The following is a 114,524-nucleotide window of genomic DNA, read 5'->3' on the forward strand; positions in this document are numbered from 1 at the left end:
ACCACTACCTCGACGTGCGCCTGGGCCGGCGCGCCTACCAGAGCGGGGCCGGGTTCTTCATCATCTCGCGCCTGCTCGGGGCCACCGCGCGCCTGTACCTGGTGGTCAACATCCTGCAGGCGATCATCCTCGACAGCCTGGGTGTGCCGTTCTGGCTCAGCACCCTCGTCGTGCTGGGCATGATCCTGCTCTACACCTACCAGGGCGGCGTCAAGACCATCGTCTGGACCGACACGCTGCAAACGAGCGGCATGCTGTTCGGCCTGTTCGCCTGCGTCTGGTTCCTGCTGGGTGAATTGAGCCTGTCGGTGCCGGACAGCCTGGAGCAGATGCGCTCGAGCGGCCTGGCCAGCGTGTTCACGACGGACCTGAACAGCCCGAATTTCTGGCTCAAGCAGATCGTGGCCGGCGCGCTCATCACCATCACCATGACGGGGATGGACCAGGAAATGATGCAAAAGACCATCTCGGTCAAGACGCTGGCCGACTCGCAAAAGAACCTGCTGGCGCTGACAGCCGTGCTGGTGGTCGTGCTGCTGTCGTTCCTGTTCCTGGGCGGCCTGCTGTACCTGTACGCGCCAACCGTGGGCGTAATGGCCACTGGCGACAAGATCTTCCCGGCCGTGGTCATGGGCCACCTGCCGCCCGCGTTGCAGATCATCTTTTTGATTGCGCTGATTTCGGCGCTGTTTCCCAGTGCCGACGGCGCGATCACGGCGCTGACCTCGTCCACCTGCATCGACCTGCTGGGCATCAAGCGGCGTACCGACCTGACCCAAACTCAGGCCGAGGGCCTGCGCCGCCGCGTGCATCTGGGCTACGCGTTTCTGTTCCTGCTGCTCGTGATGGGCTTCAAGGCCGCCGACAATCCCAGCATGATCGGCGTGATCCTCAAGCTCGCGGCGTACACCTACGGCCCGCTGCTCGGCCTGTTCGCCTTCGGCATGTTCACGGCGCGCATGCCGCGCAATCACCTTGTCCCGGTGGTCACGATCGGCGCGCCGGTCCTGTGCGCGATCCTTGAGTACAATCAGGCGTATCTGCTCGGCTCTTACCGGCTCGGGCTGGAACTGTTGATGATCAATGGCATGCTGGTGTTCGCGGGGCTGTACGCCATTTCCCTGCGCACCGGCCGCCGTCCTTCCATGCAGTCCGCTTAACCTTTGCATCAATCTTTTATGGAGTTTCGATGGCCTTCAAGCCCCTGAGTGCCTTGCGGCGCGGGTTCGTCATGCTGTGGACCGCGCTCGACGTGACCCGCCGCACCTTCGTCAACCTGCTGTTCCTGCTCATCGTGATCATCGTGGTTTCGCTGTTCTTCAGCGGCGGCGTCAAGCCGCTCTCGAACAAAACGGCGCTGGTGCTCGAGATCCGGGGCGACCTGGTCGAGCAGTATGAAACCACGCTGCGCGACACGGTGCTCGACAACGTCGGTGGCGATTCCAAGCGCACCGTGCGCCTGCGCGACGTGATCGTCGTGCTCGATGCGGCGGCGCGCGATCCGAACATCTCGAGCGTCGTGCTGCTGCTCGACGAGATGCAGGGCGGCGGCATGGCCATGCTGCGCGAGATCGGCGCCGCGGTCGACCGCGTCAAGAAGAGCGGCAAGACGGTCGTCGCCTGGAGCGGCAGCTACGACCAGAAGCGCTATCTGGTCGCCTCGCACGCCAGCGAAGTCTATGTCCATCCGATGGGCATGGTCATGATCGAAGGCTTCGGCGGGCGCCGCAATTATTACCGCGACGCCCTCGACAAGGTCGGCGTCACGGTCAACCTGATCAAGGTCGGCACCTACAAGAGCGCCGCCGAGCCGTACATCGCCAACGGCCCGTCCGACGCCGCGCGCGAAGCCGACGCGTATCTGTACAACGCGCTGTGGTCCGGCTACACGGGTCTGGTCGAGAAGAACCGCAAGCTGCCCGATGGCGCGATCGCGGGCATGATCGAATCGCTCCCCGAGCGCATGGACAATGCCGGCGGCAGCGCCGCGAAGGTGGCGTTGCAGGCAAAACTGGTCGATGGCCTGCAAACCCGCGACGAACTGCGCGCCCTGATGATCAAGCGCGGCATGCCGGACGACGACAACAAGTCGTTCCGCCAGATCGGCTTTTATGACTACCTGTCACGCAACCCGCAGAAGCAGTTCGGCGATGCGGTCGGCGTGGTGGTGGCATCCGGCACCATCACCGATGGCGACGGCGGCCCGGGCGTGATCGGTGGGCGCAGCATGGCTAACCTGATTCGCCAGGCGCGCGAGGACGACAATATCAAGGCGCTCGTGCTGCGCGTCGATTCGCCGGGCGGCAGTGCCTACGGTTCAGAGTTGATCCGGCGCGAGCTCGAACTGACGCGCGCCGCCGGCAAGCCGGTGGTCGTGTCGATGGGCAGCGTGGCGGCGTCCGGCGGCTACTGGATCTCGATGGCGTCCGATGAAGTGATTGCCGACCCGGCCACCATCACCGGTTCGATCGGCGTGTTCGCGCTGCTGCCGACGGCCGACAAGGTCGCCGCCAAGCTGGGCATCCACACCGATGGCGTGACGACCACCTGGCTGGCCGACGCCTACAACCCGCTGCGCCCGCTGGATCCGCGCTTCGAGCAGCTGGTCCAGTCGAGCATCAACAACGTCTACAGCGACTTCACGACCAAGGCGGCGGCGGCGCGCAAGACCACGCCGGCGAAGATCGATGAAGTGGGGCAGGGCCGTGTCTGGACCGGTGTCCAGGCCAAGGAGCGCGGCCTGGTCGATCGCCTGGGGGGCTACAACGACGCACTGGCGTCGGCTGCCGGCCGCGCCAAGCTGGGCAAGGATTACCGCGTCGTGTATGTCGAGCGGCCGGTCACGCGCGTCGAGCGTTTCCTGCAGATGGCGGGCGCCTCGGCGGTCCAGGCAATGACGATCCAGGTCAAGCTGGGCCTGATCGAGAACGCGATCCCGGCCGGGCCGGTGAACCAGGTCGCGGCCGACATGGCGTTCCTGTCGGCGCTGACCGCCGAGCGCAAGCCGTTTGCGGCAGTCACGCACTGCTTCTGCGGCAACTGGTGACGCACGGCCGCGCGTGCATGCTGCACATGTAGCGACTTTGTAACTGATTGAGACAAAGGCGGGACGGGCGCAACACCTTGGTGTCGCGCCCGTTTGCCGTTTACTGCCGTCATTTGAGGGCCAACCGTGTAAATCGGTGTTAAGCGGGGGTGGCCGGGCGGCGTTTCAAGGCCGGTTCAGCCTCTATTCTATGTACGTTACGAAACATTCCATGTGAAATTCGCATGCTACAGTCTTCGCGAGTAGTGGTGCGTAGCGCGCATTGACAAAAAAAATCGACAAGGACAAGCATGGACCAGCATTCCCCCATCCCTCCCGCCACCAGCCGCCCGCCGCGTACGCGGCGCACCCGGCTCATTGGCGGCACGATTGCCGTGCTGTCGATGGCGGCCCTGGGCTACCTGGCCTGGACGCTGATCAACCCGGCCCCAGGCGGCGCGGGCGGTCCCGGCGGCCCGGGCATGTCTGCCGGCGGGCCTGGCGGCGGTGGCGGGGGGGGCCGTGGTCCCGGTGGACGGGGCGGCCCGGCGACGACGGTCGGTGTCGCCACCGCGACCGTGGCCGACATCCCGGTCACGCTCGAAGCACTGGGCACCGTGGTGCCGGCCGCGATCGTGACTGTGCGTCCGCAGGTCTCGGGCGTGGTCCAGAAGATCCACTTCACCGAAGGCCAACTGGTCAAGCCGGGCCAGGTGCTCGCGACGATCGACCAGCGTCCGTTCCAGATGGCGCTGCTGCAGGCACGCGGCCAGCGCCAGCGCGACGAAGCGCAGCTGGAAAGCGCGCGCGTCACGCTCAAGCGTTTCCAGACCCTGCTCGAACAGGATTCGATCGCGCGCCAGGAAGTCGATACACAGGCCGCGCTGGTCAAGCAGCTCGAAGGCACGGCGACGATCGACCGCGCCAATGAAGGCACTGCCCAGCTCAATCTCGACTACGCCACGGTGCGCGCACCGATCGGCGGGCGCGTTGGCCTGCGCACGGTCGATGTGGGTAATCTGGTCGGGAGCGGCGATACTGCCGGCATCGCCGTGATCACGCAACTGGCCCCGATCGACGTCGAATTCGCGGTGCCGCAAGATGGCTTGCCGGTGCTGCAGCAGCGCATCACGCAAGGCGCGAAGCTGCCGGCCACCGCGCTGGACCGCACGCGCACCGACGCACTGGCCACGGGCAGCTTCATCGCGCTGGACAACCAGGTCGATACGTCCACCGGCACCGTGCGCGCCAAGGCGCGCTTTGTCAACACCGATGGCAAGCTGTTCCCGAGCCAGTTCGTCAACCTGCGCCTGACAGTCAACACGATCAACAATGCGGTGCAGGTGCCGGTCACGGCGCTGCGCCACGGCACCGACGGCGACTTCGTCTACGTGCTCGACGCCGCCAAGCGCACCGTGGCGCTGCGCCCCGTCAAGCGCGGGCAGGCCACCGTCGACAAAGTCCAGATCGCCAGCGGCCTGAAAGCCGGTGAGCAGGTGATTACCGAAGGCGCCGACCGCTTGCGCGATGGCGCGAGCGTGGTGCTGCCGGGTGACAAGCCGGGCGGCGCGCGTGGCGCGGGGCAGGGCGCAGCCCGGCCGGCGCAGGGAGCGCCGCGATGATGGTGCGGCATTCGGCGCACGGGAGCATCGCGTGAGCCCTTCCACCCCCTTTATCCAGCGGCCGGTCGCCACGGCCCTGCTGATGCTGGCGATTGTGCTGTCCGGTCTGGTGGGTTACCGCTTCCTGCCGCTGGCCGCGCTGCCGCAGGTCGACTTCCCGACCATCCAGGTGCAGACGCTGTATCCGGGCGCGAGCCCCGAAGTCATGGCGCGCACGGTCACCGCGCCGCTCGAACGCCAGTTCGGGCAGATGGCCGGCCTGACCCGCATGAGTTCCACCAGCGCCGCCGGCGTCTCGATGGTCACGCTCCAGTTTGCACTGGGCGAGACGCTCGACGTGGCCGAGCAGGAAGTCCAGGCCGCGATCAATGCCGGCGGCTCGCTGCTGCCAACCGACCTGCCGGCGCCGCCCGTCTACGCCAAGGTCAACCCGGCCGACGCGCCGGTGCTCACGCTCGCGATCACGTCCGACACGCTGCCGCTGACCGAAGTCCAGAACCTCGTCAACACGCGCCTGGCCCTGAAGATCAGCCAGGTGTCCGGCGTGGGTCAGGTGTCGCTGTCGGGCGGCCAGCGCCCGGCCGTGCGCATTCAGGCCGATACCGCCGCTCTCGCATCGTACGGCCTGGGCCTGGACACGCTGCGCACCGCGATCACCGCCGCCAACGCCAATAGCGCCAAGGGCAGCTTCGATGGCCCGACGCGCTCGTACGCGATCAATGCCAACGACCAGCTGGTCACGGTGCCCGACTACCAGAACCTGATCGTCGCCTACCGCAATGGCGCGCCGGTCAAGCTGCTCGAAGTGGCGAAGGTCGTCGACAGCGCCGAGAACGTGCGCCTGGGCGCCTGGGCCAATATGAAGCCGGCCATCATCCTGAACGTGCAGCGCCAGCCGGGCGCGAACGTGATTGCCACCGTCGACGCGATCAAGGCGCGCCTGCCCGAACTGCAGGCCGGCTTACCCAGCGCCCTGCGCATGGACGTGCTGAGCGACCGCACCACGGGCATTCGTGCCTCCGTCAAGCACGTGCAGATCGAGCTGGTGCTGGCCGTGATCATGGTGGTGCTGGTGATCTTCGCGTTCCTGCACGACCTGCGCGCGACCGTGATTGCCAGCCTGGCCGTGCCGATCTCGCTGATCGGCAGCTTCGGCGTGATGTACCTGCTCGGTTACAGCCTGAACAACCTGTCGCTGATGGCGCTGACCATTGCCACCGGCTTTGTCGTCGACGATGCGATCGTCATGATCGAGAACATCGCGCGCTACATCGAGAAAGGCGAAGCCCCGATGGCCGCCGCGATCAAGGGCGCCACGCAGATCGGCTTCACGATCATCTCGCTGACCGTCTCGCTGATCGCCGTCCTGATCCCGCTGCTGTTCATGGGCGACGTGGTCGGGCGCCTGTTCCGCGAATTTGCCGTCACGCTGGCCATCACGATCCTGATCTCGGGCGTGGTCTCGCTCACGCTCGTGCCGATGATGGCCGCGCGCTGGCTGCGCAGCCACGAGCAGGAACAACCAAGCCGCTTCGCCGTCAAGTTCCAGGCCTTCTTTGACCGCGTGATCGCGCGCTACGACGTGATGCTGGGGTGGGTGTTGAAACGCCAGGGCCTGACACTGCTCGTCGCGCTGGCCACCGTGGTGCTGACCGCCGTGATGTGGACCATCATCCCGAAAGGCCTGTTCCCGACCCAGGACACCGGTCAGTTGCAAGCCCGCGTGCAGGCACGCCAGTCGATCTCGTACACGGACATGGCCAAGCTGCAGCAGGAAGCGGCGCGCCGCATCATCCAGGACGAGGCGGTCGAGTCGGTCGCGTCGTACGTCGGCGTGGATGCGGCCAACAACACGATGCTCCATACCGGCACCATGCTGATCAACCTGAAAGCCGAACGCGGCGACCAGGCCGAGACCATGGTGCGCCTGCGTGAACGCGTGGCCAATGTGGCGGGGCTGCAGCTGTTTTTGCAGCCGACGCAGGACCTGACGATCGACGCCGAAAGCGGCCCGACCCAGTACCGGTTCTCGGTCGAAGGCGCCGACACCGATCTCGTCAACGAATGGGCGCGCAAGCTCACGACCAAGATCGGCACCTTGCCCGAGCTGCGCACGGCCGTCACCGATGCTGGCGCGACGGGCGCTGCCGCCTTCATCGACATCGACCGCGATACCGCGTCGCGCCTGTCGATCACGGCCGCTTCGATTGACGATGCGCTCTACAGCGCATACGGCCAGCGCATCGTCTCGACGATCTTCACCGAGACCAACCAGTACCGCGTGATTCTCGAGGCGCAGCAGGACAAGGCGATGTCGATTGCCGCGCTGGGCCGGCTGCAGCTGCGCACCGGCTCGGGCCAGTCGACGCCCCTGTCGGCGGTGGCCACGATCAGCGAACGCCAGGCGCCGCTGCAGGTGATCCACGTGGCGCAGTATCCTGCGGCCACGGTCGGCTTCGATACCGCGGCCGGCGCCTCGCTGGGCGATGCGGTGGCCGCGATCCGCGCCGCCGCGGTCGACCTCGGGATGCCGGCATCGGTCAGCATGACGTTCCTGGGCGCGTCCGGTGCCTACGAGTCGTCGCTGTCGAACCAGCTGTGGCTGATCATGGCGGCCGTCGTCTGCGTCTACATCGTGCTGGGCGTGCTGTATGAAAGCTATATTCACCCGCTGACCATCCTGTCGACGCTGCCGTCGGCCGGCGTGGGCGCGCTGCTGGCGCTGTGGGTCAGCGGCCAGGGTCTGGGCGTGATCGGCATCATCGGCATGATCCTGTTGATCGGCATCGTCAAGAAGAACGCGATCATGATGATCGACTTCGCGATCGAGGCCGAGCGCGAAGAAGGCAAGTCGCCGCTGGATGCGATCCGCCAGGCGGCCTTGCTGCGTTTTCGTCCGATCCTGATGACGACGCTGGCGGCGCTGTTTGCGGCCGTGCCGCTGATGCTGGGCACGGGCGAGGGCGCCGAGCTGCGCCGCCCACTGGGCCTCGCGATGTTCGGTGGTCTGGTGTTGAGCCAGCTGCTGACGTTGTTTACGACGCCGGTGATCTATCTGGCGTTCGACCGTACCGCGCGGCGCCTGACGGGCAAGGCGCAAGGTGACGCTGAAAGCAAAACCGAGGGGGCGGGCGCATGAACCTGTCGCGCCCCTTCGTCGAGCGGCCGATCGCCACGGTCCTGCTGACCATCGGCATCGCGCTGGCCGGCATCGCCGCCTACCTCGTGCTACCGGTAGCACCGCTGCCGCAGGTCGACTACCCGACCATTTCGGTGTCGGCGTCGCTGCCGGGCGCCAGTCCGGAAACGATGGCCTCGAGCGTGGCCACGCCGCTCGAACGGCGCCTCGGCGCAATCGCCGGCGTCAATGAGATGACGTCCAGCAGTGGCACCGGCTCGAGCCGGATCAATCTGCAGTTCGAACTGAATCGCCAGATCGATTCCGCCGCGCGCGAAGTGCAGGCGGCGATCAGCGCCTCGCGCGCCGACCTGCCGGCCACGCTGCGCAGCAATCCGACCTACAGAAAAGCCAATCCTTCCGACGCGCCGGTGCTGATCCTGGCGCTGACCTCCAAGACCAAGGCGCCGGCCGAGATTTTCGAATCGGTCTCGAACCTCGTGCAGCAGCGCCTGGCGCAGGTCAAGGGCGTGGGCGAAGTCGAAATCGGCGGCGGCTCGCTGCCGGCCGTGCGGGTCGAGCTGGTGCCGTATTCGCTGAACCGCTACGGCGTGTCGGCCGAGGACGTGCGCGCCGCGATCCAGGCCACCAACCCGAACCGCCCCAAGGGCGAAATCGATGGCAACGGCAACCGCCTGCAGATCTACTCGCAGCCGGCTGGCGGCGACGGCCGCAGCGCCGCCGATTACAAGGACCTCGTGGTCGCGTGGCGCAATGGCGCCGCCGTGCGCCTGTCCGACGTGGCCACTGTGTTCGACGGCCCCGAGAACGTCTACACGCTGGGCCTGTTCAACGGACGGCCCGCCGTCATCGTGCTCATCACGCGCCAGCCCGATGCGAACGTTATCGAAACCGTTGATGGCATCCGCGACCTGCTGCCGTCGCTGCAGGCGCAACTGCCCGGCGACATCCAGCTGGCGATTGCGTCGGACCGCACAAACTCGATCCGGGCCTCGCTGCACGAGATCGAATTCACGCTCGTGCTGTCGATCGTGCTGGTGGTGGCCGTGGTCAGTGTGTTCCTGCGCAGCCTGCGCGCCACCGTGATCCCTGCGGTGGCGACGGTCGTCTCGCTGCTCGGTACCTTCGGCGTCATGTATGCGCTGGGCTTTTCGCTCAACAACCTGTCACTGATGGCGCTGACGGTGGCCGCCGGTTTTGTCGTCGACGATGCCATCGTGGTGCTCGAAAATACGGCGCGCCATATCGAGAACGGCATGGACCGCATGGCGGCGGCCCTGCTCGGCGCGCGCGAAGTGGGCTTCACGGTGCTGTCGATTTCGCTGTCGCTGGTGGCCGTGTTCATCCCGCTGCTGTTCATGGGCGGGCAGGTGGGCCGCCTGTTCCGCGAATTTGCCGTCACGCTGTCGGCGGCGGTCATGATTTCGCTCGTGATCTCGCTGACCACCACGCCGATGATGTGCGCCTGGCTGCTGCGTCCCGAAGACAAGAGCAAGCCGCCGGGGCGCCTCGCGCGCTGGTCCGAAGGCGGTTTTGCGCGCGTGCTGCGCGTCTACGAACATGCCCTGGACTGGGCGCTGGCCAGCAAGGTGCTGGTCATGATCATCCTGCTGTTTACGGTCGGCCTGAACATCTACCTGTTTACCAATGCGCCCAAGGGCTTCTTCCCGCAGCAGGACTCGGGCCAGATGAATGGCGGCATCCGCGCCGACCAGAGCATTTCGTCGCAAGCGATGCAGAAAAAGATTTACCAGCTGGTCGAAATCATCCGCAAGGATCCGGCCGTCGATACGGTAGTTGCGTTTACCGGCGGCGGGCGCGCCGGCGGCGGCTTCATGTTCGTCAACCTCAAGCCGGTGAGCGAGCGCGATGTCGCGGCGCAGGCCGTGATCGCGCGCCTGCGTCCGCAACTGGCCAAGGTGACCGGTATCTCGATCTTCCTGAACCCGGTGCAGGACCTGCGCATGGGCGGGCGTTCGAGCAACTCGACCTACCAGTACACGCTCAAGAGCGACAACGCCGAAGACCTCAAGCAGTGGGCCGCCAAACTGGCCGAGTCCATGAAAGCGCAACCGGCGCTGGTCGATGTCGACACCGACCAGGCCGAAAACGGCGTGGAAACCTATGTCACGATCGACAAGGAAAGCGCGGCGCGCATGGGCATCACGACGCGCGACGTCACCAATGCGCTGTACAACGCGTTCGGCCAGCGTCAGGTAGCGAATATCTACGATGAGCTGAACCAGTACCACGTGGTGATGGGCGTGGCGCAGAAGTATGCGCAGTCGCCCGAAGCGCTGAAGGATGTGTACGTGCCGGCGCGGGCCGCAGGCGGGAGCCAGAACGTGGTCTCGTCCAGCACCGGCACGGCCGCCGCCGCCGGCGCTGCGGGCGCGGCGACCTCGTCGACATCGAGCCTGACGGCCGCGCGCGATCCGTCCGGCGGACAGGCGCTGGCCGATAGCGCTGCGACGATGGTGCCGCTGTCGGCGATCGCCAGCTTCGCCGAGAGCGCGACCGCTACCTCGGTCAGCCACCAGGATGGCGAACTGGCCACCACGGTGTCGTACAACCTGAACGAGGGCTTCACGCTGACGGACGGCGAAGCGGCCGTGCGCCAGGCCGAAGCCGACATCGGCATGCCGATCAATGTGCGTGGCAGCTTCCAGGGCACCGCCGCAGCGGCGCAGGCGTCGAGCCAGGAGCAGCCGCTGCTGATCCTGGCGGCCATCGTCGTCATCTACATCGTGCTCGGGATTCTGTACGAAAGCCTGATTCACCCGATCACGGTGCTCTCGACGCTGCCGTCGGCGGGTGTGGGCGCCGTGCTGGCGCTGTTGATGTTCAAGATGGAGTTCTCGATCATCGCGCTGATCGGCGTGTTCCTCCTGATCGGCATCGTGAAGAAGAATGCGATCCTGATCATCGACTTCGCGCTGGAGGCCGAGCGCGCGCGGGGCCTCACCGCAATGGAAGCGGTGCGCGAGGCCTGCATGCTGCGCTTTCGCCCGATCCTGATGACGACGCTGGCCGCCGCGCTGGGCGCTTTGCCGCTGGCGATCGGCTTTGGCGAAGGCTCCGAATTGCGCCGTCCGCTGGGCATTGCCATCATCGGCGGCCTGGTCGCGAGCCAGCTCCTGACACTGCTCACCACGCCGGTCGTGTATGTCTTGCTCGACAAGTTGCGCACCCGCAAACCCGATGAACACGCGTTGACCCGCCATCCGCACGACGTCGATCCGACGCCGGGTGCCGGTCCATCGCTCGCCAAACCATGATGCCCATGCAAATTTCTCACTCTCTGCGCCTGACCCTCCTTGCCATGGCCCTCGGCCTTGGCGGCTGCGCCGTCGGCCCGGCTTACGAACGGCCTGCCGCGCTGCCTGCCGGCCCGCTACCGGCAGCCTACAAGGGCGTCAACGCGCCATTGCCGGGCTGGACGCCGGCGGCGCCCGCCGACGCGCTCGAGCGCGGTCCCTGGTGGCAGCTGTTCAACGACCCGGAACTCGATCGTCTCAGCCGCGAGGTCGAGGCGGCCAACCAGAATATCGCCGTCGCCGTGGCCAATTACGCGCAGGCGCGTGCGATCGTCGCGCAGCAGCGCGCGTCGCTGTTCCCGGTGGTGTCGCTTGGCGCCGGGGGCGACCGCGCCGGTGGTGGCAACAGCGGCGACAGCACGAGTAGCCGCGGCGCCGCCAGCGCCTACCGCCTGCAGATCGGCGCGAGCTGGGAGCCGGACGTGTTCGGACGCCTGCGCACGGCGGTTGATGCGGCCGAAGCCAGCGCCCAGGCCAGCGCCGCCGACCTGGCCAGCGTGCGCCTCGCGGCCCTTGGCGAGCTGGCGATCAACTACTTTTCGCTGCGCCAGCTTGATGCCCAGATCGGGATGCTCGCGGCCACCATCGAAGGCTACGAGCGCGTGCTCCAGATCACGTCGAACCGCTTTGCGGCGGGCGTCTCGGCGCGCTCGGACGTGCTGCAGGCGCAGACGCAACTGGCCACGGCGCGCAGCGACGCGCTGGGCCTTGCGCGCTTGCGCGCCGAACTCGAACACGCCATCGCGGTGCTGGTCGGCCAGAGCCCGTCGAGCTTTGCGCTGGCCAGCACGACTTGGCAGGTCGTGGTGCCGGCCGTACCGGTCGGCGTACCGTCCACGCTGCTGCAGCGCCGGCCCGACATCGCCGCCGCCGAACGCAGTGTGGCCGTGGCCAATGCCGACATTGGCATCGCCCGCTCGGCCTACTTCCCGACCTTCGGGCTGTCGGCTTCGTACGGCAACAACACGAGCCGCGTGGGCGACCTGTTCTCGCTGTCGAACGCGGCCTGGTCGTTCGGCCTGTCGGCGGCGCAGACGCTGTTCAATGCCGGCGCCACGCGCGCCAGCGTTGAAGGCGCCGAGGCGCGCCACCAGGCCACCGTGGCCAGCTACCGCCAGGTGGTCCTGACGGCGTTCGCCGATGTCGAGAACGGCCTGGCCGCCACGCGCGTGCTCGAGCAGCAGCAGCAGTTGCGCATCGAAGCCGCCGAAGCGGCGGGCCTGGTCGAAGAGCAGATTCTGAACCGCTACCAGGCGGGGCAGGTGAGCTATACCGAGGTGGTGCAGGCGCAGGTGACGGCGCTCAATGCGCGCCGCCAGCTGGTGCAAGTGCAGGCCGACCGCCAGACGGCAGCGGTGGCGCTGATCCAGGCGCTGGGCGGCGGCTGGGTCGAGGGTGGCATCGGCAACGCACCGGCAATTGTCAATTGAGCCGCGCCAGGGCTTACAATGACGCATCCGAGGCCCGACCGACTTTATGAAAAAATGGATAGACCGTATGCTGGGCGCCGACAAGGCGCCAGCCGTTGACGCGAACGAACCGCCGGCCGGTGAAGCTGCGCCCGACCTGGCCGTGCAGGTCGACGGTGCGTATTACCGCTGGCTGACCGCAGCGGCCGGTTACGAGGCCACGCCTGAGGTCGAAGCGCACTTGCTGGACCTGGTGCGCACGCTGGCGCTCGATCCGAACGCGGCCAGTGGCCTGGTGCCCCGCATTCCCGAACTCATCCCCGAACTGTTGCGCGACCTGGCCGACGACGATGTATCGCAGGGTGCGCTCGCGCGCTCGGTCGAGCGCGACACGGTGCTGGTGGCCGAAGTCATCCGCGAAGCCAACAGCGCCTATTACCGCCCGTTGCAGCCCATCAAGTCGCTCGATGCCGCGCTGTTGATGCTCGGTCAGAATGGCCTGCGCATGCTGCTGGCACGGATCGCGTTTCGCCCGCTCTTGCGCATGGCCGACACCGGCTTTGCGCGCCGCGCCGCGCCGCTTGTCTGGCACCACGCCGAGAAGTGCGCGCTGGCGTCGAGCCTGATGGCGCCGGGCATGGCGGCCGGCGTGTTTGAAGCCTACCTGGCCGGGCTGATGCAGAACCTGGGCTTGCTGGTGGCCTTTCGGCTGGCCGAGCGCGCAGCCGAAGCGGGCAAGATTCCTGGCTCGAGCGAGTTCGGCGCCCGTTTGTTCGCCGTCAGCCGTGGTCTGTCGGCGTCGATCGCTGCGCACTGGGAGTTTCCACCGGATGTCGTGCATGCCATCGCCAGTGCCGGCACGCCGGCCGCATCGGCGCTGGCCCGGGCACTGGAGCGGGGCGACCAGATCGCCAAGCTGCGCGTGCTGATCGATGCACATGTCGTCGCGGAGGACGACAGCCTCGTCGCCGATGGCCTGAACAGTTTCGAACGGCGCTGCCTGGGCAAGCTGTCCGACACGAAAGGCTAGCTCAGGGCGCCGGGCAAATCCGGTTGCGTCCACCTTGCTTGGCCGTGTAGAGCATGGCATCGGCCTGCACGAACAGTTCGTTTTCGCTGTGCTGCGCCGGAAACGCGGCCAGTCCGCCGCTGAACGAAAAATGTCGTTCGTCGCCCGGCGCGACCTGAAACGCAATGGCGCCGAAGGCGGTGCGCAGCGCATCCAGCCGCGGCCAAGCCTGCGCCAGCGTGCAATCCCAGAATACCACCACGAATTCTTCGCCGCCAAACCGACTGAGCAGATCGTGCTCTCCCATCTGCGGCGCCAGGCACAGGCATAAACGCTTGATGACGATGTCGCCAAAGTGATGGCCCCAGGTGTCGTTGATGGTCTTGAACTTGTCGATGTCGATGACGCCGAATGCCAACGGCGTGCCGTCCAGCGTGGCCTGGCGGATCAGGTCCTGCGTCTTGCGCCGCAGCCCGACTTTATTGAGCAGGCCCGTGGCGCGGTCCTTGCCGATCAAATCCTTGTTGACCCGGATCTTGGCCGCGCGGTTGGCCAGTTGCGCTTCGAGCATGCCTGAACCGGTGTCGGGCAGGACCGCGTCGAAGCCATCGCCCAGCGCGCGCCGGGCCAGCGCGTCGTCCGGGCGGCGCTGCAGCAGCACGATTTCGCGCACCGGATCGGCCTCGATATTTTTTTGCATGACGCGCGCCAGGGCATCCACCCGCAGGTAGTCGCTGTCAGGGATCAAGACCAGGTCGGGCTGCAGTTCCTTGACGCGCAGGTGCAATGTCGATGGGTCGGCGTGGTAACTGACGTCGATGCGCTGGTCGCGCAGCGCCGCGACATCGAGGCTGCCCGGCAGGCCGAGCGTGACCAAGGTGACGGCGTCGCCCCGCTTGTTCTGCAAGAACAGGTTGAACAGCTTGTCGACCAGCACGTCGTTGGCGATCGGCTTTTCGGCATACGCCAGGCAATGGCTGTCGACCAGGCGCTGCTGCAGCAGGAAGCGGCTGCCCTGGCGGCTCGATTGCAGATACACGTAGCTGTGACTGGCCGGCAGGCGCGCCAGCAATTCGCCCAGCATCAGCGTCTTGCGCGCATCGTGCAGGTCGGCCTGCATATTGTGCAGGGTGTCGAGGTCGATCACGAACAGGCTGTTGCCGCGATCGGCGTCGACGGCCGCGACATACTGCGCCAGCTCGCTGAAGAAGCGGATGTCGAAATCGTATTTGTGCGCGTGCAGCAGCAACTCTGCCCGGTTGTCCTTGATGAAGAAACTCTGGCACAAGTACAGAACGGTATGTCGGTACAGTGGCGCCTCACTTGTCATGTGTGCATGCTTTCTCTGGATGCCTGTCTTGCAAAACGACAATATTACATCTTGCCATCACAAGATGACGCTATGTTGACGCGACCGATGCGGCTGTCGGATCGCCATAAATCGCCACAGTCGGGATGCAACGGCGATATACTCCCGCATTGCTTTTTTCATCCAGGGTGTTGTCTTGTTCAAATCGATCTTCCTGCCTGTCGCCTTCCTGGGCGCCGCGACCGCCGCCTTCGCCGACGAAGGCCAGTGGCAACCGCACCAGCTGCCGCAGCTCTCGTCCGAACTGAAACGTATCGGCATCACGATGCCGGCCGCGAAGCTGGCCGACCTGAGCAAGCATCCGATGAGCGCCATGGTGTCGCTCGGTGGCTGCTCTGCCTCGTTCGTCTCGCCCGATGGCCTGGTGGTCACGAACCACCACTGCGCCTACGGCGCGATCCAGCGCAATTCGACGCCCGAGCAGAACTACATCGTCAATGGCTTTTTGGCCAAGACCCGCGCCGAAGAACTGCCGGGTGGCCCGAACACGCTGGTGTACGTGACCGAAAAGGTCGAGAACGTCACCAAACGCGTGCTGGACGGCTTGAGCCCAACGCTCTCGGGCAGCGAACGCCACGCGCTGGTGGCCGCGCGGGTCAAGGCCTTGATCGCCGAATGCGAGACCGACAAATCGACGCGCTGCTCGGTGCCGGCGTTCCACCGCGGCCTGGAGTACTACCGCATCAAGCAGCTGATGATTCGCGACGTGCGCCTGGTGCACGCGCCGTCGGACCGCATCGGCAACTTCGGCGGCGACATCGACAACTACGAGTGGCCGCGCCAGACGGGCGACTATGCATTTTTGCGCGCCTACGTCGGCAAGGACGGCCGCCCGGCCGACCCGTCGCCGGACAACGTGCCATACCGCTCGAAGGACTTCCTAGTGGTGTCGGCCGAAGGCCTGAAGAACGGCGATCCGATCCTGCTGGCCGGCTACCCGGGCCGCACCAGCCGCTACAAGCTGCCAAGCGAAATCCGCTTCGCGCGTGACGTCGATTTCCCGGCCAAGGCGGCCACGATCACGGCCGACCTGGCGACCATCGCCGCCACCACCCAGGGCAATCCCGCCTGGGACGTGCGTTACGCCAGCGTGGCCAAGAGCCTGAACAACGTGCTGAAAAAGACGCAGGGCCTGATGGACGGCTTTGCGCGCAAGGACATCGCCGCCATCAAGGACGTGCAGGATGCCGAGTTCCGCACCTGGCAGCAACGCCACGCCGGCGCCAACAAGAACCTGTTGACCGAACTGGACGCCGTGATCGCCCAGGACATGGCCCTGCAACGCCAGGAAGCCGCCTGGAACGAAGCCACCCACAGCGACCTGCTCAAGAGCGCGCGCGCGCTGTATCGCCTGGCCCTTGAGCGTCAGAAGCCGGACGCGCAGCGCGAAGGCGGCTACCAGGAACGCGACCTGTCGTTCATCAAGGCGCGCCTGACGCGGCTCGAGCAGTCGTTCGTGCCAGCCGTGGACGAAGCGCGCTACAAGGCGGCGCTGGCCCGCTACGCGCGCATCGATGGCGCTGTTCGCCCGCAGGGTCTCGACGCGCTGCTGCCGACTGAAGGAGCGCTGCCGGCGCTGTACCGCAGCAGCGAGCTGGCCGACACCGCCAAGCGCCTGGCCTGGATCGGCAAGGACCCGCAGGCGTTTCGCGCCTCGAACGACCCGTTCATCGCGCTGGCCGTGCGCCTGCACGATGCCGGCATGGCGCTGGAAAATCAGCGCAACGACATCGACGGCAATCTGGAGCGCGTGATCCCGCAATACATGGCGGCCGTGATCGCGTTCAAGACGTCGCAGGGCAAGCCGGTCTACCCGGATGCCAACTCGACGCTGCGCGTGACCTACGGCACCGTGTCGCCATACGCACCGCGCGACGGCCTGCTGAAAGGGCCGTTCACCACCGTCGAAGGCATTCTCGAGAAGGAAACCGACAAGGACCCGTTCATCGTCCCGGCCGCGCTCAAGGGCGCGATCCAGGGCAAGCGCTACGGCGTGTTCAAGGACAAGGCGCTGGGCACGGTGCCAGTCAACTTCCTGTCGAGCGCCGACACCACGGGCGGCAATTCAGGGTCGGCCGTGATGAACGGACGGGGCGAACTGGTGGGCCTGAACTTCGATTCGACCTATGAATCGATCACCAAGGACTGGTACTTCGACACCGCCATCACGCGCGCGATCCACGTGGATATCCGCTACATGCTGTGGGTGATGAAGGAGGTCGATCATGCCGACAACCTGCTCAAGGAAATGACGATCAAGTATCCGAAGCAGTAAGCGAAGAAGTAAGCCGGATACGTCAACGCATGAACGAACCCCTCGTCCTCGCCGGCCTGGTGACGTCGCCACTCGAACTGATCTCGTTCCTGCTGGCCGTCACCACGGTCGTACTCAACATCCGCCAGAAGCACTGGGCCTGGCTGTTTTCGATCGCGTCGTCCGCTACTTACGCGGTGGTGTTTTTCGAGGCAAAGCTGTATGGCGACATGGGGCTGCAGTTCGTGTTCATCGGCGCGTCGATCTGGGGCTGGAGCATGTGGCTGCGCGGCGCTGGCAATGGGCCGCTGGTCGTCAAGCGCCTCAATTCCGGCACCCGTGCCTGGGTCCTGGTCACCTGGTTCGCCGGCTTCGTGCTGCTCTCGACCTTCCTAGACCATTTCACCGATACCGACGTGCCGCACGCCGATGGCTTTCTTACCGCCGGCAGCCTGATGGGGCAACTGCTCCTGGCGCGCAAGAAGCTCGAGAACTGGCACATCTGGATCGCCGTCGATATCCTGTATGTCGGGCTGTATGTCTACAAGGGCCTGATGCTCACGGCCGTGCTGTATGGCGTGTTCGTGCTGCTGGCGATTGCCGGCCTGCGCGCCTGGGCGGCGCATGTGGAAAAGCGGGCATGAACCTGCCCGCTGCCGGCATTGAGGGCGTAGCCAGGATTGCGATTCTGGGCGCTGAATCGTCGGGCAAGTCCACGCTGTCCGAAGCGCTGGCGCGCCGCTACAACACGGTCTGGGTGCCCGAATACCTGCGCGAATTCGTCGACGTCCACGCCCGCGTGCCGCGCGAGGAAGACCAGTTCGGCATCGCGCGCACGCAACTGGCGCGCGAAGATGCAGCAGAGCGCGTCGCGCGGCGCTACCTGTTCTGCGACACGACAGCCTTGATGACGGCGTTGTACAGCCGCGTATACTGGGACCGGGTGGATGCGCAACTGGCGCAGCTCGCCGCACATCACGCTTACGCCATCACGCTGGTGACGGCGCCCGACGGCCCGTGGGAGCCGGACGGCCTGCAGCGCGAATCGGAAGCGGTGCGCCAGATGGTGCACCGGATGCTGCTCGAGACGCTCGCCGCGCGTGGTGTCGCGTATACCTTGCTGGCAGGGGACCTCGTGCAGCGCTTGCGGCAGGTGGAACAGCTGCTCGGCGCACCGTAAGCGGGATTGTCGGCAGGCTTGCCACGACCATTGACCCGTATCATGGCCTGACCCGGCGCGCTGCCGATATCACAGACACGGGCACGGTGACGCCAAATAGTTTCATGGTGACGTCATTTTGTTTCTTTGTGGCATTACAATATGCTACTTTCTGAACATGGGGCGGGACGCGATGAAAAATTGGATTGGTCGCTTGCTGGGCGGCGCCGAGAAGGACACCGTCGCGCCGGCACCGGTCAGCGCAGCGCTGACGTTCGCCGACGGTCAAGCCATGGCGACCGAGGTACAGGCCACCTATTATCGCTGGTTGACGGCCAGCAGCCGATGCGCGGCGTCACCCGAACAGGAGGCGCAGATCCTGGACGAAGTGCGCTCGCTTGCCGCCGATCCTGTCTGCGCGTCCGGCCTGGTGCCACGCATCCCCGAACTGATCTCGCAGCTCCTGACCGCGCTGTCGGACGAGAACATCTCGACCGGCGCGCTGTCGGCCCAGGTGGGGCGTGACTTGGTGCTGGTGGCTGAAGTCATCCGCGAAGCCAACAGCGCCTATTATCGTCCGGTGACGCCCATCGAAACGCTCGAAGGCGCCGTGACGATGCTCGGCCTGAACGGCTTGCGCATGCTGCTCGCGCGCATCGCGTTTCGTCCACTGCTGCGCGTGACGACGCAGGGCGTGGCGCGCCAGGTGGCGCCGGTCGTCTGGAAGCATGCCGAACGCTGCGCATTCGCCGCCAGCGTCATGGCACCGGGGCTGTCCGCCGGGGTGTTCGAGTCCTATCTTGCGGGCCTGATGCAGAACCTGGGCTTGCAGGTGGCATTCCAGATCGCCGACCGCGTCTGTGAAGGCAAGGTGCCGGGCTCCGGCGAATTTGGCATCGCATTCTTTGCCGCCAGCCGCGAGCTGTCGGCGGTGATCGCCAGCCACTGGGATTTTCCACCGGACGTCGTCGACGCGATCGCGCATGCGCATGAACCGGAGGGCTCGCATCCGGCGCAGGCGCTGGCGCTGGGTGACCGGATTGCCACGCTACGCCTGCTGCTGGACGCTGGTGTGATGGGTGACGATGATCCGCTGGTGATGCAGGGGTTGAACGGGTTTGAGCGGCGCTGTCTGGGCAAGTTGCTGGAGTTGTCGGATTAAAAGCGCCTGACAAAGCCATCTAATTGTTCGCCAGACAATAGCCGGTTGAAACCCTCCCGATCGCGGCAAACCCCGCTGCAAACACGATTTGTTGGTGGATGAGCGTGGGCTTTCCCTGGCGACCCAGATATCGGGCGTACAAATACATGACTCTTGTTTCCTTATCCCGGTAGCGGAATCAATCCCAGCAGTAAAAGGGCCCGCAGCAATCCTGCAGCAAGATGCAATGGCAGGCCCCGTACTATCCAAGGCCACGCAGTTGCTTCAGAAAGCAACCGCGCTGGCCGTCAAATAAGCGGTGATCGATTCTTGAACATCAAAAATCAATCTGCGCCGACACCCTGAACGTCCTTGGCGCCCCCGGCAGCAAATACCCGCCCAGCGACTGCGTCACGTCGCGCCAGTAGAACTTGTCGAACGCATTATCCATCCGCGCCCGGATGATCGTGTTCAAACCGCCCGCGCGCAGCAGGTACGATGCGCCGAACCCGGCCACATGGTATCCCGGCACCTTAACGCGGTTGGCCGGGTCGAACACCTTGTTACCCGAATACTGCCACTGCGCGTCCAGCTTGAGCCCCGCCACCTGCGGCACCGCGTACTCGATCCACGCGGCCGTGCGCAGTTCCGGCACATTGGTCACGCGCTTGCCTTCGGTGCTGGCGTCGCCCGTGTCCTTCTGGTTCGTATCGAGCGCCATCAGCGACAGGTTGTAGTTCAGGCCGGGCAGGGCGCGACCCTGCGCCGACAGTTCGATGCCGCGGTGCGTCTGCTCGCCCGCGCGCACGAAGACGTTGGCGGCATTCGTGTATTCGAGGCCCTGGGTGATTTCGAAGAGGGCGCCGGACAGCGCCAGCTGCTCGTTCACGTTGCGCTTGACGCCGAATTCGAACTGCTTCGAGCGGCTTGGCGAGAGCACCGTGTTCTGGTTGACCGTCTCCATCGGCGCGATGCCGCCGTATTGCAGGCCGTGGCTGATCGAGCCGTACACGCGCCAGTCCGGCGCCGGCGCATACACGAGCGCCACGTTCGGCAGCGCGAACGAGTCTTTCGATTTCACGCGCGCCTGGTCGATTTCTTCCAGCGCATCGAGCTTGAGCTGGACGTAGCGCACGCCGGCGTGCAGCGTCCAGGCTGGCGCCAGGGTCACGACATCCTGCACGAACAGTGAGCGCTCTTCGGTTGCGCGGCGTTCCATTACGGGGCCGGTCACGCGGCTGCTGTCCACCGGCGGCACGATCTGGTTTTGCCAGATATTGCTCGAGCCGACGTAGTCGTAGACGTATTCGCCGAAGCTGTCGTGGCGCTGCGCGTAGGCGCTGCCGATCGTCAGCGCGTGGCGCATGGCGCCCGTGTCGAAGCGGCCCTGCAGCATCGCTTGCGCGCCCCACGGCGTCTTGCGCTCGCCGGTGCTCTGGAAGTCGTACACGTCGTAGTCGCCGTTCGAGCAGTAACCAGGGTAGTAGCCGTCGCCCTCGTTGCTGCAACCGTACGGGAAGGCGGTGAAGTCGTCGCGCTTGAACCAGTGCTTGTTGGCGTTGACGGTCGCGCTCCAGCGCTCGCTGATGCGGTACTCGAAGCGCAGCCCGAGATTGCTGCTGTCGGTGTCGACGGGGCGCGTCCATGGCTGGTCGTTGAGCAGCGTTTTCGCCGAGATCCCAGTGGGCAGGGCTTCGTTGCGCAGCAGCTGGTAGCCGGGGGCGGTGACCTGCGACTTGTGCTGGTGGTCGACGTCGATCTGGAACAGCGCGTCGGGTGACATCTGCCAGTCGAAGGCGGCCGAGATAAACTGGCGCTTGCCGTCGGCGCCGCGCACGTACGATTTCAGGTCTTCGGCGGCGGCATTGATGCGGTAGCCGAAGCGGCGGTCGGCGAAGCGCCCGCCCAGGTCGACCGCGCCGTACACGGTGCCGCGTTCGCGCACTTCGACCGTGGCCGAACGCAGCGGCGCATTGGTCGGGCGCTTGGTGGCGAAGTTGAGCATGCCGCCGGGCGCTGCAACGCCCGCCTGCAGGCCGGCCAGGCCGCGCAGGATTTCGATGCGTTCCTTGTTCTCGAGCGGGATCTGCGTGTCGCCCGAGATCGCGATCATGTCCTTGCGGTAGCTGGTCGCGTTGTCGAGCGTGAAGCCGCGCACCGAAAACTGTTCGGCGTAGCCGATAGCGTTGTAGGCGTCGCCAATCGACGCATCGTAGCGGCTCGCATCGGTGACGCTGCGGATCGACAGGTCCTGCATCTGGCCCTGGCCGATCGAGGTAATCGACGCTGGCGCGTCGAGCAGCTGCGTTTCGGCGAAGCCGCCGACACTGGCGCGGTCGAGCGCGATCCATTTGCTGCTGGTGACGACGACCGAGGGGATGGTGTCCTGTGCGACTGCGGCAGGCGTGACAACGAAGGCCTGCACGATGGCGCAGGCAAGAACGTGGTGCTTCAGAGTGAAGGTCATGGTGTGCTCGTGTTTGCGCGCCACGGAGGCGCGCCGCTTTGAAATCAAGCCGGAGCCAACGTGGGGGAAGGGCAAACGAACGGGAGGGCTGCTTTGCGCTTTCCTTCGCTGGCATTATCCAGATCAGGTACGAAGGGTATGTCTCACCCGGAACAATGTTCCAGGACCCCTAGCGAAGGCGCGAGTGTAGCACGGCGCTTGACGGCCGTGGTGAATCTGGCAAGCGTCTTGGCGGTGTCAGGCTTGCGCGGTGGTGCGGGTGCCGGCCACGGCGCCGGGCGTCGCGACCGGCGCCATGTAGCGCAGCAGCGTAGTGCAGGCGGCGTCGCCGATCGCGCGCCACTGCTCGCGGCGCTGGGCGGCGCGCTTGCGGTGCTTCGACGGCATGTCCGCCAGCGGCTTGAGATAGAACGGCAGCGTGATCTGGTAGTGGCGCGCATCGCATTCGGCGCCGCCCAGGATGCGCCAGAAGCCATCGTAGCCGCTCTCGAATGTCGCGTGCTGGTCTGCCGCGTAGGCCGGGTGCGCAGTAGCGCGCAGCGCGAGCACGCGGTCGATGCCCAGCGCCTGCGCCGCGCCCTGCAGGGCGGCAAATGCGAAGAAGCTGGGCGAATTGTTCGGGAACGCGCGTTCGAACGCATCGAAGGCCGGGCCGGCATTGCGCCACAGGCCGGCGTTATGCGTCACCAGCGGGACGCTCGCCACCGGAAGGGCAAGCTGCGCGCCGTCGGCCCAGGTCCAGGACAGTCGGTGCAGGACCGCGCCATTCGCGAGCAGCATCAAGGTCAGCCCATCCTGCGGATCGTCGCGCTTTGCGCTCCGCAGTTGCAGCGCAAAGCGGCCATGCTCGCCATCGTGCTGCCACAAGACCAGACCGGCGCTGCCTTGCACCGCATCCCGGTACGCCCGGCTGAAGGTCGCGTTCTCGAAGCGGACGTGGGGAGTCTGGGACTGGTGCTCCCGCCAGTGGCGCAGAGCATGCCAGCGTTGGGTCAATCGCGCGAAGATCATCGAGCGCTCCATTGGGCAGGTGGTGACGGGCGAACTTTATTAAATTAGTTCCTCAGTGCAATTATGTTCCCTATCGCCAACGTGTGCATGGAGAAAGTGTAATGATTCGTCAGGAACCAACACGATTGGGGTCAGTCGCCCTGTTTGCAGGGTTTGGTTCTCTGCGGGGCGTTGCTCAATAGCCACAATTGGGCGATGCCCGGGGGCGCGCCAAGCGCGTCGCGTCACCTTGATCGGCGCGAATGCGGGGTCGCCATCCGGAGCAGGTCATAATGGCGGTACTAATTTATCAGCAAGAAAGATCATCATGAAGCACATCGCCCCCCCGGAAGCCGCCCTCGCACCAAGCCCTCTGACCGGGAACGAATCTGTCGATGACAGCGCGTCAGCGGCAAACGTTGCTGCGGACGCGGCGCAGTCCCGCAGCATGCACCGCACTGCGGCGAGTCGCGCCGTCGGCCAGGCGTCGCGCGCTGCGACAGCCAAGACGGCCAAGGGCAAGGACAAGGACAGCACGGGCAGTCCTCAAAGGCCGAATGCCAGCCAGGTCTCGGCATGGAAGAAAGAAAACAAGGCATCCATTGCAGAAACGGCGAAGCATTTCAACCTGCCGCCAACGATCGCCAAACGGTGGTGTGCAGTCGCCTGATATCGAGGCAAGCCGGCATGGCCGGCCTACCGTGCTTCCCGGCCTTCCGGTTCGGTCTACCATGACTTTTCTTCCATAGACAGGAAAAGCAATCATGGCGCATCACTACGAACTGTTTTACTGGCCGTCGATCCAGGGCCGCGGCGAATTCGTGCGCCTGGCGCTCGAGGAAGCGGGCGTCGACTATGTCGACGTGGCGCGCGGCGATGGCGGCGTGGACCGATTGATGGCCGCGCTCGAGGTTGGAGACCATCCCGCCTTTGCGCCGCCATTTTTGAAAGCCGGCGAGCAGACCATCGGCCAGGTGGCCAACATTCTGCTGTATCTGGGCGAACAGCATGACCTGGTGCCGCGCACCGAATCTGGCCGGCTCTGGGTGCACCAGCTGCAATTGACGATCGCCGATCTGGTCACCGAGACGCACGACACGCATCACCCGATCGCCTCGATGCTGTACTACGAAGACCAGAAGCCCGAGGCCAAGCGCCGCGCGGCCGATTTCGTCGAGACGCGCATCCCCAAGTTCATGGGCTATTTTGCGCGGCTGCTGGCTGAGCCCGCGCGGCGCGACTACCTGCTGGGCGAACACGTGAGCTACGCCGACCTGTCGCTGTTCCAGGTCATCGAGGGCTTGCGCTACGCATTCCCCAGGGCGATGCAGAAGATCGAGCATGAGCATCCCCAGCTCACGGCCTTGCGCGACCGGGTGGCGGCGCGGCCGAAGATCGCGGCCTATCTGGCATCGCCGCGCCGCATTCCGTTCAACCAGGACGGCATCTTCCGCCACTATCCCGAGCTGGACGCGTAAGCAGGTCAGTGCAGCGCGACCGGTGCGGCGGTCATGCCTCTTGCCGGCACGCCGGCACGCCGTCGCGGCGATCAAGCCAGCGGGCCAGCGTCGTGAGCAGCAGGGCGCCCACGACCACCAGCGCGCCGATCCACGGCGTTGCCATCAAGCCCATGTGCGCAACGATCAGGCCCCCGCCCCAGGCGCCCAGCGCGATGCCGACATTGAAGGCAGCAATGTTCAGGCCCGACGCCACATCGACAGCCTGCGGCGCATCGCGTTCGGCGCGCCGCACCACATACACCTGCAAGCCCGGCACATTGCCGAAGGCGACCGCGCCCCAGGCCAGTACCGTGATCAGCACCAGCGGCTTGCTGGGCGCCGTGAAGGCCAGCACGAACAGCACCAGCGCCAGCAGCGCAAACACGATCTGCAGTGCGCGCACCGGCCCGAGGCGATCTGCCAGCTTGCCGCCCCAGATATTCCCGGCTGCGACCGACACGCCGTACACCAGCATCACCAGGCTGACGGTCGACGCCGCGAAGCCGGACACCTGTTGCAGGATCGGCGCCAGGTAGGTAAAGGCGATGAAGCTGCCGCCGTAGCCGAGCGTCGTGATGGCATACACCAGCAGCAGGCGCGGCTTCTTTAACACCGCCAGTTGCATCAAAAGTGGCGCCGGCTTGCTGGCGGCGATATCGGACGGCACCAGGATAGCGCTGCCGATGACGGCAAGCACGCCCAGCAACGACACCGCCAGGAAGGTCGCCTGCCAGCCGAAGTGCTGGCCGATGAAGGTCCCGAGCGGCACGCCGGTGACCAGCGCCACGGTCAGGCCGGTGAACATCAGCGCGATCGCGCTGGCCGCTTTTTCCTTCGGCACCAGGCTCGTGGCGATGGTCGAGCCGATCGAGAAGAACACGCCGTGCGCCAGGCCCGTGAGCACGCGCGCGGCCATCAGTGCCGTGTAGTCCGGTGCCATCCAGGCCACCAGGTTCCCGATCGAAAATAGCACCATCAGGCCAAGCAGGAGCTGCTTGCGCGGCACGCGGCCCGTCATGGCCGTGAGCAGCGGCGCGCCGATGGCCACGCCCAGTGCGTACAGGCTGACCAGGAGGCCCGCCGAGGGCACCGATACCTGCAGGCTGGCGGCGATGGTGGGAATCAGGCCAACGATCACGAATTCGGTCGTCCCGATGGCGAAGGCGCTCAATGCGAGCGCCCAGAGTGCGAGTGGCATGGTGTAGTTCCTTTGAGATGGCAGGCGTGTAGTGTGCTGCCTTTGTCAGCCCGGAAAAACAGGTCCGGCTACAATGGACTTTTGATTCGGAGTCATCAATGATCGATGTGGATGCGCTGATTGTATTTTCCGCAGTCATGGATGCGGGGTCGTTTTCGCGCGCCGCCGAGCGGCTGGGGCAGACGCCTTCGGGTGTCTCGCGCACCATCTCGCGCTTCGAGGCCAGCCTGGGCATGACGCTGATCCAGCGCACGACGCGGCGCCTGCAACTGACCGAGGAGGGCGCATGGCTATTGGGCCGGGCGCGCACGATCCTGGCCGACCTGGCCAATACCGAGGCCGAAGCGGCGGCGCGCCGCTCGCAGCCGGCGGGCCTGGTGCGGGTCAATGCTGCCACGCCGGCGCTGGGGCACCTGCTGGCGCCACTGGTGGCTGAATTTCTGGACGCGTATCCGCTGATCGAGCTGGAATTGGTCAGCGGTGAAACCTATGTCGACCTGATCGAAGAGCGGGCCGATCTGGCAATCCGCATCGGCGCGCTGCCCGATTCGACGCTCAATGCGCGCCGGCTGGGCGCGGCGCGGCTGCGCGTGCTGGCCTCACCCGCGTATCTCGAACGCCATGGCGCGCCGCGCACGCCGCGAGACTTGGCGGCGCTGGCGGGACATCGCACGCTGGGCTTCACGGCGCCGGCCTTGTTGAATACCTGGCCGTTGCGCCATGATGGCGGCGAAGGCTGGACGATCACGCCGCAGGTGGTGGCGTCGAGCGGCGAGACGCTGCGGCAGCTTGCGCTGCATGGCGCGGGCATTGCATCGCTGTCGGATTTTCTGACGCGCGCGGATATCGCGGCGGGGCGGCTGGTGCCGGTGCTGGAACAACACACGCTGCCTTGGACACAGCCCGTGTGGGCCGTGTTCTACAAGCAGGGTGGGTTGGCGCCGCGGGTGGCGGCGCTGGTGGACTTCCTCGCCCACAGGCTGGGCCAGGTGCTGGAACGCTGACTCAGAACGCGTAGGTGGCGCGGCCGTAGATATAGCGGCCCGAACGACCGAACGGCGCATACGTCGAGAACGGCGTGTTGCCAGTGGTGTTGATGGATGGCGGCTGCGTTTCTGGATACTGATCGAACACGTTGTCCGCGCCCAGCGCCAGGGTCAGCTTCGGCGTGACGGCCAGGCGGCCTTCCAGGTCGACCGTGGTCTTGGCGCCCATCTCGAAGTCGAACGCCGCGGTGGTGCCCGGCGAGAGCACTTCGCCGTAGCGCGTGGCGCGCAGCGTCGCGCCCCACTGGCCCAGCTTCCAGTTCACGTTGGCGCTGACCTTGTTCTTCGGCTGGCCTTTTTCAAGCGACAGCACGTTCAGGCGATCGAACAGCACCGGCGCCGGGCTCAGGCTGGAGAGCTGCGTCGTGGTCGGCGTCTTGGTCACTTTGGTGTCGGTGAAGTTGGCCGCCAGCGTGAAGTCCAGCTTGCCCGCGTCACCGGCGTTGTACGGCATGCTCAGCACGATGTCGACGCCCTTGGTGGTGGTGTCCACGCCATTGATGAAGAAGCGCCCGCCACCCACGCCGATGAAGCCCTGGCTGGCGATGTAGTTGCGTACGTTCGTCTGCGTCAGGTTCTCGGACAGGATGATGCGGTCGTCGATGTCGATGCGGTAGGCGTCGACCGTCAGGCTCACGGCGCCCAGGCGCATCACGGCGCCGAGCGACGCGTTGATCGATTTTTCGGCGTCGAGCGGCTTGGCGCCCAGCGCGACGGCGACCGGATCATCCGGGCGGAAGGTCGTGATCTCGAACGGCACGCCGTTGATGAAGTTGGTCGAGGTCGCGGTGAAGTTCTGCTGCTGCGGCGACGGTGCGCGGAAGCCATTCTGGATCGCGCCGCGCACGGCGAGGTTCGGGTTGAAGTCGTAGCGCAGCGCGAGCTTGCCGGCCAGGCTGTTGCCGAAGTCCGAATAGCGCTCGCCGCGCAAGGCCACCGATGCCAGCAACTCGGGCGTGACGTTCGCTTCGAGGTCGACGAAGGCGCCGATGGCATTGCGGTGCGCATCGACTTCGTTCGATGGCCGGAAGCCCGGGAACACCTGGGCGCCCGGCGCCGTCGGCGTACCGTTCGGCAGCAGCGCGCCGCCGAAGCTGTACGACTGCTCTTCGCCGGCGAACAGCTCATAGCCTTCGCGGCGCGCTTCGATACCTACGGCCACGTTCAGCGGCGACGAGAACGACGCCATCTCGACGCTGCGCACGCCGGTCAGGTTCAGCACCGCCTGGTCGTACGAATAGCCGCCCGCGTAGAACGCCGTCTTGCTGGTCGGGCCAAGCGAGCGGTTCAGCGTGTTCTCGATGGTGTAGTCCATCTTGTTCTTGCCGTAGCCGAGCGAGGCGTCCATGTCCCATGCGCCAGCAACCCAGGTCACGCCGCCGGTGGCCGAAAAATCTTTCACGGTCGGCGAGATCAAAGGCAGGAAGCCGTCCGGGTAGATCGACTGGATATTGCGCGCATCCTGCGGAATGCGGGCATAGCCGGCCGACGTGGCATCGCGGTCCTGGTAGCTCGCCCAGCCGTATACCTTGACGCCACCGCCCATGTCGTTGCCGGCGTTGGCAAACAGCGTGGACTGCTTCATGTCGGGTTCGCCCGTCCACGCATTGAAACGGTTGATCGTGTTCTCGCGCGGATCGAATGCGCCATTGACACGCGCGTACTGCTGGCGCATGTCGTAGCCGGCACGTTCGGTGCGGTTCTGGTCGCGGAATTCGCCGGCGATGGTCAGGTAGCCGGTCTCGCCCAGCGCCAGGCCTTTCCAGATGCTGACCGTGGCGCTCTGGCCGTCGGTGCGCTTGCGCGATGCCGGGGCGGTCCAGGTGCCGCCGGCCGGCGGCGCTGCGTTGTAGAGATCGTATTCAGTCTTGTTCGCGCCATAGTTGACGGTCGCTTCGCCGCCCGTGCGGTCGGTGCGCAGGCGCATGTTGACGACGCCCGAGATCGCGTCCGAGCCGTATTGGGCTGCGGCGCCGTCACGCAGCACCTCGACCGTTTTGACGATCGCGGTCGGGATCGTGTTCAGGTCGACCGCTGCCGAACCGCGGCCGATCGAGCCGTTCACGTTCACCAGCGACGACGCATGGCGGCGCTTGGAATTGACCAGCACCAGGGTCTGGTCGGGCGACATGCCGCGCAGCGTCGCAGGGCGGATGGTGTCGGTGCCATCGGTCAGCGCAGGACGTGGAAAGTTCAGTGAAGGCAGGGCCATCGACAGCGCCTGGGTCAGTTCGGTGCTGCCCGAATTTTTCAGGGTCTCGGCCGAGATGACGTCGACGGGTGCGGTGGTATCGAGCACGGTGCGGTTGGCCACCCGGGTGCCGGTGACGACCACGGTCGCGGATGCTGCGGTAGTCTCGGCTTGCGGCGCCTCCTGGGCGTGGGCGAAGCCTGCGCACAGCGCGGCAATGGCAAGGGCAACTGCTGTCTTTTCCGTCTTTGCTCTCTGCATGGTGCAATCCTTTTTGTTCTGATGCGGTAGTCCACTGGGAAGGTCGAGGCCGGAACCTCGATTCCATACTGGACAGCGCTTGACGGGGTGTCAATTCGTGCTAATCGCGAATGACGTAATTACAACAGTGGCCGAATGTCAGGTTCGTGTAAGGACAAAAGCGCACGCGCGGACCGGTCTTTTTTTTTCATGCCGGTCCCGTGTATATTCGATCTTGCGGCAGCACGCCGCTTACCGGATACGAAAAACGATGACCGCACTGTTCCCCCATTTTCGCGCCCTGCAGGTCGAGGTCGAAGCCGACCCGACCATCACCATCAACGCCATCGTCGGTGGTTCCGGCCCGCCGCTGCTGCTGCTGCACGGCCACCCGCAGACCCACGCCATCTGGCACCGCGTCGCGCCGCGCCTGGCCGAGCACTTCACGGTCGTGGCCTGCGACCTGCGCGGCTATGGCGATTCGTCCAAACCGCAGGGCGCGCCGGACCACGCCAACTACAGCAAGCGCGCGATGGCGGCCGATATGGTGGCGGTGATGCAGTCGTTGGGATTTGCCACGTTTCGCGTGCTGGCCCATGACCGTGGCGCGCGCGTTGCGCACCGGCTGGCGCTGGACCATCCGCAGGCCGTCGAGCGGATGGCGCTGCTGGACATCGCGCCCACGCTCGCAATGTACGAGCAAACGTCGGACGCGTTTGCGCGCGCCTACTGGCACTGGTTCTTCCTGATCCAGCCGGCGCCGCTACCCGAGCGCCTGATCGAGGCCGACCCGGCTGCTTACGTGCGCGATGTGATGGGCAAGCGCAGCGCAGGCCTGGCGCCGTTTGACCCGCGCGCGCTGGCCGAATACCAGCGCTGCCTGGCCTTGCCGGGCGCCGCACACGGCATCTGCGAAGACTACCGCGCCGCCGCGACGATCGACCTTGAGCACGATCGGATCGATCGCGATGCCGGGAACGGCCTGGCGCTGCCGCTGATGGTGCTGTGGGGCGAGCAGGGCGTGGTCGGGCGTTGTTTTGATCCGCTTGCGGAGTGGCAGCGGGTGGCCGCTGATGTGCAGGGCGGGGCGCTGCCGTGCGGGCACTATATTGCCGAAGAAGCGCCGGATATGCTGCTTGAACGGGTGCTGCCGTTCCTCGCGCAACGCTGAACCGGAGGATAAACAGCATCGAGATAGGCAGTCGATATCTGCGCAGTAGTGACCCTCACCGAATGCTAGGGGGAGTGGCTTGTCGGCGAGCACGAAAAACTTGCGCGATCGCCCTAGCATATAGCGATCACGAATGGTATTCGCGAAAACACGCTTGGTGTCTGCTTGAATAAAAAACGACAGCTAGCATGCGATTCTGTGCGAGCGCCTTGTTGGCCAGTAGATCCGTCGGTGGAAACCTGACCGGCCAGGCTGCCGTCGCCCCCTTGCTCCGCGCGCACCAGGTCGACGTGGCTCAGCTCACCGCCAACGATGACGGTAGCGCTGACGACATAGAGGCCTGCTAAAGTGCACCTACTTGCTCTCCCGAGACCGCATAGTCCGGGTCCGGGTTAGGAGGGAGATAACTTTGACCATGTCGGCGTTGTTCTAACATGGCACGCTAGGAATCCCCTTTCCACTGATTAGATCGACACCGACCCAGCACCGATAGCCCATGCCTGTCTCAGAAGCCTTGAGCGCTGTGAAGGTACACTGAACTGCCCCTTTCGCCCGCTCACGGTCGCCGTTCGACGTGCTGCACATATCTTGCGCACGTGTGTCGGGACCAATCGAGTCAAAAATTTCCTTGGCCGCCTGCCCTCTGAGCAGGATGCTCAATTTGCGATCTTTAGCCGTAGGGGCCTCACTGTACGCGACAGTTTCACCGGAAAATATCCGATAATTTGCCCCGGGTATCGGAGTCCACCCTCCTTGCGTATCGGACGCCAGCGCAGACAGCGTGGCCAATCCGCACACGGCGATTGCTGAGATAGCGCGTCGCATATCATCCCCTTAGTCCGACATGAAAGTGGTCGTGATGGCCCCGCATAGGGCGAACGAACGGTATCGACATGTCGTTGAACCAGACCACTTGGACTGGTGTGAACGCACGAAACAACTCGATAATTTTGGTAGTTGCTGCTCGGTCATACTCTGGAGAGAAGCAGCTTACCGGACATTCGACGCCGTCTTTGCGAATAGGCCGTAAGTCAACTTGTAGCCCATCCAAATGAGTAGCATGCTCGCCATCGTCGCGCATGTCGGCTCGGCTGATATTGCCAACACCAACGCGGCGCGGATCTATCTTCTGCCATTCGTGCGCTACACGCAGGATGGCGGTCATCATGATCGGGTGGGCGTATTGGTACCCGCCACGATCAGGTCTTTTATCCATCGTGCCGTAGGTGTAATAACCAACATCACGAGCCGCTCGCGGCAGCATGAAGAACCCGCGCGAATCTTGGGTGGGCCGCAGCGGATCAGGTTTCGGGTCAGTCATGATTACTCCAGCTAAGCGCACGATGTGTTGCAGGACAGATCCCATCCATCAGCAGTTTGGCCAACTACGCCGCCGCCGATTCTCTGCTGCGAGTTTTCCCATTTCACTTTGCTAAATTGCAGGGAGACGTGGTCAAGCAGAAGCATCCCCTCGATCGCCTCGATATGCAAATAGACGTTGATCGCCATGTTGAGCTTTCAAGAAATGGGGAGATAGCCAATTTTGAACTCATCCCTTGCAGCGAAATTTGGCGTGCCACAAGGTAGTCCGCGTTGTTGCTCGGACTCCAGTCCGCCGAGATGCGACGCTTGAAGGTCGGTGTACTTCGCCAGAACGTCTGGATAAGGTACAACTTAATTGCTGAGCTACGCGACCAACTCTCGGTGCGGCGACTGTGCAAAGTCCTCGAAGTGCATTTAAAAGGCTTCCATGCCTGGCGGCTAAACCCTGAACGCAAGCGTGATCTCCGCACATTGATAAAGAGTTTGAGCTGCACCAGCGGCTCGACAGCCATTGACGCCAGCGCCGGGCCCGGCAAACCGGTTACAGACCCAGGATCCTGCGCAGCCGCAGCGCGTCCATGCCGTCGTGGTAATACGCAGCATGGCGCCCGAATGCAACGTAGCCGCGCTGGCGAAACAGCGCGAGCGAGGCGGTGTTGTCTGTCCGGACTTCGAGGCGCACTTCCATGCAGTCGTGGGCCGCAGCCCAGTGCTCGGCCGCAGTCAGCAGGCGCGCGGCCACGCCGCAGCCCAAGTGGGCCGGATGCGTGGCCAGGGAATAGACGCGCGCACCGCGCCAACCGGTGCGCAGCAACAGCAGGATGTAGCCGCGCACGGCGGCGCCGTCCACGTCGACGACCGTCACACTGTTGGCTTGCGTGAGCAGGTAGCGAAAGCGGCGTCGGTCGAGCCGGTCGCCGGGAAAGCTGGCGTTTTCAATGGCCACCAAGGCCACGATGTCGCTCGTTGTTGCTAGTCTGATGGCGCTGTCCGTGTAGTCGTTCGTAGGCACGTCTGCTGCGCGTCGCGCGGTAGGACCATCAGGTGTTGCGTGCCGCACGGTCACTCCCTTCGCGTTGCAGTCTTACTGATAAATGAATTGCAAATAGTGACGCGCCGCGCGTAAAAACGGCGTCATCACCTTCAGCGCCAAAGCGCATGGGCCGCGCCCATCTGCGCTTGCATCGAATGCGCCAGCGTCGGCAGCGTGGCGTAGACCTCGTCGTACAGCGCGTGCATCTCGGCGGCGGCGTCCGGGTCGCACGCCGCAGCATCCGACACGCAGCGCCCGATGCCGTAATCGAAGGCGGCTGGCGCGTGCAGGACGGTCGAGGCCAGCGTGGCGTTCTGCACCCGACTCAGGTGCGCGAGCACGGCGGCGCGCTCGTTGGCGTCTGGCCCGGTCGGCCCGCTGACGGCGACAAACAGCACCCGCAGGTCCGGATTCACTACCCGCGCGCCGTTCAGCCGGGCCAGCAGGCGGTATTGCAAGTCGAGGTCGAGCGCGCCGCCCCGCACTGGCACCACCACCAGGCGGCTGGCTGCCAGCACGCAGCGGCAACCGTCGGTATCGCGCGCACCGGCGTCGATCAGGATGTCGTTGAACAGCGGGCGCAGCGCGGCCAGGCGCGTTTCGACGGCGCGACTGCCCACCTGGCGCGTGTCGATCCAGGGCCGCACGCCAGCGCTGCTGCGGTCATTGCACCAGTCGCTGTCCGCGCCCGCGGCGGTGGTCATCAGGCATACGCGTCTGCCGCTGCGCGCGCGCAGGACGGCCAGGTTGCGCGCCACGACGGTGCGCTCAGGGGTGCCGTGCTGGTTGACGATGGCGATGATCATTGAAACCCTCCGAATCTGAATCGATGGTCACCAGCGTAGCGGGGCGCCCGTAAAAACAGGACAAAAGGGGCGGGCGCGCCCGTCAATGCCGTGTATACGCGGCCTGACGCGGCCTACGGAGCAGGGCTAAGCTGGGCGCTTTTCCATGTCGAAGCGAACCACGCCATGATCCCGATCGACCCTGCCAGCCTGGTGACGCGGCGCCTCTACCTGCGCGTGCCAACGGACGCTGACACGAACGGCCTGCTGGCGCTGTATGGCGACCGGGAGGTGATGCGCCACTGGAGCCACCCGGTGTGGACATGTCCCGCGCAAGCGCGCGCGGCGATCGCCGAAGCGCAGACTGACCGCGCATTGGGCAGCGGGCTGCATCTGGTTATTGTCAGCCGCAGCGACGGCGCGCTGGCGGGCAGTTGCGCGCTGTTCGACATCCATCCGCAGCACCGGCGCGCCACGCTCGGCTATCTGCTGGCGCCGCCGTACTGGGGGCAGGGCCTGGCCGGCGAAGCCGTACGCGCACTGCTGGCGCACGGCTTCGATGTGCTCGACCTGGCTCGCATCGAAGCCGAAGTCGCCCCCGGTAACGGCGCATCGACGGCGCTCCTGGTGCGGCTCGGGTTTCGCTGCGAAGGGCTGCTGCGCGCGCGCTGGCGTGTCGATGGCGAGGCGCTCGACGTTCAGTTATGGGCCTTGCTGCGCGCCGAACGGGCTGCATGAAATCTGCGCGAGGTGGTTGCGCCACCTCGCAGCATCGCTTCCGTGATTGCCGCGTCATTTACGCGGGCTTGTCGCGCTGCGCCGTTTTCTTTACGGGGTTTTTACGGGCCAGTCGCTACAGTCTCGACAGCGCCGGCCATCGTGCCAGGCGCCCGCTTCGATCCACCCCTGATCAACTCCGATACCTCCCATGACCACGCTTCGCATGATTTCCCCCGCCGTCACGGCGACCCAGGCAGCGCCTGCCGAACCCGAGCCCGATGCGCCCCGAACGCGGCGCGCGGCCACTGGCGCCGCTGCGCCAGGCTTTCTGATCATCGTCGACCGTGCCGGCGACTGGCGCGCCGCGCAAGTCGGCTGCACCGTCATCGAAGCCGAGGACTTCCTGGCCGGTCCCGCGCTGGACGAAGACCTCATGGTCATCAACCTGTGCCGCAGCTACAAGTACCTGTCGGTCGGCTACTACTGCTCGCTGATGGCCGAGGCGCGCGGCCAGCAGGTGCTGCCATCGGTGAAGACGATCAACGACCTGTCGCGCAAGGCGATCTATTCACTCGACACGGGCGAACTCGATCGCGCCCTGAATGATGTGCTGGGCGCCGACGGCAGCGCCCCGATGCCGGTCGAGTTTTCGATGGATATCCGGTTCGGTCGCACCGACTACACGCCGTTGGCGGCGGTGGCGCGCAGCATCTTCGCGACCTTTCCGGCGCCGCTGATGCGGGTCGAATTTACGCGCGGCGGCGAACGCGGCGAAAAGTGGCATATCGCCGCGATCCGGACCCAGGGGCTCAAGACGCTCGGCGAGCATGGCCGCGCGGCCTGCGAGGCGGCCCTCGGTGCATTCGCGGGCTTGCCACCGCCAGCGCCCGGCGCGCGGCGCTACCGCTACCGCATCGCGGTGCTGCACGATCGCGATGAAGAGCTGGCCCCAAGTAATACGGGTGCGCTGGCGCGACTTGGCGCAGTGGGGCGCGAATTGGGCCTCACGATCGAGCTGATCGGGCGCCAGGACTTTGCGCGCCTGGCCGAATTCGATGCGCTGTTCATCCGCGAGACCACGGCCGTCAACCATCACACCTACCTGTTCGTCAAGAAGGCCGAGAGCGAAGGGCTGGTGGTGATCGATGACGCCGGCTCGATCCTGCGCTGTACCAACAAGGTGTACCTGGCCGACCTGCTGCGCCTGCACGGGGTGCCCACACCGCGCACCTTCACGCTGCAGCACGCCGACGCCGAAGCGCTGGCCGCGATCGAGGCGCAGATCGATTATCCGATGGTGGTGAAAATCCCCGATGGCGCTTTTTCGCGCGGCGTGATGAAGGTGAGGGATGCGCTTGAATTCACCCGCGTGGCCGAAGAACTGCTGCAGCAATCGGCGCTGATCCTGGTGCAGGAATACATGTTCACCGAATTCGACTGGCGCATTGGCGTGCTCAATCGCCAGGTGATCTTTGCCAGCAAATACTGGATGTCCAAGGGCCACTGGCAGGTCGCCAAGCGCGACGCCAATGGCAAGGCCGAATTCGGCATGGCAAGCGCCGTGCCGCTGGACGAAGCGCCGGCCGACTTGCTGGCCCACGCGCTGCACGCGGCGAATCTGATTGGCGATGGCCTGTACGGCGTGGACATGAAGATGACGTTGCTCGGGCCGGTCGTGATCGAAGTGAACGACAACCCGAATATCGATGCCGGCGCCGAAGACAGCGTGCTCGGGGACGAGTTGTACCGGATCGTGCTGCGCGAATTCGTGCGCCGGCTGGACGTGCTGCACCGCCCAGTGCCGGGCGCGTCGTGCTGACAGCTTTGCCGCATTTTTGACAAAATTTTTACGCGGCGCTGCGTAGAATCGCGGCCACGATCAATTTCGCATGACGAGACCGCATGACTAGCCGACGAGACATCGCCAGAGGGCGCAACCCTGGCCAGCGCGCATTGAAGGAGCCGATCAGTGAATGAAGTGGCCGCGCGCATCAACTGCACCGTGTATCGCAAGGGCGTCAAGCTGGAAGAGATCCGGATCGAGGACATCAGCGTCGCGCTGGAAGACGACGACGCCTTTGTCTGGCTCGGCCTGTTCGAACCTGACAAGGAACTGATGGACATGGTGCAGGACGAATTCGACCTGCACGACCTGGCGGTGGAAGACGCGCGCAAGGCGCACCAAAGGCCCAAGATCGAAGAGTATGGCGAGAACCTGTTCGTCGTGCTGCATACGGTGTCGCTGTTCGACCAGACGATCCAGTTTGGCGAAACGCACGTGTTTGTCGGGCCGCGCTTCGTGATGACGATCCGGCATGGCAAGTCGAACGGGTATCGCGCGGTACGCGAACGCGCCGAGAGCGTGCCGGCCAAACTCGCGACGGGCCCGGGGTACGTGCTCTACACGATCATCGACTTCATCGTCGACCACTACCAGCCATGCATGGATATGCTGCAGGACCGGTTCCGCCAGGTGGAGAAAGCGTTGTTTCTACCGAATCCGTCGTCGGATAACCTGGAAGAATTCTACAACCTGAAAAACGAGCTGCTGTCGGTGCATGCGGCGGCTGCGCCGTTGATCGATATCTGCAACGAGCTGCTGCGTTTTCACGGCGACATCATCCCGGCAGAAAACCGTATCTATTACCGGGATATCCTCGACCATGTCGCGCGCGTGACGCAGACGGCAGACCGGATCGGCGAGATGATCAATGCGGCCATGCAGGTGTCGCTGGCGCAGGTGACGATTCGCCAGAATGACGTCGTCAAGCGTCTCGCCGGCTGGGGCGCGATCCTGGCGGTGCCGACGATGGTGTTCAGCCTGTACGGCATGAACTTCCAGCACATGCCGGAGCTGGCCTGGCGCTGGAGTTATCCGGCGGTACTATTCGGGATCTTTGCCTGTTGCGCGCTGTTGCACCGACGCTTGAAACGCGTCGGCTGGCTGTAGACACCGCTCGAAAAACTACCCCACGGCGCCAGTCAACGTGATGGTCGCGCACACCCCGCGCCCATGCTCGCCATCCTCCAGCGAAATCGCGCCGCCGTTCCTTGCGGCCCCCCGTTCAGCAATCGCCAGCCCCAGGCCGGAGCCCGGTTGCTCCTGCCCCGGCACGCGGTAAAAACGCTCGAACACCTTGTCGCGCAGGTCGGGCGCAATGCCCGGCCCGCCATCACAGATCGCCAGCCGGTAACCCGGCGCGGCGCGGGTCAGGCGCACCGCGATGCGGCCATCCGGCAATGCGCGCACGCTCGATCTGCCATTGTCGTTCCTCGATGCCGGCAAGTCGTATGTGGCCGAAATCTACCGCGATGGCAACCAGGCGGATTACCGCAGCGAGCGGCGCTTCGATCTGGTGATCGACAAGCGTACGGTCAAGAGCACCGACACCATCAGGATGGTGCTGGCGCCGGGCGGCGGACAGGCAATCCGGCTGGTGCCGGCCGGCTGACCGACCATTAGTCAAAGAACCGGCGCCCGCGGGCGCCGGTTTTCGCATATCCTGTCGGACTGTTCTGTCCACCAGCGTCGTCCATGTCCACATCTTCCTCGCCGTCCAGCACCACCACCCCAGCCACCCCGGTCGCCTCCGGCGCCGTGATGCAGATCCTTCTCTCGGTTGCCTTTGTTCACCTGCTCAACGATTGTGTGCAGGCAGTGCTGCCGTCGATCTACCCGCTCCTGAAGCACGAATTCAACCTGACCTTTACCCAGGTCGGCCTGATCACGCTGACATTCCAGTGCACCGCCTCGCTGCTGCAGCCGTGGATCGGCCTGTACACCGACAAGCGGCCGATCCCGTTCCTGCTGCCGGCCGGGATGTGCGTGACGCTCCTCGGGGTCGGCCTGCTGGCGTGGGCCAACAGCTATCCGATGCTGCTCGTAGCTGCCGGCATGATCGGCGTGGGCTCGTCGACCTTCCACCCGGAAGCCTCGCGCGTGGCGCGCCTGGCGTCGGGCGGGCGCTTCGGGTTTGCGCAGTCGGTGTTCCAGGTCGGCGGCAATGCCGGCTCGGCCCTGGGGCCACTGCTGGCGGCGGCAATCGTCGTCGGGCGCGGCCAGGCCGAAATCGCCTGGTTCATGCTGCTGGTGCTGGTCGCAGTGGCGGTGCTGGTGGGCGTGAGCCGCTGGTACAGCAACCACTTGATGAACATGGTCAAGAAAGCCGCGCTCCATGCCGGCCCGGCGCTGCCGCGCAAGAAGGTGATCCAGGCGCTGGCCGTGCTGGCGCTGCTGGTGTTCTCCAAGTACATCTATATGGCGAGCCTGCAGACCTATTACACCTTCTTCCTGATCGAGAAGTTCAAGCTGCCGGTGGGTACCGCGCAGATGTACCTGTTCCTGTTCCTCGCATCGGTGGCGCTGGGCACGTTCGCGGGCGGGCCGATCGGTGACAGGATCGGGCGCAAGCGCGTGATCTGGTTCTCGATCCTGGGCGCGGCGCCATTCACGATCGCGCTGCCGTACGCCGACCTGTTCTGGACCGGCGTGCTGTCGGTGATCATCGGCCTGGTGATGTCGTCGGCGTTCTCGGCCATCGTCGTGTTTGCGCAAGAGCTGGTGCCGGGCAAGGTCGGCCTGATCTCGGGCATCTTCTTCGGCCTGATGTTCGGCATCAGCGGCGTCGGCGCGGCCGCGATGGGCAGCATCGCCGACGTGCACGGCATCGCGCAGGTGTACCAGATCGCCTCGTTCCTGCCGCTGCTGGGTATCCTGGCCGTGCTGCTGCCGCGCATCGACGCCCGGCGCTAGCGGCCTGCCGCTATCATGGGTGTTTCCAACGACTGAGGAATCACCCATGCTCCAGGAGATCGAACGTATCGCCGCCTTTGACGACCACGGCCAGGGCGGCAATCCGGCCGGGGTCTGGATCGGCGCTGCCTTGCCGCCGGCTGCGACGATGGCGGCCATCGCGCGCGACGTCGGCTTTTCCGAAACGGCGTTTGCCGCGCCCGAAGGCGAAGGCTGGCGCGTGCGGTATTTTTCGCCCGCCTCCGAAGTGCCGTTCTGTGGCCATGCGACGATCGCCCTTGGCGCCGCCCTGGCGCGCAGATATGGCGCTGGTCGCTTTGCGCTGACCCTGAACGCCGCCGCGATTACCGTCGAGGGCAGGCAGGATGGCGCGCGGCTGCAGGCGGCGCTGCAATCCCCACCCACCCAGAGCCGGCCGGCGCCCGCCGCGCTGGTCGATGCAGCGCTTGCGCTGTTTGGCTACGGGCGCGCCGACCTCGATCCGCGCATGCCGCCCGCATGCATCCACGCCGGCGCCGATCACCTGTTGCTGGCACTGTCCAGCCGCGCCGCGCTGGCACGGATGGATTACGTGCTGGCCGCTGGCCGGGCACTGATGCAGGCGCACGGCCTCGTGACGATCGTGCTGGCCTGGGCCGAACACGATCAGCTGTTTCATACGCGCAACGCTTTTGCGTCGGGCGGCGTGCTGGAAGATCCTGCCACGGGCGCTGCCACGGCGGCGCTGGCCGGCTATCTGCGCGATCTCGGCTGGTCCCACGGTGGCCGGATCGAGGTGGTGCAGGGCGAAGACATGGGCATGCGCTCGCTCATCACGGCCGACTTTGGCAATGACATCGGTGGTCCGGTCCGGGTCTCGGGCAGCGCGCGGATGCTGTGACAGCGACGGCCATCATGCTGGACGCATGGCGCCTGCAGGGTGGCCATTTAACCTGGTTCCTCGCTCATTGAAACTGAAGGTGAAAAGTAGGCCTGCTCAGCAATTAGATTGTGCATATGGCGATTGATAATTGAATCCAGTCAATTTCTGTTTCATTCAATCAACCCAGGAGCCTCGCCATGGAGCAGTTTTCCGCCGCCGTCAACAACCCAGCCACGCTGTCGCGACCACGTCCGGTGCGTCCCCCGGTCGCCGGCAGTGTGACTGAACGATTGCCGTTCACGATCCGCCGGGTGGAGACCGAGGCCGACCTGCAGAAGGCCGTGCGGATTCGCCACGCCGCCTATGCGCGCCACGTGCCCGATTTCGCGCGGACCCTTGCGCAGCCTGAAGCGGCTGACTACGACGCCGACACCATCGTGCTGCTGGCCGAGTCCAAGCTCGATGGCACGGCGATCGGCAGTACCCGCATCCGCACCAACCTGCACCGGCCGCTGGGTGTCGAAGAATCGGTCGTGCTGCCCGACTGGCTGCAGGGCAAGCGGCTGGTCGAGGCAACCCGGCTGGCGGTCGATGAAGGGCGGGTGGGGCGTATGGTAAAGATTGCCCTGGTCAAGGCGTGTTTCATGTATTGCCAGGATAACGCCATCGACTTCTCGGTGGCGACGGGCCGCCCGCCCGTTGACCGGCAGTACGAGCAAATGCTGTTCGTCGATGTGTTCCCGGAAGATGGCCTGGTGCCGCTGCGCCATGTCGGCAATATCCCGCACCGTGTGATGGCGTTCGAGATCGCCACCTTCCAGCAGCGCTGGACCGAGGCGCGTCATCCGATGCTCGATTTCTTCTTCAACACGCTGCATCCGGACATCGACATCGGCCCTGTCGTACTGCCATCGGTACCGGACTGGTCGGAGCTGGAAGAGCTGGCCGTTGCCTGAGCTCTGCTGCACGGCGCGACATCGACGCTTGTTCAACTACGAAGGGCATGACGGCACTACGCTAAAGCTGTATCCTTGCGCTTTAAGAGCCGTCGTTGTCCGCACGGTGGTCACGCGCATTACCAAGGCCGCTCATGCCCAAGCTTTCCCATCAGTTCGGTGCGTCGTTGCCAGCCACGTTACAAGCGGCGGTCGAACTGATCCTCAAGATGTTTTCGTACTACCTCATCCCGATCGGGATCGGGGTGGTTTCGTTGATCGCGCTCGTTTTCTGGCACGACGAATACCGCACGAGCGGCGACGTGCCGCTGACGATGCACGTGCTGCCCGATCCGGCCGGCACGTTCAATCCGGCCAGCGCACTCGGGCCGACGCGCGAGCGCCCGCTGACCAATACCCATGACACGCATCTGTCCGAAGCACCGGTCTGGTTCGTCGTCGAACCGATGCCGCGCCCGGGTGCACAGGTGCTCGAGTTCCCGTCGCGCCATGCGCTCGATATCGCCTGCTGGAATGCCGCCTCGTTGGCGCCGCTGGGCACCGCCAGCCGCAGTCAAAGCAGTAGCCTGCTGAGCGCCGACAAGGCCGGCTTTGCGCTGAACGTCGCGCAGTTGCCGCGCCAGTTGCTGTGCCGTGGCACGTTCGCGGGCCCGGCGCGCCTGACGGTCGTGCAGTGGCCGGTCGAGCAGTACGCGCTGTCGGTCAAGCAGTACCACCGCAAGTCGGGCCTGCTCGACGGCGGCATGATCGTGCTGGCCCTGTTTATCCTGATCACAGCCCTGATCAACCGGCAGCCGGTGTACGTCATGTTTGCCGGCTGGCTGATCCTGAACCTGCGCGTGGGCGCGCTGTCGGCCGGCTGGGACATCCAGTGGCTCGGCCAGGCGGTGCCGTCGGAGTGGTTGCTGCGCAGCCGCGCCCTCACGTTCACGATGTACGGCATCGCGACGCTGACGCTGTACCAGGCGCTGCTCAAGGACCACCTGGCCGAGATGCGCTACGTGGTACCGATGCGCGTCATGCAGTGGCTCTGCATGCCGATGCTGGCCGCCGCCATCCTGGTCCCGTATGGCATGTACCTGCCGCTGATGTGGGGCATCCTTGCGTGCTGCTTCTCCCTGATGACCATTGGCCTGTTCAAGATCATCGTCGAATCGCGCACGCGGGTCGCGGCCTGGTTCGCGGCCTCGTTCGCCGTCACCTTCATGGCCTCGCTGGCCGAAGTCGCGTCGGCCGCGTTCGGCATGCGCGAGCTGCTTGGCGTGATCAACAGCGTCACCGCCGCGCTCGCCTCGAGCCTGCTGGCGGCGCTGGCCGTGGCCGAGCAGATGCGCATGGAAACCGAGAAGCGCCAGGAAGCGCAGGAAGAACTCGAGCATGCCTACCTGGCAATGCCGGTAGGCCTGTTTACGCTCGATATCTATGGCCACTTCCTGAGCGTGAATCCGGCGCTGCAAAAGATGCTGGGCATGACCGGCTTCACGGCGGGCCGTACTGCGTGGCGCCAGTTCTTCACTGAAGCGAGCTGGTCTGCCCTGCACGAGCAGGTCCATGCGAAAGTCGAAGCCGAAATGGAACTGACGAGCCGCGACGGCGGCCAGCGCTTCCAGGTCAGCGCCACGCTGGCCCGATCCCGCATCGAGGGCGTGCTGCAGGACACCACCGAAAAACACAAGGCCACCGAGCAGCTGCGCTTCATGGCCAACAACGATCCATTGACCAAGGTCTTCAACCGGCGCGGCATCGAACGCGAGTTCAGCAATGCCAGTGCGAGCCTGGCCGCCGGTCGGCCAATGGCGCTGGCGTACGTCGATCTCGATCGCTTCAAGCTGATCAACGACCTGTTCGGACATGGCGCCGGCGACGAGGTGCTCAAGCAGGTCTGCGAACGGATGGGCGCGATGCTGGCCGGCGGCCAGCAGCTGGGTCGCGTGGGCGGCGACGAATTCGTGATCGTGATGCCCGAGACCGCCATTGCGCTGGCCTCGATCATCATGCGCGGCATTGTCGACCGGCTCGGCAGTACGCCATACCGCGTGGGGGACAAGGCCTTCCATGTGCGCGCGTCGGTCGGCCTGATCGAGGTGGTGCCGGGCATGCCGATGAAAGACGCGATCTCCACCGCCGACCGCGCCTGCCGCGAAGCCAAGACCGGCGTGGGTGACGGCATGGTCGTGTACGAGCGTGGCGCCGATGCATTCCGCCAGCGCGCCGCCGAACTCGACATGGTCGAGCGCCTGTCGGGGCCTGGAGCGACCGACGGCCTGCTGCTGGAAATGCAGCCGATCATGTCGCTGCGCGCGCCGCTGGAATCGCTCAATTTCGAAGTGCTGCTGCGCATGCGCGAGCCCGATGGCCGTGTCGTGCCGGCCGGCGCCGTGATTGTCGCCGCCGAAAAAAGCGGGCGCGCGAGCATGATCGATCGCTGGGTGCTCACGAGCACGCTGGCCTGGATCGCCGAGCACAACGACGAGCTGGTCAATACCCGTTTCGTCTGCATGAACCTGTCGGGCGCATCGCTCAACGATGAGCGCTTCGTGCAGGACACGTTCGACATTCTCGGCCGCTACGTGCACGTGGCCAGCCGCCTGTGCCTGGAAATCACCGAAAGCGTGGCCTTGCACGACCTGGACAACACGCGCCGCTTCATCGACCAGGTGCGTAGTTTTGGCGTGAAGGTGGCGCTGGACGACTTCGGCGCCGGCTACACATCGTTCTCGTACCTGAAAGAGTTACCGGCAGACGTGCTCAAGATCGATGGCAACTTCATCGTCAATATCAATGCGCATCCTGCCAACGTGGCGATCGTCGAGGCCATCGTCAGCCTGGCGGTGAACCTGGGCATGAAGACGATCGCGGAATGGGCCGAGGATGCCGCAACGGTCCAGACGCTGCAGGAAATCGGTGTGGATTATGTGCAAGGGTTTGTCGTGGCGCGCTCGATGCCGCCCGAACGCTTGCTGGAAGGGCGCTCCAGCGCCAGCTTCATCCAGGACGCCGCCTTGCTGGCGCTGCTGAGCGAGTGGGACAAGCCGCCAACGTCGCACTTGGCCAGCGTGACGCGCTTGCATTAGTCGGCAACCTGCACGGCGAACAGACAGCGCCACGGTGTGCCAGCCGCTCATCCAATAAAAATGCCGTTCAGTTTTCACTGAACGGCATGGCCTACTGGTGGGCGACTGGCTGTGTTGATGCAGTGTCGCTCAGGCTACAGTCTTGACGGCATGGCGGCGGCGGCGGGCCGTATAGCCCATCAGCGCCAGGCCAGCACCCATCAGCAGGCCACTTGCTGGTTCCGGCACTTCACCGCCAGGCGGGACATCAATGGCATTGGTATTGAATGTGATGGTGCCGAAATTCCAGACGCCATCTGGCGAAATCCCCGCATCATCGAAGTCTTCGTAAAATTCGAGGCGCAGGATGCCATCGGCATCCACGCTGAAGCTCAAGCCCTCGGCCGCCAGATCCACCACGTCCGTGAATGTTTGCGTGCCGGCCTCGTCAAGGCCAAGACCCGGGTTGAGAAGGACGCCATCCGTAAAAGCGTTGTTGGTGAACGCGAAGCCCATTTCAGACAACCAGCTGGGGGCGAATGCGGTGACGTTGAAGTTGTAGCTGATACTGGTGATGGTCGCGTTGGCGCCAACATTGATTTCATAGACATCGTTCCCTTCGCTACCGAGCTCACCAATACTCTGTGCGCCGGCAACGTCAAACGTGAAGGGCGTGGCAAAGGCAGAGGTGCAGGCAAGAAGTGACAGGCCGGCCAACAGTTGTTTGAGTGAGCGCAGTGACAAGATAACCTCCGATAAGTGTGTGCTTATCAGACATGCAAGTAACGTGCCAATCAACAAGAACTTAATATGTTATTGATTTAGCTGCCTATTTTGACCAAGCTCAAGTCAAATAATAATTCAGTGTAAATTGTATCGACAGTTTCTTGTTGAAGCGGTAGGCCAGGCTCAATCAAGGCCCGCCAACGCTGGCGTCGAACGCACGTCGCTCAGCACGAACTGGGCACGTGCTGCCTTGAGGGTAGCGATGTCACTGGCCAAGGGCCTGGCCGCGACACGCGGGATCGGCACATGGATTCGCCGCGATGCACGCGGGGGTGGCAGTACGCTGGCGTCAGCCACCAACGGATGGGCATGTACACGCGTGACGCCATCGTTGGCGGGTTCGCTGGACATGCGCACGGTGGTGGCGCCGGTCTCGCAAGGGCGATCGGTCAGGGTCACGCGGCCTGCCCCGTCGAGACACTTGACGATGCTGGTCTCGGAAAATGCGACTGGTGCAGCCATCGTGGTGACGGCCAGGAGGCACAGTTGGCAGATATGACGCTTCATGATCGACTCCCCGGTTCAGATATAAATTCAACAATTGAATTGTCTTATTTGCATCATTGCGCTTCTGTGCGCCATTTCACATTTACTTGTAGGCCTGCGCGCCGTTCATTTGCCAGCGTACGACGGTAAGTCTGTGCTTATGGCGGGCAAGGGCGTATAACGGCTTGACCATCACCCAGCCAGGAGAATCGTTTGAAAACAGCCGTATTCAGTGCACGTCGCTATGACAAGACCATGCTGGCGCAGGCCAACGATGGCGTGGGCCATGCGCTGCTGTTCATCGAAGAGCGCCTCAGTGTCCAGACGGCGAGCCAGGCTGCCGGGTATGTGGCAGTCTGCGTGTTCGTCAACGACACCGTCGACGCTGCGGTTCTGGAGATCCTCGCGCGGCAGGGCACGCGCCTTGTGGCCACGCGTTCGACCGGCTACAACCACGTCGACACGGCCGCTGCGCGCCGGCTCGGCATCGAGGTCGTGCGCGTTACCGATTATTCGCCGAATTCCGTGGCCGAGTTCGCCGTTGGCCTGTTGCTGGCCGTGAACCGAAAGATCGCGCGCGCCAGCGTGCGCACGCGTGAAGGCAACTTCGACCTCGACGGGCTGATGGGCTTTGATTTGCACGGCAAGACGGTCGGCGTGATCGGCACCGGCAAGATCGGGCTGATCTTCGCCCGTATCATGGCCGGATTCGGGTGCACGCTGGTGGCCCACGACCTGTATCCGACGCCGGCATTCGAAGCGCTCGGTGGACGTTACACCAGCGTGGACGAGCTGCTCGCCTGCAGCGACGTCGTCTCGCTCCATTGCCCGTTGCTGGAATCGACGCACCACATCGTCGATGCCGCGGCACTGGGGCGCGTCAAGCGTGGCTGCGTGCTGATCAACACCAGTCGCGGTGGGCTGGTCGATACCGACGCCGTGGTCCAGGCGCTCAAGACCGGCCAGCTGGGCGGGCTGGCCATCGACGTCTACGAACAGGAAGCGAGCCTGTTCTTCCAGGACCTGTCGTCGACGATCATTCTGGACGACGTGATCCAGCGCCTGGTGTCGTTCCCGAACGTGATCGTCACCGGCCATCAGGCCTTTTTCACGGTCGAAGCGATCGGCCAGATCATGCGCACCACCATCGACAGCATCAGCGCGTTCGAGCGCGGCGAAGCGCTGGTCAACCGCATTCCCGGCTGATGCCGCGTGCATGAATCGCCCCGCTTGCTGGACAGGTTACCCAGCCTGCGTTACGGTGCCAGGGTCAAGCCAGCCACAGGGGGGAGCACATGCACATCGAAACGGTCCGCTTCGAGCGGGTATTCGACGTCCAGTCGGGGATGTTCAGTTTTGAAGCGGGCGGCAAACGCGAGTTTGCCGTGGCATTCGATCACGAGAGCGTGCCCAATGCAGGATCAACCTTTGCCGTTGCGCTGAGCGAACCAGGTAACTGGCAGAAGGTACTCGGCTGGCGCGATCTGTCCAGCCCCACTGTCGGACTCAGATACAGCGCCTGGTTCATGGCAATCGATCTGCTGCTGGATACGTACTTCATCGGCATCGTAGTTCTCGCCGCAGCCCTGCTGTTCGGCGGCCCTTGGGCGGCTCTGGTGGCGTTCATTGCGATGGCGCTGGGTGCGGTCGCCCTTGTCGTCGCCAGCGCCGTGCGCAACCGCCAGATCGAGCGGGCGCTGCTTTCCGTCTCGCCGCTTCAGTCGGGCACGGTGAACGTGCCGGTTTGACGAGCCTGTTGGCGCTCGCTAGACTGTCGGGTCTTCCGAATGGCTTCCCGCTACCCCCGCCCCTGAAAGGACCGCCCGCATGACCATGCTCCAGCTTCCCACGTATGACGACGTCGTCCAGGCCGCCGAACGCATTGCCGGGGCCGCGCACCGCACGCCGGTGCTGACCTCGCGCACCGTCAACGAGGAGTTCGGTGCCGAGGTATTTTTCAAGTGCGAAAACATGCAGCGCATGGGTGCATTCAAGTTCCGGGGCGGCTACAACGCGCTGGCCAAATTCGGTCCGGAGCAGCGGCGCGCCGGCGTAGTGGCTTTCTCGTCGGGCAACCACGCACAGGCGATCGCGCTGTCGGCGCGGCTGCTGGCCATGCCGGCCACGATCATCATGCCGGAAGATGCGCCAGCCGCGAAGGTCGCCGCCACGCGCGGTTACGGCGCCACTGTCGTCACCTATGACCGGTACACCGAAGACCGCGAGCAGATCGGCCGCGCACTGGCCGAGCGCGATGGCCTGACCCTGATCCCGCCGTACGACCACGCGGACGTGATTGCCGGGCAGGGCACGGCGGCCAAAGAATTGTTCGATGAGGTCGGCCCGCTCGACGCATTCTTCGTCTGCCTGGGCGGTGGCGGTCTGCTGTCGGGCTCGGCACTGGCCACGCGCGCATTGTCGCCGGGATGCCTGCTGTATGGCGTCGAGCCCGAGGCGGGGAACGATGGCCAGCAATCGTTTCGCACCGGGCAGATCGTTCATATCGACACGCCGCGCACGATCGCCGATGGCGCGCAGACGCAGCACCTGGGTCAGCTGACGTTCCCGATCATCCAGCGCGACGTCGACGACATCCTGACCGTCAGCGACGACGAACTGGTGGCCTGCATGCGCTTCTTTGCCGAGCGCATGAAGATCGTGGTGGAGCCGACGGGTTGCCTGGGCTTTGCGGCGGCGCGCAAGATGAAGGACAGCTTGCGCGGCAAGCGCATCGGTGTACTGGTCAGCGGCGGGAATATCGATCTGGCCCGGTTTGCGAGCCTGATCGGGGCCTGAAGCCCTGAACCATCTGGCGGCCACAGCCGCCAGCAGCGGGCAAGAGTGGCTTCAGGCCGCCAGCGGCAACGCCACCTGCAGCAGGAATCCGCCACCTTCGCGGTTGCTCACTTCCAGCCCCGCATTGTGGCGCGTGAGCACCCGCTCCACGATGGCCAGACCCAGGCCGGCGCCATTGGCCTGGCCCCGCGCGCTATCGAGCCGCGTGAAGGGCTTCATCAGCTGCGCGATCTGGTCCGGCGGCACGCCGACGCCATGGTCGCCGATCTCGATCACCGCGCGCCGGCCGTGGCCCGTCGCTTTCACGCGCAGCACGATGTCGATCTCGGTGTAGTCCTGCCCCGGCGTGATGCCGTAGCGGCGGGCGTTCTCGATGATGTTGTTGATCACGCGCCGCAGGTCGGTTGCGTTGCCCAGCACGTGCACGTCCGGCATCAGATCGGTCTTGATGTGCAGGTTCTGGATGCGGCCCGCGTCACGGCCCACGTCCTCCAGGAGCTCGGACAGATTCACGGGCACGAAGGTGGCCGCCTCGGTCGGCTTGGCGTAGTCGAGGAACTGGCCGATGATGGCGTCCATCTGCGCGATGTCCGACTGCATGCCGTCGCGCGCTTCCTGCGACAGGTTGGCCATCTCGACCTCGAGGCTCATGCGCGCCAGCGGCGTGCGCAAGTCATGCGAGATGCCGGCCAGGATCACGGCGCGGTCCTTCTCGACCTGGGCCAGGTCTTCGACCATCTGGTTGAAGCTGCGATTGGCTTCGATGATCTCTTGCGAGCCTTTTTCGGGCAGCCGCGCCGGGCGCTCACCCTTGGCGATGGCGCGCGCGGCCGACGTCAGTCGCGCCAGCGGACGATTGACGAGGCTCGAAATCAGCGCTGCGCCCAGCACCGACAGCAGGCCGACGACCACTGCCCAGCCCAGCCACTGCACGCGCGTCAGGCCCGCCAGGCGCTCGCGCTCGAGCATCAGCCAGTATTTGTCATCCTCGATATTGAAGCTGATGTAAAAGCCGGGCACGCCGTTCACGCCGCTGGAAAAGCGCGTGTCGGCGCCGAGCCGTTCGCGCACGATGGCGGCGATCTCGGGCATCAGGGGATTGTGCGGCGGTGGATCGATGACGTCGGTGTCTTCGAGGGTGAAGATGCGGATGCCTTCGTTCGAGGCCAGCTCGAGCAGCAGTTCGAGCCGCAGGTCGGGCGCCGAATGCGTCAGTGCGGCCTTGGTGATGGTCACCACGGATACGACGGTTTCGGCCGTCTGCTGCACTTGCGGGCCGCGCTGGTAGACGTTGATCATGCCGATCCAGGCACCCATCGAGACGGCGGTGAGCACCGACATCAGGAAGAACGTGCGCCAGAACAGGCCGCTCTTGAACCAGGCAAAGCGCACGGCGCGATGCGCCGCAGCGAGCGACGTAAAGGCAGGAGGCTTCACTAGCGCGGCTGACCCTCAGGGATGAACACATAGCCCAGGCCCCAGACGGTCTGGATGTACAGCGGGCTGGACGGATCGGGCTCGATCAGCTTGCGCAGGCGCGAAATCTGAACGTCGAGCGAGCGGTCGAACACTTCGTATTCGCGACCCCGGGCCAGTTCCATCAGTTTTTCGCGTGACAGCGGCTGGCGTGCGTGGCGCGCAAACACCTTGAGCACCGAAAATTCACCGGTAGTCAACGGCACCGTATCGCCGTTTTTCTTCAGCGTGCGCGTGCCCAGGTCGAGAATGAAGTCGCCGAACTCGAAGGTTTGCGGCGTTTCCGATGGCGCGCCCGGGATCTCGTCCGGGCCTTTGCGGCGCAGCACCGCGCCGATGCGGGCCACCAGTTCGCGCGGGTTGAACGGCTTGGGCAGGTAGTCGTCGGCGCCCATTTCGAGGCCGACGATGCGGTCGACGTCTTCACCCTTGGCGGTGAGCATGATGATCGGGGTCTGATCGCCAGCGCCCCGCAGGCGGCGGCAGATCGACAGACCGTCTTCGCCGGGCAGCATCAGGTCGAGCACGAGCAGGTCGTAGCGTTCGCGCAGCCACAGTTTGTTCATGGCCGGCGCACTTTCGGCGGTCACGACCTGGAAACCCTGTTCGGTCAGATAGCGGCGCAGCAGATCGCGCAGGCGCACGTCGTCGTCCACGACCATGATCTTGGCGGAGTGGCCGCCTTGCGTGCCGGTACCCACGTTAATGTTCGGAGTCGATGAAGTCATGGAACTGTCCAGAATTGTCAGATGAATGTCGCTATGGTAACTTCTTATCGTGATGCAGCAGGCACGACTCAGCTCAGCCATTACAATGTGTTACAAACTTTACCCAATTACTCTTACCCTGCATTCGGTATCAACCTACACTGGCATCAAGTGATCAGCACAGCTTATCTGTTTATCAGGCATCACGGAAGAGGAACACCATGAACCACGCGCTCAACGACAATCCAGCAGCACCCGGTACCGCTTGCGGCCGGTTCGCCCGGCTTGTGCGCCTTGGTGTTTTCGCCTGCGCCCTTGCGGCAACTGGTGCCGGCGCATTGGCCCAAGACCAGGACCGCAACCGCGGCGGCGACGACATCCAGGCGCGCGAGCGTTACGAGATGCAGGCGCAGCGCGATGCGCGCGCGTTCGAAGTGCGCGAGCAGGGCCGCCGCAATGCGGACGTCCAGCAGGATGCGGCACGTGAAGAACGTCCCCGCGGCCGCTTGTCGCCCGACGAGCGGCGCGATCTTCGCCGCCAGATCAAGGAAGGTGCGGATCTGTATCCCAATTCGCGCCGCCGCTGACACGCGGCTCGTGCAGCAAACAACGGCGCCTTTGGCGCCGTTGTCGCATCTGGCGTTTGATCGGTCTCAATGGCGGGATTGAATGCACTGGGCACGCAGGCACCGGGTCTCCGAATTTTCTTTTTTACAAATATTATTGCTATATGTTTATTTATTTAGCGCAACATGCTATGTTGGCGAGCGCCTTACTGTTGGTAGGGTAGTCGCCAACAATATCCGCAAACTGGAGCGCAGACGTGTCCGATTCAGCCATACCTTCCGCAGCACGCTTTGCCTCTGACGGCCCGGAGCACTGCATTGTCCGGCGCGCTGACGGCGTCTATGCCGACCCGCAGGCGCTCGGCACGACGCTCGTGGCGGCGCTTGATAATACGCTGCGCTCCGGCCACTATCTTGCGGGGCTCGACTACCCGGTACTGATCAAGGCGCTGTACGGCCACGGCCCCGATCTGCCGCGCGACACTGCCGGCCGGGTGCAGGTGCGTATCGCTGCGGACATCGTGCCGTTCACGCCGGCCCGCCAGGCCCTGTATCGGTCGGTGAAAATTTCGGATGGCCAGGCCGAGTATTACTTCGAGCCGGTGGTCGAGTCAGATCCCGACGGCGGCGAGCGGCCGACCGTGCTCGACGCCGACGAATTCGTTGCCGACATGTGGGTCAAGGGAATCCGCTTCGGCGCCGATGTCGCCGCCATCGCCGAGGCCATCGGCACGGGCGCGGCCGGGCGCTATGTGGTGGCGCGCCGCCTCGCGCCGGTCAACGGCGACGCTGCGCGCGTCGAAGAGGTCACAAGCGAGCTGCACCGCAGCGATGCGCCGCTCGAGCTTGCCAACGGCAAGCTCGACCTCATGAGCTTCCAGAACCGCTTCCCGCAGGTGCGGATGGGTACGCGCCTGCTGCGCAAGGTGCCCCGCACGGCGGGTAGTCCGGGTTTCGAGCTCACCGGCATCCCGATCCTGGCCGAGATCGGCAAGGACCTCGACCTGGCCGCGTACGCCGCCGAAGGCACCGGCATCGACGTCGTGCCTGCCGGCGAATTTTTGATCGCGCGCCGCGACGGATTTCTGAATGTCGATCCCAAAAGCAGCCGCATCGCGATTTCCGACAAGATCGTCAGCCGCGACGGCGTCAGCGCCAGGACCACGGGCAATCTGAACCTGAGCGGCGACTACGAAGAATTCGGCGAGGTGCAGGAGCAGCGCACCATCGAAGGCGACAGCATCACCGTGCACGCGGACGTGTATGGGCATGTGCTCTCGCGCGGTGGTGCCATCCGCCTGGAGTGCAACCTGGTCGGCGGCAGTGCGCGCAACATGAACGGCGGCGTGCGCGTGCTGGGCGTGGCCTCCAGCGCCACGATCCAGGCCGCCAGGGGCGACGTGGTGCTGGGGCGCGCCGAAAACTGCGTGATTTCCGGTGCGCGCATCCGGGTCGAGACTGCGATCAACTGCGAGATCATGGGCGACGACGTCGAGGTCGGCCACGCCGAAGGCAGCGCCATCGCCGGCCGGCGCGTCAGGATCGGCCGCGTCGCGCCCTGGAAGCAGGGCGAGATGCTGGTCTACCTGCTGCGGCCCGATTGCGCGCGCATCGACGATGCGATGGCCCAGGTGCGCGAGCGCATCGGGCAGTTCAGCCAGCTTGCGGCGCGTCACCGCGCATCGATCGACACGCTGACGGCCGAGCCGCACCTGAGCAAGTATCTCAAAATTGCGCCGCGCATCCGTAGCGGCGATCTGGTGCTCAAGCCCGAGCAGGTGCCGCAATTCCAGCGCATGACCGACACTGCGGGCCCGGCACTCAAGGAGCTTGGCCGCTTGTCGGAGGAAGCCAAAAAGCTCGACGCTGAACGACAGTCGGGCATGGCGGTGCTGGGCCGCCTGGAAGCGCAGCGCTACGACCGCGTCGGCGCGGCGCAGATCGCGCTCGAGGCCATTGCCGGCGAGGTGCAGGTGCGCGCCTTGCCGTACGAGCCGGATCTTGGCTGCATCTGGGATCAGGGACCGCGCGACATCCGGCTTCGCCTGCGCGACGCCATGGGCACCGAATTGCTGCATGCAGGACGCGACGGCGCCTGGGCCTGGAATTCTGCATCACCCATCTCGCCGGGATGATCACCCACACCCCCGGGGCGGCCAGTTTGAATTGATGGTAGTCAACATCAGGCTGGGAGGCAGGCATACGATGGTGGTCGGACTGACGAAGGATCCACCATGCACACCACATCGCGCGCGCCACGGTCTGGCGCACCACGGGATTACCTCAGCTTCATGCTCGACGGGCAGGAGTACGGACTCGATTGCGCGCGCGTGCAAGAACTCAAATTGCTCAAGTCCCTTGAACGGTTTGCCGAAGACGGCGACATCATCGGCGGCGTGGCGTTGTCGCATGGCGTGATCCTGCCGGTCATCGACATGCGCACCACCGCCACGCAAGGCGCGCACAACGGCGTGGCGCACCCCGATACCGACGTGATCATCCTGCGTCTGTCGAGCGGTCTGGTGGGAATGGTCGTGGAAGGCGTAACGGGGATCGTGCACGTGCGCCCGGAGGCCGTACAGGCCGTCCCGGGCGATGCCGGCGCCAGTTACCTGATCGGCATTGCCCGCATCGACGGCCGGTGCGTGGTGTTGATCGACATCGATGGCCTGATGTCGTTGTCGCCGCGGCGGCCGCTCAGGGCCGCCTGACGGCGTCGTACTGCTCAGTTAGCGTCTTGCGCCAGCGTCTTACGCCAGCGCCTCCAGCTGTTCCTGCAACCCCAGCCACTCCATCTCGAACGTCTCCAGGTCGCGCGCCACGAATGCCTGGTCGGCCACCAGCGTCTTGAGGCGATCCTTGTTCTGCGCGTCGTAGATCGACGGGTCGAGCAGGGCGGCATCGATCGTGGCTTTCTTCGCCTGCAGCTTGGCCATCTGCTCGTCCAGACGCTTGACCTTGCTCTCGATCGGTTTGCGCAGCGCGGCGTTGCGCTGGCGTTCTTCGGCGCCCAGGCGCTTCTGTTCCTTGCGCTCGGCCGGCGTGGCGCTCGGCACCGGCGCGGCGGGTGCTGCGGTCTTGGCCAGCGGCAGGATGTCGGTGCCTTTGCCCAGCTTGGTCTTGAACAGCCAGTCCTTGTAGTCGTCCAGGTCGCCGTCGAACGGTTGCAGGCGGCCGTCGGCGACGATGATGAATTCATCGGTCGTCGCGCGCAGCAGGTGGCGATCGTGGGACACGACGATCAGCGTGCCTTCGAACTGCGCCAGCGCCATCGTCAGTGCTTCGCGCGTTTCCAGGTCCAGGTGGTTGGTCGGTTCATCGAGCAGCAGCAGATTGGGGCGCTGCCAGACGATCAGTGCCAGCGCCAGGCGCGCCTTCTCGCCGCCCGAGAACGGCTTGATCGAGCTGGTCACCATATCACCCGGGAAGTTGAAGCTGCCCAGGAAGTTGCGCAGTTCCTGCTCGCGCACGGTCGGCGCGATCTTGGCCAGGTGCCACAGCGGCGATTCGTCGTGGCGCAGCATCTCGACCTGGTGCTGGGCGAAGTAGCCGATCGACAGGCCCTTGCCGACCGTGGCTTCGCCGGTCAGCGGCATCAGCTCGCCGGCGATCGTCTTGATCAGCGTCGATTTGCCGGCACCGTTCACACCCAACAGGCCAATGCGCTGGCCGATGGTCAGCGAAAAGTCGATGTGGTTGACAATGGTTTTCTTGCCGACCTTGTCGCCGTGCTCGTCGAGCAGGAAGTAGCCCGCATCGACCTTGTCGAGCACCAGCAGCGGATTCGGGGCCGACAGCGGCTCGCGGAAGTCGAACGAGAATTCGGCTGCGGCGCGCAGCGGCGCCAGTTCTTCCATCTTGGCCAGGGCTTTCATGCGGCTCTGGGCCTGGCGCGCCTTGGACGCCTGCGCCTTGAACCGGTTGACGAACGACTCGAGGTGGGCGCGCTGGCGCTGCTGCTTCTCGAGTGCGCCGGCGGCCAGGATCATCTGGGCGGCGCGCTGGCGTTCGAAGCCGGAGTAGTTGGCCGTGTAGCGTTTCAGCTTGCGCTCGTCGATGTGCACGATCACGTTGACGACTTCGTCGAGGAAGTCGCGATCGTGGGAAATGATGATCAGGGTGCCCGCGTAGCGCTTGAGCCAGTCTTCGAGCCAGATGATCGCATCCAGATCCAGGTGGTTGGTCGGTTCATCGAGCAGCAAGAGGTCGGACGGGCACATCAGCGCCTGCGCCAGGTTCAGGCGCATGCGCCAGCCGCCCGAGAAGCTCGCCACCGGCTGGTTCATCTGCGCCAGCGAAAAGCCCAGGCCCAGCAGCAGCTGTTCGCCGCGCGACTGCACCGTGTAGCCGTCGGCGTCGGCCAGCATGCCGTGCAGCTCGCCCAGGCGCATGCCGTGGGCGTCGACGTCCGGGTGCGATTCGAGTTCTTCCAGCTCGGCCTGGAGTTTGCGCAGGCCGACGTCGCCGTCAATGGCGTAATCGAGGGCTGCGCGGTCCAGCGCCGGGGTTTCCTGCGCCACGTACGCCATGCGCCATTTGGCCGGGAAGTCGATCTGGCCCTGGTCCGGGTGCAGCTCGTTACGGAGCATGCCGAACAGGCTCGATTTGCCGGCGCCATTGGCGCCGATCAGGCCGATCTTGTCGCCCGGGTTGAGGGTCAGGTCGGCATCGACGAGCAGCGGCTTGGTGCCGCGCATCAGGCTGACGTTCTGGATACGGATCATGGTGTGGCTTCGTGTAGGGTGGGCGGCTGTGCCGCCCACGCGGTGATAGTTAGAGGTGCCGGTCTAGGGCCGGATGGTCTTGCTGTGATGGTTACTGGTTCCGGTTTCGTGCCGGATGATCTTGCTGGTATCGATCACCGCGTGGTCGGCATAGCCGACCACGCGGTGATCGATGAGCGGCAGGGGTGTTGTTAAACGTTTTGCAGCTGCTCGGCCGTCAGCAGGAACACGGCATCGTCGCCGATGCTGGTGGTCAGCCAGGTCAGGCCCAGGTGGCCGAATGCGGCTTCGGCGTACTCGCGCTCGTTGCCGATTTCAACCACCAGGATGCCGTCCGGCGTCAGGCGCTCGGCGGCGCCGGCGATGATCTTGCGCACCAGGTCCATGCCGTCTTCGCCGCCGGCCAGCGCAATCTGCGGCTCGACCATGTATTCCTGCGGCAGCGTGCGCATCGATTCTGCATTCACGTACGGCGGGTTGGTGATGATCAGGTCGTACTTCTTGAACGGCACGTTCTCGTACAGGTCGGACTCGATCGGGTTCACGCGCCCTTCGAGTTTGTATTCGCGGATATTCGTTTCGGCCACGGCCAGCGCGTCCTTCGAGATGTCGATCGCATCGACCACCGCATTGGTGAAGGTGTCGGCCATCATGATCGCCAGGCAACCGCTGCCGGTGCACAGTTCGAGCACGTTTTCCACGCCGTCCGGATCGACCAGCCATGGGCTGAACTGCTGCGGAATCAATTCGGCGATGAACGAGCGCGGCACCAGTACGCGTTCGTCGACATAGAAGCGGTATTCGCCCAGCCATGCCTCTTTGGTGATGTAGGCGGCCGGCACACGCTCGGTCACGCGGCGCTCGATCACGGCCAGCACCTGCAGCACTTCGTCGGCCAGCAGCCTGGCGTCGAGGAATGGTTCCAGGCGGTCGAGTGGCAGCTTCAGGGTGTGCAGGATCAGGTAGGCGGCTTCGTCGAAGGCTTCGATGCTGCCGTGGCCGAAGAACAGGCGGGCAGAGTTGAAACGGGTGATCGCATAGCGCAGCAGGTCGCGCGGCGTGGAGAATGAGGTGGTGGTCATGGCCTGGATGATGGGTTGTAAGGCTTCAAGCGGCCAGCAGGCGCTGGAGCGTACGGCGATAGATATTCTTCAGGGGATCGATGTAGCGCAGTTCGATGTGCTCGTCGATTTTATGAATGCTGGCGTTCGGTGGGCCGAATTCTATCACCTGAGGACAGATGCGGGCGATGAAGCGGCCATCCGAGGTCCCGCCGGAGGTCGATAATTCGGCGTGCACGCCCAGTTCGTCGCCGATCGCGGCGCAGACGGCGTCCGACAGCGTGCCTTTTTCGGTCAGGAACGGCAGGCCCGACAAGGTCCAGTCCAGATCGTAATCCAGGCCATGGCGGTCGAGGATCGCATGCACGCGCGCCTGCAGGCCCTCGGCCGTGCTGGCGGTCGAGAAGCGGAAGTTGAAGTCCAGGCTCACGCTGCCCGGAATCACGTTGTTCGCGCCAGTACCGGCAGCGATGTTCGACACTTGCCAGCTGGTGGGCGCGTAATATTCGTTGCCCTCGTCCCACACTTCCTGCGTCAGCTCGGCCAGTGCCGGCGCGGCCTGGTGGATCGGGTTGCGCGCCAGTTGCGGATAGGCAATGTGGCCCTGGACGCCGTTGACGCTCAGGTGGCCCGACAGTGAACCGCGCCGGCCATTCTTGATCGTGTCGCCCAGCACGTGGTTCGAGGTTGGCTCGCCCACCAGGCAGTAGTCGGGCGCGACGCCGCGTTCTTCGAGCAGGTCGCACACGATGGCGGTGCCGTCGACCGCCGGGCCTTCCTCGTCGCTCGTGATCAAAAAGGCGATCGAGCCGCGGTGATCCGGATGGGCCGCAATGAATTCTTCACAGGCGACGACCATCGCCGCGATCGACGTCTTCATGTCGGACGCGCCGCGCCCGTACAGCCTGCCGTCGCGCTGCGTTGGCATGAACGGCCCGGATGTCCATTGGTGCAGCGGGCCGGCCGGCACCACATCGGTATGGCCGGCAAACACGAACAGCGGCGCGTTCTCGCCCTTGCGCGCCCACAGATTGGTCACGCCATTCGAGACGATCGTCTCGCATACAAAGCCCAGTGGCGCCAGCAGCTCGATCAGGCGCTGCTGGCAGCCCTTGTCCTGCGGCGTGATCGAGTCGAGCGCGATCAGCTCTTCGGTGAGCAGCAGGGTGCGTGACGGTCTCATGGCGCCGCCCCGAATTTTTCTTCGAATTTTGCTTCGAATGCGGCTGCGGAAAACCCGACCGTCACCAAGCCGGCGCCCTGCACGACCGGGCGCTTGATGACCGACGGGTTCTCGAGCATCAGCGCCATGGCGCTGTCGGCATCGACGATCGACACCTTGCGTTCGTCTGGCAGGTTGCGCCAGGTGGTGCCCTTGCGGTTGACCAGGATGGTCCAGTCGAGGTCGTGCAGCCAGGCCTGCACCAGTTCAGGGGTAAGTCCTTGCTTCTTGAAGTCGTGGAAGGCGAAGTCGATGCCGTGATCCTGCAGCCAGGTGCGGGCTTTCTTGACGGTGTCGCAATTGGGGATGCCGTAGAGGGTAGTCGTCATGGGGAAAGTAAAAAAGCGGGCGGCAGCGCCGCCCGGGAACATCAGGCATTGAGCGTGAACTCGGTGAACGAGGCGCCGCCCTTTGGCTCGTTGGCCTTGTCGTCCAGCTGTTGGTGGACCTGGCTATCGGGCCCGTTGTTGAGGAGCCAAAGCAGGTTGGTGGCCGAGTCGGCGTTGGCCAGGCCTTCTTCCTGCGTCACGTGACCTTCCTTGATCAGGTGGAACAGGGCGCCTTCGAACGATTGCGAGCCAGCCGACAGGCTCTTGTCCATCGCTTCCTTGATCTGGCTGATTTCGCCCTGTTCGATCAGGTCGGCGATGTAGCGGGTGTTGAGCATGACTTCGACTGCCGCACGGCGCGCGCCGCCGGCAGCGGCTTTCACGAGCCGCTGCGAGACGATGGCCTTGATGCTCGAGGCCAGGTCTTGCAGCAGTGCGTTGCGGTTTTCCAGCGGGTAGAAGCTGATGATCCGGTTGAGCGCGTTATAGCTGTTGTTCGCGTGCAGCGTGGCCAGCACCAGGTGGCCCGACTGCGCATAGGCCAGCGCCGCCTGCATCGTTTCGCGGTCGCGGATTTCACCGATCAGGATGCAGTCGGGTGCCTGGCGCATCGAGTTCTTCAGCGCGATGCCAAAGTCGTGCGTGTCGCTGCCGATCTCGCGCTGGTTGACGATCGATTTCTTGTTCTTGAAGAGATACTCGATCGGGTCTTCGAGCGTCAGGATATGCCCGGTGCGCATGTCGTTGCGATGGTCGAGCATCGACGCGATGGTGGTCGACTTGCCCGAACCGGTGGCGCCCACGACCAGCATCAGGCCGCGCTTTTCCATGATCAGTTCGGCCAGCACGGGCGGCAGGCCCAGTTCGGCCAGAGGCGGAATGGTCGCCGGGATGAAGCGGAACACGGCCGAGATCGAGCCACGCTGGCGAAACGCCGACAGGCGAAACCGGCCCACGTTCGCGACCGACACGCCCATGTTCAATTCATTGTCACGCTGGAGTTCGTCGATCTGTTCTGGCGTCGCGATTTCGGACAGCAGCGACAGGATGTTCTCGGGTTCGAGGCGATGCTGGTTGATGGGGATGAGCGCGCCGTTGATCTTGATATGCACCGGGGAGTTCGCGGCGAAGAACATGTCGGACGCGTTCTTCTCTTTCATCAGCTGGAACAGGCGGTCCATGGCCATGGCATCGTCTCCGTCAATCGGGGGAATTACAAAAGCCGGCCGAACAGGTAGTCATGTCACCCGTTCAGCCGGCTGTTCCTGCTACCGGCGCAATCAGTCGCCGCGCAGCAGGTCGTTGATCGCCGTCTTCGAGCGGGTCTGTGCATCGACGCGCTTGACGATGACGGCGCAGTACAGGCTGTACTTGCCATCGGCCGACGGCAGGCTGCCCGACACGACGACCGAACCCGATGGCACGCGGCCGTACGACACTTCGCCGGTGGCGCGGTCATAGATCTTGGTCGACTGGCCGATGTAGACGCCCATCGAGATCACCGAGTTCTCTTCGACGATCACGCCTTCGACGATCTCGGAACGCGCGCCGATGAAGCAGTTGTCTTCGATGATGGTCGGATTGGCCTGCATCGGCTCGAGCACGCCGCCGATGCCCACGCCGCCCGACAGGTGGACGTTCTTGCCGATCTGCGCGCACGAACCAACCGTGGCCCAGGTGTCGACCATCGTGCCTTCATCGACGTAGGCGCCGATGTTGACGTAGGACGGCATCAGGACGACGTTCTTGCCGATGAAGCTGCCGCGCCGCGCAACCGCCGGCGGCACGACACGGAAACCGCCGCGTGCGAAGTCTTCGGGTGTGTAGTCGGCGAACTTGGTCGGGACCTTGTCGTAGAACTGGATGTCACCCGAGGCGACCGGCACGTTGTTCTCGAGGCGGAACGACAGCAGCACGGCTTTCTTGATCCACTGGTTCACGACCCAGGTGCCGGTGTCCTTCTGCGCGACGCGCAGGCTGCCGTCGTCGAGGCCGGCGAGCACGTGGGCGACGGCGTCACGCAGTTCGGCGCTGGCGCTGTTCGGGCTGATGTCGGCGCGCTGTTCCCAGGCGGTGTCGATGATGTTCTGGAGTTGTTGGGTCATGATGCTGGTCTTGGTTGGAATGATTTTCAGGGGTGCACAGGCGTCAGGCGAGGCCCTGGCAGAACTGGACGATGCGGTTCGCTGCTTCCAGTCCTTCGTCGACGCTGGCCACCAGGGCCATGCGGATGCGGTCCTGGCCCGGGTTCTGCCCGTGCGCATCGCGCGCCAGATAGCTGCCCGGAAGGACCGTGACATTATAGTCGGCGTACAGGCGCCGTGCGAAGTCGACGTCCGACAGGCCGGTGCGACGCACGTCGGCCCACAGATAGAAGCCAGCGTCGGGCAGTTCGACGTCCATCACTGGTTTCAGCAGCGGCGTGATGAGATTGAACTTCTCTTTGTACAGCGTGCGGTTGTCCTGCACGTGATGCTCGTCGTTCCAGGCCGCGATCGACGCCGCCTGCACCGGTGGCGCCATCGCGCCGCCGCAGTAGGTGCGGTACAACAGAAAGCGCTTCATCGCCACCGGATCGCCCGCCACGAAGCCCGAGCGCATGCCCGGCACATTCGAGCGCTTCGACAGGCTCGAGAACACGATCAGGTTGCGGTAGGGCTGCGCGCCGCTGCTGCGGCCCAGCTGGTGCGCCGCTTCGAGCGCGCCCAGCGGCGGCGTGCTGCCCGTGTAGATCTCGGAATAGCATTCGTCGGCCGCGATCAGGAAGCCCCAGCGGTCCGACAGCGCGAACAGGTCGCGCCAGTCGTCCAGCGTGAGCGTGGCGCCGGTCGGGTTGCCGGGCGAGCAGACATACATCAGCTGCACGCGCGGCCAGACCTCAATCGGCACGCCCGCGTAGTCGGGCGCGAAATTGCGGGCCGCTTCCGAGTTGACGAACCATGGCGTGGCGCCGGCCAGATAGGCAGCGCCTTCGTAGATCTGATAGAACGGGTTCGGGCACACCACCAGGGGATCCGGCTTCGAGGCGTCGATCATGCACTGCGCGATGGCAAACAGCGCCTCGCGCGAGCCGTTCACCGGCAGCACCATCGTGGCCGCGTCGAGCGCCGGCAGGCCATAGCGCCGTTCGAGCCAGCCGGTAATGGCGGTGCGCAGCTGCTCGCTGCCGATCGTGCTCGGATAACTGGCCAGGCCTGCTACCGCATGCATCAGCGCTTTCTCGATGAAGGCAGGCGTTGGATGCTTTGGCTCGCCGATACCAAGGCTGATGGGTGTGTAGTCCGGATTCGGTGTCACGCCGGCAAACAACTGGCGTAATTTTTCGAACGGGTAGGGATGGAGTTTGTCGAGATGGGGGTTCACGGCGATACCAGTGTGCGCTTTTGGCTAATTTTTTATTATAGCGCCAGGAATCGATGGCACGGGACATGCGCTTAAAGTGATTTGCGGTAACATCCGAAGTCGATGCCAACCCATGATACTCCCGCCAAAAGCCGATCCGCCGTGCCGATCAATTACGCGCGCAGCCTGACTGGACACGCCCGTACCCCCGGCGCCAACCGCCACCTGGGCATGGCGCTGGCTTTCGTGGCAGGCGCCATCAATGCGGGCGGCTTTCTGGCGGTGCGCGAGTACACGTCGCACATGACCGGCATTGTCTCGGGCGCGGCCGACAACCTGGTGCTCGGCCAGACCGACCTGGTGCTCGCCGCCGGCGGCGCCTTGTTCAGCTTTTTGCTGGGCGCGGCCAGCACCTCGATCCTCGTCAATCTCGTGCGGCGCCTGGGCTTGTACAGCGGCTATGCGCTGCCGCTGGTGCTCGAGGCGATCCTGCTGCTGATATTCGGCATCCTGGGCGCACGGCTGAACGACATCGATACGCTGTTCATCCCGCTGACCGTGATGCTGCTGTGCTTCATCATGGGCTTGCAGAACGCCGTCATCACCAAGGTCTCGCACGCCGAAATCCGCACCACCCACATGACCGGCATCATCACCGACATCGGCATCGAGCTGGGCAAGCTGGTGTACTGGAACCGGGATCGCGGCCTGCGTCAGCCGAAGGTCACGGCCAATCTGGGCCGGCTGGCCCTGATGGTGACGCTGCTGGCCGCCTTCTGCATCGGCGGCGTGGTCGGCGCGCTGGGCTTCAAGCACCTGGGCTACCTGTCGACGATTCCGCTGGCCGCGTTCCTGTGCGTGCTGGGGATCGTGCCCGTGGTCGACGACCTGTTGCGCGTGCTGGGGCGCGGCCGGGGTGCTGGTAGCGACGCCGCACGCTGACTCCGCTGTGCACGCTTGCTGCACCCGGCGACCCGTGTCTCAGGCGCACGACGCGAAGAATGAGTGCATTTACGATCGTGTCAAGCCGGACGTTACCCGATCAGGTTGCTGGAGCCACCGATGGCCGTGCCAGCGCTGGTTGCGCGCCCAGTTGGCTGTTCTGGCACGCGACGTCGACGACCCCGCCTGATGCGTCAGGCAGCCTGTTCGCGCCACGCCCCCGGATTGATGCCGCTCCACTCACGAAACGCGTGCGTGAACGCGCTCTGGTCCTGGAAGCCCAGCAGAAAGGCGATATCGGCCAGCCCCAGCTCGCGCCGCCGCAGATAGTCTTGCGCCAGCGCGAAGCGCACCGCATCGAGTACCTGCTGGAAGCTCGATCCGGCGTCGGCCAGCTTGCGTTGCAGCGTGCGCGCCGACAGTCCCAGTTCTGCCGCCACTGGTGCCAGGCGGGCCTGGCCGTCGGGCAAGCGCTGCGTGAGCACTGCCGTCACCCGCGCCACGATGCCGTCGGCGGCCATTGCGCGCTGCGCCAGCAGCCGCTCGGCATGCTGGTGCAACACCGGGAACAGGCTGATGTCGGCGTTCGGCACCGGCATGGCCAGCAGCCCCACGTCGAAGGCGGCGCCATGCACCGGTGCGTCGAAGACCGGCACAATGCCCAGAACGCGCAGGTATTCGTCGTGGCCGTGGCCGGGATCGGCATGCCGGAAATGCATTGCCTGCGGCATCAGTGGGCGTCCGGCCATCCAGCTGCCGAACACGCGAATTCCCGCATACACGCTTTCGGCAAGGTGGCGCGTGGCATCCGGATAGCGGCTGAACCACTCGTACTGTGCGTGCAGTCCTTCGATGGCAAGCCGGCTGCGCCCCAGGTCGTGCGCCAGCGATTCATAGCGCTGGGCCAGCGCCAGTGCGTGGCCGAAACTGCTGCTGGCGAGCAGCATCAGGCCGTACGCGCTGTACGTGGCGGGTCGCACATTTTCGCCGACATGCAAGCCGAAAAACGGATCGTTGGCGAGGCGCGCGCCGGCATCGAGCAGGGCGATGTAGCGTGTTGTCGATAACGTGTCGGGAAGCGGGGAGAGTGTACCGGCAGCCAGGCCGGCGGCGCACGCGAGCGCATCGGGCGTCACGCCGCGTTCGAGGGCGGTGTCGAGCAAGGTCTGGAGATACGGGCCGGTCACGCGGGCGGTATTCGGCAGGCGTGGCGCGATCGAGCAAGGCAGTGTCATGAATGCGCAATACAGTTGGCAATGCCCTGACTAATCTGGCAAAAAGGGCAACTTGTGTCCAAGTATAACGAAGAAGGCGGTTTGATGCGGCGTTGTGATGGCTGTGGTAACGAGGCAATCGGCATGCGACCATGCCTGCGGGGCGCCCGCGGGCGCTGGCCCGGCGGCGCCATGCATCCGGCCAGGCGGGTGACGCCATGACCACGTTCCCGCCACCACGCGACTGGGACGTGCTCGTCATCGGCGGGGGCATCACGGGCGCCGGCATCCTGCTCGAAGCAGCGCGGCGCGGTCTCAAAACATTGCTGGTGGAGCAGGCCGATTTTGGCTGCGGCACGTCGAGCCGCTCGTCGAAGCTGATGCACGGCGGCCTGCGCTACCTGGCTGCCGGCAGCCTGCGTCGCACGCGCGATGCGGTGGCCGAGCGCGAAGCGCTGCTGCGCGCGGCGCCCGGGCTGGTCGATGCGCAGCCGTTCGCGTTCGCCAATCATGGTGCCGACCTCACTCGCCGCCTGGGCTTGCTGTCAATGCTGCGTGTGGTCGATCTGCTCATGGGTCGGCGCGAACCGCAATGGCAGCGCCAGGACGCCTTGCGCAAACCGGCGCCAGATGCACCCGATCCGCGCAGCGCCGGCAGCATCCGCTACACGGACGCCAAAACCGACGATGCGCGCCTCGTGCTGCGCGTGCTGGGCGAAGCGCGTGCCCATGGCGCGGTGGCCTGCAATTACGTCACCGTGCAATCGCTCGTGCGCGATGGCGGCAAGGTGCATGGCGCGTTGCTGCGCGACGAACGCACGGGCGCCGAGACGGCCGTGCGCGCCCGCCTGGTGGTCGACGCCACCGGCGCGCCGCCAGCGCTTGCCGGCGCCGGCGCCGGCGCCGGCGTCAACGGCGGAGCACCGCGCCTGCGCTGGCTGCGCGGCAGCCATCTGCTGCTGCCGGCCGACCGCCTGCCACTGACCGAAGCCGTCAGCCTGCTGCATCCGGCTGATGGTCGCCCGGTGTTTGCCTTTCCCTGGGAGGGCGTGACGCTCGTGGGCACGGCCGACATCGATCAGGCCGACGACGTCAATGCCCAGCCGAGCATCACGCGCCGCGAATTCGATTACCTGATGACAGCCGTGCAGGCCCAGTTCGCGCAGCTGGCGCTGGTCGATGCCGACGTGCTGGCCACCTTTGCCGGCGTGCGCCTGGTATTTGACAGCGGCAGCGACGGCGTGTCGATCAGCGACAAGCGCGAGCACCTGGTGTGGTCCGAACCCGGCCTGGTCTCGGTCGCGGGCGGCACCCTGACCACCTTCCGCCTGGCCGCGCGTGACGTGCTGCGCGAGGCGGCGCGCCAGTTACCGGGATGGCAGATGCGCGCCGAGCGCGGCGCCGTATTCGCGCGGGCCAGCGCGCCGGCCCGGCGCGACCTGCCGCCCAACGTGCTGCGCCGACTGACCGGCCGCCATGGCGCGCAGGTCAAGGCGCTGCTCTCTGCCGCGCACGCGGGCGAGCTCGAATGCATTCCGGGCACGCACACGCTGTGGGCCGAGCTGCGCTGGGCGGCGCGCGCCGAACAGGTGTACCGGCTTGACGACCTGCTGCTGCGCCGCACGCGCCTGGGCATCCAGCTGACCGATGGCGGCGCCGCCCTCATGGGGCGGGTGCGCGCGATCTGCCAGAAGGAGCTGGGGTGGGACGATGCACAGTGGGAGGCGCAGGAAAAACGCTATATCGCGGCCTGGCGGGCGCAGCACGCGGTGCCGCCTTCCACCTGACAGGCAGGCTCAGGGCGCGAGCGGGCCGCGCACGGGTTCCAGCGTCGTTCCCGTCTGCATCATGACGACCTGATTGCGCCCAAGCGCCTTGGCTTCGTACATCGCCCGGTCGGCCGAAATGAACAGCGAACGGATATCGTCGAACAGCGTCGGCACGGTGCAGGCCACGCCCACGCTGGCCGTGACCACGCCGGGGCCGTCGGCGTGCGGATTCGGCATCGCCAGGCGCTCGATGTAGGCGCGGATCGTTTCACCCAGGCAGGCGGCGCTCTCAGCGGTGGTATCGGCCAGCAGCACGACGAATTCTTCGCCTCCGTAGCGCGCCGCCAGATCCGTCGGGCGCATCGCATGCGATTGCAGCGCTTCGGCGATCGCCTGCAGGCAGGTGTCGCCGGCAGCGTGGCCGAGGCTGTCGTTGTAGCCCTTGAAGTGGTCGACGTCGATCACGATCAGCGACAGTGGCTGGCCGTTCCTGATCGCGCGCTGCCATTCTTTTTCGAGGAAGGCGTCGAAGTGGCGGCGGTTGGCAATGCGCGTGAGCGGGTCGACCAGGGCGGCATGCTGCAGCGCCGTCTCGGATTGCTTGTGGTGTGTGATGTCGTGCAGCAGGATCACGAACAGGGTTTCGTCGCCGGCCATCGGAGACAGGCCCAGGTCGATCGCACGCAGCGTGCCGTCGGGCTGGCGCAGCAGCACTTCGCGCGTACCCCGGCAGCGCGCGGCGGCGGTTTCGTCCGACGGATTGGCGAAAAAGGCAGCGTAGTCCCGGGCCGCCGGTGGCTCGATCAGGTCGCACAGCGGCCGACCGGTGAGCAGGCTGCGGGGCTGCGCCAGGAAGCCTTCGCTGGCCGGGTTGGCAAAGGCGATGCGCCCGCTTGCATCGACGAGCATCAAGCCTTCGTCCATGCCGTCGACGACCAGCTGGAGGCGCTCGACCTGCTGCTTCTGGCTGTCGCTATTGCTGCGCAGGCGCAGCTGGGCACGCACGCGCACGCACACTTCGGCCATGCGCACCGGCTTGGCGATGTAATCGGCGGCGCCGGTGTCGAAGCCGGCGACAACGTCATCGGTCTCGCCGCATTCGCTGATGAAGATGATGGGGATGTGGGCGGTGTCGGGAGAGCGCTTGAGGCGGCGGCAGATTTCCAGCCCGTCGAGATCGGGCAGGAGTACGTCGAGCAGGATCAGGTCGGGCTGCACGCGCAGCGCAATGTCGAGCGCGCGTTTCCCGGTGCTGGCGACGAAGGTCTGGTAACCCTGCTGTCGCATCATGTCCTGCAACAGGCCGACGCTGTCGGGGGCGTCGTCGACGATCAGGATGGCAGATTGGCGCGCCGGGGCTGCAAGCGCTAGAGCAGGGTACATCATCAGTTGCAGTAGGACCTCGTCAGTGTAACGAAATCATACCCGCAATCGGAGGTAATCAGACAACTCATATTGCCAGAAGTCAACTACGCGATGCAGTTGTTGCAATGATGCAACTAGCTATCATTGGCCCGCGTTGTACGCGCGGGCCAATGGGCCATTACAGCATGGCGGCGATCAGCTTGCCGAGGATGGCGATGCCTTCGCGGATGCGTTCCGGCGGTACCGTCACGAACGACAGGCGCAGCGTGTTGGACGCCGGATCGTTGGCGTAGAACGGCGCGCCCGGGACGAACGCCACCTTGGCGGCCAGCGACTGCTCGAGCAGTTTCATGGCATCGATCTGCTGCGGCAGCGTGACCCAGATGAACATGCCGCCTTCCGGTTCGGTCCAGCTGACACTGGCCGGGAAGTGTTCTTTCAGTGCGTCGAGCATGCACTGGCACTGGTCGCTGTACAACTGGCGGATCGTCGGGATGTGCTGATCGAGGAAGCCATCCTTGATGACTTCGTGCACGACCATCTGCGTGAGCTGCGCGGTGTGCAGGTCGGCCGCCTGCTTGGCCAGCTCGAGGCGGCGCACCAGCGGCAGCGGGGCGCACACGTAACCGAGGCGAATGCCCGGCGTCAGCACCTTCGAGAACGAGCCCATATAGATGACGCCGTCCGGGTTCATCGCGACCATCTTCGGCATCGGCTCGCCTTTGTAGCTCAGCGAACCGTAGGGATCGTCCTCGATCAGCGGGATGGCCAGGCGTGCGCAGGTTTCCACCAGTTCGCGGCGGCGCTCGAGCGACAGGCTGCGGCCGGTCGGGTTCTGGAAGTTCGGCAGCGAGTACAGCATGCGCGCGCCCTTGGCGACGGCGTCGATCGAGGACGGCACCAGGCCGTGCTCGTCGGTGTCGACTGATTTGAACTCGGGGCGGTACACCGAGAACGCCTGCAGCGCGCCCAGGTAGCTCGGGGTTTCGACCAGCACGCGGCTGCCTTCGTCGACCAGCACTTTGCCCAGCAGGTCGAGCGCCTGCTGCGAGCCGGACGTCATCAGGATCTGTTCCGGCAGGATGGTCGAGCCTTCTGTCGACAACGAATTGGCAATCCATTCGCGCAGTGGCGCGTAACCGTCGGTCGGGCCGTATTGCAGTGCCACTTTACCGGCTTCGCTGAGCACCTTGTCGTAGGCCGCTTTCATGCGCTCGACCGGGAAGGTCGCTGGCGACGGCAGGCCGCCGGCGAACGAAATGATGTCCGGACGCTGGGTGATCTTCAGGATTTCACGGATGAACGAGCTTTGCAGCTGCGCGGCGCGTTCCGAGAACTGCCACTGGATAGGGTTAGGGTTGTCGATTTTCATACTTGTCTCGCAGGAAGGGGCACGGTCGTGCCGGGCCATTATAGAACACGCCGGGTAGGCGATCTCTTGTCGGCGGACGGCGCCGGGTCAGCGCCACCCGCTAATCACAGTAAAGGAAACACCGGCGAATGTGCGCCGGTTATTGCCACGCAAACGCTGTTTTTATGCCACTTCGACGATCATTTCGATCTCGACGCAGGTGCCGCGCGGCAGCGCTGCGACGCCGAAGGCCGAACGTGCGTGCTTGCCGGCGTCGCCGAACACCTCGCCGATCAGTTCCGAGGCGCCGTTCGTGACCAGGTGCTGTTCCGTGTAGTCCGGCGTCGATGCGACCAGGCTCATGAGCTTGACGATGCGCTTGACGCGGGTCAGGTCGCCGCCAACCGCTTCCTGCAGCGTGCCGATCAGGTCAATGGCGACCGAGCGTGCAGCAGCCTGGCCGTCCGCGGTCGTCTTGTCGCGGCCCAGAATGCCGGCATTCGGCGAACCGTCTGCATTCTTGGCGATGTGGCCCGAGATGAACACGAGGTTGCCGGTCTGGACGTACATGACGTACGCTGCGGCCGGGGTCGCCGGGGCTTCCAGCGTGATGTTCAGTTCTTTGAGTTTGTCGTAGACGGTCATGGAATTTCCAGGGTGCGTGAATGAATCCGGTATTGTACGTCGAGCCGGCGGCGCCGCCCAACCACCGGATTGGTCGCGGCCATCTCAGGCGGATATTCGGCGCCGCCGGTTATTGCTTATCAAAAATATCTCTTGAAATCCCCCGGCAGGGCCACATATGCGTCCGAGTCTGACCAACCCCTATTTGTCTTTAACGAGGAACAAGATGGCACATGCCGAAAAAGAAACCCTTGGATTTCAGGCTGAAGTAAAACAGCTGCTGCAACTGATGATTCACTCCTTGTACTCCAACAAGGAAATCTTCCTGCGCGAATTGATCTCGAATGCGTCGGATGCCTCCGACAAGCTGCGCTTCGAGGCAATCAACAACGACGCCCTGTACGGCAACGACCACGAACTGAAAATCAAGGTCGCGTTCGACGCCGCCGCCAAGACGATCACGATTTCGGACAACGGTATCGGCATGAACCGTGACGAAGTGATCTCGCACCTGGGCACCATCGCCAAGTCGGGCACCAAGGAATTCTTCAGCAAGCTCTCCGGCGACCAGCAGCAGGACGCAGCGCTGATCGGCCAGTTCGGCGTGGGCTTCTATTCGGGCTTCATCGTTGCTTCGAGCATCGTCGTCGAGACCCGCCGCGCGGGCGCCGACGCATCCGAAGGCGTGCGCTGGACGTCCGCCGGTGAAGGCGACTACACGATCGAGCAGATCGAAAAGACCGGTCGCGGCACCGACGTGATCCTGCACCTGCGCGATGGCGAAGAAGAACTGCTGTCGGCCTGGAAGCTCAAGTCGATCATCCGTAAATACTCGGACCACATCTCGCTGCCGATCGTGATGCAGAAAGAAGAGTGGGACGAAGAAAAGAAGGAAACCGTCCTGAAGGACGACGTCGAGACCGTGAACCAGGCCAGCGCGCTGTGGGCACGCTCGAAGAGCGAGATCACCGAAGAACAGTACAACGAGTTCTACAAGCACGTCTCGCATGACTTCCAGGAGCCGCTGACCTACACCCACAACCGGGTCGAGGGTCGCAGCGAATACACGCAGCTGCTGTACGTGCCGGCGCATGCGCCGTTCGATCTGTGGGACCGCAACAAGCGCGGCGGTATCAAGCTGTATGTCAAGCGCGTCTTCATCATGGACGACGCTGAGCAGCTGATGCCGACCTACCTGCGCTTCATCAAGGGCGTAATCGACTCGAGCGACCTGCCGCTGAATGTTTCGCGCGAAATCCTGCAAGAGTCGCGCGACGTGCGCGTGATCCGCGAAGGCTCGACCAAGCGCGTGCTGGGCATGCTCGAAGAAATGGCAAATGCCGACGAGCAGGCCGGCAAGGACAAGTACGCGACCTTCTGGAAAGAATTCGGCCAGGTGCTCAAGGAAGGCGTGGGCGAAGATGCGACCAACAAGGACCGCATCGCCAAGCTGTTGCGCTTTGCGTCGACCGCCAATGATTCGGATGTCCAGACCGTCTCGTTCGCCGACTATATCGGCCGCATGAAGGAAGGCCAGGACAAGATCTATTACGTCACGGCCGACAACTACAACGCCGGCAAGAACAGCCCACATCTGGAAATCTTCCGCAAGAAGGGCGTCGAAGTCATCCTGATGACCGACCGCGTCGACGAGTGGATGCTGTCGTTCTTCACCGAGTTCGAAGGCAAGGAACTGGTATCGGTCGCCAAGGGCGGCCTGGATCTGGGCGCGCTGGAAGACGAAGCCGAGAAGAAGGAACATGCCGAAACCGAAGCCGGCTACAAGGAACTGGTCGAGAGCATGAAGGGTGCGCTGGGCGAGAAGGCCAAGGAAGTACGCGTGACGTTCCGCCTGACCGATTCGCCGGCCTGCCTGGTGGCGGACGACAATGAGCTGTCGGGTAACCTGCTGCGCATGCTCAAAGCTGCGGGTCAGGACGCGCCGGAATCGAAGCCGATTCTCGAGATCAACCCGAACCATCCGCTGGTGCAGCGCCTGAAGTACGAAGACACCACTGGCCCGCGCTTTGCCGACTGGTCGCACATCCTGTTTGACCAGGCAATGCTGGCCGAAGGCGGCAGCCTGAGCGATCCGGCGTCCTTTGTGAAGCGCCTGAACGAGATGCTGCTGGCTGGCGCGAAGTAAACGCCTGACCCGTTAGCGTGAAAGCCGCCGTTCCCGTCACCGGGAGCGGCGGCTTTTTTTATGAGAGATGATTACGCGCTGCTGGCCCACTTGCAGGTGACGCACCTCGGCGGGCGCCGTATCCCAGTTGTCGTTACGCCCGTCGATGTAGCGCACCGGAGCCGCCATGAGCGCATCGACCGGCAGATCATCCAGGCTTGCCACCGTCACCGCAACGAACGGTCCCGCAGCGACAGTCGTGAAGATATGCACGCCGCACACGCTGCAGAACGCGTGGCCGTCACGGCGCGCACCGAAACGGTAGTCGCGCAGCGTCTCCTGGCCCTGCAGCAGGCGGAATGCCGCTGGCGCGATGACACAGGCCCAGAACCGCAGCTTGGTGCAGATCGAGCAGTTGCACTTGACTGTGCCGGCGGCGAGGTCGATGTCGGCCTCGTAGCGCACCGCGCCGCAGTGGCAACTGCCGTGGAAGGTGCGCATTCAATCGTCACGCAGGTCGCATGGGCCGAAGGAGTCGATCTTCACACCGACTCTTTTTGCGCCGTCAATTCGGCGCAAAACGCGTCCAGCAAACGCACACCTTCGGGCCAGTCGCCATACCCCGCGTCGGTGGTGACGTGGCCGGCGTCGCCGATGTCGACCAGCTTGCTGCCCCAGGCGTCGGCAAACGACTGGGTGCGCTCCAGGCTGGCATACGGATCGTTCGTGCTTGCCACGATCATGCTGGGAAACGGTAACGGCTTGCGGGGAACCGGTGCCCAGTTGCCGGCGGGGATCGGGAACGATGGCCGTTCGACGTCGCTGGGCGCCACCAGAAAGGCACCCGCCACTTTCAGGGGGGAGCCGGACAGCGCCCAATGCGCCACCAGCATGCAGGCCAGGCTGTGCGCGACCAGTACCGGGGCGCCGCTGCAGCCGGCGATGGCTTCTTCCATCTCGGCCACCCACTCGTCACGGTCGGGGTTGGTCCAGTCGCGATGGGCCGCGCGACGCCATTCTGGATGACGCTCATGCCACAGCGATTGCCAGTGGTGGGGCCCGGAGTTGAACAGGCCGGGCAGGATCAATACGTCACATGTCATCTTGTTTCTCCTTGATGGGGGAAGTCGGCGCCTGTGCCAGCGCAGTGCGCCGCAGCGGGTGCAGCGCGCGCTCGAAGAGGCGTTTGAACGCATCCTTGCGCTGCTCGGTCAGCATGCCAAGCAGTGCGGTAGCAACAGCGACGGCAGCCGACAGGGCCAGCACGTCGGTCATGCTGGCGGGATCGTGTGGATACAGCTCGGGCCAGCCGATCAGCACCAGCGCATGCGACAGGTACAGCGTCAGCGTATAGGCGGCGAACAGCCGGATGGGCCGCGCCAGGCGCAGCAGGCCGGTGAAGCCGGCGAAGCGGGCGCAGGCGAAGTTGAGCACGACGATCATGCCGAAGGCGTAGTCGGCCAGGAAGCGGTCGGCATTGCCGAGTGCGGCCTGCTGGCCGAGCCAGCTGGCGCGGCCGGCCTCGCGCAGCAGTTCCTCGACGCCGTATGCCTCGTAGGCCACCAGCAAGGCCATGCTCAGCACCCAGCCGGCGCGCGCTACGGTGCGGTTCAGGCGATGGCGGGCCTGCCAGTGGTACAGCGCGACGCCGGCCAGCCAGACCGGCAGCAGCAGCCACAGCTTGTAGCCCATGACGGCCAGCAGCAGGCCGATCGCCGGCAGTCGCCATGGCCGCCGTACGTAACAGGCAACGCCAAACAGCACATAGAACCAGACCTCGTAATTGAGCGACCACCAGGGACCGAGCCAGGGCGGATGCTCCGAAAGGTGCCACAGGTCACCCATGAACAGCAGATGAAACGGAATATAGAACCAGGGTTTGGCCACCTGATAGCTTGCGTCCATGCCGGGAACGTGCGGGCCCTGGCTCAGCCAGGCGCACAGAAAGCCCAGCAGCAGAACGGGCAGGGCGACGGAATAAATCCGGGCGGCACGCGCGACCGTGAAGTCGATGGCATCGGGGCGGCGCATCTGCGTGGTGTAGGCAATGACGAAGCCGGACAGGACAAAGAACGCCATCACCGATTCACGGCCCAGCAGCGTCCAGTGCTGGGAACCGGGAATATCGACCAGCTTGAACATGCGCATATGCATCAACACCACGGCCAGCGCTGCCAGGAAGCGGACCAGGTCGAGGTACACCGAAAACGGCTGGTTGAGGGGCGTGGGGGGCGTGCGCATTGTGTTAATAGTAAAGCAAAACCTAAGTTGCACGATTTTTGGCCAGGGCGGAGCATCTCCAAAAAAGTTCAAGAATTTTTGCAGGGGACCCTAAAGTTCGCGCAGGACCAGCCGATAACGATTCTAGATAGGCGGCAAACCGCCGAAAATAACTGAAAAATATTTTCGGATCACCCTAAAGTCGGCTGCAAAGCCGCCGTAAATGGAATGTAGTGCGTGAACAAGCAGGTTGTAGGGTTAGAAAAATTGTGAAAATTTTTTCAGACTGACCCTAAAGTTGCTCCGCCAGCTGCCGTTAAAGAGATAAGCGGCTATTGCCAAGTGGCAAAATTGCGACAAACGCGTTTTGTTGCTGTACATCATCAAGGCGCTTTCCTGCGCCAAACAGCCCCGGTTTTTGCTGGGGTTTCATAGGGAGCCAGACGGGTTTGTCAGACAAACTCCTATGGCTCCGCCTCGTCGTTTGCTGACTGAAAATACAGACTTTCTCCAATTTGAGAATAGTTTCCTCAGGGTCAGAATCTATCTCATCGGCAACACAACGGCAGCCGACACAACGACTGGAGAGAGAAAATGACGATGAACGACATGATGGCTGAAATTCGCGACGCTAACCTGAGCTACCTGATGCTTGCTCAGCAGATGATTCGTGCAGACAAGGTCACGGCCATTTTCCGCCTTGGCGTGTCGGCCGACATCGCCGACCTGATCGAAGGCATGAGCAATGCCCAGATCCTGAAGCTGGCTGGCGGCAACATGATGCTGGCCCGCTTCCGCTTCGATGACAGCGCAATCCTGTCGATGCTGACGAGCCACACGAAGGAACGCAGCCTGGCCCAGTCGCACGCCGCCATCCTGATGGCCGGCCAGCCAGTCGAAGAGATCGTATAATCGCTGCCAGTGGTCTTGCTGTAAGGCCGACAGAGCCGGGAGCCGTATCGCCATGAGTAAAAAGAGCGTTGTCACAGAGGCGCAGGAAATCCAGCTCGCCATTGAACTGATCAACCTGGGCGCACGCCTGCAATTGCTCGAGACCGAAGTCTCGCTGTCTCGCGAACGCCTGCTCAAGTTGTACAAGGAGCTCAAGGGTGTCTCTCCACCCAAGGGCATGCTGCCGTTCTCGACCGACTGGTTCCTGACCTGGCAACCGAACATCCATTCGTCGTTGTTCATTAATATCCACCAGTTCCTGGTGGAGCATGCCGGCGCCACCGGCATCCAGGCCGTCATGAAGGCCTACAAACTCTATCTCGAACAAATGCCGCCGGCGCCGAACGAAGAGCCGTTGCTCTCGCTCACGCGCGCCTGGACGCTGGTACGCTTCTTCAATGGCGGCATGCTGCAACTGGCACCATGCAGCAAGTGCCAGGGCAAGTTCATCGTCAACGCCCTCGACCTCAACAGCGATTACCTGTGTGGCCTGTGCCACATGCCTTCGCGCGCCGGCAAGACCCGCAAGGCCAAGGAAGCGCTCGACCAGGCGCGCGCCGACGAACAGGCCGAGCAGGCCGGACAGCAGGCCGAAGGCAAGGCAGCCGGCCTCGACCCTGCCTGATCCATTGCGCCGGCAGCCGCTCTTGCCAGCATCACCTTCTTCCCCGCCGACCCGGCGCCTGCTGGGCGCTCCCGCGATCCGGGCGCTGCTGCTCCAGCTCGCCGCATTTCCCCTCATGCTTGCCGTCATTTACCTGCTTGCCACGGGTGGCCTGGTCGTCTCGTACTGGCACGTGGCCCTGGTCCAGGGCCTGCTCGCGGCCGGCCTGACCTGGTGGCGTGGCCTGGCCATCTGGTGGCGCGCGATCCAGTTCGGTTTCCCGCTGGCCCTGCTGGCCACCAGCACGCTGGCAATTCCACCGCTGGCGTTCCTGGCCATCTTCTTGTTCCTGTTGCTGCTGTACTGGTCGACTTACCGCACGCAGGTGCCGTACTACCCGTCCGGGCGCAAGGTGTGGGAGGCGGTCGATGCTGCGCTGCCGCAGGGCAGGGCGCTGCGCGTGATCGACATCGGCAGCGGTATCGGCGGGCTGGTGCTGGCGCTGCAGCGCCGCCGGCCGGATGCGCGTGTCGAAGGCATCGAGCTCGCGCCGCTGCCGTGGCTGGCCAGCTTCGTGCGTGCCAGGCTGGCGCGCAGCCCGACCGCCTTCATCCGGGGCGACTACGAACAACTCGACCTGGGCGATTACGACGCCGTGTTCGCCTACCTGTCCCCGGCCGCCATGACCGCCCTGTGGCGCAAGGCCGCGCGCGAGATGCGTCCCGGTTCGATGCTTTTCAGCTACGAATTTATTGTTGTCGGACAAACACCGACACGTGTTGTACATCCGTACACAGATGGGCCAGCATTGTATATATGGGACTTTTAAGAGACAAACGGTGAGTTTTCGGGGTGGTTTTGCTTGCCGGACAGCACTTCTCCAGCTAAAGTAATTCCCTGAATAAACATTTTCTGAAATTACCGGTTTCGAGTCGTCATGTCGCGACACGCTGCGGGTTTTCTGGAGCTAAATCCTTTGTTAGTCATTGTTGGTTACATCATCGTCTGTGCCTGCGTGTTTGGCGGCTTTGCCCTGGCGGGTGGTCACCTTGCGTCGCTGTGGCAGCCCATCGAGCTCTTGATGATCGGCGGCGCCGCATTCGGTGCTTTGTTCGTCGGCAACAGCACCAAGGCAATCAAGGCAACGCTCAAGGCGTTTCCGAGCATTTTCAAGGGCTCGAAGTACTCAAAAGACATGTACATGCAACTCATGGCCCTGCAATTCGACGTGTTGTCCAAGGTGCGCAAGGAAGGCTTGATGTCGATCGAGGGCGATATCGAAGCGCCGGACGCCTCGCCGCTGTTCACCAATTATCCGGCCGTCGTGGCCGACCACCACATCATCGAATTCATGACCGATTATCTGCGCCTGATGGTGTCCGGGAACATGGACGCGATGCAGATCGAAAACCTGATGGACAACGAGATCGAGACGCACCACCACGAAGGCGCCGTTCCGGCCCACGTGATCGCCAAGATCGGCGACGGCCTGCCGGCGTTCGGCATCGTGGCGGCGGTGATGGGCGTGGTCCACACGATGGAATCGGTCGGCTTGCCGCCGGCCGAGCTGGGCATCCTGATCGCCAAGGCGCTGGTCGGCACGTTCCTGGGCATCTTGCTGGCCTACGCGTTCGTCAGCCCGCTGGCCACCGTGCTGGAGCAAAAGCTCGAAGAATCGACCAAGATGTTCCAGTGCGTGAAGGTGACGCTGCTGGCGAGCCTGAACGGCTATGCGCCGGCGCTGGCGGTGGAATTTGGCCGCAAGGTGCTGTACTCGACCGAGCGCCCGACCTTCGCCGAGCTCGAAGAACACATCAAGAAGAAGAAGTAAGCCGCGATGACCGCATTCGACTTTTCGCCGACGTACACCATGGAGGATGAGCGTGGCTGACGACAACGCACGCCCCATTGTCATCAAGCGCATCAAGAAGGTGGCCGGCGGCCACCACGGCGGCGCCTGGAAAATCGCGTACGCCGACTTCGTGACCGCGATGATGGCGTTCTTCCTGCTCATGTGGCTGCTGGGCTCGACAGCCAAGGGCGACCTGGTGGGCATCTCGGAATACTTCAAGACGCCGCTGAAGGTGGCGATGCAGGGTGGTTCGGGGTCGGGCGATTCGTCGTCGGTGATCATGGGCGGCGGCGAAGACCTGACGCGCACCGCCGGCCAGGTCAAGCGCGGCGACTCGACGCCGGTCAACAAGAGCTACGACCTGCAGGCGGCCAAGGCTGCGCTGGCGCGCGAAGAAGGCGAGCGCCTGAAAAACCTGAAGGCGCGCATCGAGTCGGCCATCGAAGTCAATCCGATGCTCAAGAAGTACCAGAACCAGCTGTTGCTCGACATCACCAGCGAAGGCTTGCGCATCCAGATCGTCGACGAAAAGAACCGCCCGATGTTCGCGCTGGCCAAGGCCGAGCTGCAGCCGTACACCAAAGAAATACTGCACATCATCGGCATGGTGCTCAACGAGGTACCGAACAAGCTGGGGATTTCAGGCCACACCGATTCGACGCCGTATCACAGCGACGCCGGCTACAGCAACTGGGAATTGTCGGCCGACCGCGCCAACGCGTCGCGGCGCGAAATGGTGCTCGGCGGCCTGCAGGACGAGAAGGTGCTGCGCGTGGTGGGACTGGCCTCGGCCGCCCACCTCGACGCCACCGACCCGTTCAGCCCGATCAACCGGCGCATCAGCATCATCGTCATGAACAAGCGCACCGAAGACGCGGTGCGGCGCGATGCGTCCACGCTGGACGTGCCGGCCGAGGACGCCGAGGCGGCAGCGACGGCGACGTTGAATGCGGTGAAACCGTGATGACCGACGCCGTACGGGCAGCTTTGGAGAGAACACGATGACAAGAAAAAAGATACTCGGATCGCACGTCAAGCGCCTGTTGTCAGGTGTGTCGGTGCATGGCCGGCGCCACCTGACCGAGGTGGAAGCCGATCTGCTCCAGACCGAATTGCTGCTCGAAGAAGCCATCGACAAGCTCACCGGCAGCTTCGTCGCGGTGCACGCTGTCGTCGGCGCGCGCCAGGAAGCGATCAACCGCATGCTTGCCGGGGGTGAACTGTCGCACGAGGATCGCGCTCTGCTGGGCTCGATGTCGGACGACGTGAGCGAGCACGTCAACACGGCGATCACGAGCATGCAGTTTCAGGACCTGACGGCGCAATTGATCGAACGCACGCTGCGCCGCGTGTCGGGCTTGCGTGACTTTCTGGGCACGCTGAACGATCATGGCGCGGAGATCGCGCCGGACACTGGCAGCGATGAAATCGTCGACCGGCTGGGTCAGGTCAGCGTCGCACTGGCAATCCAGTCGCTCCAGTTGCGCAGCACGCTACGCAGGTCGGTCGAACAGAAACACCTGGAAAGCGGCGACGTCGAGCTGTTCTGACCACGCCGCCGCGCCATATTCACCCAACAACCAATTCAACCCGGGTCCGCCCGGAGTAAAACAGCAGGAGCACAAGATGGCAAAAACGATTCTCGCAGTCGACGATTCCAGTTCGCTACGCCAGATGGTGGCTTTCAGTCTGAAGGCCGCCGGCTACCATGTGGTGGAAGCCGTGGACGGCCAGGATGGCCTCGACAAGGCGAAGCTGCAGGCGGTCGACCTGGTGCTGACTGACCAGAACATGCCGAAGATGGACGGCCTGGCGCTGATCAAGTCGCTACGCATGTTGCCAGGCTACGCCAAGACGCCGATCCTGATGCTCACCACCGAGTCGTCGGACGAGATGAAGTCGAAGGGCCGCGCTGCTGGCGCCAATGGCTGGCTGGTCAAGCCGTTCGATCCGCAGCGCCTGATCGAGGTGGTCAAAAAAGTGATCGGTTAAGCCATGAATCTTGGCTTAGGTAACCATCAGCGGACATTCCCATGAGTATCGACATCAGCCAGTTTTACCAGGTCTTTTTCGACGAAGCAGAAGAACTGCTCGCCGAAATGGAGCGCCTGTTGCTGGGCGTCGATCTGGCAGCGCCCGACGCCGAGGATCTGAACGCGATCTTTCGCACCGCGCACTCGGTCAAGGGCGGCGCATCGACGTTCGGCCTGACCGATATGTGCGACGTGACCCATGTGCTCGAGTCGCTGCTCGACCGTATCCGCAAAGGCGAGATGGCGCTGACGTCGAACCACGTGGACGCGTTCCTGGCGGCCAAGGACGCGCTCAAGATGCAGCTCGACGGCCATCGCCATGGCAAGCACGTCGACCACGAAGTCGTTGCCAACGTACGCATGGCGCTGCATGACCTGGCCGAAGGCGTGGTGCCGGTCGCACCGCTGGTCGCACCATCGTACCTGTCGGCGCCGGCGCGCGTGGAGTTGCCAACCGAAGGCGCGCACCGCTACAAGATCGAGCTGCCGCAAGTGGGGCAGCGCGAGATCGATGCGCTGGTTGACGAGCTGGGCCTGATGGGCCGGATCTCGGTCGCGCCGCTCGACGGCGGGCGCACTGCCGTCATCATCACGACGCTGGAAAGCCTGGACGACATCATCGCGATCTGCTCGTTCGTGCTTGATCCCGATGACCTGAAAATCTTCGAGGCGCCAGCATTGACGCCCGAGCAGCGGCTGATCGAAGCCGCCGAGCGCAAGCGTGTCGAAGAGGACCAGGGCTACGGCTTCTTCGGCCGGGACGACGACGACGCGCCTGCCGCGGGCGAGCCATCCGAAGACGAACTGGGCTATGGCTTTTTCCAGCCGATCGAGCAGATCCGCGCGGCTGCCGGCATTGTCGACAGCACGCCGGAACCCGTAACGGCGCTTGCCGTACAGGCCCAGAACGTGGTGGAGCATCTGGCCGAACTGGCACTCGAAAAGAAAGCCGCACGCAAGGATGATAAAAATGAGTCGTCGTCCATCCGCGTGTCGGTCGAGAAGGTCGACCAGCTGATCAATCTGATCGGCGAACTCGTCATCACCAATGCGATGCTCGAGCAGCGCAGCGCCGTGCTCGATCCGATCCTGCACGAGCGCCTGCTGTCGTCGGTAAGCCAGCTCGACCGCAACACGCGCGAGCTGCAGGAAGCGGTGATGTCGATCCGCATGATGCCGATGGACTTTGTGTTCTCGCGCTTCCCGCGCATGGTGCGCGACCTGGCCGGCAAGCTCGGCAAGAAGGTCGACTTCATCACCAATGGCGCCGCCACCGAACTCGACAAGGGCCTGATCGAGCGCATCGTCGATCCGCTGACGCACCTGGTGCGCAACTCGATCGACCATGGCGTCGAGATGCCGGCAGCGCGCATTGCCGCCGGCAAGAGCGAAGCGGGGCGCCTGTTCCTGTCGGCTGGGCACCAGGGCGGCCATATCGTCATCGAAGTGGCCGACGACGGCGCCGGCCTGAACCGGGAAAAAATCCTGGCCAAGGCGGCGCAGAACGGGCTGGCCGTGGCCGATACGATGACGGATGCCGAAGTCTGGCAGCTGATCTTCGCGCCGGGCTTCTCGACTGCCGATACCGTCACCGACGTGTCGGGCCGCGGCGTGGGCATGGATGTGGTCAAGCGCAATATCACCGCGATGGGCGGCACGGTCGACATCCGCTCGGCGGCCGGCTTCGGCACGACGATCTCGATTTCGCTGCCGCTGACGCTGGCGATCCTGGACGGCATGTCGATCCGCAGCGGCGAAGAAATCTACATCCTGCCGCTGTCGTTCGTGGTCGAATCGCTGCAACCGACGCCGCAGGACGTGCGCGAGATCGCCGGGCGCGGACGCGTGCTGAAAGTGCGCGGCGAATACCTGCCGATGATCCCGCTGTACCAGATGTTCGATATCGAACCCGTGCACCGTGACCCCTCCGACGGCATCGTCATCATCCTCGAGACCGAGGGCAAGAAGGCGGCGCTGTTCGTGGACGAACTGGTCGGGCAACAACAGGTCGTGGTCAAGAACCTGGAAGCGAATTACCGCAAAGTGGCCGGAATTTCCGGCGCAACCATCATGGGTGACGGTGGTGTTGCCCTGATCCTCGACGTGGCAGCGCTGGTGCGCTCGTCGCGCCAGCTGGCCGACGATCCCGTCGTTCAATAAATTCTATTTTCACTGTAAACAAAGGAATCCCATGTCCAACCTGGCAAATACCCTCTCGACCGACGGCTCCGCGCACGACGGCGCCGGTAGCGAATTTCTTGCCTTCACCCTGGGCTCGGAAGAATACGGCATTGACATCCTGAAGGTGCAGGAAATCCGCGGCTACGAAGCAGTGACCCGCATCGCCAATGCCCCCGAGTTCATCAAGGGCGTGATCAATCTGCGCGGCATCATCATTCCCGTGGTCGACATGCGCATCAAGTTCAAGCTGGGCACGCCGGTGTACGACCAGTTCACCGTCGTGATCATCCTGAACATCGGTGGCCGCATCATGGGCATGGTGGTCGACAGCGTGTCGGACGTCACCACGCTCACGCCGGACCAGATCAAGCCAGCGCCGGAATTGGGCAGCGCCTTCAACTCGGACTACATGATCGGCCTGGGCACCGTCGACGAGCGCATGCTGATCCTGGTCGACATCGACAAGCTGATGTCGTCGAGCGAAATGGGCCTGATCGACAAGCTGGCGGCGTAAGCCACCGTTCTGCGTCGGCACGAAGCACAACAATCCGGTCGGCTCCCCGAGCCCGCCCATCGTATCCAAGAAAGTGACGCACAGTGCCGCAGCAGAAAACAGAAACCAATAAAGAATTCGATTTCACCCGCCGTGATTTCGAACGGGTGCGCGCGCTGATTCACCAGCGCGCCGGCATTTCCCTGGCTGACAGCAAGCAGGAGATGGTCTACAGCCGCCTGGCCCGGCGCCTGCGCGCGACCGGCATCCAGTCGTTCACGCGCTACCTGGACGACCTCGAAGCAGGGCGCATGGAGCGCGAATGGGAGTCGTTTACCAACGCGCTGACCACCAACCTGACGTCGTTCTTCCGCGAGGCGCATCACTTCCCGCTGCTGTTCGAGCATCTGGTGGCGCTGCACAAGAAGGATCCGAGGCCGCTGCGCATCTGGTGCTCGGCCGCGTCCACCGGCGAAGAGCCGTATTCGATCGCCATGACGGCCTGCGAGGCGTTCAACACGCTCACGCCGAAAGTCGAGATCATCGCCACCGACATCGACACCAATGTGCTGGCCACGGCGTCCAATGGCGTGTACCCGATGGAGCGCATCGAGAAGGTCTCGCCGGAGCGCCTGCGCCGCTTCTTCCTGCGTGGCAAGGGTGCGCACGAAGGCATGGTGCGCATCCGTCCCGAATTGCGCTCGCTCGTCACGTTCAAGCCGCTCAACCTGCTGGCCGATGGCTGGCCGCTGGACGGGCAGTTCGACGCGATTTTTTGCCGCAACGTGATGATCTATTTTGACAAGCCGACCCAGCGCACCATCCTGAGCCGCTTCGTGCCGCTGATGAAGGGCCACGGGCTGCTGTTTGCCGGCCACTCCGAAAACTTCCTGTACGTGTCTGATTCCCTGCGCCTGCGCGGAAAGACCGTGTACGAACTCGACGCGCGCACGGCGTAAGAACGAAGGGCGACCATGAACAGCCAATTCGCAACCAATCTCTACCATGACCGCACGTTCGCGATCGATGCCGCCAAGATCCTGCCGGGCGAGTACTTCTATACCAAGGAGAACATGCTGATCTCGACCGTGCTCGGTTCGTGCGTGTCGGCCTGCATCCGCGACCGCGTCACGGGCCTGGGCGGCATGAACCATTTCATGCTGCCCGACGGCGCAGCCGAGCCCAACAATCCGGTATCGGCCTCGATGCGCTACGGCACCTTCGCCATGGAGATCCTGATCAATGATCTGCTCAAGGCCGGGGCGCGCCGCGAACACCTCGAGGCGAAGGTCTTTGGCGGCGGGGCCGTGCTGCGCGGCTTTACCGCGATGAACGTCGGCGAGCGCAATGCCGCGTTCGTGATGCAGTTCCTGAAGACCGAACGCATTCCGGTGCTGGCCGAAGACCTCAACGACATCTACCCGCGCAAGGTGTTTTTCTTCCCGCGCACGGGCAAGGTCCTGGTCAAGAAGCTGATGCAGACCCACAACGACACGCTGGCCAAACGCGAACTCGATTACGCCAAGCGACTCAAGGTCGAACCGGTCGGCGGCGCGATCGACCTGTTCTGAGCAACTACGGAGACAATATGAAAATCAAGGTCCTGATCGTCGACGACTCGGCATTGATCCGCAGCGTGATGAGCGAGATCGTCAATTCGCAACCCGATATGGAAGTGGTGGCCACGGCGCCAGACCCCCTCGTCGCGCGCGAATTGATCAAGAAACACAATCCGGACGTGTTGACGCTCGACGTCGAGATGCCGAAGATGGATGGCCTCGACTTTCTCGAGAAACTGATGCGCCTGCGCCCGATGCCGGTGCTGATGGTGTCGTCGCTGACCGAGCGCGGCTCGGAAATTACAATGCGCGCACTGGAGCTTGGCGCGGTCGACTTCGTCACCAAGCCCAAGATATCGATCCAGAGCGGCATGCGCGAGTACGCCGACATGATCGCTGACAAGATCCGCGGCGCCGCACGCGCGCGCATTGCCCCGCGCAGCCGCACGCCCCAGGTGGCCAGTACGCAGCTGTCGGCGCTGAGAAGCCCACTCATTTCCTCCGAAAAACTGATCATCATCGGCGCCTCGACCGGTGGCACCGAAGCGATCCGCGAATTTTTGATGCAGATGCCGTCCGATTGTCCGGGCATCCTGATTGCCCAGCACATGCCGGAAGGCTTTACCACATCGTTTGCCAGGCGCCTCGATTCGCTGTGCAAGATCAGCGTGGTCGAGTCGGCCGGCAACGAGCGGGTGCTGCCCGGTCACGCCTACATCGCGCCCGGTCACTCGCACCTGTTGCTGGTGCGCTCCGGCGCGAACTACATGACGCGCATCGAACAGAGTCCGCCCGTCAATCGTCACCGTCCATCAGTCGATGTGTTGTTTCGTTCCGCTGCGCAGGCGGCCGGTAAGAACGCCGTTGGTGTTATCCTGACCGGGATGGGCAAGGACGGCGCGGCTGGCATGCTCGAGATGCGCGAAGCCGGCGCCCACAACTTCGCGCAGGACGAAGCGAGCTGTGTGGTGTTCGGCATGCCGCGTGAAGCCATTGCCATCGGCGCTGCCCACGAAGTCGGCCCATTGCAGGCGTTACCGCGCCTCGTACTGGACCATCTGGCCGCCCAAGGCAGCCGGGCGTTGCGTGTTTGAACTGAATTCATCATCCTGCCATGCTTTGTGGGCTATTTTATCGCCGCAGAGCAACAAAAATGCTATTCTTGCGTCTGTAAAAGTAGCATACCCAACAAACCAAATTAGTAGATTCAAACGGAGTAATTCATGGCTGATCCAAAGATGCGTTTTCTGGTTGTTGACGATTTCTCGACGATGCGCCGCATCGTCCGGAATTTGTTGAAAGAACTGGGTTATGCCAACGTCGACGAAGCAGAAGATGGCGTCATGGCGCTGGCAAAACTGCGCAGTGAATCGTTCGACTTCGTCGTGTCGGACTGGAATATGCCGAACATGGACGGCTTGACCATGCTGCAGAATATTCGTGCCGACCCCGCGCTGGCCAAGTTGCCGGTGCTGATGGTCACTGCTGAAGCGAAGAAGGAAAACATCATCGCAGCAGCACAGGCAGGTGCCAGCGGCTACGTGGTCAAGCCATTTACTGCCGCGACGCTTGACGAAAAGCTCAACAAGATTTTCGAGAAACTGGACAAAGCCGGAGCCTGAAATGGTTGAGCAGAATACTGCGCCTGTTGCAGGCGCGTCTTCGCACGATGAGGTGCTGAGCCGGGTCGGTCACATGACCCGCGCACTGCACGAAAATCTGCGTGGCCTGGGCCTCGACAAGTTGATCGAGAAAGCCGCAAGCGACATCCCCGATGCGCGCGACCGGCTCGACTACGTGGCGCAGTTGTCCGAACAGGCAGCCAAGAAGGTGCTGGACGCAACCGACGCGGCCGGCCCGCTGCAGGATGCCATCGAAACGCGTTCGACCGAACTCAAGGCAGGTTGGCAGGCGCTGCTCGACGCGCCTGCAACTGAGGCAACGGATGCGCAGTGGCGCGCGATGGCGCAGCGCACGATCGCCAGCCTGGACGAGTCGCGTGCCGGGGCGGTTGCCACCCGCGGCGAACTGATGAGCATCATGATGGCCCAGGACTTCCAGGACCTCACAGGTCAGGTCATCGGCCGCATCACGGGTATTGCACAGAATCTTGAAAAGCAGCTGGTCCAGGTGCTGATCGATTTCGCACCAAGCGAGATCAAGCGCGAAATCGACAGTGGGCTGATGAATGGTCCGCAAATCAATCCGCTTGGCACTGAAGTCGTGGCAAACCAGGGGCAGGTCGACGATCTGCTCGACAGTCTCGGGTTCTGAGCTTGCGCCGAGCAATTTAAAACGGCGCCTCCATGTATCGCACCAACTTCATTGTCCGTGAACCGCTGCTCGATCCCCGGCAGCGCGTTCTCGGCTACGAGCTGTCGTGGCAACAGCACGACGGCCGTATCCCGACCGGCCCGGACCTCGAAGGTCTGGTCGGCTTTGTTGCCGAGCACGTCAACCATGTCGACCAGGGTTGGCTGCTGCGCGACAAGATCCTGTTCCTGGACGCGGTGCCAGCCATGCTGTCGACCGATGCGCTCTACGCGCTGCCACCGGAACGCACCGTTCTCGCCTTCGATATCCGCCAACTGACCGACGTCGACGTGCGCGCGGCCGTACAAGCCGTTCGCGCCGGTGGCGTGGGCGTGGCCATCCGCGGCTGCGACCTCACACTGCTCGGGCGTAACCTGGCGCCCTACGCCTCGTATGTCGAAGTGCGTTTTACCGGCGTCGACGTGGCGGAGCAGGCGCGAACCTACGCCAGCGCCAAGCACTCGTCGCTGCGCATGGTCGGGCGGCCAGTGGGTACGTGGGCCGATTTCGACGCCTGCGCCGCGCTCGGGCTCGATGCCTTTGTCGGCAAGCTGCACCTGACCCCGCGGCCGGGCAATCCCGTCAAGGGCATGAACCCGAGCCAGCAAATCATCCTGCAACTGATGCAGATGGTGCAGGCCAATGACGACGTGGGCCGGCTCGAAAGCGTGCTCAAACGCGATCCGGCGCTGACCTACAAGCTGCTGCGCTACATCAATACCGCCGGCTTTGGCGCGGGGCGCGAAGTGCAGTCGCTGCGTCAGGCGATCTCGCTGCTGGGTTACGCGCCGCTGTACCGCTGGCTGGTGCTGCTGCTGGCCACGGCCAGTGCCAGCGGCTATTCGCCGGTGCTGATGGAAACGGCCGTCGTGCGCGGCCGCCTGGCGGAATTACTTGGGCAAAAAGCCCTGGGCCGGGGTGCCGGTGAGCACCTGTTCGTGGCCGGTATGTTTTCGCTTCTCGACCGCCTGCTGGGCCTGTCCATGCAGGAAGTGCTCGATGCGATCCAGTTGCCGGACGAAGTCGTCAAGGCACTGACGAAGCGCGAAGGCAGTTACGGTCCCTACCTGGCGCTGGCCGAAGCGTGCGAACTCAATTCGAACCTGGTGGCGTCACTGGCGGCAACGCTGGCGTTGAGTCCAGCCGACGTCAACGAAGCGCATCTGTCGGCGCTGGCGTGGGCGCAAAGCGTGGGGCTCGACGGGTAGCACGGCTGCCCGTGAACGGATGCCGCAGGTCGATGGGTTCGATCTGCTGGCGCGCCTGCGCGCCGAGGCGCTGGGTCTCGCCGACGACGTCCAGAAGACCGTTGACTACGCCGGATTCAAAGGTGATTTCAAGGCCGCGCTGGTACGCCAGGGCTGCCCCGCGATCTGAGACCGGCGGGGCAGGCAGTCCAATCAGATTTCCAGATTGTCGATCAGGCGCGTGTTGCCCAGCTTGGCTGCGGCCAGCACGACCAGCGGCGCGCCGCCAGCCAGGTCGGCCGCGTCCGGCGCCTGCAGGTCGCCGCGTTTGCGCACCGAGATATAGTCGGGCTTCCAGCCGCGCTCGGCCAGTGCCGCCATGGCGCGCGCTTCGACTTGCGCGATATCGTGCTCACCGCCGCGCACGCTGTCGGCCACCGCATTCAGGTGCCGGTACAGCGCCGGCGCTTCGGCCCGCTCGGTCTCCGACAGATAGCCATTGCGTGACGACAGCGCCAGGCCGTCCTCGGCGCGGTACGTTTCGGCGCCGATGATTTCGGTCGGCATCGCGAACTGGCGCGCCATGTTCCGCACGATCATCAGCTGCTGGTAATCCTTCTTGCCGAACACGGCCACGCGCGGCTGCACGCACGAGAACAGCTTGGTGACCACGGTGCAGACGCCTTCGAAGAAGCCGGGACGGAATTCGCCTTCCAGCATGCTGCCCAGGCCATCGGGCGGACGCACACGGTATTCTTGCGGTTCCGGGTACAGGTCTTTCTCGGTGGGCGCGAACAGCACGTAGACGCCTTCTTTTTCCAGCTTGGCCACGTCTTCGTGGAATGTGCGCGGGTACTTGTCGAAGTCTTCGTTGGGGCCGAATTGCAGGCGGTTGACGAAGATCGACGCGACGACCGGGTCGCCATGGCGGCGCGCCAGGCGCATCAGCGACAGGTGGCCTTCGTGCAGATTGCCCATCGTCGGCACGAATGCCGTGCGCAGTTGGCCGCTGAGCTGGTCGCGCAGCTCCTCAATGGAAGAGATGATTTTCATGTTGGATCGGTAGAGGAGAGGCCGGCTTTATGCCGGCAAATAGGCCAGGCGCACGTAAATTGGTGCGAACGGTTCGGCCTGTGTAATTTCAATCAGGGTTTCTTTGGCAAGTTCGAGCATGGCCACGAAATGGACGACGACAATCGGCACCGTGTGCTGGCCCGTGAACAGGTCGCCGAATTCGACGAAGCGCGTTGACTGCAGCATGCGCAGGATGGCCGACATGTGCTCGCGCACCGACAGTTCCTGGCGTCCGATCCGGTGATGCTGCGTCAGCTTGGCACGGCGCAGCACATCGAGCCAGGCACGCTGCAAATCCCAGGGATCGACGTCGGGCAGTGGCTGGACCAGACCCTGTTCCACGAACAGCTCGGGCCGGACGAAATCACGGCCTTCTTGCGGTACATTGCCCAGCGCGACGGCAGCGGTCTTGATCTGTTCATAGTCCAGTAAGCGGCGCACCAGCTCGGCGCGCGGGTCGCCCGCATCCTCGATCAATTCATCCTGGCGCTTGGGCAGCAACATGCGCGATTTGATCTCGATCAGCATCGCCGCCATCAACAGGTATTCCGCCGCCAGTTCGAGATTGCTCTTGCGGATCTGCTCGACATAGACGAGGTATTGCAGGGTGACCTGCGCCATCGGAATGTCGAGGATATTGAAGTTTTGCCGGCGGATCAGATACAGCAGCAGATCGAGCGGTCCTTCAAAAGCGTCGAGGAAGATCTCGAGCGCATCGGGCGGGATGTACAAGTCATTCGGCAAGCGCGTGAGCGGCTCACCGTACAGGCGTGCCAGGGTGGCGTCGAGCGGCGCAGGATGCGGTGTTTCCATGGCGGGCTGGGTGTGCACCTCGTGCCCGTCAGCCGCCCCGTCGGGCATCATGCGCGCGTCCGTCCTCAGACCTTGTTCTGGTATGGATAGGCTTGCTGGCGCAGGCGCGACTCGTCAGTGCGTGCCTGTTCGTCGAGCGAGACAGGGGACTTGTCCCACAGCAGCGCGCGGCCAGCCACCTGGCCGGCATCCATCTCGGGGTGCTGTTTCTTCAGTTCCGAGATGAACTTGGTATGCTCGGATTCGTAGTTCACGTGTTTTTTCGAGAAGATCATGATTGGCTTCGTGGATGCAATGGAACAGCGGCTTGACGACACCTGGGGCGGGGCAGATTCTTGCGCCCCGCTCTAGGTGTCGTCAAGTATGACGATGTTGCGCTTACTTGTGCAGCGCGTTCAGCTGGCGCGCGATGATGTCGTGGTTCAGCCACAGCACCGGGGCGATCTTTTCCGACGCGCCATGGAACATCAATGGACCGGCACCCTCCAGCACCAGGCTCGACAGGTGATCGGTGATCAGCGCTTTCTTGTCCTTGTGCAGGGCCGTGATCGCTTCCGAGGTGCCGATCATCACATCGGCCAGGGCCGGCGTGTTGTCCATCGGCCAGGCCTCGAAATTGCGGAACGCGGCGCTGGTGGCGTCGTTGTTGTAGCCCTCGATCGTGTCGAGCAACTGCTGCAGCGACGTGCCTTCGCCCAGCAATTCTTCGCAGATGCGCCATTGCTCTTCGGCCCAGGCGCCGCCGCCTTCGCGCTTGAGCGCGACGAGCAGTGGGAACAGCGACAGTTCCACGCCAACGAAGATGTCCGACGAATTCGTGCGGATTTCAGGGCAGTTAAACACCGTGGCGCTGATGCCGTTCTTCCACGCCGCTTCGGCCACCGACTCCAGGCGCATCTTGGCGTAGCCCTGCGTGTAGTTGGTGTAGGTCTGCCAGTGGTAGTCGCCGTCGATCAGGATCTCGGTGCCGTGGTAGCCATAGGCCGTGTAGCGCACTTCGCCGCCGCCCTGCGTCACGCGGTCGCGGATCGTGGCCGACGCATCGAGCAGGTACTTGAGCGTGTTGGCCGAGACTTCGTCGAAGTTCATCAGGATCAATTTGCCCAGATCGCTCTCGAGCAGGGCGCGCGAGGACATGAAGCGCTCGCCACGGCCCTTGTAGATGCGATTGGCAATGGCCAGGAAGGCCTTGATCTTCGGGATGCCGCCCGCCATCGTGTGGGCGAAGAACACATTCGCGCCTTGCGGCACCAGCTTGTCGATCTCGTGCATGACCTGGGCGGCCGAGGTCGTGAAGCGGCGCACGCCGGCTTCGCGGCAACGCTCGATGTGCTCCCAGTCCAGGGTTTCTTCTTGCCAGGTTTTGAGCGTGATCCCGGACAGCATTTCGGTCGGATTCTTTTCGCCCTCGGGCGCATCCATGTCGAAGCCCGCCATCAGCGGCACGTTGATGATGCGGCCGCCCAGTTTTTCTTCGGCTTCGGCCAGCTCGGCGGCGTCCAGCGGGCGCAGCGCGCCGGTCTCGTCACGGCGGCCCACGGTGATGCCGACGATCGTCATGCCGGCAGCGCGCGCTTCGTCGATCAGGCCATTCACGTAGCCGCGGCCGAACAGTTCACCGAACAGGACGAACACGTCGCCTTTGCGGAACACGTTGGCGGTCGGAATATGGCGCAGGGGAGTCAAATCGGTCATGGTTCTTGGCTACCTATCAAAAGAGTTTGTAGGGCGTCTTGTCATAGTTTAAACATGGCATTGTACACCCGGTACTGACCCCGGAAATTGCGCCCGGGGCCGTCCGGCGACCGGCCTGGCGCCACATCAGTGGCACGCCAGACCAGGCGCCGGCGTGAAGCATCAGCGGATGCGCATGCCCGGCGTCGCGCCCGGCATCGGGTCGAGCAGATACAGGCCCGGATTGGTTTTCTCGTCCGCGCCTGATGCGCACAGGACCATGCCTTCCGAGATGCCGAACTTCATCTTGCGCGGGGCCAGGTTGGCCACCAGCACCGTCAGCTTGCCGATCAGGTCTTCCGGCTGGTACGCCGACTTGATGCCCGAGAACACATTGCGGTGACGGCCTTCGCCGACGTCGAGCGTCAGGCGCAGCAATTTGGTCGAGCCTTCGACGTGTTCGCAGTTGACGATTTTTGCGACGCGCAGGTCGATCTTGGCGAAATCGTCGATCGTGATGGTTGGGGCCAGGGCCTCGATGTCGCCTTCGCCTTCGCCTTCCACGGCATCGGTCGGCTGCGCTGCAGCCGGGGCCGCCACAGCGGCTGCCGGCGCGGCGATCGCGGGAGCACTTGCCGCTGGGGCAGGTTTGTCGAACAGGTTCTCGACCATCTTGGCGTCGACACGCTGCATCAGGTGCGTATAGGTGCCGATGGTGCGGCCGAGCATCGATTCGTAGACGGCGGCGCCATGGGTGTCAACCCAGCTCAGTTCAGAGTCGCCCAGGAACTCGGCGACGCGCGCCGCCACTTGCGGCAGCACCGGTTGCAGCATGATGGTCAGTTGACGGAACAGGATCAGCGCGGTGGTGCAGACATCATGCAGTTCGGCAGTTTTGGTATCGTCCTTGGCCAGGATCCATGGCTTGTGTTCGTCGACGTATTGGTTGATGACGTCGGCGATCTCCATGATTTCGCGCAGTGCGCGGCCATACTCGCGCGCTTCGAAGCTGGCAGCCACGGACGCCTGGCGCTCGGCGCCATCGTGCATCAGCGCCTTGCAGATCCAGTCGCGGCCCAATGGCGAGACGCTGTCGGCCAGCTTGCCATCAAAGCGCTTGGCGATGAAGCCGGCGCAGCGGCTGGCGATGTTGACGTACTTGCCGATCAGGTCGCTGTTGACGCGGGCCACGAAGTCGTCGCCGTTGAAGTCCAGGTCTTCCACCTTGGCATTGAGCTTGAAGGCCAGGTAGTAGCGTAGCCACTCCGGGTTCATGCCCAGTTCGAGGTAGCGCAGCGGCGAGATGCCGGTGCCGCGCGACTTCGACATTTTTTCATTGTTCACCGTCAGGTGGCCGTGAACGGCGACCTTCAGGTTGTCGATGATCGGATGGCCGGAGAAGTTGAGCATCGCGGGCCAGAACAGCAGGTGGAACGAGACGATGTCCTTGCCGATGAAGTGCAGTTGCTCGGCGGCCGGGTCGTTCAGGAACGCTTCGACATCCAGGCCCTGCTTGTCGAAGTAGTTTTTCAGGCTGGCCAGGTAGCCGACCGGTGCGTCCAGCCACACATAGAAGAACTTGCCCGGCGCATCGGGAATCTGGATGCCGAAGTAGGGCGCGTCGCGCGAGATGTCCCAGTCGGCCAGCTTTTCACCGGACTCGCCCAGCCACTCCGAGACTTTGTTGACCATTTCCGGCTGCAGGCGGCCTGGCGTGTTCAGCCATTGTTTGAGGAACGCGAAGCAGCGCGGGTCGGACAGCTTGAAGAAGTACTGCTCCGACGGCTTCAGGACAGGCGTGGAGCCGGTGAACACCGAGAACGGGTTGATCAGTTCGGTCGGCTGGTAGGCCGCGCCGCACACTTCGCAATTGTCGCCGTACTGGTCCTTGGCGTGGCACACCGGGCACTCGCCCTTGATGTTGCGGTCGGCCAGGAACATGCCCTTGACCGGATCGTAGAAGCGGTCGACGGTCTTGGTAACGATCAGGCCGGCATCGCGCAGCTTGCGGTAGATGCCTTGCGAGAGTTCGACGTTCTCGGGCGAATCGGTCGAGTACCAGTTGTCGAAGGCGATATGAAAGCCATCGAGATATTGCGCGCGGCCGGCGGCGATCTTGGCCACGAATTCCTGTGGCGTGATGTTTTCTTTTTCGGCCGCGATCATGATCGGCGTGCCGTGGGTATCGTCGGCGCAGACGAAATGCACTTCGCGTTTCTGGCCGCCCTGCGCATTGCCTTCGCGCTGCATTCGCTGGAAGCGGACCCAGATGTCGGCCTGGATGTACTCCATCATGTGGCCGATATGGAAGGCAGCATTGGCGTAGGGCAGTGCGGTGGTGACGAACAGCTTGCGGGTCATGGTTGAAACGCTTCGGTTATATGAAAAGAAGCATTTTAACAGCGGATGGCCCTGTGCGCGCAGGGGGTATTCCCCGTGGTTTACGACCAACAGGCTGGCCGCCCAGCCGTTTTGCGCTACACTTCGCCCCAATATCAATCGGAGAACACCCGGAGAGCACCATGAGCATCACTGAAAGCGATATCAAGACGGCATTGGCAAGCGTTATCGACCCCAATACCACCAAGGATTTCATCACGACCAAGTCGATCAAGAACATCCAGATCGACAATGGCCAGGTCACGTTCGAGCTGGAACTGGGCTACCCGGCCGCCAGCCAGGTCGAGATGCTGCGCCAGATGGCGGCCAGCGCCGTGCTGGCACTGCCGGGCGTCGAAGGCGTGGCCATTCGCGCCTATAGCAAGATCGTCTCGCACACGGTCCAGCGCGGCATGAAGGTCATGCCGAACGTGAAGAACATCATCGCCGTTGCCTCGGGCAAGGGTGGCGTCGGCAAATCGACGACGGCAGTCAACCTGGCCCTGGCGCTGCACGCCGAAGGTGCCAGCGTCGGCATCCTGGACGCGGACATCTACGGTCCGTCGCAGCCGATGATGCTGGGCGTGAGCGGTCGCCCGCTGACCAACGACGGCAAGAGCATGGAGCCGCTGGAAAACCACGGCATCCAGGTCTCGTCGGTCGGCTTCATGATCGACCCGGATGAGCCGATGGTGTGGCGCGGCCCGATGGCCAGCGGCGCGCTGCAGCAGCTGCTCGAACAGACCAACTGGCGCGACCTCGATTACCTGATCGTCGACATGCCGCCAGGCACGGGCGACATCCAGCTGACGCTGTCGCAGAAAGTGCCGGTCACGGGCGCCGTGATCGTCACCACGCCACAGGACATCGCCTTGCTCGACGCGCGCAAGGGCCTGAAGATGTTCGAGAAAGTCGGGATCCCGATTCTGGGCGTGGTCGAGAACATGAGTACCCACACCTGCACCAACTGCGGCCACACCGAAGCGATCTTCGGCCACGGCGGCGGCGAGAAGATGTGCGCTGATTTCGGCATCGAATTCCTCGGCGCGCTGCCGCTGACGATGTCGATCCGCGAGCAGGCCGATGCCGGTCGCCCGACCGTCGTTGCCGATCCGGATGGCGCTGTCGCCGCGGTCTACAAGCAGATCGCACGCAAGGTCGCGATCAAGATCGCCGACAAAGCCAAGGACATGAGCAGCAGGTTCCCGAGCATCGTCGTCAAGAACGACTGACGTCAAGCCTGGCCGGGCCTGGTGCCCGGACTGGTTTTCACATAGCCCCTGCGTGACGCTGTTGCGCAGGGGCTTTGTGCATGTTGCAGGCCGGCGCCGTGTGGAAAGGCGGTCCGCGCGCTGCGCGGCGCCTGTTCCCAGTGCAGCGCATTGCACCGCACCGCATTGCATCCCAGCGCACCGTCCTGCAGCGCGCCGGCTGGCTCGCCGTTGCCTGCCGTGGCGCGCTCCCGGGTCTGGGGCAGGCTGCGCCGTGCGTACCTGGCAAAGCCGCTGCCTGTGGCGCCATCACCGCGTTCATGCGTGGGGCCGACCGTCGCACTTGCATGCAACGATCGGCCCGGCGTACCGTGGCGCGCGGTCGAACCGATGGGGTGAGGGTCATGGCGATGCATGCTGGCCGGCCGGACGTCGGGGTAGAATACGCCTTTTACCTGATTGCTTTCCGCCATGACCGTCCGCACCCGTTTTGCTCCCAGCCCGACCGGCTACCTCCACGTTGGCGGCGCGCGCACCGCGCTGTATTCGTGGGCCTATGCCCGCCACTTCGGCGGCACCTTCATCCTGCGCATCGAAGACACCGACCTCGAGCGCTCGACGCCGGAGGCCGTGCAGGCCATCCTCGACGGTATGAAGTGGCTGGGGCTGGAGCACGACGAAGGGCCGTTCTACCAGATGCAGCGCATGGACCGCTACCGCGAAGTGGTTGCCGGCATGCTCGACGCCGGCACCGCCTACCTGTGTTACTCGTCGCCCGATGAAGTCGAGGCCATGCGCGAGCGCATGCGCGCCGCAGGCGAGAAGCCGCGCTACGACGGCACCTGGCGCCCCGAAGCCGACAAGACCCTGCCGGCCGTGCCGGATGGTGTCAAGCCGGTGGTGCGTTTCAAGAATCCGCTCGATGGCGACGTGACCTGGGTGGACGTGGTCAAGGGCACGATCACGATCGGCAACAAGGAACTCGATGATCTGGTCATCGCGCGCCCGGACGGTACGCCGACCTATAACTTCTGCGTCGCGGTCGACGACTGGGACATGAAGATCACGCACGTGCTGCGCGGCGACGATCACGTCAACAACACCCCGCGCCAGATCAATATCCTGCGCGCGCTCGGCGCCGAGCTGCCGCTGTACGGCCACCTGCCGATGATTCTCGGCACCGATGGCGCGAAGCTGTCCAAGCGCCACGGCGCCGTGAGCGTGATGGATTATCCGGAGCAGGGCTATCTGCCCGAAGCCATGCTCAATTACCTGGCGCGCCTGGGCTGGAGCCATGGCGACGACGAGGTGTTCTCGATGGCGCAGTTCACCGAGTGGTTCAATCTGGAACACCTGACCGCATCGGCGGCCCAGTTCAATCCGGAAAAGCTGAACTGGCTGAACAACCACTATATCAAGGCGGCCGACAATGAACGCCTGGCCGCACTGGCGCTGCCAAAGCTCGAACGCGACGGCGCACGCTTCGATGGGGCGCCGGCATTGCCAACCGTGCTGGGCCTGATGAAGGAACGCGCGAACACGATCAACGAGCTGGCCGACGCCGCCATGCTGTTCTACCGCGATCCGCAACCGGATGCCGAGCAACTGGCGCTGCACCTGACCGAGGCGGTGCGCGGCGCGCTGGCGCTGTTCGCCGAGCGCTGCGCCACGGTGGCGTGGGACAAGGCATCGCTGGCGGCCATGATCAAGGAAGTGCTCGCTGCCCACAGCCTCAAGATGCCACAACTGGCCATGCCGCTGCGCCTGCTGCTGACGGGCCAGTTGCAGACGCCGGCGATCGATGTGGTGCTCGAGTTGTTTGGTCGCGACGTCGCGCTGGCGCGCGTGCAGAAGGGGTTGTAACGGCCCGCAGTAGACACCTCGCGTCAACGTCGAAAAACGTTGTTTGCGAAATGCAAGGGTGTCCTATATAATGCTCGCACTTCAGCGCTGCGGGGGTATAGCTCAGCTGGGAGAGCGCTTGCATGGCATGCAAGAGGTCAGCGGTTCGATCCCGCTTACCTCCACCAACTCTGAAGTGTGGCAGTGGTTTTGCTGCAGTAGTGATGTGAAGCTGTGTAGCCAGCAGCAAATGCAGTAATTGGTTGTTCATGGTCCCCATCGTCTAGAGGCCTAGGACATCACCCTTTCACGGTGAGTACCGGGGTTCGAATCCCCGTGGGGACGCCAGCTTGCTGGTTAGAATGACACGACACAGTATGCAATCAGCATGCGCTACTGGTCGAAGCAGGTGCAGTGTAGTAAAATGTTGTTTTCCCGTGGGGGGTATAGCTCAGCTGGGAGAGCGCTTGCATGGCATGCAAGAGGTCAGCGGTTCGATCCCGCTTACCTCCACCACGTAAAAGAAAACGACATTGCCGCAGTAAAGAAAATGTCGTTATGCAGGTCCAGGGTCCCCATCGTCTAGAGGCCTAGGACATCACCCTTTCACGGTGAGTACCGGGGTTCGAATCCCCGTGGGGACGCCAAGAATTTGGCAGATGCGCCGCGCCAGCGGTGGTGCATCACAGTCATCAGCTTCATGTAGTCGTAGTTCGCTCTTCAGAGCACAATAGTTTTAGGTCCCCATCGTCTAGAGGCCTAGGACATCACCCTTTCACGGTGAGTACCGGGGTTCGAATCCCCGTGGGGACGCCAGTTTTAAACCGGGGTAGACCAACGCGCTTGCGCGGAGAGGTGCTCCGGTTTTTCTATTTTAGGCACACATTTGTGTGCACAATAGTTTGGTAGTAAAGTAGGGTCGCACGATCGTCGTTGTGATGGTTTGCGAAGGTTTGTGCCGGTCCCGGTTGCAGTCAGCCGTATCGGGCAACCCACAATCGGTAGGACGCAGCACCAGTTTTAGGTCCCCATCGTCTAGAGGCCTAGGACATCACCCTTTCACGGTGAGTACCGGGGTTCGAATCCCCGTGGGGACGCCAGACAGAAAGCCGGAGCCGGCCACGACAGTGGGGCTCCGGTTTTTTTTCGTCTGCTACAGCGTGGCGCGGCGCCCTGCAATTCACCAACCTGACACCCGCACCGTGCCGAATGGATACGGCAATCCCTGCCCTTGGTGCTGGATGCCCGGATGTTGCATACCCTGATGCTGCATGCCTTGGAATTGCACGCCCTGATGCTGCATGGCGGCCCCGGTCGCGCTGAGCCATCCACCGTCATGCGGCGCCATCGCATGCATGCCACCCGGCGCGCCAAACCCTGCTGCCGCGCTTTGCCATGGCATGGTCTGCTGCGCCGCCGGCAAGCCCAGCGCCACCAGCGCATCGGGCAAGCCGTAGCCGATGTGATTGGGATCATTCAGCGTGACAGGCCGTGCGCTCATGCGTAGCACCTGAAATAGCCGTTCGACCCGCTCCGGCGAGCGTGCTTGCACCATTGCGCCGAATTCCGGCCTGTGCGCCAGCACGAGTGCAGCCAGCCCCGTGACATGGGGCGCCGCCATCGATGTACCATCCCAGGCGGCGAAATTATTTGGCGGCACCGACGACACGACGGCCACGCCGGGCGCGCACACGTCGACCTGCGGCCCGAAGCAGCTGAAGCGCGCCGTAAAGTAGCCATACATGTCGATGTCGGCACCGATGGTTTCGGCGTGGTAGCTGTCGGGCGGGAACTCGCCGATTTTCCCGATGGCCGCAACGGCCAGCACATGCGGCGACGATGCCGGATATTGGACGGCAGCGGCCGAATTGCCGGCGGCGGCAATGCAGGCGACCCCGGCCTGTTTGGCGCGCACGATCTGGCGCTCGAGGGCCTCGGACGGGGCCGCGCCGCCCAGGCTCATGTTGACGATGTCGATGCCCTGCTCGATGCAGTATTCGAGCGCGTCGATCAGCTGGCTGACCTGGCCGCCGGGGAACAGCTTGCAGACGTGGATTTCGGCCTCGGGCGCGAAGCCGCGGATACCCCAGGCCGCATCGGTGGCGGCAATCACGCCCGTGCAGTGCGAGCCATGGCCGAGTGTGTCGATATTCCAGGTGCTGCGGTCGGTGCGCTTGTTGACGACGTCGAAACCTTCGTGGATTTCACTCAGGTTGCCATGCGTGGTGGCGGCGCCGGAATCAATGACGGCCACCTTGATGCCACGCCCGCGATAATGCTGCGGCACCCCGTCAAGGCGCATGGCCCGCGCGCCCCAGCCCATCGCGTTTTGCTGCGGCAGGCCGCGCAGCGCCGGCCACTCGGCCAGAGGCCGCAGCATCACGATGTTCGGCTCTTCCAGGCTCAGGTCGGGGTCGCGCTGGTAGAAGCTCCAGTAATCGGCGCGTGGCTTGACGTACAGGCCACTGATCGTGTGCGCATCGTCGCCATACAGGCGCAGGCGCGCCACACCGTCGGGGCCGGTCACGGCGGTGCTGGGCAGCACGCCGCCGAACAGTGATACCTCAACCTCGGACAGCGGCGCACCATCGCTGCCCAACACCGCCAGCAGGAGTTCGCACTGCGGCCCCTGGTAGGGCGTGAGCGAGCTGACCAGGTCGGGACGGCGCAGCATCGGGTCGAGCAGTGCGAGATGCTGGTCGCGTTCGACGAGTAACTGGCCCTGGCCACGCTGCAGCAGTTCGCCTGCTTTCTGGTCGGTCATGCGCGCGACCACCACGCCTTCGGCGCTGTCGCCCGTCGAGGATGGGCCGAAGCTGGCCGTGGCCAGGCTGGCGCGGGGCGTGATGGTGTCGACCACATCGATATCGGGCATGGCGGTGAGCGCCTGCTGCACCGCTGACAGGCCCAGCGGCGCCATCCAGCTGCTGGTGCCGAACCCGCCTAACACCGCACGCGGCGCTATCAGGTATTTCTTCTTGCGCTCGGTGACCGGGCGTCCGCGCAGCGGGGCGGGGCTGCCGCCAGTGTCGGCGCGGGCGTCTCCTGCACCGTCTTGCAACACGGTGGGCGTCTGCTGCGAATCGGCAGCGCCGCTTTTTGCTTGTTTGGTCATGGTGTGTCCTTTGCCCGGCGCCGTTCAGTCGGACAGCGAGAGCGGTTGATCGGGTTCGATCGTTAACTGGTCAAGAGTCTGCTGCCGCAAACGCTCGGCAGTGGGCGCGTCGGTTTCGACGACCGCCGTGTGCGGCGGGCCTGACGACGGGCCGATCAGGTCGACGAGCTGGACGCCGGGTTCGGCGCTCAGGGTCGCCAGAAACCGCACGAGTTCGTTGTCGTCGCTCGCGGCGCGCACGATGTAGCGGCCAGCAGAGGCAGGGGGCAGGGAAGCCGGCATGTCGGGGACTCCTCGATGCCGGATCACTGCCGGCGAATGTCGGCAATGACCCGGCTGGTCTGTCATGGTGTGGTGTCGCTCATGGTTCAGTGAACGGTTTGCTGACCGAACTGACCAGACTGGCCATACTGCGCTTGCTGACCGGCGAATTGGCCACCGAGCGGGCCACCGAACTGCTGCCCGTATGGATCAGCCGATGCCGGTATATAGCGGCCAAGCTGCGCCGCCACGCCGCCAATCGCGGTGCCAAGGCCCTGGTTGCCCAGCTGCTCGCCGATAAAGCCGCCGACCGGCCGTGCATACTGGGTGATCGCATTGCTGAGCCAGCCCTGCGGTGCCAGTTGCCCGCCTTGCTGCACGATCTGCTGTTGCAACATGGCGGCCTGTTGCTGCACCTGCTGCAGCAGTTGCTGCAATTGCTGCTGCTGGGCCTGCAACTGCTGCAGCTGGACCAGCGGATGTTGCAGTTGTGTTTGCTGCTGTATCTGCTGCTGTGATTGCGGATCGGCGCCGAGCGGCAGCAGCCGGGCGTAGCCGGAATAGTCGCTGATCATGTTGCCTAAGTGGCGATTGCCGGTCAGGTTGCCGACTATGGCGCCGGCGGGCTTGCCGATCTTGCTGATCAGATTGCCGAAGAAGCCACCCTGCGGGGTCAGCTGACCCTGTTGTTGCAGCTGCTGCATCTGTTGCAGTTGCTGTTGCTGCTGAAGTTCTTGCAGTTGCTGGAGTTGCTGGAGTTGCTGGAGTTGTTGTAACTGCTGCAGCTGCTGCAGCTGTTGTGGATCGACCTGCTGTTGCATGCCCATGCCGCCGGAGGGATCTGCCGCAAATGGCGACAAGTGCCCGAGGAAATTGCCGGCCACTTCGCCAATGCGCCCACCCGCGCCGCTGTTGCCGAACCAGCCGCCAATCCCGCGCCCGAGGGCGCCGCCGACCGCGCCGCCAAACATGCTGCCCAGACCCTGTGGTGCGAACTGCGGTTGACCAAATGGTTGTTGAAATTCATTCATGGTGCTAGCCTCCGGTTGATCGGTCGCGCTGAGGCCGGCTTGAAACAGCAAGCGCCCGCCACAAACGACCGTGTTCATATGATTCGCGCCCCGGCGTGGCCGGTGGTGCGAGGGAAGGGCAGGATGGCGGCCTTTCGAGGCTGCTTTTCCTGCAGGTAGGCGTTCGACCGGTGGCTGGCGGTGAAGTTTTGACGTTATGGCGATGCGGCCCACCTTAAAATCGCGCCTTGCGCTAGCGCAGACGCGCGTCAGAAAGGCCCAATTTTCTTTGCAAAGCGCACTGGGGCTTGAGAAAAATCACCATGTAAATTCGGGGTAGAATGACGACCCCCGCATTCGCGCGTCACGGCGCTGCACGAACCCATGTCCCTGTCTTTCTCAGCGCCGTCGCTGGCGATTTTCTGCAAGGTCATCGATAACTATGGCGACATTGGCATCTGCTGGCGCCTGGCGCGCCAGCTGTGCCTCGAGCATGGGGTGGCAGTCACGCTGTGGGTCGATGACCTGGTCAGTTTCCGGCGCATCTGTCCCGAGGTCGATCCGGCGGCTGCGCAGCAAGTGATACTTGGCGTGACAGTGCGCCACTGGCAGGATCAGGATGGCCAATTCGATCCGCGCGACATGCCCGACGTCGTCATCGAGTTCTTCGGTTGCGAGTTGCCGCCGGACTATCAACAGGCGATGGCCGCCCGCACGCCGCGCCCGGTATGGCTGAACTACGAGGGCTTGACGGCCGAGGACTGGGTCGAGGGGTGCCACCGCCTGCCGTCGATGCAGCCGCGCCTGCGGTTGACCAAGTATTTCTATTTCCCGGGCTTTAATGCGCGCACCGGCGGGTTGCTGCACGAAGCGGGGTTGGAGGCGCGCCGTCATGCGTTTCAGCACGATCCGGCTGCGGTGACGGCCTTCCTGGGCCGCTTCGGCGTGACCACGACCGCGGCGGCGGGGCGCAAGGTATCGCTGTTTTGCTACCCGGATGCGCCGGTCACTGCGCTGTTCGAGACGTGGCGCCGCAGCACCACGCCCACGGTGTGCCTGGTGCCGGAAGGCGTGGCGCCGGAACAGGTCGCTGCGTTCCTGGGCGCCGCGCCAGTGGCAGGCGCGAGCGCGAACCATGGCCGGTTGACCGTGCGGGTGCTGCCCTTCCTGCCCCAGGCCGACTACGACCTGTTACTGTGGGCTTGCGACGTCAATTTCGTGCGTGGCGAAGACTCATGGGTGCGGGCGCAATGGGCCGGTCGCCCGTTCGTCTGGCACATCTATCCGCAGGACGAGAATCTGCACCACAAGAAGCTGCGCGCGTTCCTCGCGCTCTATGCACGACAGGCGCCGGCACTGACGGCGTACATGCTCGGCTGGAATGGTGCACAGACGATGGATGACCACGATGCCGCCTGGAATGCACTGGACAGCGCGTTGCCCGCCATCGCGGCGCAGGCCGATGCCTGGCGCGAGTCGGTGCTTGCGCAGGGGGATCTGGTTACGCAACTGCTCGATTTCGTGCGCGATCTGCGGTTTGCCCAGGAAAACCGCGTATAATGCCCGGTTAGTTTCTAACGGATTCCGACGATCAAACGCAGGTCCGGGGCCTTGGGCCCACCAGCCGGCGATGATTTAATGCAACTATCTTTTTACGTAAAATATCTATGAAACCCGCAAAAGAAATTCGTGTTGGCAACATCATCATGGTTGATGAAAAGCCGTTCATCGTGCTGCGTTCCGACGTCAACGGCTCAAGCCGCACGGGCTTCACCTACAAGTGGAAGATGAAGAATCTTCTGACCAATGCACCGCTGGAAAACGTGTTCCGTGGCGATGACAAGTTCGACGTCGTCGTGCTGGACAAGAAGCCAGTGACCTATTCGTACTTCGCTGATCCGCTGTACGTCTTCATGGACGCCGACTACGAACAGTTCGAAATCGAAGAAGAGAACCTGGGCGACGCCCTGTTCTACCTGAAAGACGGCATGGAATGCGAAGCCGTGTTCTATGACGGCAAGGCCATCTCGGTCGAACTGCCAACCACGATCGCACGCCAGATCGTGTACTCGGAGCCAGCAGTCAAGGGCAACACGTCGGGCAACGTCCTGAAAGAAGCCAAGATCGAAAACGCCATCGAAGGCAAGCAGCACACCGTGATGGTGCCGTTGTTCGTCAGCGGCGACGACATGATCGAAATCGACACCCGTACCAACGAGTACAAGAAAGTCGTGCGTAACTAAGCACGGTTTTCCCCATAAAAAAACGCTGCCTCGGCAGCGTTTTTTTTATGGGCGCGTTTAAACCAATACGTGCCACATCGGATGATGCGGTGAGGTAGGGTGGACGGCGTAGCCGTCCACGCGTTCAAACCAAACCGGCGTTGTGTTATATCGCGTGGTTCGGTGAGCTTGATTGAACGCGTGGACGGCGTAGCCGTCCACCCTACAGGCAGCAGTTCAAGCCGACCCTACTTGCGGCGCAGCTGCGTCAGATCCCGCACCGCGCCGCGATCGGCCGACGTGGTCAGCGCCGCATACGCCTGCAGCGCTTGCGACACGTAACGCTCGCGCCCCAGCGGCAACCACGCGTCTGGGCCCAGCGCGTCCATCGCTGCGCGGCGGTGCGCCAGTTCCTCGGTCGTCACGCGCAGGTTGATGGTGCGCTCGGGGATGTCGATGTCGACCATATCGCCTTCCTGCACCAGCCCGATCGCGCCGCCTTCAGCGGCCTCCGGCGACGCATGCCCGATCACCAGTCCGGACGAGCCGCCCGAAAAACGGCCATCGGTAAACAGTGCACAGGCCTTGCCCAGGCCCTTGGACTTGATGTACGACGTCGGGTACAGCATCTCCTGCATGCCAGGCCCACCTTTCGGGCCTTCGTAGCGGATGATGACGACGTCGCCTGCCACCACGTTGTCGCCCAGGATCGCTTCGACCGCCGCATCCTGGCTCTCGAACACACGCGCCTTGCCGGAGAATTTGAGGATGCTCTCGTCCACGCCGGCCGTTTTCACGATGCAGCCTTTTTCGGCGATGTTGCCGTACAAGACCGCCAAACCGCCATCCTTCGAATACGCGTGTTCGCGGTCGCGGATGCAGCCCATGGCGCGGTCGAGGTCGTTCTTCTCATAGCGTTCGGATTGCGAGAACGCCACCTGGGTCTGCACGCCGCCCGGCGCTGCGCGGAACCACTGGTGCACGGCGGCGTCGGTGCTGACCGCAATGTCGTACTTTTCAATGGCCGCAGCCATCGTCGGGCTGTGGATCGTTGGCAGCGACGTGTCGAACAGGCCGGCGCGCGCCAGTTCGCCCAGGATCGAGAAGATGCCGCCTGCGCGGTGCACGTCTTCGATGTGGTATTTGTCGGTCATTGGCGCCACCTTGCACAGGCAGGGCACCAGACGCGAGATGCGGTCGATGTCGGCCATCGTGAAGTCGACTTCGGCTTCGTGCGCTGCGGCCAGCAGGTGCAGCACGGTGTTGGTCGAGCCGCCCATCGACACGTCGAGCGCCATCGCGTTCTCGAACGCGGCCTTGGTCGCGATCGAGCGCGGCAGCACCGTATAGTCGTCGCCCTCGTAGTGCCGCTTGGCGGTCTCGACGATCAGGCGGCCGGCGCGCAGGAACAGTTCCTTGCGGTCGGCGTGGGTCGCGACGATCGTGCCATTGCCCGGCAGGGCCAGGCCCAGTGCCTCGGTCAGGCAATTCATCGAGTTGGCCGTGAACATGCCCGAGCACGAACCGCAGGTCGGACAAGCGGCGCGCTCGATCTCGGCCACGTCGGCGTCCGACACGGACGCGTCGCCGGCCTTGATCATCGCGTCGATCAGGTCGAGCTTGATGACCTTGCGTTCGTTATTGACCACCTTGATGACCTTGCCGGCTTCCATCGGACCGCCCGAGACGAACACGGTCGGAATGTTCAGGCGCATCGCGGCCATCAGCATCCCCGGCGTGATCTTGTCGCAGTTCGAGATGCAGACCATCGCGTCGGCGCAGTGCGCGTTGACCATGTATTCGACCGAGTCGGCGATCAGGTCGCGCGAGGGCAGCGAATACAGCATGCCGCCATGGCCCATCGCGATGCCATCGTCGACGGCGATGGTGTTGAATTCCTTGGCCACGCCGCCGGCCGCTTCGATTTCGCGCGCGACCATCTGGCCCAGGTCTTTCAGGTGAACGTGGCCCGGCACGAACTGGGTGAACGAGTTCACCACGGCGATGATCGGCTTGTCGAAGTCGCCATCTTTCATGCCGGTGGCGCGCCATAGGGCGCGGGCGCCTGCCATATTGCGGCCCTGGGTCGTGGTGTGTGAACGGTAAGTCGGCATGGCAATCTCCCAGAATAATGCAAAAAACAATGATTAGCTCAGGGTGACGGTTGGCGCTGGATTTGTCCAATATATGATCGGCGCATCTGTAAGTTGTTTCGCCTATCACAGCGCAGCAGTCTATCCGTCAAGTTGCTGCTATGCTATTGCTTGGCCATTTGACGGAGCATACAGGCATGGAGCGCAGGGATTTTGTACGAATGGGCGTGGCCGGGACAGTATCTGGCGCGGTTGCGGGTACGAGCGTGTTGGCGCATGCCGCGCCATCGAAAACGGCGCCGGCAGCCATCCTCGACGCCGGTGTCCACGCCCAGGGGCAGGCCATGCGAGCCGGCAAGCTGACGGCGCATGAGCTGGCCTCGCGCTACCTGGCCCGCATCGCGGCCATCGATCGCGCCGGTCCACGGCTGCGCTCGGTCATCGAAACCAATCCCGACGCACTCGAGATCGCCCGCGAGCGCGACCGCGAACGCAAGGCCGGCAAGCTGCGCGGCCCGCTCCATGGCATACCCATCCTGCTGAAGGACAATATCGCCACTGCCGACAAGATGAGCACGACGGCCGGCTCGCTGGCGCTGGACGGCGTCAAGGCCCGGCGCGACGCCCACATCGTGGCCCTCCTGCGCAACGCCGGCGCCGTCATCCTCGGCAAGACCAATTTGTCGGAGTGGGCGAACATGCGCTCGACCCGTTCCACCAGCGGCTGGAGCGGGCGCGGCGGGCTGACGCGCAATCCGTATGCGCTCGACCGCAACACCAGTGGCTCGAGTTCCGGCTCGGCCTCGGCGATCGCGGCCAGCCTGGCCACACTGGCCGTCGGCACCGAAACGGATGGCTCCATCGTCTCGCCTGCATCGACGTGCGGCATCGTCGGCATCAAGCCAACCCTTGGTCTCGTCAGCCGCAGCGGCATCATTCCCATTGCGCATTCGCAGGACACGGCCGGGCCGATGACGCGCAGCGTGGCCGACGCGGCGCTGCTGCTGGCGGCGCTGGCCGGCGCCGATCCGCAGGACGGCGCGACGGCGCGTGCGCCTGCCATCAACTATGCGAACGCGCTGCGCAAGGATGGCTTGCGCGGCAAGCGCATTGGCGTCGCGCGCGACTTTTTTGGCGGCAACGACCGTGTCAATGCACTGATCGACAAGGAACTGGGCGTGCTCAGGGCGCAGGGCGCGGTGCTGGTGGATGTCACGGTGCCCAACACCGACAAGTACGGTGCATCCGAACTGACCGTGCTGCTGCATGAGTTCCGGCCCGATCTCGAAGCGTGGCTGGCGGCGTACGCGCCGCATGCGCCGGTCAAGACCATGGCCGACATCATTGCGTTCAACCTGCGCAATGCCGCGCGCGAAATGCCGTTCTTCGGTCAGGAACACCTGATCGCGGCGCAGGCAGCGGGCGGCCTGCAGGCGCGCGACTACATCAAGGCGCTGGCGAACAACCAACGCTATTCGCGCGACAAGGGGATCGATCAGGTGCTGCGCGCCTACAAGCTCGACGCGCTGGTGGCGCCGACCGGGGGGCCAGCGTGGCTGACCGACACCGTCAACGGCGACCATTACGGCGGGAGTTTTTCGTCACCGGCGGCGGTGGCCGGCTATCCCCACATCACGGTGCCGGCAGGGTTCATTCACGGCTTGCCGGTCGGGTTGTCGTTTGTCGGCACGGCGTGGAGCGAGCCGGCGCTGATCGGGATGGCCTACGCCTACGAGCAGGCCAGCCGGCGCCGTCGCGCACCCACCTACCGGGCAAGCATCGGCGTCTGAGGTATCAGCACATCAGCCATCAGCGGCGCGCAGCGCCCTTGGCCTGGGCGAAGACGGGGCCCCACAGCGGGTGGCCATGTTCGCCCGGGCTCAGATCAAAACCGGCATCAAGGCGGAAGGCATTGTCGAATGTTTCCCGGCACAGCGCCTGACGCCCGCTCACGCAATAGCTGAACGCCGTGTATTTGGCGGCCGACAGGCGTTCACGCGGGGTGCCGCTTTTCATGTCGGCGCTGCTCAAGCGCCGGATCGCGCCGTTGTAATCGCCGTCGTTGTACAGTGCGATGCCTTCGCGCAGTGCGACGTCGCTGCGGTCGACCGTGCCCGCGGCCGGCCGGTTCGTGCGGTCTGCGCGCTGGGCGCGTTCGGCGCGCGGGCGCGCGTCGTCGGCACGTGGGTGGGCGCGCGCTGCTTCCTTGCCGCCCAGTGCCGGGCCGAATTCGGCGCAGCCCGTCGCCATCATGGCGATCAGCGTCGCAGTCGCCAGGTGTTGTATGAAACGGGTACTCAAGGCTTTGTCTCCTCGGTGAAATCAAGTTCGATCGTGCCGCTCTGGCCTTCGACCGACTGCACGGTCACGGTGTGCTCGGGAAAACCCGGGTTGACGATGCGGATCGTATGCTCGCCCGGCGGCAGCGTGATGTGTTTCAGCGGCGGCGTCGCACCGCGCTCGACGCCATCGACGACGATCGTGCCCCACGGCTGGATCTGGAGCTTATAGGTGGTCCCGGCCACGGCGGCCTCGGGCGGCGTGCCTTGCGGCGCCAGGCGCACTGCGGTGGGCGGCACGGCGACGTCGGGTTTCGCTGGGGGCGGGGTGGTCGTGGCCGTGCGTGGTTCGGTTGCGTCGATGACGGTGCCATCGGGCCGTGCCGGTTCTTCAACGAGCGTGACGAGAGGCGCCGGCGCGGCTGCTGGCACGGGCGCCTCGGGCGTCGCCGGCAGTGTGGCCATGTCATTCGTGGCGCTGGTGTCGGCCTGGCGTGTTAATGCGAACAAGGCTGCCAGCGCGACCAGGATCACGACGATGGCGCCGATGAAGAGCGGCGAGCGTGGTTTGTCGCGTCGGGCAACGACCCGGGCCGGCGCGGGCGTCATCGGCGTCGATGCATTGGCGGCGGCGCGCATCGGGAGCGGGCCGGAGGATTGCGTAGTAGCCGGTGCTGGCTTTGACGCCGCCACGGTGTCGGGAATGCGGACCGGCTCGGGCGTCGGCACGGGTACCGGCGCAGTCACGCCGTGTCCGAGTACGCCGGCCAGCGGCGACGCGGTGGGCACCACGGGCGCAATCACCGGCTCATCGTCGATCGGCGGCAGCGAGATGGCCGCTTTTGGCGCCAGCACGGTGATGCCCAGCAGGCCACGCATCTGCTCGATGGTTTGTGGACGCACTGCCGGATCGGGCGACAGGCAGCGGTCGAGCGCCGCCAAGAAACTTTCGCTGTACTCAGTCAGGCCCAGCGTACGCAGCAGCACAACTGGCGCCAGTTCCTGCGAAATTGCGTAATGCATCACGGCGGCCAGATCGTACAGGTCGCGCGCTTCGTAGTCTGCGGGCACGGCCGTGTCCGGCAACTCGCTATACCCTGGCACCAGCATCGGGTCGCCGGCGTCGAGGATCTGCAGGCTGTCGGGCGTGATGCGGCGGTGCGGCACGTTCATGCCGTACTGGACTTCGAGCGATTGCAGCACCTGGCGGATGATGCGGCGGCACCATGGCTCACTGACCATCTCGTGGTTGTACTCGACGATCTCGCGGACCGTGCGGCCGTCGAGTTGCTGCGGGGGCGTGCTGGGATTCATGGCACCTTGCCGGTCGCCGCGTGAACGGGCCGAACGAATGTTTATTTATTGTAAATAATGCCAGATTTGTGGGGAAGACGGTACCCCCATCTTAAGCGTGCGCGGCAGATGCGCGGCAGGGGCACTGCCGCGCAACAATCAAGCGTCGAGAAAGCGCATCTTGAACCAGCGGCCCTTGATGACGCCAAAACCCGGGCCCGGCGCATCGCCTTCGGCCAGGCGCTTGACCGCTGCCTGCGCCACGCTGCGCTCGAGCGCGACATAGCTGCTGAATTCACCGATATTGATTTTGCCAACCTGGTCTTTTGTCAGGCCGGCGTCACCCGTCAGCGCGCCGAGCAGGTCGCCCGGACGCAACTTGGCCTTCTTGCCGCCGGCGATTACCAGCGTCACCATCGGTGCCGGTGCGGCCGGTTCGGCGTCGTCACCCAGCGCAGCGAGGCTGTCCCAGACGGCCGGCTGGTCCTGGTACTGTTCGATCAGGGCGACCCATTTCTTTTCGTTCGGCGCGCACAAGGTGTGCGCCATGCCGCTGCCGCCCGCGCGGCCGGTGCGGCCGATGCGGTGCACGTGGATCTCGGGATCTTTCGACACGTCGACATTGATCACGGTGCCAAGGTCGGCGATATCCAGGCCGCGCGCGGCGACGTCGGTGGCCACCAGCACCGAACAGCTGCGGTTGGCGAACAGCACCAGGATTTCATCGCGCTCACTCTGTTCGAGTTCGCCATACAGCGCACGCGCCGAAAAGCCTTGCGCCTGCAGCGCATCGGCCAGTTCGCGGCAGCGCGCCTTGGTGTTGCAGAAGGCGAGGGCGGACACCGGACGGTGATGCCGCAGCAAGCGGCCGACCGCATCTTCGCGACCTTCAAAGCCGATCTCATAAAAGCGCTGGTCGATCTGCTCGAAGCTGTGCTTGCCCTCGACCTTCACTTCCAGCGGATCGCGCAGGAAGCCTTGCGTGGCAAACCGGATATCGTCCGGGTAGGTGGCCGAGAACAGCAGCGTTTGGCGATGTTTCGGCGTGGCCGACACGATGCCCGCGATCTCGTCGTAAAAGCCCATGTCGGTCATGCGATCGGCTTCGTCCAGCACCAGCGTCTGCACGTTGGCCAGGTCGAGCGTCGCGCGGCCCAGGTGGTCGCGAATGCGGCCCGGCGTGCCCACGACGATGTGCGCGCCGTGTTCGAGCGACGCGATTTGCGGGCGCATCGACACGCCACCGGTCAGCGTCAGAATCTTGACGTTGCCCACGCCGCGTGCCAACCGGCGCAGTTCGCCGGCGACCTGGTCAGCCAGTTCGCGCGTCGGGCACAGCACCAGGCCCTGGATCGCGAACCAGGCCGGATTGAGCTTGTGCAGAATGCCGATGCCGAACGCGGCGGTCTTGCCGCTGCCCGTCTTGGCCTGGGCGATCAGGTCGCTGCCCGCCAGGACGGACGGCAGCGTCTCGGCCTGCACCTGCGTCATGTGGTCGTAACCGAGGGTGGTCAGATTGGCGAGAAATTGCGGCGTGAGGGCCAGCGAGTTGAATGAATCGGATTGCATGGAAGCCTCCAGCCGGCAGGGCCGACACTATTGGGGATCGGGCGCCCAGACCGGCAGGCCGGTCAGGTCGAGCTTGTCGTCGCGGCGCCAGACAGGCAGGCCGGAGTTGTCGGTTTCATCGATCAGGCAGAGTTGTTCTTGCTTGAGCGAGCTGCGGCGGGGACGAGGGCCGGTGCGTTTGGGTTCGGTGACCGTATCGAGCGGCGCCGCCGGCGCGAAACCAGGCAGATCGAACGTTGCGTGGTCTTTCTTGTCTCTCATCCTCTGCCTTCGAGGTTGCATTTTGTTGCCATAGAAAACAAAAGCCCGGCTCTGTGAGTCGGGCTTTTGTATTGAATTGGTTGCGGGGACAGGATTTGAACCTGTGACCTTCGGGTTATGAGCCCGACGAGCTGCCAGACTGCTCCACCCCGCAGCGCAATTATAGCGCGCTGCGCAGCAATATGCAATGCATGCATTGCGCAGGTGTCAAATCCCTTAGCCAGCGCTGCTGCGCAGGCGCCACAGCGACGTGACTTCCTGCGAGCGCGCCGCGTGCAGCGGATCGTCGGCATCGGTCGCGCGCGGGTGCACGGGCCGCGTGTCGTGGCGTTCGATCACTTCCAGCCCGCCCGCGGCAATCCATGCCAGTAACTGGTCGCGGCTGCGCAGGCCCAGGTGTTCGGCAAAGTCCGACATGATCAGCCAGCCTTCACCACCGGCATCCAGATGCGCACCCAGGCCCGCCAGGAACGCGCGCAGCATGCGGCTGTCGGGATCGTAGATCGCGTATTCGATCGCCGAACTCGGTTTACCCGGCAGCCAGGGGGGATTGCAGACCACCAGCGGTGCGCGGCCTTCCGGGAACAGGTCGGTCTGCACGACCTCGACCTGTGAAGCCAGACCCAGACGCTCGATGTTTTCTTGCGCGCAGCCCAGCGCCCGCAGGTCGACCTCGGTGGCCAGTACCTCTAGGCCGCGCCGCGCCAGCACCGCCGACAGTACGCCGGTGCCGGCGCCGATGTCGAACGCGCGCTGCGCGCCGGCAGGCAGCGGCGCCTGCGCGACCAGCTCGACGTATTCGCCGCGCACGGGCGAGAACACGCCGTACCACGGATGGATGCGGTCATTCAGCGCGGGAATCATGACGCCCTTGCTGCGCCATTCGTGGGCGCCGATCACGCCCAGCAGCTCGCGCAGCGAAGCGACATACGGCGCATCGACCGGGCCGTAGGCTTCCAGGCAGGCCTGCTGCGCAGCGGGAGCGCGGCGCAGAAGAATGCCGTGGTCGGCCTCGAATGGCAGCACCAGCATCGCCAGCGTGCGGGCACGCTGCAATTGTGAGAGGCGATGGCGGTGGAAGGCCTCGAGCGGCGTGGGCGCTGCCTTGCCGGCCTTGGCGCGGCGTGGACGCTCGCCCTTGTGGTCGATCCGGCGCGCGAGCGCCTGCACCAGCTGGCGCGCGTTCTGGAAGTCGCCGCGCCACAGCAAGGCCGTGCCGTCCAGCGCCAGCCGGTACGCGGCGTCGGCGCTCATCGTGTCGTCGGCCAGCACCACCTTCTTTGGCGCGGGCCAGCCGCTTTCCGAGCGCCAGACGGCCGAGCGTTCGGCGCCGTCCTCGATCCATTCGATGCGTGCCATCGCTTGATCCCTATGATTGGTGATATTAGTGATGGTGGTTCCAGTTGCCGTCGCTCGAGGCGAGGTAGGACGCAACGGCGTCGGCATTGCCGGTGGCGTGGCGCTTGACTTCACCGCAGGCGCAGATGCCCTGGTAAGGCTGGATGTGCGAGCAGGCGGAGACTTTTTGCAGGTAGACGGTGACCGGCTTGGCGCATTTTGCGCACTTGAACGTCAGGGTACGGGCAGGTTTCATGATCACGGAGCTTGGAAAGAGAGGGAGGGCGGCATTTTACACCGTGCCATGATGCTGCCTGACCCGCTTCATTCAACCACCACCGCGCTGCTGCCGCCACCTGCCGGGCGCACCAGCACCTTCGTCGCGATGCGCTCGGTCATCTCCTGCACGTGCGAAATCACGCCCACCTTGCGGCCCAGCGATTGCAGCGCATCGAGGGCGTCCATCGCCACGCCCAGTGTTTCGCTATCGAGGCTGCCAAAGCCTTCGTCGATGAACAGCGACTCGACCCGCACCCGGTTCGACGACAGCGAGGCCAGGCCCAGCGCCAGCGCGAGCGAGACCAGGAACGATTCGCCGCCCGACAGCGAATTGACCGAGCGTACTTCACCGCCCATGTCCTGGTCGCGCACCATCAGCGCCAGTGACGGCATGCCCTGATAACTGACGCGCTCGAGGCGGTAGCGTTTGGCCAGCTGCGCCAGGTGGGCGTTGGCATAGCCGAGCAGCACGTCGAGCGTGAATTGCTGCGCGTAGTTGCGAAATTTCTTGCCGTCGCTCGAACCGATCAGCTCCGACAGCTTGCCCCAGCGCTGCTCCTGCACCTGCTGCTGCTCGATCTCGCGCAGGCTGGACGCGGCGGCCGCGCGCCGCTCGTCGTCCTGCAGTACACGCAGGCGCGCCGAGGTCGACGTTTCGATGGCGGCATGGCGCTCGGCCCCCATGGACTCGAACGCCGCAGTGACGGCCTCGACCGGCTGGCCATCCGGCGGGGCCGAGGCCAGATGCGCCAGACGCTGGGCGCGGCGCTCGTTCAGGATCGCCGTGGCCTGGCCGACCTCGGTGTCGATCGCGTTCAGGGCCGTGCGCTCCTGCGCAAGCCAGGCCGCGCCCACTTGTAGCAGGCGGGCCAGCGCATCCAGATTGGCGATCTCGTCCAGGCCATCAGCATCCTTGCGGTAGTCCTCCAGCCAGTCGGCCAGGGCGGCCGCGGCAGCCGCGCCGGCCCCGTCGAGTTGCGTCACGCGCTCGACCAGGCCGGCCAGTGCGGTGCGCGCCGTGGTTTCGCCCTGGGCGGCATGGTTTGCCATCAGCTGGCGGGCCGCGAGCGCTTCGCGCGCACCGCTGACGGCCGCGTTCAGCTCGCGCTCGACGTCGCGTGCGGCGCGGCCTGCCCACAGCGCACCGCGCGCCGTACGTTTCTGTGTGAATTCGGCGTCGATGCGCTCGAAGTCGAGCGCACTGCGCGCGCCGGCGGTGTCGAGCTCGAGAATGCGCGCAGCCAGCGCCGTTGTTTCCACGTCCAGCGTTGCCATCGCCGCGCTGGCGCGCGCCAGTGCTTCGGTCTGCTCACGCCAGGCGGCGGCTTCGTGCGTGCGCGCCGCCCGCCAGCTGGCCGGATCGCGCCGCCATGCCGCTTGCCAGCCAGCGCCATGTGCGTCGGCCAGCGGCCCGTCGAGCTCGGCCAGCAGCGCAGTCAGTTGCGTGTCGGCTGCCTCCTGGCGCAGCGTGTGGGTCTTGAGCGCGGCTTGCAGATGGGCTGCGGCCTCACGCTCGGCATCCGCCTGCTGGCGCCGGCGCGCCAGCTCGGACTGGGCAGCGTCGACATCGCGCTGGGCCGCGTCGCGGGCGGCAGCGGCGGTGCGCCAGTGTTGCTCTTGCAGGGCCAAGGTAGCGGCCGCGTCGCGCAGCGCGCTGCGCTGGGCGCCAAACCAGGCGGCGCGTTCGTCGTCCGGCGGCGCGCCCGCAGCCAGCGGGTCGGCGTGCCAGGCATCGTCGAGGCTGGCAATGCGCGTGGCGAGCGTGCTGCGCTCTTGCGCCAGCGCTGCGAGGCGCTCGTGCGCTGCGCCAAGCGCCGCCGCGTGCTGCGCCAGCAGCGCGCCGTTGTCGCGCACGCGCAGGCGGCAGCCGTCGACTTGGGCGCGCAGGCCGGCGAGCATATTGTTCAGTGTCGAATCCTGGTGCGCATACGGATGCTCGTGGGCGCCGCAGACAGGGCAGGGCGCGTCGGCCTGCAGGTTCGCGCGCAACTGTTCGACATCTGCTGCGCACGCAAGTTCCGCTGCGGCCAGCGAGCGCTCGGCCTGCGTCATCGCCGCTTCCAGCAGCGGCGCGCCAGCGCGCGCCTCGGCCAAGCCATGTTCGGCGCTTGAGCGCGCCGTCTCGAGGCGATCGACGTCGCGCACCAGGCCTGCCAGCGTGGCGCGCGCGGCCGCCAGGTCGGTCCAGGTACGCTCGGCCTGCGTCAGGCGCTCGCGTTGCACGTCAAGTGCCTGGCGCCCGGCGCCGATGGCCTCGGCATCGACGCCGGCCAGCGCCGCCATCGCCGCGCGGCGCGTCGTCTCCAGCGCATCGACGCGCGCGCTGCTGGCCGCCAGCGCGCTCGTGGCCTGCGCTTCGCGCTCGGCAGCGCCCAGTGCCTGGGCCTGGATCGCCTCTGCCGCTGCCTTGCCCGCCGCCAGCGCGGCCAGCGCATCTTCGCCCTGGCGCAGCAGGCGCTCCCATTGGCCCCAGACGCCGGCCACCGCATCCAGCCGCGATTGGGCCGCCAGCCAGGTGGCAGCGCCATCGCGCGCCTGCTGCGCGCGTGCCAGTGCATCGGACTTGGCCTGGTGCAGCTCGCGAACCTGACGCGCCTGCGTGCGCGCCGCGTCGAGCGCGGACTGCGCCCCCGCGTGGTTCGGCGCCAACGCCGCCAGCGCGGCGTCGAGCGCCTTGGCGTCGTCGAGTTGCGGCGTGGCGGTGCGCAGTGCTGCTTCGGCGGCGTCCAGTTGGGCGGTGGCGGCATCGGTCTCGGCCACGCTGGTGCGCCGCACCTCGAGCGCGCCCGCCAGCTGGCCTTGCGCTTTCTCGATGGCCGAGTGGGCCTGGCGCCGTTCGGCTTCCAGGCGCTGTACTTCCAGGCTCAGGGGCCGCGCCGCCTGTATCGCGTCGAGCGTGGCCAGGCGCTGGCGCCGCTCGCTGGCGTCGACGCGCTGCGTGTTGGCTGTCGCCAGTACCTGTTCGGCCTGCGCTTCGCCGCGTGTGAGCTTGTCCTGTTCGTAATGCCAGCGCAGCTGCCCTTCGAGCAGGGCGTGGCGATCGTCCAGCGCCTGCCGCGCCAGGTCGGCGCTGGCGCGCTCGCTCTCCAGCAGTGCGCGCTCTTCTAGCGACAGCGGTGCGGCATTGGCCAGTTTCGATTGCAGCACCTGGGTGCGGACCTGCTCGGCCTTGTAGCGTTCGAACGCGCGCCGCGAGATGTCGCTGTAGATCGTCGTGCCGGTGAGCGTTTCGAGCAGCTCGCCGCGCTCGTTCTCGTCGGTCTTGAGGAACGCCGAGAATTCGTTCTGGGCCAGCAGTACCGCGCGCGTAAACTGTTCGAACGACAGGCCGATGCGTTGCACGATCTCTGCTGCAGCCTCGGTGTTGGTGCCGCCCACGGGGATCAGTTCGGGCAACCGGTTCAGCGAAATCTTGACCGGCTGCAAAGCCCCGTTCGGCTTGTTGCGCGCGCGCCGCACGGCCCATCGGGCGCGGTAGCGCCGGTCGTCGCTGCCCATGAAGTCGACCTCGGCCCAGCCTTCGGCGGCGCCCCGGCGCAGCAGCGTACGGGCATCCTGGGCGGTGACCGTTTCTTCGCCAACATCGGGCAGGCGCGTGCTCGAGCGTTTCAGCAGGCGCGGCGTATCGCCATACAGCGCCAGGCATAGCGCGTCGAGCAGGGTGCTTTTGCCGGCACCCGTGGGCCCGCTGATCGCAAACAGGCCGGCGGAGGCGAGCGGTTCGGATTCGAAATCGATGGCGAACTCGCCCGCCAGCGAAGCGAGGTTCTTGCCGCTGATACGCAGGATCTTCATTGCGGCT

At 64.5% G+C, this 114,524-nt stretch carries 99 protein-coding genes, 7 tRNA genes and 1 riboswitch (2 of these 107 only partly in view); of the genes, 59 read left to right on the forward strand and 47 right to left on the reverse strand.

Annotated features, from left to right (window positions below):
• The 7 genes from RCH14_RS06925 to RCH14_RS06955 form a co-directional block, all read left to right on the forward strand.
• Window positions 1–1,160: the 3' portion of a sodium:solute symporter gene (locus RCH14_RS06925; RefSeq protein ID WP_343025405.1), read on the forward strand. The gene continues 310 nt to the left of window position 1, outside the view; the window shows 1,160 of its 1,470 coding nt (coding positions 311–1,470); its start codon lies off the left edge, out of view; it ends in the stop codon at window positions 1,158–1,160.
• A 29-nt stretch (window positions 1,161–1,189) separates the two neighbouring features.
• Window positions 1,190–3,046, forward strand: a complete 1,857-nt coding sequence (sppA, locus tag RCH14_RS06930; RefSeq protein WP_343025406.1) for a signal peptide peptidase SppA — start codon at window positions 1,190–1,192, stop codon at window positions 3,044–3,046.
• Between the two features lie 290 nt (window positions 3,047–3,336).
• Window positions 3,337–4,647: an efflux RND transporter periplasmic adaptor subunit gene (locus tag RCH14_RS06935; protein WP_343025407.1), complete on the forward strand. Its 1,311-nt coding sequence runs from the start codon at window positions 3,337–3,339 to the stop codon at window positions 4,645–4,647.
• A 31-nt stretch (window positions 4,648–4,678) separates the two neighbouring features.
• Window positions 4,679–7,786 (forward strand): efflux RND transporter permease subunit, encoded by a 3,108-nt coding sequence (locus RCH14_RS06940; protein WP_343025408.1) that lies wholly within the window; start codon window positions 4,679–4,681, stop codon window positions 7,784–7,786.
• On the forward strand, window positions 7,783–11,064 hold the full coding sequence (locus RCH14_RS06945; RefSeq protein ID WP_343025409.1) for an efflux RND transporter permease subunit: 3,282 nt from the start codon (window positions 7,783–7,785) through the stop codon (window positions 11,062–11,064). Before RCH14_RS06940 ends, RCH14_RS06945 begins: the two co-directional genes overlap by 4 nt.
• A gap of 5 nt (window positions 11,065–11,069) precedes the next feature.
• Entirely contained in the window at window positions 11,070–12,533 is a 1,464-nt protein-coding gene (locus tag RCH14_RS06950) for an efflux transporter outer membrane subunit (protein ID WP_407070060.1), read from the forward strand.
• A gap of 46 nt (window positions 12,534–12,579) precedes the next feature.
• Window positions 12,580–13,542, forward strand: coding sequence for an HDOD domain-containing protein (locus RCH14_RS06955; RefSeq protein ID WP_343025411.1), 963 nt, complete (start codon window positions 12,580–12,582; stop codon window positions 13,540–13,542).
• Between the two features lies 1 nt (window position 13,543).
• Here the strand turns inward: RCH14_RS06955 and RCH14_RS06960 are convergent, their stop codons facing one another.
• On the reverse strand, window positions 13,544–14,851 hold the full coding sequence (locus tag RCH14_RS06960; RefSeq protein WP_343025412.1) for a GGDEF domain-containing protein: 1,308 nt from the start codon (window positions 14,849–14,851) through the stop codon (window positions 13,544–13,546).
• A gap of 175 nt (window positions 14,852–15,026) precedes the next feature.
• Between RCH14_RS06960 and RCH14_RS06965 the strand changes: the two genes are divergently transcribed.
• The 4 genes from RCH14_RS06965 to RCH14_RS06980 all read left to right on the forward strand — a co-directional run bounded on the left by RCH14_RS06965 (window position 15,027) and on the right by RCH14_RS06980 (window position 19,465).
• Window positions 15,027–17,165, forward strand: coding sequence for a S46 family peptidase (locus RCH14_RS06965; RefSeq protein WP_343025413.1), 2,139 nt, complete (start codon window positions 15,027–15,029; stop codon window positions 17,163–17,165).
• A gap of 29 nt (window positions 17,166–17,194) precedes the next feature.
• The gene (pnuC, locus tag RCH14_RS06970) at window positions 17,195–17,788 is read left to right on the forward strand and encodes a nicotinamide riboside transporter PnuC (protein ID WP_343025414.1); all 594 of its coding nucleotides are present in this window, start codon (window positions 17,195–17,197) and stop codon (window positions 17,786–17,788) included.
• A complete protein-coding gene (locus RCH14_RS06975) occupies window positions 17,785–18,324 on the forward strand; it encodes an ATP-binding protein (RefSeq protein ID WP_343025415.1) in 540 nt (179 codons plus the stop codon). Before pnuC ends, RCH14_RS06975 begins: the two co-directional genes overlap by 4 nt.
• 172 nt (window positions 18,325–18,496) lie before the next feature.
• Window positions 18,497–19,465, forward strand: a complete 969-nt coding sequence (locus RCH14_RS06980) for an HDOD domain-containing protein (RefSeq protein WP_343025416.1) — start codon at window positions 18,497–18,499, stop codon at window positions 19,463–19,465.
• Window positions 19,466–19,781: 316 nt separating this feature from the next.
• On the opposite strand, the gene RCH14_RS06985 is transcribed toward RCH14_RS06980, so the two are convergent.
• Window positions 19,782–21,911: a TonB-dependent siderophore receptor gene (locus RCH14_RS06985; protein ID WP_343025417.1), complete on the reverse strand. Its 2,130-nt coding sequence runs from the start codon at window positions 21,909–21,911 to the stop codon at window positions 19,782–19,784.
• Between the two features lie 83 nt (window positions 21,912–21,994).
• Window positions 21,995–22,092, reverse strand: a riboswitch (TPP riboswitch).
• A 56-nt stretch (window positions 22,093–22,148) separates the two neighbouring features.
• Window positions 22,149–22,922: a DUF535 family protein gene (locus RCH14_RS06990; RefSeq protein ID WP_343025418.1), complete on the reverse strand. Its 774-nt coding sequence runs from the start codon at window positions 22,920–22,922 to the stop codon at window positions 22,149–22,151.
• 307 nt (window positions 22,923–23,229) lie between these two features.
• On the opposite strand from RCH14_RS06990, the gene RCH14_RS06995 reads away from it, so the two are divergent.
• Together RCH14_RS06995 and RCH14_RS07000 are read left to right on the forward strand one after the other, a co-directional pair.
• Window positions 23,230–23,571 carry a hypothetical protein gene (locus RCH14_RS06995; protein ID WP_343025419.1) on the forward strand — a complete coding sequence of 114 codons (342 nt, stop codon included), beginning with the start codon at window positions 23,230–23,232 and terminating at the stop codon, window positions 23,569–23,571.
• 94 nt (window positions 23,572–23,665) lie between these two features.
• Window positions 23,666–24,379: a glutathione S-transferase family protein gene (locus RCH14_RS07000; RefSeq protein ID WP_343025420.1), complete on the forward strand. Its 714-nt coding sequence runs from the start codon at window positions 23,666–23,668 to the stop codon at window positions 24,377–24,379.
• 31 nt (window positions 24,380–24,410) lie between these two features.
• On the opposite strand, the gene RCH14_RS07005 is transcribed toward RCH14_RS07000, so the two are convergent.
• Window positions 24,411–25,598 (reverse strand): MFS transporter, encoded by a 1,188-nt coding sequence (locus RCH14_RS07005; RefSeq protein WP_343025421.1) that lies wholly within the window; start codon window positions 25,596–25,598, stop codon window positions 24,411–24,413.
• Window positions 25,599–25,696: 98 nt separating this feature from the next.
• Here RCH14_RS07005 and RCH14_RS07010 point away from each other — a divergent pair, with 98 nt between their 5' ends.
• Window positions 25,697–26,602, forward strand: coding sequence for a LysR family transcriptional regulator (locus tag RCH14_RS07010; RefSeq protein ID WP_343025422.1), 906 nt, complete (start codon window positions 25,697–25,699; stop codon window positions 26,600–26,602).
• Between the two features lies 1 nt (window position 26,603).
• On the opposite strand, the gene RCH14_RS07015 is transcribed toward RCH14_RS07010, so the two are convergent.
• Window positions 26,604–29,096 (reverse strand): TonB-dependent receptor, encoded by a 2,493-nt coding sequence (locus RCH14_RS07015; RefSeq protein WP_343025423.1) that lies wholly within the window; start codon window positions 29,094–29,096, stop codon window positions 26,604–26,606.
• A gap of 250 nt (window positions 29,097–29,346) precedes the next feature.
• Between RCH14_RS07015 and RCH14_RS07020 the strand changes: the two genes are divergently transcribed.
• On the forward strand, window positions 29,347–30,246 hold the full coding sequence (locus tag RCH14_RS07020; protein WP_343025424.1) for an alpha/beta hydrolase: 900 nt from the start codon (window positions 29,347–29,349) through the stop codon (window positions 30,244–30,246).
• Between the two features lie 826 nt (window positions 30,247–31,072).
• Here the strand turns inward: RCH14_RS07020 and RCH14_RS07025 are convergent.
• The 4 genes from RCH14_RS07025 to RCH14_RS07040 all read right to left on the reverse strand — a co-directional run bounded on the left by RCH14_RS07025 (window position 31,073) and on the right by RCH14_RS07040 (window position 33,408).
• A complete protein-coding gene (locus RCH14_RS07025) occupies window positions 31,073–31,567 on the reverse strand; it encodes a hypothetical protein (RefSeq protein WP_343025425.1) in 495 nt (164 codons plus the stop codon).
• Window positions 31,568–31,578: 11 nt separating this feature from the next.
• Entirely contained in the window at window positions 31,579–31,755 is a 177-nt protein-coding gene (locus RCH14_RS07030; RefSeq protein ID WP_343025426.1) for a hypothetical protein, read from the reverse strand.
• 355 nt (window positions 31,756–32,110) lie between these two features.
• The gene (locus RCH14_RS07035) at window positions 32,111–32,581 is read right to left on the reverse strand and encodes an N-acetyltransferase (protein ID WP_343025427.1); all 471 of its coding nucleotides are present in this window, start codon (window positions 32,579–32,581) and stop codon (window positions 32,111–32,113) included.
• Window positions 32,582–32,712: 131 nt separating this feature from the next.
• Window positions 32,713–33,408: a hypothetical protein gene (locus tag RCH14_RS07040; RefSeq protein WP_343025428.1), complete on the reverse strand. Its 696-nt coding sequence runs from the start codon at window positions 33,406–33,408 to the stop codon at window positions 32,713–32,715.
• Window positions 33,409–33,573: 165 nt separating this feature from the next.
• Between RCH14_RS07040 and RCH14_RS07045 the strand changes: the two genes are divergently transcribed.
• The 3 genes from RCH14_RS07045 (at window position 33,574) to corA (ending at window position 37,057) form a co-directional block, all read left to right on the forward strand.
• Entirely contained in the window at window positions 33,574–34,125 is a 552-nt protein-coding gene (locus RCH14_RS07045) for a GNAT family N-acetyltransferase (RefSeq protein ID WP_343025429.1), read from the forward strand.
• 190 nt (window positions 34,126–34,315) lie between these two features.
• Complete coding sequence (locus RCH14_RS07050; RefSeq protein ID WP_343025430.1) at window positions 34,316–35,926, forward strand: RimK family protein; 1,611 nt, start codon at window positions 34,316–34,318, stop codon at window positions 35,924–35,926.
• Window positions 35,927–36,076: 150 nt separating this feature from the next.
• Window positions 36,077–37,057, forward strand: coding sequence for a magnesium/cobalt transporter CorA (corA, locus tag RCH14_RS07055; protein ID WP_343025431.1), 981 nt, complete (start codon window positions 36,077–36,079; stop codon window positions 37,055–37,057).
• Between the two features lie 15 nt (window positions 37,058–37,072).
• Here the strand turns inward: corA and RCH14_RS07060 are convergent, their stop codons facing one another.
• Window positions 37,073–37,357, reverse strand: a complete 285-nt coding sequence (locus tag RCH14_RS07060; RefSeq protein WP_343025432.1) for a sensor histidine kinase — start codon at window positions 37,355–37,357, stop codon at window positions 37,073–37,075.
• Here RCH14_RS07060 and RCH14_RS07065 point away from each other — a divergent pair.
• The 5 genes from RCH14_RS07065 (at window position 37,332) to RCH14_RS07085 (ending at window position 43,752) form a co-directional block, all read left to right on the forward strand.
• Window positions 37,332–37,559: a glycoside hydrolase family 97 C-terminal domain-containing protein gene (locus RCH14_RS07065; RefSeq protein WP_343025433.1), complete on the forward strand. Its 228-nt coding sequence runs from the start codon at window positions 37,332–37,334 to the stop codon at window positions 37,557–37,559. The genes RCH14_RS07060 and RCH14_RS07065 overlap by 26 nt on opposite strands.
• 149 nt (window positions 37,560–37,708) lie before the next feature.
• Window positions 37,709–38,860 carry an MFS transporter gene (locus RCH14_RS07070; protein ID WP_343025551.1) on the forward strand — a complete coding sequence of 384 codons (1,152 nt, stop codon included), beginning with the start codon at window positions 37,709–37,711 and terminating at the stop codon, window positions 38,858–38,860.
• 46 nt (window positions 38,861–38,906) lie between these two features.
• Complete coding sequence (locus RCH14_RS07075; protein ID WP_343025434.1) at window positions 38,907–39,740, forward strand: PhzF family phenazine biosynthesis isomerase; 834 nt, start codon at window positions 38,907–38,909, stop codon at window positions 39,738–39,740.
• Between the two features lie 179 nt (window positions 39,741–39,919).
• Complete coding sequence (locus tag RCH14_RS07080; protein ID WP_343025435.1) at window positions 39,920–40,678, forward strand: N-acyl amino acid synthase FeeM domain-containing protein; 759 nt, start codon at window positions 39,920–39,922, stop codon at window positions 40,676–40,678.
• A gap of 134 nt (window positions 40,679–40,812) precedes the next feature.
• Window positions 40,813–43,752 (forward strand): EAL domain-containing protein, encoded by a 2,940-nt coding sequence (locus RCH14_RS07085; protein WP_343025436.1) that lies wholly within the window; start codon window positions 40,813–40,815, stop codon window positions 43,750–43,752.
• A 129-nt stretch (window positions 43,753–43,881) separates the two neighbouring features.
• On the opposite strand, the gene RCH14_RS07090 is transcribed toward RCH14_RS07085, so the two are convergent.
• Both RCH14_RS07090 and RCH14_RS07095 read right to left on the reverse strand, forming a co-directional pair.
• The gene (locus RCH14_RS07090; protein WP_343025437.1) at window positions 43,882–44,475 is read right to left on the reverse strand and encodes a PEP-CTERM sorting domain-containing protein; all 594 of its coding nucleotides are present in this window, start codon (window positions 44,473–44,475) and stop codon (window positions 43,882–43,884) included.
• A gap of 165 nt (window positions 44,476–44,640) precedes the next feature.
• Window positions 44,641–45,024 carry a DUF4124 domain-containing protein gene (locus tag RCH14_RS07095; protein WP_343025438.1) on the reverse strand — a complete coding sequence of 128 codons (384 nt, stop codon included), beginning with the start codon at window positions 45,022–45,024 and terminating at the stop codon, window positions 44,641–44,643.
• A gap of 192 nt (window positions 45,025–45,216) precedes the next feature.
• On the opposite strand from RCH14_RS07095, the gene RCH14_RS07100 reads away from it, so the two are divergent.
• From RCH14_RS07100 to RCH14_RS07110, 3 genes are all read left to right on the forward strand, one after another.
• Window positions 45,217–46,209, forward strand: a complete 993-nt coding sequence (locus RCH14_RS07100) for a 2-hydroxyacid dehydrogenase (RefSeq protein ID WP_343025439.1) — start codon at window positions 45,217–45,219, stop codon at window positions 46,207–46,209.
• 89 nt (window positions 46,210–46,298) lie between these two features.
• A complete protein-coding gene (locus RCH14_RS07105) occupies window positions 46,299–46,751 on the forward strand; it encodes a hypothetical protein (protein ID WP_343025440.1) in 453 nt (150 codons plus the stop codon).
• Between the two features lie 79 nt (window positions 46,752–46,830).
• Window positions 46,831–47,799, forward strand: coding sequence for a threo-3-hydroxy-L-aspartate ammonia-lyase (locus tag RCH14_RS07110; RefSeq protein ID WP_343025441.1), 969 nt, complete (start codon window positions 46,831–46,833; stop codon window positions 47,797–47,799).
• A gap of 51 nt (window positions 47,800–47,850) precedes the next feature.
• Here RCH14_RS07110 and RCH14_RS07115 read toward each other — a convergent pair whose 3' ends face one another.
• Entirely contained in the window at window positions 47,851–49,140 is a 1,290-nt protein-coding gene (locus RCH14_RS07115) for an ATP-binding protein (protein ID WP_343025552.1), read from the reverse strand.
• A 95-nt stretch (window positions 49,141–49,235) separates the two neighbouring features.
• Window positions 49,236–50,003 carry a two-component system response regulator OmpR gene (ompR, locus tag RCH14_RS07120; protein ID WP_343025442.1) on the reverse strand — a complete coding sequence of 256 codons (768 nt, stop codon included), beginning with the start codon at window positions 50,001–50,003 and terminating at the stop codon, window positions 49,236–49,238.
• Window positions 50,004–50,203: 200 nt separating this feature from the next.
• Here ompR and RCH14_RS07125 point away from each other — a divergent pair, with 200 nt between their 5' ends.
• From RCH14_RS07125 to RCH14_RS07135, 3 genes are all read left to right on the forward strand, one after another.
• A complete protein-coding gene (locus tag RCH14_RS07125; protein ID WP_343025443.1) occupies window positions 50,204–50,569 on the forward strand; it encodes a hypothetical protein in 366 nt (121 codons plus the stop codon).
• A gap of 236 nt (window positions 50,570–50,805) precedes the next feature.
• Window positions 50,806–52,683, forward strand: coding sequence for a flagellar assembly protein A (locus RCH14_RS07130; protein ID WP_343025444.1), 1,878 nt, complete (start codon window positions 50,806–50,808; stop codon window positions 52,681–52,683).
• Between the two features lie 99 nt (window positions 52,684–52,782).
• On the forward strand, window positions 52,783–53,259 hold the full coding sequence (locus RCH14_RS07135) for a chemotaxis protein CheW (protein WP_343025445.1): 477 nt from the start codon (window positions 52,783–52,785) through the stop codon (window positions 53,257–53,259).
• A gap of 39 nt (window positions 53,260–53,298) precedes the next feature.
• On the opposite strand, the gene RCH14_RS07140 is transcribed toward RCH14_RS07135, so the two are convergent.
• From RCH14_RS07140 to dapC, 7 genes are all read right to left on the reverse strand, one after another.
• Entirely contained in the window at window positions 53,299–55,272 is a 1,974-nt protein-coding gene (locus tag RCH14_RS07140; protein ID WP_343025446.1) for an ATP-binding cassette domain-containing protein, read from the reverse strand.
• Between the two features lie 191 nt (window positions 55,273–55,463).
• Window positions 55,464–56,354, reverse strand: a complete 891-nt coding sequence (prmB, locus tag RCH14_RS07145; RefSeq protein WP_343025447.1) for a 50S ribosomal protein L3 N(5)-glutamine methyltransferase — start codon at window positions 56,352–56,354, stop codon at window positions 55,464–55,466.
• Window positions 56,355–56,379: 25 nt separating this feature from the next.
• Window positions 56,380–57,516, reverse strand: a complete 1,137-nt coding sequence (gene dapE, locus RCH14_RS07150; protein ID WP_343025448.1) for a succinyl-diaminopimelate desuccinylase — start codon at window positions 57,514–57,516, stop codon at window positions 56,380–56,382.
• On the reverse strand, window positions 57,513–57,884 hold the full coding sequence (locus RCH14_RS07155) for an ArsC family reductase (RefSeq protein WP_343025449.1): 372 nt from the start codon (window positions 57,882–57,884) through the stop codon (window positions 57,513–57,515). The genes dapE and RCH14_RS07155 overlap by 4 nt, the downstream gene beginning before the upstream one ends.
• 41 nt (window positions 57,885–57,925) lie before the next feature.
• Window positions 57,926–59,071 carry a PilT/PilU family type 4a pilus ATPase gene (locus RCH14_RS07160; protein ID WP_343025450.1) on the reverse strand — a complete coding sequence of 382 codons (1,146 nt, stop codon included), beginning with the start codon at window positions 59,069–59,071 and terminating at the stop codon, window positions 57,926–57,928.
• Between the two features lie 93 nt (window positions 59,072–59,164).
• Window positions 59,165–59,989, reverse strand: a complete 825-nt coding sequence (dapD, locus tag RCH14_RS07165) for a 2,3,4,5-tetrahydropyridine-2,6-dicarboxylate N-succinyltransferase (protein ID WP_343025451.1) — start codon at window positions 59,987–59,989, stop codon at window positions 59,165–59,167.
• Between the two features lie 43 nt (window positions 59,990–60,032).
• The gene (gene dapC, locus RCH14_RS07170; RefSeq protein ID WP_343025452.1) at window positions 60,033–61,247 is read right to left on the reverse strand and encodes a succinyldiaminopimelate transaminase; all 1,215 of its coding nucleotides are present in this window, start codon (window positions 61,245–61,247) and stop codon (window positions 60,033–60,035) included.
• A gap of 141 nt (window positions 61,248–61,388) precedes the next feature.
• Between dapC and RCH14_RS07175 the strand changes: the two genes are divergently transcribed.
• Window positions 61,389–62,168 (forward strand): YoaK family protein, encoded by a 780-nt coding sequence (locus RCH14_RS07175; RefSeq protein WP_343025453.1) that lies wholly within the window; start codon window positions 61,389–61,391, stop codon window positions 62,166–62,168.
• Window positions 62,169–62,362: 194 nt separating this feature from the next.
• On the opposite strand, the gene RCH14_RS07180 is transcribed toward RCH14_RS07175, so the two are convergent.
• Window positions 62,363–63,403 (reverse strand): AraC family transcriptional regulator ligand-binding domain-containing protein, encoded by a 1,041-nt coding sequence (locus RCH14_RS07180; RefSeq protein ID WP_343025454.1) that lies wholly within the window; start codon window positions 63,401–63,403, stop codon window positions 62,363–62,365.
• A 197-nt stretch (window positions 63,404–63,600) separates the two neighbouring features.
• Here RCH14_RS07180 and RCH14_RS07185 point away from each other — a divergent pair, with 197 nt between their 5' ends.
• Entirely contained in the window at window positions 63,601–65,169 is a 1,569-nt protein-coding gene (locus RCH14_RS07185) for a glycerol-3-phosphate dehydrogenase/oxidase (RefSeq protein ID WP_343025455.1), read from the forward strand.
• Window positions 65,170–65,178: 9 nt separating this feature from the next.
• Here RCH14_RS07185 and RCH14_RS07190 read toward each other — a convergent pair whose 3' ends face one another.
• The 3 genes from RCH14_RS07190 to RCH14_RS07200 form a co-directional block, all read right to left on the reverse strand.
• On the reverse strand, window positions 65,179–66,537 hold the full coding sequence (locus tag RCH14_RS07190; protein WP_343025456.1) for a diguanylate cyclase: 1,359 nt from the start codon (window positions 66,535–66,537) through the stop codon (window positions 65,179–65,181).
• 157 nt (window positions 66,538–66,694) lie between these two features.
• Window positions 66,695–67,888 carry a PLP-dependent aminotransferase family protein gene (locus RCH14_RS07195; protein ID WP_343025457.1) on the reverse strand — a complete coding sequence of 398 codons (1,194 nt, stop codon included), beginning with the start codon at window positions 67,886–67,888 and terminating at the stop codon, window positions 66,695–66,697.
• A 162-nt stretch (window positions 67,889–68,050) separates the two neighbouring features.
• On the reverse strand, window positions 68,051–68,512 hold the full coding sequence (locus tag RCH14_RS07200; protein WP_343025458.1) for a RidA family protein: 462 nt from the start codon (window positions 68,510–68,512) through the stop codon (window positions 68,051–68,053).
• A 205-nt stretch (window positions 68,513–68,717) separates the two neighbouring features.
• On the opposite strand from RCH14_RS07200, the gene htpG reads away from it, so the two are divergent.
• Window positions 68,718–70,637 carry a molecular chaperone HtpG gene (htpG, locus tag RCH14_RS07205; RefSeq protein WP_343025459.1) on the forward strand — a complete coding sequence of 640 codons (1,920 nt, stop codon included), beginning with the start codon at window positions 68,718–68,720 and terminating at the stop codon, window positions 70,635–70,637.
• Between the two features lie 36 nt (window positions 70,638–70,673).
• Here the strand turns inward: htpG and RCH14_RS07210 are convergent, their stop codons facing one another.
• The 3 genes from RCH14_RS07210 to RCH14_RS07220 are packed head-to-tail and all read right to left on the reverse strand — an operon-like array spanning window position 70,674 to window position 72,857.
• Window positions 70,674–71,117, reverse strand: coding sequence for a GFA family protein (locus tag RCH14_RS07210; protein ID WP_343025460.1), 444 nt, complete (start codon window positions 71,115–71,117; stop codon window positions 70,674–70,676).
• 41 nt (window positions 71,118–71,158) lie between these two features.
• Window positions 71,159–71,719, reverse strand: a complete 561-nt coding sequence (locus RCH14_RS07215) for an alpha/beta hydrolase (RefSeq protein WP_343025461.1) — start codon at window positions 71,717–71,719, stop codon at window positions 71,159–71,161.
• Window positions 71,709–72,857 (reverse strand): acyltransferase, encoded by a 1,149-nt coding sequence (locus tag RCH14_RS07220; protein WP_343025462.1) that lies wholly within the window; start codon window positions 72,855–72,857, stop codon window positions 71,709–71,711. Before RCH14_RS07220 ends, RCH14_RS07215 begins: the two co-directional genes overlap by 11 nt.
• A 573-nt stretch (window positions 72,858–73,430) precedes the next feature.
• On the opposite strand from RCH14_RS07220, the gene flhD reads away from it, so the two are divergent.
• From flhD to RCH14_RS07300, 16 genes are all read left to right on the forward strand, one after another.
• On the forward strand, window positions 73,431–73,748 hold the full coding sequence (gene flhD, locus RCH14_RS07225; protein ID WP_332531140.1) for a flagellar transcriptional regulator FlhD: 318 nt from the start codon (window positions 73,431–73,433) through the stop codon (window positions 73,746–73,748).
• A gap of 52 nt (window positions 73,749–73,800) precedes the next feature.
• Window positions 73,801–74,412, forward strand: coding sequence for a flagellar transcriptional regulator FlhC (gene flhC / locus RCH14_RS07230; protein WP_343025463.1), 612 nt, complete (start codon window positions 73,801–73,803; stop codon window positions 74,410–74,412).
• A gap of 115 nt (window positions 74,413–74,527) precedes the next feature.
• Window positions 74,528–75,220 (forward strand): class I SAM-dependent methyltransferase, encoded by a 693-nt coding sequence (locus RCH14_RS07235; protein ID WP_343025553.1) that lies wholly within the window; start codon window positions 74,528–74,530, stop codon window positions 75,218–75,220.
• 147 nt (window positions 75,221–75,367) lie between these two features.
• Window positions 75,368–76,222 (forward strand): flagellar motor stator protein MotA, encoded by an 855-nt coding sequence (gene motA, locus RCH14_RS07240; RefSeq protein WP_343025464.1) that lies wholly within the window; start codon window positions 75,368–75,370, stop codon window positions 76,220–76,222.
• A gap of 52 nt (window positions 76,223–76,274) precedes the next feature.
• Window positions 76,275–77,207, forward strand: a complete 933-nt coding sequence (gene motB / locus RCH14_RS07245; RefSeq protein ID WP_343025465.1) for a flagellar motor protein MotB — start codon at window positions 76,275–76,277, stop codon at window positions 77,205–77,207.
• A gap of 37 nt (window positions 77,208–77,244) precedes the next feature.
• Window positions 77,245–77,793 (forward strand): chemotaxis protein, encoded by a 549-nt coding sequence (locus tag RCH14_RS07250; RefSeq protein ID WP_343025466.1) that lies wholly within the window; start codon window positions 77,245–77,247, stop codon window positions 77,791–77,793.
• 76 nt (window positions 77,794–77,869) lie between these two features.
• Entirely contained in the window at window positions 77,870–78,235 is a 366-nt protein-coding gene (locus RCH14_RS07255) for a response regulator (RefSeq protein ID WP_343025467.1), read from the forward strand.
• A gap of 41 nt (window positions 78,236–78,276) precedes the next feature.
• Complete coding sequence (cheA, locus tag RCH14_RS07260; protein WP_343025468.1) at window positions 78,277–80,436, forward strand: chemotaxis protein CheA; 2,160 nt, start codon at window positions 78,277–78,279, stop codon at window positions 80,434–80,436.
• A gap of 31 nt (window positions 80,437–80,467) precedes the next feature.
• Window positions 80,468–80,971 (forward strand): chemotaxis protein CheW, encoded by a 504-nt coding sequence (locus RCH14_RS07265; RefSeq protein ID WP_343025469.1) that lies wholly within the window; start codon window positions 80,468–80,470, stop codon window positions 80,969–80,971.
• A gap of 83 nt (window positions 80,972–81,054) precedes the next feature.
• Window positions 81,055–81,909: a CheR family methyltransferase gene (locus RCH14_RS07270; protein WP_343025470.1), complete on the forward strand. Its 855-nt coding sequence runs from the start codon at window positions 81,055–81,057 to the stop codon at window positions 81,907–81,909.
• A gap of 15 nt (window positions 81,910–81,924) precedes the next feature.
• Window positions 81,925–82,521 carry a chemoreceptor glutamine deamidase CheD gene (gene cheD, locus RCH14_RS07275; RefSeq protein ID WP_183558077.1) on the forward strand — a complete coding sequence of 199 codons (597 nt, stop codon included), beginning with the start codon at window positions 81,925–81,927 and terminating at the stop codon, window positions 82,519–82,521.
• A 17-nt stretch (window positions 82,522–82,538) separates the two neighbouring features.
• Entirely contained in the window at window positions 82,539–83,603 is a 1,065-nt protein-coding gene (locus RCH14_RS07280) for a chemotaxis response regulator protein-glutamate methylesterase (RefSeq protein ID WP_343025471.1), read from the forward strand.
• 129 nt (window positions 83,604–83,732) lie between these two features.
• Window positions 83,733–84,131, forward strand: coding sequence for a chemotaxis response regulator CheY (gene cheY / locus RCH14_RS07285; RefSeq protein WP_005666673.1), 399 nt, complete (start codon window positions 83,733–83,735; stop codon window positions 84,129–84,131).
• A 1-nt stretch (window position 84,132) separates the two neighbouring features.
• Window positions 84,133–84,783: a protein phosphatase CheZ gene (gene cheZ / locus RCH14_RS07290; protein WP_343025472.1), complete on the forward strand. Its 651-nt coding sequence runs from the start codon at window positions 84,133–84,135 to the stop codon at window positions 84,781–84,783.
• Between the two features lie 32 nt (window positions 84,784–84,815).
• Window positions 84,816–86,030 (forward strand): HDOD domain-containing protein, encoded by a 1,215-nt coding sequence (locus tag RCH14_RS07295; protein WP_343025473.1) that lies wholly within the window; start codon window positions 84,816–84,818, stop codon window positions 86,028–86,030.
• Between the two features lie 19 nt (window positions 86,031–86,049).
• Window positions 86,050–86,199, forward strand: coding sequence for a hypothetical protein (locus RCH14_RS07300; RefSeq protein ID WP_343025474.1), 150 nt, complete (start codon window positions 86,050–86,052; stop codon window positions 86,197–86,199).
• Window positions 86,200–86,222: 23 nt separating this feature from the next.
• Here RCH14_RS07300 and panC read toward each other — a convergent pair whose 3' ends face one another.
• The 5 genes from panC to metG all read right to left on the reverse strand — a co-directional run bounded on the left by panC (window position 86,223) and on the right by metG (window position 91,931).
• Window positions 86,223–87,062: a pantoate--beta-alanine ligase gene (gene panC / locus RCH14_RS07305; protein ID WP_343025475.1), complete on the reverse strand. Its 840-nt coding sequence runs from the start codon at window positions 87,060–87,062 to the stop codon at window positions 86,223–86,225.
• A gap of 27 nt (window positions 87,063–87,089) precedes the next feature.
• Window positions 87,090–87,947, reverse strand: coding sequence for a segregation and condensation protein A (locus RCH14_RS07310; RefSeq protein ID WP_407070061.1), 858 nt, complete (start codon window positions 87,945–87,947; stop codon window positions 87,090–87,092).
• A 14-nt stretch (window positions 87,948–87,961) separates the two neighbouring features.
• On the reverse strand, window positions 87,962–88,171 hold the full coding sequence (locus RCH14_RS07315) for a DUF3460 family protein (protein ID WP_343025476.1): 210 nt from the start codon (window positions 88,169–88,171) through the stop codon (window positions 87,962–87,964).
• Window positions 88,172–88,274: 103 nt separating this feature from the next.
• Window positions 88,275–89,591 (reverse strand): enoyl-acyl carrier protein reductase FabMG, encoded by a 1,317-nt coding sequence (locus RCH14_RS07320; RefSeq protein WP_343025477.1) that lies wholly within the window; start codon window positions 89,589–89,591, stop codon window positions 88,275–88,277.
• Window positions 89,592–89,753: 162 nt separating this feature from the next.
• On the reverse strand, window positions 89,754–91,931 hold the full coding sequence (gene metG, locus RCH14_RS07325) for a methionine--tRNA ligase (RefSeq protein ID WP_343025478.1): 2,178 nt from the start codon (window positions 91,929–91,931) through the stop codon (window positions 89,754–89,756).
• Between the two features lie 161 nt (window positions 91,932–92,092).
• Here metG and apbC point away from each other — a divergent pair, with 161 nt between their 5' ends.
• Window positions 92,093–93,181 (forward strand): iron-sulfur cluster carrier protein ApbC, encoded by a 1,089-nt coding sequence (gene apbC, locus RCH14_RS07330; RefSeq protein ID WP_343025479.1) that lies wholly within the window; start codon window positions 92,093–92,095, stop codon window positions 93,179–93,181.
• Between the two features lie 2 nt (window positions 93,182–93,183).
• Here the strand turns inward: apbC and RCH14_RS07335 are convergent, their stop codons facing one another.
• Window positions 93,184–93,576, reverse strand: a complete 393-nt coding sequence (locus tag RCH14_RS07335; protein WP_343025480.1) for a hypothetical protein — start codon at window positions 93,574–93,576, stop codon at window positions 93,184–93,186.
• 55 nt (window positions 93,577–93,631) lie between these two features.
• Between RCH14_RS07335 and gltX the strand changes: the two genes are divergently transcribed.
• From gltX to RCH14_RS07370, 7 genes are all read left to right on the forward strand, one after another.
• Window positions 93,632–95,023, forward strand: coding sequence for a glutamate--tRNA ligase (gene gltX, locus RCH14_RS07340; protein ID WP_343025481.1), 1,392 nt, complete (start codon window positions 93,632–93,634; stop codon window positions 95,021–95,023).
• A gap of 91 nt (window positions 95,024–95,114) precedes the next feature.
• A tRNA-Ala gene (locus RCH14_RS07345) sits at window positions 95,115–95,190 on the forward strand.
• A gap of 84 nt (window positions 95,191–95,274) precedes the next feature.
• A tRNA-Glu gene (locus RCH14_RS07350) sits at window positions 95,275–95,350 on the forward strand.
• Window positions 95,351–95,442: 92 nt separating this feature from the next.
• Window positions 95,443–95,518 (forward strand) — tRNA-Ala (locus RCH14_RS07355).
• A 55-nt stretch (window positions 95,519–95,573) separates the two neighbouring features.
• Window positions 95,574–95,649, forward strand: a tRNA-Glu gene (locus RCH14_RS07360).
• A gap of 93 nt (window positions 95,650–95,742) precedes the next feature.
• Window positions 95,743–95,818: transfer RNA gene (locus tag RCH14_RS07365), tRNA-Glu, on the forward strand.
• Window positions 95,819–96,026: 208 nt separating this feature from the next.
• Window positions 96,027–96,102 (forward strand) — tRNA-Glu (locus RCH14_RS07370).
• Between the two features lie 80 nt (window positions 96,103–96,182).
• Here the strand turns inward: RCH14_RS07370 and RCH14_RS07375 are convergent.
• The 3 genes from RCH14_RS07375 to RCH14_RS07385 form a co-directional block, all read right to left on the reverse strand.
• On the reverse strand, window positions 96,183–98,117 hold the full coding sequence (locus tag RCH14_RS07375) for a S8 family serine peptidase (RefSeq protein ID WP_343025482.1): 1,935 nt from the start codon (window positions 98,115–98,117) through the stop codon (window positions 96,183–96,185).
• A 24-nt stretch (window positions 98,118–98,141) separates the two neighbouring features.
• Window positions 98,142–98,399 (reverse strand): hypothetical protein, encoded by a 258-nt coding sequence (locus RCH14_RS07380; RefSeq protein ID WP_343025483.1) that lies wholly within the window; start codon window positions 98,397–98,399, stop codon window positions 98,142–98,144.
• An 86-nt stretch (window positions 98,400–98,485) separates the two neighbouring features.
• A complete protein-coding gene (locus RCH14_RS07385; protein ID WP_343025484.1) occupies window positions 98,486–99,487 on the reverse strand; it encodes a hypothetical protein in 1,002 nt (333 codons plus the stop codon).
• A gap of 285 nt (window positions 99,488–99,772) precedes the next feature.
• On the opposite strand from RCH14_RS07385, the gene earP reads away from it, so the two are divergent.
• Both earP and RCH14_RS07395 read left to right on the forward strand, forming a co-directional pair.
• The gene (gene earP / locus RCH14_RS07390) at window positions 99,773–100,948 is read left to right on the forward strand and encodes an elongation factor P maturation arginine rhamnosyltransferase EarP (protein WP_343025485.1); all 1,176 of its coding nucleotides are present in this window, start codon (window positions 99,773–99,775) and stop codon (window positions 100,946–100,948) included.
• 107 nt (window positions 100,949–101,055) lie between these two features.
• Window positions 101,056–101,631, forward strand: a complete 576-nt coding sequence (locus tag RCH14_RS07395) for an elongation factor P (protein ID WP_343025486.1) — start codon at window positions 101,056–101,058, stop codon at window positions 101,629–101,631.
• Window positions 101,632–101,858: 227 nt separating this feature from the next.
• On the opposite strand, the gene ilvD is transcribed toward RCH14_RS07395, so the two are convergent.
• Window positions 101,859–103,724 carry a dihydroxy-acid dehydratase gene (gene ilvD, locus RCH14_RS07400; protein WP_343025487.1) on the reverse strand — a complete coding sequence of 622 codons (1,866 nt, stop codon included), beginning with the start codon at window positions 103,722–103,724 and terminating at the stop codon, window positions 101,859–101,861.
• 176 nt (window positions 103,725–103,900) lie between these two features.
• On the opposite strand from ilvD, the gene RCH14_RS07405 reads away from it, so the two are divergent.
• A complete protein-coding gene (locus tag RCH14_RS07405) occupies window positions 103,901–105,493 on the forward strand; it encodes an amidase (RefSeq protein ID WP_343025488.1) in 1,593 nt (530 codons plus the stop codon).
• 19 nt (window positions 105,494–105,512) lie between these two features.
• Here RCH14_RS07405 and RCH14_RS07410 read toward each other — a convergent pair whose 3' ends face one another.
• The 9 genes from RCH14_RS07410 to RCH14_RS07450 form a co-directional block, all read right to left on the reverse strand.
• Window positions 105,513–106,004 carry a TssQ family T6SS-associated lipoprotein gene (locus RCH14_RS07410; RefSeq protein ID WP_343025489.1) on the reverse strand — a complete coding sequence of 164 codons (492 nt, stop codon included), beginning with the start codon at window positions 106,002–106,004 and terminating at the stop codon, window positions 105,513–105,515.
• Window positions 106,001–107,296, reverse strand: a complete 1,296-nt coding sequence (locus tag RCH14_RS07415) for a PEGA domain-containing protein (protein WP_343025490.1) — start codon at window positions 107,294–107,296, stop codon at window positions 106,001–106,003. The genes RCH14_RS07410 and RCH14_RS07415 overlap by 4 nt, the downstream gene beginning before the upstream one ends.
• Before the next feature lie 138 nt (window positions 107,297–107,434).
• On the reverse strand, window positions 107,435–108,844 hold the full coding sequence (gene dbpA, locus RCH14_RS07420; RefSeq protein ID WP_343025491.1) for an ATP-dependent RNA helicase DbpA: 1,410 nt from the start codon (window positions 108,842–108,844) through the stop codon (window positions 107,435–107,437).
• Window positions 108,845–108,871: 27 nt separating this feature from the next.
• Window positions 108,872–109,105, reverse strand: coding sequence for a hypothetical protein (locus RCH14_RS07425; RefSeq protein WP_343025492.1), 234 nt, complete (start codon window positions 109,103–109,105; stop codon window positions 108,872–108,874).
• A 77-nt stretch (window positions 109,106–109,182) separates the two neighbouring features.
• Window positions 109,183–109,259 (reverse strand) — tRNA-Met (locus tag RCH14_RS07430).
• A gap of 62 nt (window positions 109,260–109,321) precedes the next feature.
• Entirely contained in the window at window positions 109,322–110,464 is a 1,143-nt protein-coding gene (locus tag RCH14_RS07435; RefSeq protein WP_343025493.1) for a class I SAM-dependent methyltransferase, read from the reverse strand.
• A gap of 25 nt (window positions 110,465–110,489) precedes the next feature.
• Window positions 110,490–110,699, reverse strand: a complete 210-nt coding sequence (locus RCH14_RS07440) for a hypothetical protein (protein ID WP_343025494.1) — start codon at window positions 110,697–110,699, stop codon at window positions 110,490–110,492.
• Between the two features lie 68 nt (window positions 110,700–110,767).
• Window positions 110,768–114,517, reverse strand: coding sequence for an AAA family ATPase (locus RCH14_RS07445; RefSeq protein WP_343025495.1), 3,750 nt, complete (start codon window positions 114,515–114,517; stop codon window positions 110,768–110,770).
• Window positions 114,514–114,524, reverse strand: partial view of an exonuclease SbcCD subunit D C-terminal domain-containing protein gene (locus tag RCH14_RS07450; protein ID WP_343025496.1) — the 3' portion only. Its footprint extends 1,279 nt past the window's final position; 11 of the gene's 1,290 nt are visible here — the last part of the coding sequence; its start codon lies beyond the right edge, outside the window; its stop codon occupies window positions 114,514–114,516. Before RCH14_RS07450 ends, RCH14_RS07445 begins: the two co-directional genes overlap by 4 nt.

This window comes from Massilia sp. MP_M2 (genome assembly GCF_039123635.1).
Lineage (GTDB): Bacteria > Pseudomonadota > Gammaproteobacteria > Burkholderiales > Burkholderiaceae_D > Telluria.

What these genes read in the sequence shown, in the direction of transcription:
- sppA (WP_343025406.1), top strand. Translation starts at nt 1,190, where the DNA reads ATGGCCTTCAAGCCCCTGAGTGCCTTGCGGCGCGGGTTCGTCATGCTG.
- RCH14_RS06935 (WP_343025407.1), top strand. Translation starts at nt 3,337, where the DNA reads ATGGACCAGCATTCCCCCATCCCTCCCGCCACCAGCCGCCCGCCGCGT.
- RCH14_RS06945 (WP_343025409.1), top strand. Translation starts at nt 7,783, where the DNA reads ATGAACCTGTCGCGCCCCTTCGTCGAGCGGCCGATCGCCACGGTCCTG.
- RCH14_RS06950 (WP_407070060.1), top strand. Translation starts at nt 11,070, where the DNA reads ATGCAAATTTCTCACTCTCTGCGCCTGACCCTCCTTGCCATGGCCCTC.
- RCH14_RS06955 (WP_343025411.1), top strand. Translation starts at nt 12,580, where the DNA reads ATGAAAAAATGGATAGACCGTATGCTGGGCGCCGACAAGGCGCCAGCC.
- RCH14_RS06960 (WP_343025412.1), bottom strand. Translation starts at nt 14,851, where the DNA reads ATGACAAGTGAGGCGCCACTGTACCGACATACCGTTCTGTACTTGTGC.
- pnuC (WP_343025414.1), top strand. Translation starts at nt 17,195, where the DNA reads ATGAACGAACCCCTCGTCCTCGCCGGCCTGGTGACGTCGCCACTCGAA.
- RCH14_RS06975 (WP_343025415.1), top strand. Translation starts at nt 17,785, where the DNA reads ATGAACCTGCCCGCTGCCGGCATTGAGGGCGTAGCCAGGATTGCGATT.
- RCH14_RS06980 (WP_343025416.1), top strand. Translation starts at nt 18,497, where the DNA reads ATGAAAAATTGGATTGGTCGCTTGCTGGGCGGCGCCGAGAAGGACACC.
- RCH14_RS06985 (WP_343025417.1), bottom strand. Translation starts at nt 21,911, where the DNA reads ATGACCTTCACTCTGAAGCACCACGTTCTTGCCTGCGCCATCGTGCAG.
- RCH14_RS06990 (WP_343025418.1), bottom strand. Translation starts at nt 22,922, where the DNA reads ATGATCTTCGCGCGATTGACCCAACGCTGGCATGCTCTGCGCCACTGG.
- RCH14_RS06995 (WP_343025419.1), top strand. Translation starts at nt 23,230, where the DNA reads ATGAAGCACATCGCCCCCCCGGAAGCCGCCCTCGCACCAAGCCCTCTG.
- RCH14_RS07000 (WP_343025420.1), top strand. Translation starts at nt 23,666, where the DNA reads ATGGCGCATCACTACGAACTGTTTTACTGGCCGTCGATCCAGGGCCGC.
- RCH14_RS07005 (WP_343025421.1), bottom strand. Translation starts at nt 25,598, where the DNA reads ATGCCACTCGCACTCTGGGCGCTCGCATTGAGCGCCTTCGCCATCGGG.
- RCH14_RS07010 (WP_343025422.1), top strand. Translation starts at nt 25,697, where the DNA reads ATGATCGATGTGGATGCGCTGATTGTATTTTCCGCAGTCATGGATGCG.
- RCH14_RS07015 (WP_343025423.1), bottom strand. Translation starts at nt 29,096, where the DNA reads ATGCAGAGAGCAAAGACGGAAAAGACAGCAGTTGCCCTTGCCATTGCC.
- RCH14_RS07020 (WP_343025424.1), top strand. Translation starts at nt 29,347, where the DNA reads ATGACCGCACTGTTCCCCCATTTTCGCGCCCTGCAGGTCGAGGTCGAA.
- RCH14_RS07025 (WP_343025425.1), bottom strand. Translation starts at nt 31,567, where the DNA reads ATGACTGACCCGAAACCTGATCCGCTGCGGCCCACCCAAGATTCGCGC.
- RCH14_RS07030 (WP_343025426.1), bottom strand. Translation starts at nt 31,755, where the DNA reads ATGGCGATCAACGTCTATTTGCATATCGAGGCGATCGAGGGGATGCTT.
- RCH14_RS07040 (WP_343025428.1), bottom strand. Translation starts at nt 33,408, where the DNA reads ATGATCATCGCCATCGTCAACCAGCACGGCACCCCTGAGCGCACCGTC.
- RCH14_RS07045 (WP_343025429.1), top strand. Translation starts at nt 33,574, where the DNA reads ATGATCCCGATCGACCCTGCCAGCCTGGTGACGCGGCGCCTCTACCTG.
- RCH14_RS07050 (WP_343025430.1), top strand. Translation starts at nt 34,316, where the DNA reads ATGACCACGCTTCGCATGATTTCCCCCGCCGTCACGGCGACCCAGGCA.
- RCH14_RS07065 (WP_343025433.1), top strand. Translation starts at nt 37,332, where the DNA reads ATGCGGCCATCCGGCAATGCGCGCACGCTCGATCTGCCATTGTCGTTC.
- RCH14_RS07070 (WP_343025551.1), top strand. Translation starts at nt 37,709, where the DNA reads ATGCAGATCCTTCTCTCGGTTGCCTTTGTTCACCTGCTCAACGATTGT.
- RCH14_RS07075 (WP_343025434.1), top strand. Translation starts at nt 38,907, where the DNA reads ATGCTCCAGGAGATCGAACGTATCGCCGCCTTTGACGACCACGGCCAG.
- RCH14_RS07080 (WP_343025435.1), top strand. Translation starts at nt 39,920, where the DNA reads ATGGAGCAGTTTTCCGCCGCCGTCAACAACCCAGCCACGCTGTCGCGA.
- RCH14_RS07085 (WP_343025436.1), top strand. Translation starts at nt 40,813, where the DNA reads ATGCCCAAGCTTTCCCATCAGTTCGGTGCGTCGTTGCCAGCCACGTTA.
- RCH14_RS07095 (WP_343025438.1), bottom strand. Translation starts at nt 45,024, where the DNA reads ATGAAGCGTCATATCTGCCAACTGTGCCTCCTGGCCGTCACCACGATG.
- RCH14_RS07105 (WP_343025440.1), top strand. Translation starts at nt 46,299, where the DNA reads ATGCACATCGAAACGGTCCGCTTCGAGCGGGTATTCGACGTCCAGTCG.
- RCH14_RS07110 (WP_343025441.1), top strand. Translation starts at nt 46,831, where the DNA reads ATGACCATGCTCCAGCTTCCCACGTATGACGACGTCGTCCAGGCCGCC.
- RCH14_RS07115 (WP_343025552.1), bottom strand. Translation starts at nt 49,140, where the DNA reads ATGTCGGTGCTCACCGCCGTCTCGATGGGTGCCTGGATCGGCATGATC.
- ompR (WP_343025442.1), bottom strand. Translation starts at nt 50,003, where the DNA reads ATGACTTCATCGACTCCGAACATTAACGTGGGTACCGGCACGCAAGGC.
- RCH14_RS07125 (WP_343025443.1), top strand. Translation starts at nt 50,204, where the DNA reads ATGAACCACGCGCTCAACGACAATCCAGCAGCACCCGGTACCGCTTGC.
- RCH14_RS07135 (WP_343025445.1), top strand. Translation starts at nt 52,783, where the DNA reads ATGCACACCACATCGCGCGCGCCACGGTCTGGCGCACCACGGGATTAC.
- RCH14_RS07140 (WP_343025446.1), bottom strand. Translation starts at nt 55,272, where the DNA reads ATGATCCGTATCCAGAACGTCAGCCTGATGCGCGGCACCAAGCCGCTG.
- prmB (WP_343025447.1), bottom strand. Translation starts at nt 56,354, where the DNA reads ATGACCACCACCTCATTCTCCACGCCGCGCGACCTGCTGCGCTATGCG.
- dapE (WP_343025448.1), bottom strand. Translation starts at nt 57,516, where the DNA reads ATGAGACCGTCACGCACCCTGCTGCTCACCGAAGAGCTGATCGCGCTC.
- RCH14_RS07155 (WP_343025449.1), bottom strand. Translation starts at nt 57,884, where the DNA reads ATGACGACTACCCTCTACGGCATCCCCAATTGCGACACCGTCAAGAAA.
- RCH14_RS07160 (WP_343025450.1), bottom strand. Translation starts at nt 59,071, where the DNA reads ATGGCCATGGACCGCCTGTTCCAGCTGATGAAAGAGAAGAACGCGTCC.
- dapD (WP_343025451.1), bottom strand. Translation starts at nt 59,989, where the DNA reads ATGACCCAACAACTCCAGAACATCATCGACACCGCCTGGGAACAGCGC.
- RCH14_RS07180 (WP_343025454.1), bottom strand. Translation starts at nt 63,403, where the DNA reads ATGACACTGCCTTGCTCGATCGCGCCACGCCTGCCGAATACCGCCCGC.
- RCH14_RS07185 (WP_343025455.1), top strand. Translation starts at nt 63,601, where the DNA reads ATGACCACGTTCCCGCCACCACGCGACTGGGACGTGCTCGTCATCGGC.
- RCH14_RS07190 (WP_343025456.1), bottom strand. Translation starts at nt 66,537, where the DNA reads ATGATGTACCCTGCTCTAGCGCTTGCAGCCCCGGCGCGCCAATCTGCC.
- RCH14_RS07195 (WP_343025457.1), bottom strand. Translation starts at nt 67,888, where the DNA reads ATGAAAATCGACAACCCTAACCCTATCCAGTGGCAGTTCTCGGAACGC.
- RCH14_RS07200 (WP_343025458.1), bottom strand. Translation starts at nt 68,512, where the DNA reads ATGACCGTCTACGACAAACTCAAAGAACTGAACATCACGCTGGAAGCC.
- htpG (WP_343025459.1), top strand. Translation starts at nt 68,718, where the DNA reads ATGGCACATGCCGAAAAAGAAACCCTTGGATTTCAGGCTGAAGTAAAA.
- RCH14_RS07210 (WP_343025460.1), bottom strand. Translation starts at nt 71,117, where the DNA reads ATGCGCACCTTCCACGGCAGTTGCCACTGCGGCGCGGTGCGCTACGAG.
- RCH14_RS07215 (WP_343025461.1), bottom strand. Translation starts at nt 71,719, where the DNA reads ATGACATGTGACGTATTGATCCTGCCCGGCCTGTTCAACTCCGGGCCC.
- RCH14_RS07220 (WP_343025462.1), bottom strand. Translation starts at nt 72,857, where the DNA reads ATGCGCACGCCCCCCACGCCCCTCAACCAGCCGTTTTCGGTGTACCTC.
- flhD (WP_332531140.1), top strand. Translation starts at nt 73,431, where the DNA reads ATGACGATGAACGACATGATGGCTGAAATTCGCGACGCTAACCTGAGC.
- flhC (WP_343025463.1), top strand. Translation starts at nt 73,801, where the DNA reads ATGAGTAAAAAGAGCGTTGTCACAGAGGCGCAGGAAATCCAGCTCGCC.
- RCH14_RS07235 (WP_343025553.1), top strand. Translation starts at nt 74,528, where the DNA reads ATGCTTGCCGTCATTTACCTGCTTGCCACGGGTGGCCTGGTCGTCTCG.
- RCH14_RS07250 (WP_343025466.1), top strand. Translation starts at nt 77,245, where the DNA reads ATGACAAGAAAAAAGATACTCGGATCGCACGTCAAGCGCCTGTTGTCA.
- RCH14_RS07255 (WP_343025467.1), top strand. Translation starts at nt 77,870, where the DNA reads ATGGCAAAAACGATTCTCGCAGTCGACGATTCCAGTTCGCTACGCCAG.
- cheA (WP_343025468.1), top strand. Translation starts at nt 78,277, where the DNA reads ATGAGTATCGACATCAGCCAGTTTTACCAGGTCTTTTTCGACGAAGCA.
- RCH14_RS07265 (WP_343025469.1), top strand. Translation starts at nt 80,468, where the DNA reads ATGTCCAACCTGGCAAATACCCTCTCGACCGACGGCTCCGCGCACGAC.
- cheD (WP_183558077.1), top strand. Translation starts at nt 81,925, where the DNA reads ATGAACAGCCAATTCGCAACCAATCTCTACCATGACCGCACGTTCGCG.
- RCH14_RS07280 (WP_343025471.1), top strand. Translation starts at nt 82,539, where the DNA reads ATGAAAATCAAGGTCCTGATCGTCGACGACTCGGCATTGATCCGCAGC.
- cheY (WP_005666673.1), top strand. Translation starts at nt 83,733, where the DNA reads ATGGCTGATCCAAAGATGCGTTTTCTGGTTGTTGACGATTTCTCGACG.
- cheZ (WP_343025472.1), top strand. Translation starts at nt 84,133, where the DNA reads ATGGTTGAGCAGAATACTGCGCCTGTTGCAGGCGCGTCTTCGCACGAT.
- RCH14_RS07295 (WP_343025473.1), top strand. Translation starts at nt 84,816, where the DNA reads ATGTATCGCACCAACTTCATTGTCCGTGAACCGCTGCTCGATCCCCGG.
- RCH14_RS07300 (WP_343025474.1), top strand. Translation starts at nt 86,050, where the DNA reads ATGCCGCAGGTCGATGGGTTCGATCTGCTGGCGCGCCTGCGCGCCGAG.
- panC (WP_343025475.1), bottom strand. Translation starts at nt 87,062, where the DNA reads ATGAAAATCATCTCTTCCATTGAGGAGCTGCGCGACCAGCTCAGCGGC.
- RCH14_RS07310 (WP_407070061.1), bottom strand. Translation starts at nt 87,947, where the DNA reads ATGATGCCCGACGGGGCGGCTGACGGGCACGAGGTGCACACCCAGCCC.
- RCH14_RS07315 (WP_343025476.1), bottom strand. Translation starts at nt 88,171, where the DNA reads ATGATCTTCTCGAAAAAACACGTGAACTACGAATCCGAGCATACCAAG.
- RCH14_RS07320 (WP_343025477.1), bottom strand. Translation starts at nt 89,591, where the DNA reads ATGACCGATTTGACTCCCCTGCGCCATATTCCGACCGCCAACGTGTTC.
- metG (WP_343025478.1), bottom strand. Translation starts at nt 91,931, where the DNA reads ATGACCCGCAAGCTGTTCGTCACCACCGCACTGCCCTACGCCAATGCT.
- apbC (WP_343025479.1), top strand. Translation starts at nt 92,093, where the DNA reads ATGAGCATCACTGAAAGCGATATCAAGACGGCATTGGCAAGCGTTATC.
- RCH14_RS07335 (WP_343025480.1), bottom strand. Translation starts at nt 93,576, where the DNA reads ATGCATCGCCATGACCCTCACCCCATCGGTTCGACCGCGCGCCACGGT.
- gltX (WP_343025481.1), top strand. Translation starts at nt 93,632, where the DNA reads ATGACCGTCCGCACCCGTTTTGCTCCCAGCCCGACCGGCTACCTCCAC.
- RCH14_RS07375 (WP_343025482.1), bottom strand. Translation starts at nt 98,117, where the DNA reads ATGACCAAACAAGCAAAAAGCGGCGCTGCCGATTCGCAGCAGACGCCC.
- RCH14_RS07380 (WP_343025483.1), bottom strand. Translation starts at nt 98,399, where the DNA reads ATGCCGGCTTCCCTGCCCCCTGCCTCTGCTGGCCGCTACATCGTGCGC.
- RCH14_RS07385 (WP_343025484.1), bottom strand. Translation starts at nt 99,487, where the DNA reads ATGAACACGGTCGTTTGTGGCGGGCGCTTGCTGTTTCAAGCCGGCCTC.
- earP (WP_343025485.1), top strand. Translation starts at nt 99,773, where the DNA reads ATGTCCCTGTCTTTCTCAGCGCCGTCGCTGGCGATTTTCTGCAAGGTC.
- RCH14_RS07395 (WP_343025486.1), top strand. Translation starts at nt 101,056, where the DNA reads ATGAAACCCGCAAAAGAAATTCGTGTTGGCAACATCATCATGGTTGAT.
- ilvD (WP_343025487.1), bottom strand. Translation starts at nt 103,724, where the DNA reads ATGCCGACTTACCGTTCACACACCACGACCCAGGGCCGCAATATGGCA.
- RCH14_RS07405 (WP_343025488.1), top strand. Translation starts at nt 103,901, where the DNA reads ATGGAGCGCAGGGATTTTGTACGAATGGGCGTGGCCGGGACAGTATCT.
- RCH14_RS07415 (WP_343025490.1), bottom strand. Translation starts at nt 107,296, where the DNA reads ATGAATCCCAGCACGCCCCCGCAGCAACTCGACGGCCGCACGGTCCGC.
- dbpA (WP_343025491.1), bottom strand. Translation starts at nt 108,844, where the DNA reads ATGCAATCCGATTCATTCAACTCGCTGGCCCTCACGCCGCAATTTCTC.
- RCH14_RS07425 (WP_343025492.1), bottom strand. Translation starts at nt 109,105, where the DNA reads ATGAGAGACAAGAAAGACCACGCAACGTTCGATCTGCCTGGTTTCGCG.
- RCH14_RS07435 (WP_343025493.1), bottom strand. Translation starts at nt 110,464, where the DNA reads ATGGCACGCATCGAATGGATCGAGGACGGCGCCGAACGCTCGGCCGTC.
- RCH14_RS07440 (WP_343025494.1), bottom strand. Translation starts at nt 110,699, where the DNA reads ATGAAACCTGCCCGTACCCTGACGTTCAAGTGCGCAAAATGCGCCAAG.
- RCH14_RS07445 (WP_343025495.1), bottom strand. Translation starts at nt 114,517, where the DNA reads ATGAAGATCCTGCGTATCAGCGGCAAGAACCTCGCTTCGCTGGCGGGC.